We start from the raw sequence: 115,343 nt of genomic DNA, 5'->3' as shown, positions 1-115,343 counted from the left end.
GGGAAGCCAACGCACCTGCGGCGTGAAGGATGGCGGGTAATACCCTAAATCATTTGCGTTGCAGGAAGGCGGCAAGCCAGCAAGTTCCCGGGAGCATAGATAACTATGTGACCGGGGCGCGCTGGGGAAGCCAACGCACCTGCGGCGTAAAGGATGACGGGTATACATATCTTTTACAACTTCGCCGCATCCAGCCTGACCTCCTTATGCTATCATTCGCGCCTTTGGAGCGCCCGCCAGAACGGGCGCGCATCTATACCGCTGTCCACTTTCGGCGGAATAACAACATGTTGTGGTGACAGATGAATAGTGGCTATCTGCGTTTTCCTGAATTTGATCCAGTAATTTTTTCCATTGGGCCGGTTTCTCTTCACTGGTACGGGTTGATGTACCTTGTTGGCTTTGTCTTTGCCATGTGGCTCGCAACCCGTCGTGCTGGCCGTCCTGGCAGTGGCTGGACGAAAAATGAAGTTGAAAATCTGCTCTACGCAGGCTTTCTTGGGGTGTTCCTGGGCGGGCGTATTGGCTACGTTCTGTTCTACAACTTCCCGATCTTCCTCAACGATCCGCTGTATTTGTTCCGCGTCTGGGACGGCGGCATGTCTTTCCACGGCGGCTTGATCGGCGTTATCGTCGTGATGATCGTCTTTGCCAAACGCACCAAACGTAACTTTTTCCAGGTTGCAGATTTTATTGCCCCGCTGATTCCTTTTGGTCTGGGTGCCGGACGTCTGGGTAACTTTATCAACGGCGAACTGTGGGGGCGTGTCGATCCGAGCTTCCCGCTGGCAATGCTCTTCCCGGGATCGCGCGCAGAAGATGCCGCATTACTGCCGTCTCATCCGCAGTGGCAATCCATTTTTGACACTTACGGCGTTCTGCCTCGTCATCCTTCCCAGTTGTATGAGCTGGTGCTGGAAGGCATCGTGTTATTCATTATCCTGAATCTCTATATCCGCAAACCTCGCCCGATGGGGGCTGTGTCAGGCCTGTTCCTGATTGGCTATGGCGCGTTCCGTATCATCGTTGAGTTCTTCCGCCAGCCGGATGCACAATTTACGGGGACGTGGGTGCAATACATCAGCATGGGGCAGATCCTCTCCATCCCGATGATTGTTGCGGGTATTATCATGATGGTTTGGGCGTATCGTCGTCGTGCGCCGCAACACGTTTCCTGAGGAACCATGAAACAGTATTTAGAACTGATGCAAAAGGTGCTCAATGAGGGCACCCCGAAAAACGACCGTACAGGGACGGGCACGCTCTCTATTTTTGGCCATCAGATGCGCTTTAATCTGCAGGACGGTTTTCCGCTGGTGACCACCAAGCGTTGCCATTTGCGCTCCATTATTCATGAGCTGCTGTGGTTCCTGCAGGGCGATACCAACATCGCTTACCTGAAAGAGAACAAGGTCTCTATCTGGGATGAATGGGCTGATGAGCAGGGCAACCTCGGGCCGGTTTATGGCAAACAGTGGCGCGCCTGGCCAACGCCGGATGGCCGTCATATTGACCAGATCTCGACCGTACTGAACCAGTTGAAAAACGATCCGGATTCGCGCCGTATCATCGTGTCAGCCTGGAACGTGGGCGAACTGGATAAAATGGCTCTGGCGCCGTGCCACGCTTTTTTCCAGTTCTATGTCGCGGACGGCAAGCTCTCCTGCCAGCTCTACCAGCGCTCTTGCGATATCTTCCTTGGTCTGCCTTTTAATATCGCCAGCTACGCATTACTGGTGCATATGATGGCGCAACAGTGTGACCTGGAACCTGGGGATTTTGTCTGGACCGGTGGCGATACTCACCTGTACAGCAACCACCTGGAGCAAACACGCCTGCAACTGAGCCGCGAGCCGCGTGCGCTGCCCACGCTCAAAATCAAGCGTAAGCCCGCATCGCTGTTTGATTACCGCTTCGATGATTTTGAAATCGAGGGATACGATCCGCACCCGGCGATTAAAGCCCCGGTCGCTATCTGACCGAACGCAGCATCGCATAACCGGCGCCACAGAGCGCCGGTTTTTTTATCCTCATTACGTATTCTTCGGCATATCTTCCAGACCGTTTGTAACCCGCTGCAAACCCGCCAGTTTGTTTCGTGACTCCTCGTAAAACGGGCGCTGGCCGCTCGCCATTATGACGATGCTGCGCCAGACTGCCGCCATGAAAAACGAACATGGATTTACTCTGATTGAGACGATGGTTGCGGTGGCGCTGATCGTTATTCTGAGCGGCATCGGGATTACTGGCTGGCGTACCTGGCAGGCCCAGCAGCGCTTATGGCAAACCGCGTTACAGGTGCGGCATTTCCTGGAGATGCTGCGCGATGATGCCAACTGGCATAACCAAGAGCGGCTTATTCTGGCATCCCGTTCTGAGGATGCCTGGTGCCTGCAGACCCAGGAGCTGCAAACAGGCTGCTCGATCGATTCCCCGTATCTTATGCACCCAGTATGGCCTGAGGTTAACCTCGTGGAAATTACACCTTCATTAGGTTTCTATGGCCTGCGTAATACGGCATGGGGAGGGCATATTCGGGTCGCAAGTGATGCGGGTGAGTGGCGGATCGTGGTGTCGGGCTGGGGGAGGATACGGATGTGTCAACGTGCGGCGGACGAATCATGTTAGACCGGCAACAGGGGTTTTCCTTGCTGGAGACCTTACTGGCGATGGCGATAGGGAGCGTTATTCTGCTGGCGGCGGCGCGCTTTCTTCCCGCGTTACAGTTTGCTGTGCTGCAACAGACTCGTCATCAGATGCTTGAAGATGAACTCTGGCAGCGCCTGTATACCGTTGCCTGGCACATTCAGCGTGCCGGATATTGCAACGGTGAATGTGTGGGGCAAGCGTTGACGATCGGGCGTAATGGAAGTTGCGTGGTGGTGCAATGGGATGCTAACAGCAACGGACGATGGGAAACATCGCCGGCCAGCGATGCCGACCAGACGGGGTTTCGTCTGCAAAACGGCGTGCTGGAAACCTTGCGCGGCGCAACATCCTGCGAGGGAAAGGGCTGGGATAAAATGACGGATCCCAATACGGTAGATATCACCCTGTTTACGGTAACCCGGCAGCAAACCGCTGGCTTTGCGCCTGTCTTTACCATTAGTCTTGCAGGCCAAATAAAAGAGCAGAATACGCAACATATTTCGGCTGCCTTTAGCGTGAGTGGTTTTAACTTGTGAACCGTGAGCGCGGGATGTCTTCACTGGCACTGGTGCTGCTTATGCTCATACTCGGTAGCCTGATGCTTAATGGGCTAAACCAGCAATTGAAGATCCATATACGCAGGGTGAGCTCGGAGAGCGAGCACCTTCGCCAGTATGCGCAGGTGCAGTCGGCGATGATGTGGGCGCAAAGGCACCCCTGGCACAGGGAGCCCGCGTTGCAATGTCTGCAACACCCCACAGAACCCTGGCAGGCATGCCTGCGTGTGCTCACTGACCAGGCCGTGTTATTAACCGTGGGAAGTGGTAAACAGCGTTTATGGCGAGGCGGGCATATTGAGCGTAACAATGTGGTGTTTTCCGCACACGGCTGGAGTGATTTTTGCCCACGTAAGGAAACGGCGCTATGTCAGATTCCATAAGACAGCGCGGATTTAGCCTGCCCGAAGTGCTGCTGGCTATGGTTTTGCTGGTGATGGTGGTTACCGCGCTGGGAGGCTATCATCGGGCGCTTGCCTCCGGTTTTCACGCATGGAGCCAGTACCGGCTTTTGTGGCGCCACGCCTGGCAGCAGGCGCAAATGTATCCGCCGCCGCTACCCGCAGGGTGGCAGGTACAGAAGGAGCAGACAAGCGACCAGGGATGTGTCAGCATCAGGGTTATTATCATTTCGCCAGTGGGCAGAAAAGGGCAAATGTCGCGAACATTTTGCCCAAACAGCCAGTAGTCAGGAGCACGTATGCTAAGGGTTTATCACTCCAACCATTTGGATGTGCTTGAAGCATTGATGGAGTTTATCGTTGAACGCGATCACCTCAGCGATCCTTTTGAACCCGAAGTGGTGCTGGTTCAGAGCACGGGTATGGCGCAATGGCTACAAATGACGCTGGCGCAGAAGTTTGGCATTGCCGCCAATATCGACTTTCCGCTCCCCGCCAGTTTTATCTGGGATATGTTTGTGCGTGTCCTGCCGGACATTCCAAAAGAGAGTGCATTTAATAAACAGAGTATGAGCTGGAAACTGATGTCGCTGCTACCAGAGATGCTGGAGCTGGACGAGTTTGCCATGCTGCGCCACTACCTGAGCGATGACGACGACAAGCGCAAGCTATTTCAGCTTTCCTCCCGTATTGCGGATCTTTTCGACCAATACCTTGTCTATCGCCCGGAGTGGCTCACCCTGTGGGAAGCCGGGAAAAAAGTGGATGGCCTTGATGAGGCGCAAATCTGGCAGGCGCCGCTATGGCGTCGTCTGGTGGAACATACAGCCGGGCTTGGACAGCCGCACTGGCACCGTGCCAATCTTTATCAGCGCTTTATCAATGTGCTTGAATCGGCTGAGCAGTGCCCGCCTGGGTTACCGTCGCGTGTATTTATATGTGGCATTTCAGCGCTGCCACCAGTCTACCTACAGGCGTTACAGGCGCTGGGTAAGCATATCGATGTACACCTGCTCTTTACCAACCCTTGCCGCTACTACTGGGGGGATATTAAAGATCCGGCATTTTTAGCCAAACTGCTGACCCGCCAGCGCCGACATCATCGCGACGAGCGAACGCTTCCTCTTTTTCGTGATGCGAGCGCTGTACAAGGCTTGTTTAACAGCGATGGTGAGCAAAATTTACCGAATCCACTGCTTGCCTCATGGGGCAAACTGGGGCGCGATTATGTGCACCTGCTTGCCGGGTTGGAGAATTACCAGGACCTGGATGCGTTTGTCGATGTTACGCCGGGGCACATTCTGCAGAACCTGCAATACGACATGTTGGAACTGCAAAATAGCGCCGTCGCAGGAGTAAATGCCGAAGAGTACGAGCGCAGCGATAAAAAGCGCCTGCTTGAGCCCGACGACCGTAGTGTGACGGTTCATATCTGTCATAGCCCACAGCGGGAAGTGGAAGTATTACATGACAATTTGCTGGCGATGCTGGAGGCCGATCCATCGCTGACTCCAAGAGACATTGTGGTCATGGTGGCTGATATCGACAGCTACAGTCCGTATATCCAGTCTGTTTTTGGTAGCGCTGTGGGTGAGCGTTACATTCCTTACGCCATTTCTGACCGCCGTGCACGTCAGGCGCATCCGGCGCTACAGGCATTTATTAGTTTGCTGTCGTTACCCGATAGCCGCTTTGTTTCGGAAGACGTACTGGCGCTGCTGGATGTCCCCGTGCTGGCGGCGCGTTTCAATATTGATGAAGAGGGATTGCGTTACCTGCGCCAGTGGGTCAATGAGTCGGGCATTCGCTGGGGTATGGATGACGATAATGTCCGCGAACTGGAACTCCCGGCGACCGGACAACATACCTGGCAATTTGGTTTAACCCGCATGCTGCTGGGATACGCGATGGAAAGTCGTCAGGGGGAATGGCAATCCATTCTGCCTTATGATGAATCCAGCGGGCTGATTGCTGAGCTGGTCGGTCATCTCGCTTCCTTGCTCATGCAGCTTAATACCTGGCGGCAGGGACTGGCGCAGGCGCGTCCGCTTGAAGAGTGGCTGCCGGTCTGTCGGGAGATGCTCAATGACTTTTTCCTGCCCGATCAGGACACAGAAGCCGCGCTGGCGCTTATCGAACAGCAGTGGCAGGCGATAATTACACAGGGTGTTGATGCAGCATACGGCGAAGATATCCCACTTTCCGTCTTGCGCGACGAACTGGCGCAGCGTCTCGATCAGGAGCGCATCAGCCAGCGCTTTCTGGCCGGGCCGGTGAATATCTGTACGCTGATGCCAATGCGTTCTATCCCTTTTAAAGTGGTATGCCTGTTGGGTATGAATGACGGCGTCTACCCGCGAACCCTTGCACCGCTGGGGTTCGACCTGATGAGCCATCAATCCCAACGCGGCGACCGTAGCCGTCGTGATGATGACCGCTACCTGTTCCTTGAGGCGTTGATTTCCGCGCAGGAAAAACTCTACATCAGCTATATCGGTCGCTCGATTCAGGATAACAGCGAACGTTTTCCGTCTGTGCTGGTTCAGGAGTTACTTGATTATATTGGGCAAAGCCACTGCCTGCCGGGTGATGAAGCGCTAAATTGCGATGAGAGTGAAAAGCGCGTTAAAGAACATATTTGCTATCTGCATCCTCGTATGCCGTTTGATGCTGCCAATTTCCGCCCTGGCGAATGGCAAAGTTTTGCCAGCGACTGGTTGCCCGCGGCAAGCCAACAGGGCACGGCGCACCCTGAATTTATTCAGCAACTTTCCCCGCTTGCGCTGGAATCGCTCACGCTTGAGCAACTGTTGCGTTTCTGGGCACACCCGGTACGCGCCTTCTTCCAGATGCGACTGCGCGTCAATTTCCGTCCGGAAGAGAGCGATATCCCCGATGCCGAACCTTTTATTCTGGAGGGGTTAAGCCGCTACCAGCTCAACCAGGAACTGCTCAATGCGCTGGTGGACCAACAGGACGTTGAAAAGCTTTTTCGTCACTATCGTGCGGCAGGAGCATTGCCCTATGGCGCGTTTGGCGAGATTATCTGGGAAGCCCAGCAGCTTGAAATGCAGGAGCTGGCAGACCGGGTGATCGCGCAGCGCCAGCCCGGTCAAAGCATGGAGGTTGATTTGGAGTGCGCGGGTGTGCATTTGAGCGGATGGCTGGCGCATGTGCAGCCTGATGGCTTGCTACGCTGGCGACCCTCAAAACTCAGCGTCACCCAGGGTTTGCAACTTTGGCTGGAACACCTTGTCTACTGTGCCAGTGGCGGCGTTGGGGAAAGTCGGTTATTTGTCCGCAGCGGTGGCGAATGGCGTTTCCCTGCGATGAAGCCGGACGACGCATTGCAACATTTGGCGCTCATGATTGAAGGCTATCGCGAAGGGATGGCAAAACCTCTGTTGCTGCTACCAGAAAGTGGCGGCGCATGGATAAAAGCCTGTTACGACGCGGCAAATGATGCCATGTTATCGGATGAGACAACGTTGCAAAAAGCGCAAAGTAAATTCCTGCAAGCCTATGAAGGCGGTATGTTTTCAACCGGAGAAGGTGAAGATATCTGGTATCAGAGGCTGTGGAGAACGCTTACACCTGAGCATTACCTGCAGATAACGACACTTTCGCAGCGTTATTTGTTACCGCTGTATCGATTTAATCAGTCCAAATGACAGTATAAAAATTGCGCAAATAAGAACCATCCTTTATTATGCGCGACGGGTCACGGACTGATATACCAAGAGTTCGGCATGCTGCCGACGCACGTTTTGCCCCGAAAGTTTCAGCAAGGCTGGAAAGCGAGGGGATTGTTAATGATGAGGTTCGTGAATGCCCCGCAGCACCTGGTTAAAAGCTTTCGTTGTGTTCTTTGCCCTCTGGGCGTCGTACAGTCAGGCAGATAATGGTTGGCAGCCGATACAGGAAACTATTCGTAAGAGCGATAAAGATACCCGCCAGTATCAGGCGATTCGTCTCGACAACGGCATGGTGGTTCTGCTGGTTTCCGATTCCCAGGCGGTAAAATCCCTTTCTGCACTTGTCGTCCCGGTAGGTTCCCTTGAAGATCCCGCCGCGCATCCTGGCCTTGCCCATTATCTTGAGCATATGTCTCTGATGGGCTCGAAAAAATACCCGCAGCCGGATAGCCTCTCCGAATTTCTGAAAATGCACGGTGGTAGCCATAACGCCAGCACCGCTCCTTATCGCACCGCGTTTTATCTGGAAGTGGAAAATAACGCGCTGGAAGGGGCCGTTGACCGACTTGCTGATGCGATTGCCGCACCGTTGCTTGAGAAAAAATATGCCGATCGCGAGCGTAACGCTGTCAATGCAGAGTTGACCATGGCGCGTACCCGTGACGGGATGCGTATGGCGCAGGTGAGCGCGGAGACCATCAACCCGGCGCACCCTGGCGCACGCTTCTCTGGTGGTAACCTCGAAACGCTGAGTGATAAGCCCGGTAGTCCGGTGCACGAAGCGCTGCTCGCATTTCACGAAAAATACTATTCTGCCAATCTGATGAAAGCGGTGATTTATAGTAATCGTCCTTTGCCGGAGCTGGCGAAAATTGCCGTTGATACCTTTGGCCGGGTGCCGAATAAAAACATTGAACGTCCAACTATCGATGTGCCGGTAGTTACCGATGCGCAAAAGGGCATCATTATTCACTACGTTCCGGCGGTGCCGCGCAAGGTGCTGCGCGTTGAATTTCGCATTGATAACAACACCGCGCAATTTCGTAGCAAAACGGATGAGCTGATCACCTATCTTATCGGTAACCGTAGCCCGGGAACGCTCTCTGACTGGCTGCAAAAACAGGGGCTGGCAGAAGGTATCCGGGCAGATTCTGACCCGGTCGTGAACGGAAATAGCGGTGTGCTGGCTATCTCTGCGACCCTGACGGATAAAGGCCAGGCCAACCGTGATAAGGTGGTGGCGGCTATTTTTAGCTATCTCACCATGCTGCGCGAGAAGGGCGTGGATAAGCGCTATTTTGACGAACTGGCGCACATTCTGGATCTCGATTTTCGCTACCCGTCGATTACGCGTGATATGGGATACGTGGAATGGCTGGCGGACACCATGATCCGCGTGCCGGTGGCGCATACACTGGATTCGGTAAATATTGCCGACCAGTACGACGCCAAAGCCGTGCAGGCACGTCTGGATGAAATGACGCCGCAAAATGCCCGTATCTGGTATATCAGCCCTACTGAGCCACATGACAAAACAGCATATTTTGTCGACGCGCCGTATCAGGTGAATAAAATCGCCCCGCAACTGTTTGCACAGTGGCAGCAGCAGTCGGCCGAAATTACGCTGAAAACTCCCGAACTTAATCCGTATATTCCGGATGACTTTACGCTGATCAAACCGGCGAAAGAGTACACTGATCCGGAGCTGATCGTTGACGAGCCAAACCTGCGGGTGGTCTACATGCCGAGCCGCTATTTCGCGAACGAACCGAAAGCGGATGTGAGCGTGGTACTGCGTAATCCAAAAGCGATGGATAGCGCGAAAAACCAGGTAATGTTCGCGCTGAACGACTATCTGGCGGGGATCGCGCTGGACCAGTTAAGTAATCAGGCGGCGGCAGGCGGCATCAGTTTCTCAACCAATGCCAATAATGGCCTGATGCTCAACGCCAACGGGTATACCCAGCGTTTGCCGCAGTTGTTCCAGGCGTTGCTGGCGGGATATTTCAGCTATACGCCGACTGCAGAGCAACTTGAACAGGCGAAATCCTGGTATGCGCAAATGATGGACTCCGCGGATAAAGGCAAAGCATTTGATCAGGCTATCATGCCAGTCCAGATGCTCTCTCAGGTGCCTTACTTTCAGCGAGAAGACCGTCGTGCGCTGCTACCGTCAATCACACTGGATGACATTCTTGCTTATCGTGATGCACTGAAAACCAATGCGCGTCCTGAATTTCTGGTGGTGGGGAACCTTACCGACCAGCAGGCTAAAGACCTGGCTCATAGCGTTCAGGAACAATTGAGCGCGAAAGGCAGCGAATGGTGCCGCAACAAAGAGGTACTGATCGACAAACCGCAATCGGTGATATTCGAAAAAGCAGGCAACAGCACCGATTCCGCGTTGGCCGCCGTGTTTGTTCCGTCAGGGTTCGATGAGTACACCAGCTCGGCTTATAGCGCAATGCTCGGGCAGATCATCCAGCCGTGGTTTTATAACCAATTGCGTACCGAAGAGCAGCTTGGTTATGCGGTGTTTGCCTTCCCAATGAGCATTGGCCGTCAGTGGGGGATGGGGTTCTTATTACAGAGCAACAGCAAGCAGCCTGCCTGGTTGTGGGAGCGTTATAAGGCCTTCTTCCCCACCGCGGAAGAGAAGCTGCGTGCCATGAAGCCGGAAGAATTTGCGCAAATCCAACAAGGGGTTATCGCGCAAATCCAGCAGGCGCCGCAGACGCTGGGCGAAGAAGCCTCAAAACTCAGTAAAGATTTTGATCGGGGCAATATGCGCTTCGATTCACGTGATAAAGTAGTGGCTCAGATAAAACTGCTGACGCCGCAGAAACTTGCCGATTTCTTCCATCAGGCGGTGGTTGAGCCGCAGGGCATGGCGGTATTGTCACAGATTTCCGGAAGCCAAAGTGGGAAAGCGGAGTACGCTCAGCCCGAAGGGTGGAAAGTCTGGGACAGCGTCAGCGCGTTGCAGCAATCTTTACCCCTGATGAGCGAGAAAAATGAGTGAAACCGCTGAGACCCTTGATCCACTCCGCTTGCCGCTAACCGGCGAGCGCCTGATTGAAGCCTCTGCGGGCACCGGTAAGACCTTCACCATCGCCGCACTTTACCTGCGGCTGCTACTTGGTTTAGGCGGCAATGCCGCCTTTCCACGCCCTTTAAACGTCGAAGAGCTGTTGGTGGTGACCTTTACCGAGGCCGCCACCGAAGAACTTCGCGGTCGCATTCGCAGCAATATCCATGAACTTCGCATCGCCTGTTTGCGCGAAACAACGGACAACCCGTTATATGCCAGCCTGTTGCGCGAGATCACCGATAAGCAACAGGCCGCGCAGTGGCTAATGCTCGCTGAACGGCAGATGGATGAAGCGGCCGTCTTTACTATCCACGGCTTTTGCCAGCGCATGCTTAGCCTCAATGCCTTTGAATCCGGCATGCTGTTTGAACAGCAACTGATCGAAGACGAGTCACTGCTGCGCTACCAGGCCTGCGCAGACTTCTGGCGTCGCCACTGTTACCCCTTGCCGCGTGATCTGGCACAGGTGGTTCACGAGTCGTGGAAAGGCCCGCATGATTTGCTCAAAGCCATCGACCGCTATTTGCAGGGTGAAGCGCCGCAAATCAAAGCCGCACCGCCAGCGGATGAAACGCTGGAGAGTCGCCATCAGAAAATCATTGAGCAGATCGATAGCGTTAAGCAGCAGTGGGTTGCCTCCGTGGACGAACTGGGGCCGCTAATTGAAGGCTCCGGGATCATGCGGCAAAAATTCAATCGTACCAACCAGGCTCGCTGGATCGAGAAGATCAGCGCCTGGGCCAATGAGACGACCTGTAGTTATCAGTTACCGGAAGCGCTGGAAAAGTTTGCGCAATCGTTCCTGCGTGAGCGGACCAAAGAGGGCGGTGTGGTACCGGAACATACGGTTTTCGAGGCGATTGAAACCTTACTGAATGCACCGTTGACGCTCAACGATTTGATGCTAACCAGCGCGATGCGCGAAATCCGTGAAGCGGTGGCCAGAGAAAAGCGTCGCCGTGGCGAACTCGGTTTTGACGACATGTTGAGTCGGCTGGACAGCGCCTTGCAAAGCGCGAGTGGCGAGGCGCTGGCAACGGCGATCCGCACCCGTTTCCTGGTCGCCATGATTGATGAGTTTCAGGATACCGACCCTCAACAGTATCGTATTTTCCGTCGTATCTGGCACCACCAGCCGGAAAGCGGGCTACTTCTGATAGGCGATCCGAAACAGGCTATTTACGCGTTTCGCGGGGCCGATATTTTTACCTACATGAAAGCGCGCGATGAAGTAAACGCCCGCTATACCCTTGATACCAACTGGCGTTCCGCGCCGGGAATGGTGGAGAGTGTTAATCAGCTTTTCAGCCAGACCGACAACGCCTTTATGTTTCGGCAAATACCTTTCCAGCCAGTGAAATCGGCGGCGAAGAACCAGTCGCTGCGGTTTACGATAAAAGGAGAAAAACAGCCAGCAATGGCGATGTGGCTGATGGAAAGCGAGGGTGTCGGCGTCGGGGATTATCAAACCTTTATGGCTGAACTCTGCGCGACGCAAATCCGCGACTGGCTGATAGCCGGGCAGAAGGGGGAGGCGTTGCTGCATGAGGGAAAAACGACTCGTCCTGTAAAAGCTTCTGATATTACCGTGCTGATTCGTAGCCGCCATGAGGCGTCACTGATTCGCGATGCGTTGGGTCTTCTTAATATCCCCTCGGTTTATCTTTCTAACCGTGACAGCGTGTTTGATACCCCGGAGGCCCAGGAGCTGCTCTGGCTATTACAGGCGGTGCTGGCGCCGGAACGTGAAAACACGTTACGTAGCGCACTGGCGACCTCCATGCTCGGTTTGAGTGCGTTGGATATCGAAACGCTTAACCAGGACGAAGCCGCCTGGGATGCGATAGTAGAAGAGTTTGCTGGCTGGCGGGACATGTGGCTTAAGCGCGGCGTTATGCCAATGCTGCGTGCATTGATGAGTGCGCGCCACGTGGCGGAAAACCTGCTGGCGACGCCGGGTGGCGAACGCCGTCTGACGGACATTTTGCACCTGAGTGAATTACTGCAGGAAGCAGGCACACAGGTAGAGAGCGAACATGCGCTGGTGCGTTGGCTGGCACAGCATATCGCCGAACCGGATGCGAATTCGTCGAGTGAACAGTTGCGTCTGGAAAGCGACAAACATCTGGTGAAAATCGTCACCATCCATAAATCGAAAGGGCTGGAATACCCGCTGGTCTGGCTGCCTTTTATTGCCAATTTCCGCGTTCAGGATCAGGCGTTTTACCACGACCGCACGTCGTTTGCGCCAGTGCTGGACCTCAGCAAAGCCGAGGAGAGCATTGAACTGGCGGAGACGGAACGCCTGGCGGAAGATCTGCGTCTGCTGTATGTGGCGCTGACGCGCTCGGTCTGGCATTGCAGTCTGGGGATTGCCCCTATTTCTCGTCGTCGCGGTGAGAAAACGGGTGACAGCGATTTCCATCTCAACGCATTGGGGCGGCTTATTCAGCAGGGACAACCTCGCGATGCGCAGGGGCTTCGTGCCTGCGTCGAGTCGCTGTGTAACGATAATATCGCCCTTTGTGTGCCCGATGTGCCGGACAGTGTTCGCTGGCAGGCGCCGCAAGACGTGGTGCAGGCGTTAACGGCCCGCCAGATGACGCGAACCGTACGTGATGACTGGCGCGTGACCAGTTATTCCGGGCTGCAACAGCGTGCGCATGGCATTGCGCAGGATTTATTGCCGCGTCTGGACCTTGATGCCGCCGGGGAGCGAGATCTGCTGGCTGAGCCAATGCTGACGCCGCATCAGTTCCCACGCGGCGCCTCGCCGGGGACGTTCTTACACAGCCTGTTTGAAGATCTGGATTTCACCCAGCCGATTGCCCCAGCCTGGGTGGCAGAGAAACTCCAGCGCGGCGGTTTTGAAGAGCACTGGCAGCCGGTCATCAGCGAATGGATTGACACGATCCTTCACGTTCCCCTGGCCGATACGGGGGCGTCGTTGCATCAGTTAACGGCAAAGGAAAAGCAGGTAGAGATGGAGTTTTATATCCCGATTGCCCAAAACCTGCGAGCCGGGGCGCTCGATGCGCTGATACGCCAGTACGATCCGTTGTCGGCCGGCTGTCCACCGCTGGATTTTCGCGAGGTGCGCGGCATGCTAAAAGGGTTTATTGACCTGGTATTCCGCCACGAAGGGCGTTACTACCTGTTGGATTATAAATCTAACTGGCTGGGAGAATCCGCCGAGGCCTATACCCGCGAGGCAATGGCTGCCGCCATGCAATCTCACCGTTACGATTTGCAGTATCAGCTTTATACACTTGCCCTCCATCGTTACCTGCGCCACCGCATCGCCGGGTACGATTATGAGCGCCACTTTGGTGGCGTTATTTACCTGTTCCTGCGTGGCGTCGAGGCCGATAATTCGCAGCAGGGGATCTTTACCACCCGGCCTGACGCGGCACTGATAAGCCAGATGGATGCCCTGTTTGCCGGGGAAACGCTGGAGGTGGCGCAATGAGACTGCGTACGTTACTGCAACAGGCCGTAGAGCTAAAAATCTTGCGTCCGCTGGATGTGCAATTCGCCCTGACCGTGGCCAGCGATGATGAACCGGCGGTAATGCTGGCAGCGGCAATACTGAGCTTTGATGCCGGAGAAGGGCATGTCTGCCTGCCCCTTTCCCGTTTAGCGCCCGAAAACCTGCCCGCCAGAGCGCATCCGCTGTTGGCTTCTCTTTATGAAGAAGCCGGTTATCCGGCGGACTGGCGAAAAACGTTACTGGCCTCGCCTGCGGTGAGTGAGGGGGAGGTGGCAACGCCGATGATCCTCGTGGGTGAACGACTGTATCTGAACCGTATGTGGTGTAACGAATGCAGTATTGCCGCCTTTTTTGCCAAAGTTAATCAACCGTTGGAGGTAGATGAAAACCGTCTGCGGCAGGCGCTGGATGACCTGTTTCAGCCTTCGGATGACATTAACTGGCAGAAGGTGGCAGCGGCGGTTGCGCTTACCCGCCGCGTATCGGTGATCTCGGGCGGCCCTGGAACCGGGAAAACCACGACGGTGGCGAAGCTGCTTGCCGCGCTGGTGCAAATGGCTGATGGCGCACGCTGTCGCATTTGTCTTGCCGCGCCAACCGGAAAAGCAGCCGCTCGGCTGACGGAATCTTTGGGAGCGGCGCTTCGCCAGTTGCCGTTGACTGACAAACAAAAGGCGACGCTGCCTGATGAAGCCAGTACCCTGCATCGTCTTCTGGGTGCGCTGCCCGGTAGCCAACGGCTGCGTTATCACGCTGGCAATCCACTGCATCTGGATGTGCTGGTGGTGGATGAAGCTTCGATGATTGACCTGCCGATGATGTCGCGGCTGATTGATGCACTGCCGCAACATGCCCGGGTGATATTCCTCGGAGACCGAGACCAGTTGGCGTCCGTAGAGGCCGGTGCGGTACTCGGAGACATTTGCGCCTGGGTCAATAAAGGGTTTACGCCAGAGCGTGCCGCGCAGCTCTCGCGGATAACAGGAACAACCGTACCCGCAGGAGAAGGCACTTCGGCCAGTGCGCTACGTGACAGCCTGTGCCTGCTGCAAAAAAGTTACCGCTTCGGCAGCGATTCGGGTATCGGGCAACTGGCGGCGGCGGTTAACCGTGGTGATAAAACGGCGGCAAGCGCGGTGCTGAGCCAGGGCTTTAGCGATATCGAAAACAAGCACCTGCAAAGTGCAGAAGACTATCAGAGCATGATTGATGATGCGCTGGCAGGCTATGGTCATTTTCTTGGGCTGGTACGCGATGGCGCGCAGCCGCAAGAGGTCCTCGCCGCTTTTGGCGAATATCAACTGCTGTGCGCATTGCGTGAAGGGCCATTTGGCGTGAGTGGGCTGAACGATCGTATTGAGCAGGCGCTGGTCCGGCAGCGACGGATTACCCGCCCGGCGCATGCGCGCTGGTATCACGGAAGGCCGGTTATGATCACGCGTAATGACGCCTCGCTGGGGTTGTTTAACGGCGATATTGGGATTGCGCTCGATCAGGGGCAGGGCATTCGTGTCTGGTTCCCGTTACCTGACGGTAGTCTGAAATCGGTGCAACCCAGTCGTTTACCGGAACATGATACCGCCTGGGCGATGACGGTGCATAAATCGCAGGGCTCGGAGTTTGATCATGCGGCACTGATTTTGCCAGGCCAGATTGTGCCAGTGGTAACGAGAGAGTTGGTTTATACCGCGATTACCCGTGCGAAAAAACGCCTGTCGCTGTATGCCGATGAACGCATACTGGCGCAGGCCATTGCCACGCGTACCGAACGGCGAAGCGGGCTGAATGCCATTTTTGAAACGCTGTAGAACATAGCCCTCACCCGCCGGTGAGGGCTATGGGGCAACTTAGCCCAAATCTGCCATCAGCACTTTTGAACGCCGCTGATAGTTGTACATCTCTTTTTTACTTTCCGGCAGGGAATCGATATCCACCGGGGTAAAGCCGCGTTCCTGGAACCAGTGGATGCTGCGGGTGGTGAGGACAAAGAGTTTGCTCAGACCCATCTGTCTTGCCTGGGCCGCAATGCGCTCAAGCAACACCTCGCCGCGCGATGAACTGCGATAGTCCGGATGTACCGCTACGCAGGCCATTTCGCCGATTTTTTCTTCCTGGAACGGATAGAGCGCCGCACAGGCGATGGTCAGATTATCGCGCTGAATGATGGTGAATTTATCGATCTCCATCTCCAGTTGTTCGCGCGAACGACGCACCAGGATACCTTGCTGCTCCAGTGGACGAATCAGCTCAAGAATGCCGCCGATATCGTTAATGGTGGCACGACGGATCTGTTCCGCGCTCTCCATCACAATCTGCGTACCGATACCGTCGCGAGAGAATAGCTCCTGCAATAAGGCGCCATCTTCCTGATAACTGATCAGGTGGCTGCGGCGAACGCCACTGCGGCAGGCTTTCATCGCGCCACGCAGGAAACGTACTGTTCCGGAGTGGTAATCGCCTTGCTCTTCCAGCGATTCGACCCGCGACTGGGCTTCGTTCGGGAACATCTCGGAGACAATCTGCCCATCTTCGTTGTAGACGCCCTGCGATGAACAAAAGCCAATCATCTTTTCTGCTTTCAGTTTGATGGCCAGTTGTGTCGCAATCTCTTCCGAGGTGAGGTTAAAGCTTTCGCCAGTGACAGACACCGCAACGGGGCCGAGCAGCACAATCGCGCCGCTGTCTAACTGACGGTGGATGGCTTCTTCATCGATACGACGGATACGTCCGCTATGGCAATAGTCAACGCCATCGTCCACGCCCAGCGGCTGGGCGATGATGAAGTTGCCGCTCACCACGTTAATGTGCGCGCCCTGCAATGGCGTATTGTTCAGACTCATGGAGAGGCGAGCGGTAATATCCAGTTGCAGCAGACCGGCGGCCTGTTTCACCAGTTCAAGCGTTTTGGCATCGGTCACACGGGTATGTTTGTGATACACCGGTTCGTGATTATGCGCCGCAAGATTGGCATCAATCTGCGGACGTGCGCCATACACCACCACCAGGCGAATACCGAGGCTGTGGAGTAATCCTATGTCGCTGACAATGCTGGAAAAGTTTTCATGTTCAATGGCTTCGCCACCCAACATGATGACAAACGTTTTTCCCCGATGGGTATTAATATAGGGAACAGAATGGCGAAATCCCTGTACCAGTTCGGTTCTGCGTTCCTTTACCACGGCCAACCCTCACTGCATGATTATTCGTAAATTCTGTATTTTTATTCTTTTATGGCGCTGGGTGCAAGCCATAAATTCGCCTTAGACAAAGAATAATTCCTGCGTGCCATTGCATGGATTGTGTATGTTTACCCTTTTATAGATGACAGTTTATGCGTCATTCGTTAAAGTTTTCGGTCAAATCTGACGTTTACTTAGTATTTCATCTTTTTTGCTCGGGAGAAGCATGTCGGGAAGTCAATCAAGGCTGAGCCGCCGCCGATTGTTACAAGGGGCGGGCGCTATGTGGTTATTGAGCGTGAGTCAGGTCGGTCTTGCCGCCGTCAGTCAGGTGGTGGCGGTGCGCGTCTGGCCTGCGTCAACCTATACTCGCGTGACCGTTGAGTCTAACCGTGTGCTGAAATATCGCCAGTTTGCGCTCAGCAATCCGGATCGGCTGGTTGTTGATATTGAAGACGTTAACCTGAACTCCGTTTTGAAAGGGATGGGGAGTCAAATTCGCGGCGATGATCCTTTTATCAAATCTGCGCGCGTTGGGCAGTTCGATCCAAAAACGGTGCGTATGGTGTTTGAGCTTAAGCAGGATATTAAACCGCAGCTCTTCGCCCTTGCGCCGGTGGCAGGGTTTAAAGAACGCCTGGTAATGGATCTTTATCCGGCGAATGCGAAAGATGTTCAGGATCCGCTGCTCGCGCTTCTGGAAGAGTACAACCAGGGCGACCTGGAAAAACAGGTGCCGCCTGCGCAAAGCGGGCCACAACCGGGCAAAGCGGGGCGGGATCGGCCGATCGTTATTATGCTGGATCCTGGCCATGGCGGTGAGGATCCAGGCGCCATCGGGAAATACCGGACCCGCGAAAAAGATGTGGTGCTGCAAATTGCCCGTCGCCTGCGCGCGCTGATTGAGCAGGAAGGTAATATGAAAGCCTACATGACACGCAATGAGGATGTGTTTATCCCCTTGAAAGTGCGTGTCGCCAAAGCGCAAAAGCAGCGCGCCGATCTGTTTGTTTCCATTCATGCGGACGCCTTTAGCAGCCGCCAGCCGAGCGGTTCGTCGGTCTTTGCCCTCTCAACCAAAGGGGCGACCAGTACGGCGGCGAAATACCTTGCGGAAACGCAGAATGCCTCCGACTTAATCGGTGGGGTTAGCAAGAGCGGGGATCGTTATCTCGACCATACGATGTTCGATATGGTGCAGTCATTAACCATTAATGACAGCCTGAAATTTGGCAAAGCGGTGCTCAACAAGCTGGGTAATGTTAACAACCTGCATAAAAACAGTGTCGAGCAGGCCGGGTTCGCGGTACTGAAAGCACCGGATATTCCATCGATTCTGGTCGAAACGGCGTTTATCAGTAACGTGGAAGAAGAGCGTAAGCTTAAGACGGCGAAATTCCAGCAAGAGGTGGCGGAGTCGATTCTTGCAGGGATTAAGGCGTACTTTGCCGATGGCGCAACGCTGGCAAGAAGAGGCTAGTGTTTTAGTCAGTATTTTATTCGAGGCGGCAACGGAATAAATCCCCAGGAGCGAACAAAGGTACGTGACTGGGGTGAATGAGGGCAGCCAACAATGGCACAGCCTGAAGGGTGAAGAATAAAAACAAAAAAACACCCTTGAGGGTGCTTAATATGTTGGTTGCGGGGGCCGGATTTGAACCGACGACCTTCGGGTTATGAGCCCGACGAGCTACCAGGCTGCTCCACCCCGCGTCCGTCTTTACTCTTCATCGAGTAAATGTGCATCAGATTGTAATTGGTTGCGGGGGCCGGATTTGAACCGACGACCTTCGGGTTATGAGCCCGACGAGCTACCAGGCTGCTCCACCCCGCGTCCGCGTTTACTCTTCCATCGAGTAAATTTACTTCTGATTTTAATTGGTTGCGGGGGCCGGATTTGAACCGACGACCTTCGGGTTATGAGCCCGACGAGCTACCAGGCTGCTCCACCCCGCGTCCGTGGATGCGCACTATACTCCGCTAACATTTTGATGCAACCCTTTTTTAACGGAATAGCTTATTAGCGCGACATTTGTATAAAAACAGTACGATAAGAGTATTTTTTGTACTGCATTTGCGGCAGGTTGCGCAATCGCATTTCATTCGCAGGGGCGGTTTGTTATCTTCATCACGCTCCGGATTAACCAGAAGATGAGAGAAATGAAAGGACGTTGGGCAAAATATCTACTCGCAGGCGCAATGGCAGCACTTCTCGCCGCCTGTACTTCAAAGCCGACCGATCGTGGTCAACAATATAAGGACGGGAAATTCTCCCAGCCTTTCTCTCTGGTAAACCAGCCTGATGCGACTGGCGCGCCGATTAACGCGGGCGACTTTGCCGAGCAGGTAAATCAAATCCGCAGCGCTTCTCCGCGCCTCTATTCAGGACAGAGCAACGTTTATAACGCGGTACAGCAGTGGCTGCGGGCCGGAGGCGATACCCGCACGATGCGCCAGTACGGTATTGATGCCTGGCAGATGGAAGGGGCGGATAACTACGGTAACGTCCAGTTCACCGGTTATTACACGCCGGTTGTGCAGGCGCGCCATACCCGCCAGGGCGAGTTCCAGTATCCAATTTATCGCATGCCGCCCAAACGCGGGCGTCTGCCTTCCCGCGCCGAGATTTACGCGGGCGCATTGAGCGACAGCTACGTGCTGGCCTATAGCAATTCGCTGATGGATAACTTCATCATGGACGTTCAGGGGAGCGGCTATATTGATTTTGGCGACGGTAGCCCGCTGAACTTCTTTAGCTATGCTGGCAAAAATGGTCATCCCTATCGCAGTATCGGTAAAGTGCTGATCGACCGGGGCGAGTATAAAAAAGAAGACATGTCGATGCAGGCAATCCGCCACTGGGGTGAAACCCACAGTGAAGCGGAAGTGCGTGCCTTACTGGAAGAAAACCCGTCATTTGTCTTCTTTAAACCGCAATCCTACGCACCGGTGAAAGGGGCGAGTGCGGTACCGCTGATTGGTCGCGCATCTGTAGCATCTGATCGCAGTATTATCCCGGCGGGCACCACACTGTTGGCAGAAGTGCCGCTGCTTGATGCGAATGGCAAATTTACCGGTCAGTATGAGTTACGGCTGATGGTGGCGCTGGATGTTGGCGGCGCCATTAAAGGCCAGCACTTCGATATCTATCAGGGGATTGGCCCGGAGGCCGGTCACCGTGCCGGGTGGTACAACCATTATGGTCGCGTGTGGGTGCTGAAAACCGCGCCGGGGACGGGTAACGTCTTTAGCGGTTGAATGTGATACGCTAAAATTGGTTATTAAAAAATAATGGATTTATGGAGTGGCGCCACCGGAGAGTGCCCCGGATGGCGGCGCAAGCGCCTGACCCGATCTACGGGCTTGTAGCCCCGGTAAGCGAAGCGCCACCGGGGAGTTCCCTAACTTCATCGCTCCAGGGTTGTCAGCAACATCACGGGTGAGGGATAAACCTCACCCTTTTTACATCTGAGGTCTTATGTCTGTGGTAATCAGCGATGCCTGGCGTCAGCGTTTTGGCGGCACGGCGCGTTTATACGGTGAAAAAGCGCTACAACTGTTTGCCGATTCGCATATCTGTGTCGTTGGCATCGGCGGAGTCGGTTCATGGGTTGCCGAAGCGCTGGCGCGAACAGGAATTGGCGCTATTACATTGATCGATATGGATGATGTCTGCGTGACCAATACCAACCGGCAGATTCACGCTCTGCGTGACAACGTTGGTCTGGCAAAAGCGGAAGTGATGGCGCAGCGTATTTCGCTGATTAACCCGGAGTGTCGCGTTACCGTGATTGACGATTTCGTGACGGCCGATAACGTCGCCCAGCATATGGGGGCTGGTTACAGCTATGTGATTGACGCCATCGACAGTGTGCGCCCGAAAGCGGCGCTGATCGCCTGGTGCCGTCGCAATAAAATCCCGTTGGTGACCACAGGCGGCGCAGGCGGACAGATCGATCCGACGCAAATCCAGGTGGCCGATCTGGCAAAAACCATTCAGGATCCGCTGGCGGCAAAACTGCGTGAGCGCCTCAAAAGCGATTTTGGCGTGGTCAAAAACAGCAAAGGCAAACTGGGCGTGGATTGTGTTTTTTCCACCGAAGCGCTGGTTTACCCGCAGGCAGATGGCTCTGTGTGCGCGATGAAAAGCACGGCAGAAGGGCCAAAACGGATGGATTGTGCGTCAGGTTTTGGCGCCGCGACCATGGTGACCGCCACCTTTGGTTTTGTGGCGGTGTCCCATGCACTGAAAAAAATGATGGCAAAAGCGGAGCGTCAGGCAAGCGCCTGACGTGCGGCATCCTGCACGGCGGCCGCCAGGGCCGCCAGCCCCTGATTACGTGAAGCACTTAGCTCTGCGCGCAATCCCAGTTCGTCAAAGAGTGCCAGCGGATCGCCTGCCAGCAAGACCTGTGGCAATTTGCCTTCGATGGCCGTCAGCAGCACGGCCAACATACCGCGAACGATTCGACCCTCGCTGTCGCCAAAAAAGTGCAGCGCGCCGTTTTCTGCGGCTGTACACCCCAGCCAGACACGGTTTTCACAGCCTGCGATTTCTCGCGCCTGCGCTTTCAGTTCGTCGGAAAGCGAGGGTAACTGTTTGCCCAGCAAAATTAGCTGACGGTATTTATCTTCCCACTGTTTAAGAGGAAGAAAGGTCTGACGTAGCGTCTCTTCGGTAATGGAATGGCCAAAGGGATGCCCGGCAAATGCGGCATTAATCATCAATCCACCAGTAAATCTAAGGCGCGGTCCACGGCGTCAACCAGCGCGTCCACATCATGTTGGGTATTATAGGGTGCGAAAGAGGCGCGTAGCGTCCCTTTTACCCCAAGCGCCGCCAGCAGCGGTTGTGCGCAATGTTGCCCTGCCCGCAGGGCAATGCCATAACCCGCCAACAGAGTGACCATATCGCTGTGGTGTACGCCTTCAAAATTAAAGGCCAGCAGGCTGGAATCCTGGCAGCGGAAAGAGCGAAAGCCCGCCCGTTTTGCGAGCGCGTCTTCGGCAAGCGTCGCCAGGCCACGGCTGTAGCTTTCCGCCTGGGCGATATCAACACCGTTAAGCCACTCCAGCGCCGCGCCGAGGCCTATCACCCCGGCCACATTTGGCGTACCGGCCTCAAGTTTGTACGGCACAGGCTGCGTCTGAAAACCGTCAAATGTCACCTCGGTGATCATTTTGCCGCCGCCTAACCACGGTGACATGGCATCCAGCAGATACGATTTACCGTACAGCACGCCGATGCCCGTTGGGCCATACAGCTTATGGCCGGAAAAGGCATAAAAATCGATGTCCAGACGCTGAACGTCAGCCGGGAAATGCACGACCCCCTGTGCGCCATCCACCATCACGACCATGCCAGCCTCATGCGCAATAGCGATAGCCTGCTCCAGGTTCGGACACCCGCCGGTGACGTTCGACATCTGCCCCAGAGCGAGAATGCGGCTGCGTGGAGTAATGAGCTGTGGTAATTGACTGATATCCGGCAGGTTATCCACTCCCAGCGGCAGCTTAATCACGCGTGCGCCGGTCTGTTCTGCCACCATCAGCCACGGAACCAGGTTGGCATGATGCTCGGCTTCGCTGACGATGATTTCATCCCCGGCATTCAGGCGAGGGCGCGCGTAGCTTTGCGCCACCATATTGATGGCTTCGGTGGTGCCGCGCGTCCAGACGATGTTCTTCCCCGACGGAGCATTAAGCAGCGTCGCCACCTGATCGCGGGCAGACTCGTAACGCGCTGTCAGTTTTTGCGCTTCGGCAAACTGGCTGCGGTGAACGTTACCGGCGCTCAGGCTATAAAATTGCTGCGTTGCATCGATGACCGCCTGCGGTTTTAACGCTGTGGCGGCGCTGTCCAGATAAATACCGGCATCGGCGAGCGCGGGAAACTGGGCGCGAAACTGCGCCGGGTTGAAAGCGTTCATGGTATTCCTCGTATCAATCTGTTGATCGTCGCGCAAATTCATCCCCGGAGCAAGGAGGTTGATAACCATCGGAATTGTCTGTTTGTCCAGGCAACCTTCTGTAAGCAGGTTATGCTAATTACTGTTAGATGGATGTTTAAGCCTGTCAGTTATTGAGGTTTATTTAGCATTAATTGCTATGAGGAGAAAGAAGATGAAAAAGACTGCTGCAATTATTTCTGCCTGTTTGTTTACTTTTGCACTGAGCGCCTGTTCCGGTCCTAACTACGCCTTACATACCAATGACGGGCGTACGATTGTCTCCGACGGGAAACCGAAAACTGACGATCAAACCGGTATGATTTCGTATAAAGATGCCAACGGCAACGAACAGCAAATCAACCGTAGCGATGTGAAAGAGATGGTTGCGCTGGAGAAGAAATAACGCCGTTTTTCGGGCAAAAAAAAGCACCGCAATCTTGCGGTGCTACATTAATCACTATGGACAGACAGGGTAAATGTACAGGAAGTGAAAAAGGGTAGTCTCGCTACCGTGGCCTGAATTTCAGACCAATTGCAAACACAACAACACAACATCACAACCGTAAGCCAAAAGCCCTTCAGAACACGCATTCCAAAAAAAGCTTCTCGTTCCGGCTCAGGAAGTGCCGCCACTATAGGTATTTGCTGGTAGAAGCTCAACGGACAAATTATAATGGCTCAGATAAAAAAAACTAATAGGTTACGCATTGTTTCCTGTTTGTTAAAACGCCTTAACATCTAAGCCTGATAACCATGTCCAAACGATTACCACCCCTTAATGCATTACGTGTTTTTGATGCTGCGGCGCGCCATTTAAGTTTCACGCGCGCGGCAGATGAGTTATTTGTGACGCAGGCCGCAGTAAGCCACCAAATCAAGTCTCTCGAGGATTTTCTGGGGCTCAAATTGTTTCGTCGGCGTAATCGTTCTCTGCTATTAACCGAGGAAGGACAGAGTTATTTTCAGGATATTAAAGAGATATTTTCCCAACTGACCGAAGCGACGCGTAAACTCCAGGCCCGCAGTGCTAAAGGGGCGTTGACGGTCAGTTTGCTGCCCAGTTTTGCCATTCAATGGATGGTACCCCGCCTCTCTAGCTTTAACTCAGCTTATCCGGGAATCGACGTTCGAATCCAGGCTGTAGATCGCCAGGAAGACAAACTGGCGGATGACGTCGACGTGGCCATTTTTTATGGTCGCGGCAACTGGCCGGGATTGCGTGTTGAAAAATTGTACGCGGAATATCTGTTGCCGGTCTGTTCACCGTTATTATTAACCGGTGATAAACCCTTGAAAACGCCAGCGGATTTGGCGCAGCACACCCTGTTGCACGATGCGTCTCGCCGGGACTGGCAAACTTATACGCGGCAATTGGGTCTTAATCTTAACGTTCAGCAGGGACCTATTTTTAGCCATAGCGCGATGGTGCTACAGGCGGCAATCCATGGACAGGGGATCGCACTGGCCAACAATGTGATGGCACAGTCCGAAATTGAAGCAGGCCGTCTGGTCTGCCCTTTTAATGATGTTCTGGTCAGTAAGAACGCGTTTTATCTGGTTTGTCATGACAGCCAGGCAGAACTGGGTAAAATAGCCGCCTTTCGACAGTGGATCCTGGCAAAAGCGGCAAGCGAGCAGGAAAAATTTCGTTTCCGCTACGAACAATAATTGTACGCGCGGTAAGCGCATGACTTTAGGGTACGCACATGACCAGCCGTTTCATGTTGATTTTCGCCGCAGTGAGCGGTTTTGTTTATGTTGCGCTGGGAGCATTCGGCGCACATGTTTTAAGTAAATCGATGGGCGTTGTTGAGATGGGCTGGATCCAAACCGGCCTCAACTATCAGGCATTCCATACGCTGGCGGTTCTGGGGCTGGCGGTGGCGATGCAGCGTCGAATCAGCATCTGGTTTTACTGGAGTAGTGTATTTCTGGCCCTGGGCACGGTGTTATTTAGCGGCAGTCTGTATTGCCTGGCGCTTTCGCATCTGCGCCTGTGGGCGTTTGTCACCCCTGTTGGCGGCGTCTGCTTCCTGGCAGGATGGGTGTTAATGTTTATTGGTGCAATCCGTCTGAAACGTAAGGGCGTTGTTCATGAATAAAGTTGTTTTACTGTGTCGCCCTGGTTTCGAGAAAGAGTGTGCCGCAGAAATTACCGACAAAGCCGGGCGCCGCGAGGTGTTTGGTTTTGCCCGCGTCAAAGAGAACGCGGGCTATGTCATTTTCGAATGTTATCAGCCTGATGACGCAGACAAGCTGGCACGTGAGCTGCCGTTCAGCTCGCTGATCTTCGCCCGTCAGATGTTTGTGGTCGGCGAGTTATTACAGAATTTGCCGCCAGAAGATCGCATCACTCCGATCGTGGGGATGTTGCAGGGTGTCGTGGAGAAAGGCGGTGACTTACGCGTTGAAGTGGCTGACACCAACGAAAGCAAAGAGCTGATGAAGTTCTGCCGCAAATTCACCGTGCCGCTGCGTGCGGCGCTGCGTGAGGCGGGTATTCTGGTGAACTACGAGACGCCGAAGCGCCCGGTGGTGCATGTGTTCTTTATTGCGCCGGGCTGTTGCTATACCGGGTATTCTTACACCACCAATAATTCGCCGTTTTATATGGGCATCCCACGTCTCAAGTTCCCTTCTGATGCGCCGAGCCGCTCAACGCTGAAACTGGAAGAAGCTTTCCATGTGTTTATCCCGGCCGATGAGTGGGACGAGCGCCTGGCGAACGGTATGCACGCGGTGGATCTGGGGGCTTGCCCTGGCGGCTGGACCTATCAACTGGTCAAACGCAATATGTGGGTTGTCTCCGTGGATAATGGTCCGATGGCGCAAAGCCTGATGGATACCGGCCAGGTGACCTGGCTGCCGGAAGATGGCTTCCGCTACCGTCCAAACCGCAACAACATTTCGTGGATGGTCTGCGATATGGTGGAAAAACCAGCTAAAGTGGCCGCGCTGATGGCGCAATGGCTGGTTAACGGCTGGTGCCGTGAAACCATTTTTAACCTCAAGTTGCCAATGAAAAAGCGCTACGAAGAGGTGCAGCAGAACCTGGCGTATATTGAGGAACAGCTTCAGGCGTACGGCATCAATGCCGAGATCCAGGCGCGCCAGCTTTACCATGACCGCGAAGAGGTGACGGTTCACGTCCGTCGCTGGTGGGCCGCGGTGGGTGGGCGTCGCGACGAGCGCTAAGCGTTTCCCATATAACTGACCTGCCTGGCAGGTCAGTTTACTTTCCCGCTTTTACAGACTAAAGGCCGGTTGGTGGTTACCGGGAAAGACGCAACTGCTGTAAGTTGCCATCAATATGAATATCCGTTTGCAGGCGTGAGATATCGCGGCAGACAAAGGCTGTCTCTTTATGCTCTTCAAGCTTCTTGCGCCACTTCTCCGGCACCTCATCCAGACGGGCATACAGACCCTCCAGATCCTGAAAGTCGGTCAGCAACTGGGCCGCGCTTTTCGGGCCAATCCCCGCGACCCCCGGTATTTTTGAACTGCTGATACCCGCAAGGCCCCAGTAGTCGGGGAGCTGTTGGGGTGAAACGCCGAACTCGCTGGCGATAAAGGGGGCATCCAGCCAGCGCTTCTGAAAATAGTCACGAATGCGGATGCCCGGCTCCAGAAGCTGGCAGTAGCCTTTATCCGTGGAGACAATGGTGGCCTGATGTCCTGCATTTGCTACTTTGCAGGCGAGCGTAGCGGCCAGATCGTCGGCTTCGTTACCCGGCGACACCCAACTTTGTACGCCGCGCTGAGCAAAAGCGGCACGCAGGTCCGGCATCTCATCATGCAGGGTTTCCGGCATTGGCGGCCTTCCGGCTTTGTAATCGGGCAGCTTCTGGTGCCGCCAGCTTTGGTTGCGGGCCTCATCGTCAAACACGGCGACCGCATGGGTAGGCTGGCTGTGGAGTATCAGTTGATCCAGCGCGTGCTGGCATGTGGTGACGCAGGGCGAACCCTGAACCGCGTGAATACGTCGAATAAGGTTGAGTGCGTCAACAATAAGCAGATGGATAGCCACCGTTCCCTCCAGGCCATGATACAGGCGTTCAGGGTAACATTGACGGGGCCGGGAGACTATCCGCAGCAGGGGATTCGGGAAGACGCCTCGCAAAACGAGGCGCCGGATGATTAATCGCAGGCGACGATTTTCATCGCCAGACCACCACGCGAGGTTTCGCGATATTTGGCGTTCATATCCTTGCCCGTTTCGTACATTGTCTCGATAACTTTATCCAGGCAAACACGCGGCTCGCTGGTTCGGCGCAACGCCATCCGCGCGGCGTTGACCGCTTTTACCGAGGCGATGGCGTTACGCTCGATACAGGGCACCTGCACTTGTCCGGCCACCGGATCGCAGGTCAGGCCAAGGTTATGTTCCATGCCGATTTCTGCGGCGATACATACCTGGGCCGGGCTTCCACCGAGCAGTTCAGCCAGCCCGGCGGCGGCCATGGAGCAGGCGACGCCAACTTCGCCCTGGCAACCCACTTCCGCGCCGGAAATTGAGGCGTTCATTTTATAGAGCGAGCCAATGGCACTGGCGGTCAGCAGATAGCGCGCCAGCGAATTGGCGTTGACCTCACGGATAAACTTGTCGTAGTAGGCCAGTACTGCCGGGACAATGCCGCAGGCACCGTTGGTTGGGGCCGTCACCACACGCCCGCCCGCCGCGTTTTCTTCATTAACAGCCAGCGCGAACATGTTAATCCAGTCGACCACCGCCATCGGGTCGCTGGTGGTTTTATCGCTGCTTACCAGCAGACGGCGCAATGCCGCCGCCCGGCGCGGAACACGCAGTTTGCCTGGCAGTACACCTTCGGTGGTGATGCCGCGTTCAATTCCACCGCGCATGACGTCCCAGACGGCGGAAAGATGCGCCTCCAGCTCTGCCTTGCTGTGCAGCGCCAGCTCGTTTTGCATCATCAGGCCGGAAAGGGAGAGTCCGCTTTCGCGGCAGTGTTGTTGGAGGTCCGCAGCCGATTTGTACGGGTAAGGTACGGCGACAGGGGCGTCATTGCTCTGACCAAAATGAGCTTCATCAACAATAAAGCCGCCGCCGATAGAGTAATAAGTCTGGCTATACAGAACGTTTTCACCGTTCAGGGCGGTGATGCGCATCCCGTTTTCATGCAGCGATAAGTTATCTGCGTGGAAATTCATGCACTTATCAACCGGGAACTCCACTTCATGGGCGCCGTTTGCCAGTAGCAGCCGTCCGTGGGTATTAACGTCCTGAATAAAGTCAGGAATGGCGTCGATATCCACCGTGTCCGGCAGATTTCCCGCCAGTCCCATAATGATGGCGATATCCGTATGGTGACCTTTCCCGGTCAGTGAGAGGGAACCGTAAACATCCACCACAACGCGGGTGACGTTTTGCAGCATGTCGCGTGCGATCAGGTCGTCCGTGAACTGCTTACCGGCTTTCATTGGCCCAACGGTGTGGGAGCTGGAAGGGCCAATACCGATTTTAAAAATATCGAATACGCTGATCATGATGCAGTATCCATGGCTAAAAAGATCAGGGAAAAGCGCCGCCGTGCTGACGGCGCTAAGGGATTAGCTGAACAGAGAAAAGAAGATGGCGGAGATAGCGATAAGACCCATTACAACAACAAAGATGTTGCTGATATGGCCGCTGTATTTACGCATAGCCGGTACTTTATGAATGGCGTACATCGGCATCAGGAACAGAATCATCGCGATAATCGGGCCGCCCAGGGTTTCGATCATGCCGAGAATGCTCGGATTCAGCGTCGCAACGGCCCAGGTGGTTACCAGCATAAACAGCGCGGTAATTTTGTTCAGTCTGTTGATTTCGATGGATTTACCTTTACCGCGCAGGGATTTAATCACCATCCCGTTAAAGCCTTCACGCGCACCCAGATAGTGGCCGAGGAAGGATTTGGTAATGGCGATAATCGCGATAATCGGTGCCATCCAGGCGATGATCGGTGCGTTAAAGTGGTTTGCCAGGTACGACAGAATGGAGATGTTCTGTGCTTTTGCCGCCGCCAGGTCTGCCGGGGAGAGGCTCAGTACACAACTGAACACGAAGAACATCACGGTCAGTACCATCATGATGTGCGCGTAAGAGAGAATGCGCGAACATTTACGTTCGGCTTCCACGCCATACTCTTCGCGTTTTGCGACTGCGAAAGAGGAGATAATCGGCGAATGGTTAAATGAGAAGACCATCACCGGAATCGCCAGCCACAGCGTCATCCACAGACCGTTGCCTGACGCACTTGCGCTGCTCAAAGAGAGAGTATCCAGCGCGCTGGTGCTCCACTGTGGAATCAGGTACAGCGCCAGCATCATCAGTGCCACCACGAACGGGAACACCAGAATACTCATCGCTTTGACGATCATTTGCTCACCGAAACGTACGATGGTCATCATGCCGACGATCAGAATCAGCGACAGGATTGCGCGCGGCGGCGGGGTTAAGGCCAACTGGTGGGTCATAAAGCTTTCCACCGTATTGGTAATCGCCACGCTGTAGACCAACAGGATTGGGTAGATAGCAAAGAAATAGAGCAGGGTAATCAGCTTACCGGCGCCTTTGCCGAAATGTTCTTCTACAACTTCGGTGATGTCTTCCCCTGGGTTTTTACCTGAGAGGACGAAACGGGTCAGGCCGCGGTGGGCGAAGAAGGTCATTGGGAAGGCGAGAATCGCCATAATAATCAGCGGGATCATCCCACCTACGCCCGCGTTAATCGGCAGGAACAGAACCCCTGCGCCAATGGCGGTGCCATACAGTCCGAGCATCCACATGGTGTCCGTTTTACGCCATGCGCTTCGGGTCTCGATTGAAGCAACGGTGCCGGTTTGAGTCGTTTCCATCTAATATCTCCAGGGAAAGTAAATGCCGCTTTTTGGTCAAATCCAATGCCAAAGAACACGGCGGTAATACGAAATTCTGCGCTTTTACGGTTTTTTTATAATTTCATCTCGTAACTATTGGCGGGCGGCACGATACATTTATGTTATGGATGGATCAGTGATCCCGATCGCAAATGCAATAATCCACTTTTTATACGGTTATTGTTGGGGTAAAGCTCTGCGAACAGATCGCCACATGAAATTTATGGGCGCGAAGGCTATCATTGGCGGGATTCACAAGCAAAGTATGTGGGTTAAAACGCGATAAAAGACCTGCCTGATTTGCGTGTTTTAGCGTTTTATCAGCATTAATATAGGTTTTGTGAATATTTATATGTTGCGTCAGAGCGACGCAAACGATTGGCTGGCCAGGAAAAAGAGAGGGCGACATAGGCCGCCCTTATGGTTCAGGTGCAGATTTCGTAGCAAGGAATGTAAGCCGAGCCCGGCAACTTCATACGGTGCTGAGCGACGAAGCCTTGCAGTAAATCATCCATACGACGCATCATGTCGCGGTCGCCATGAATTTTGTACGGGCCGTATTTTTCAATGGCCTGGATACCCATTTCCTTCACGTTACCGGTGACGATGCCCGAGAAGGCTCTGCGTAGATCGGCTGCCAGAACTTCCACGGGTTGGTCAGGATACAGTTTCAGGTTCGCCATGTTTTCGTGCGTCGGTTCGAACGGTACCTGCAGGTCCGGCGCTATGCGAATTGACCAGTTGAAGCTGTAAGCATCGCCGGTTTCGCGACGATTCTCTTTCACCTGCGGCATGGCTTTTTTCATCAGGCGGGCCACTTCGGCAGCGTCGTTAATGACGATACGATAGTGGCGACGTGCGCTTTCCCCCAGCGTATTGACGATAAACTCATCCAGCACGCGGAAATAGTCTGCGCTTTCTTTCGGCCCGGTAAGGATCAGTGGCAACACCTGATCTTTGTTGGCCGGGTTCATCAAAATACCCAGCAGATAAAGCAGCTCTTCTGCTGTACCCACCCCACCCGGGAAGATAATGATGCCGTGGGCGATGCGGACAAAGGCTTCCAGACGTTTTTCAATGTCCGGCATGATGATCAGTTCGTTGACCAGCGGGTTAGGCGGCTCAGCGGCAATGATTGAGGGTTCGGTCATCCCGATAAAACGCCCGTCTTTATAGCGTTGCTGCGCGTGTCCCACCGCCGCGCCTTTCATCGGCGCTTCCATCGCACCTGGACCGCAACCGGTGCAGATGTTCAGTTCGCGCAAGCCCAACTGGGTGCCGACGCGGCGCGCATACAGGTATTCCGTTTCGTTGATGGAGTGACCACCCCAGCATACGACCATGTTCGGCGCTTCGCCAACGTGCAGCGCGCGGGCATTGCGCAAAATGGAGAAGACCAGATTGGTGATATGAATTGAATCTTCAAGATTCAGATGCTGGAGTCGCCCGGCGCTGTGAATTTGTCCATTCACAAACAAAATATCGCGCAGGACGGCGAAGAGGTTTGCCTGCAACGCGCGAATAATACGCCCGTCGACAAACGCATCTTCTGGCGGGTTAATAAGCTCCAGTTTTACGCCGCGTTCACGGCGCAAGACGTTGATATCGAAACTTTCATAACGAGAGAGCAGCTCTTTGCTGTTATCAGTCAGACTTCCGGAGTTAAGTACTGCGAGTGAACAGTTACGAAACAGTTGATACAGGTCGCTACTGGCCGTGCGTTTCAGCATGTCGACTTCCAGTTGCGACAACATATCCATCGAGCCAAGCGGGCTAATATGTGTAATCAAGTGAACTCCTTACGGGATGAAAATTGTATCTTCCCTGATGATTACAATAGCCTCGGGTTATGACGTTTAACAACCTGCCGCGATGAATCTCCCTCGCAGATAGCAAAAAATTGTGTGTTTACTGGCGAACCAGACGCCCGGTTGCGGGAATAAACCGGGTATTTGTCCGCCACGGGTTGATATCCAGCCCACCACGTCGGGTGTAACGGGCGTAAACGCTTAAGCTTTCTGGCTGACAAAAACGCTGAATGTCGGTAAAGATGCGCTCGACGCACTGCTCATGGAATTCATTATGATGACGGAAGGAGACCAGATAACGCAGCAGCTTTTCCCGGTCAATTTTCGGACCACGATACTGGATTTGCACGGAGCCCCAGTCGGGTTGGTGGGTGATCAGACAGTTCGATTTGAGCAGATGGCTAACCAGCGTCTCTTCCACCACTTTGCCGCTCGCCGCGTCAGTCAGCAGTGCCGCGTCGAAGTCGTAATTATCAATCACGATTTCCTGGTCATCGATGCAGGTGCCGTGGAAGTGGGCAATAGGCTGGCCTTCAATTTCATCGAGTCGGTATAGCGCGACGGAAACCTCGCCTTGCGCGCAGGCGCTAAGATCGCGCTCAAGCGTGTCACGTACCTCGTCCCAGCTCGCGAAGCGGGTCTGATTAAAACTGTTAAGGTAAAGCTTAAAGCTTTTTGACTCCACCAGATTGATGCTGGCGTAGTTTAACTCCACATGGCCGACCGCCACCTGCGGCAGACCGTTGGCGTTAAGCCAGGAGAGTTCATAGAGCGTCCAGATATCTGCGCCCTGGAAGGGGAGATTCTCTGCTGTTAATCCCAGCGGATCGCGGTTCAGGCTGCGGGGAACACCTTGCAGCAGGCTGGCGTCGTAGCGATCGCGGTAGTCGGTGGTTTTGCCAAGTGTCAGGCCAGACAGCGCCTGATGGTTATCATAGGAAGACATGTTCATCGCCATATTTACGGGTACACTAATAGGCAAAGTGTATCCTGGCTTAGATAAAGAGAGAAAGCGGTGGAAAAAGAGATAGCCCTTGCCCTGAAAGCGTTTACTACGCGCTATTGCGATGCATGGCAGCAGTCGTACGGTACCTGGCCGCAAAGTGAAGAGCTGTATGGCGTGCCTTCACCGTGCATTATCTCCTCGACCGATACCCTCGTCACGTGGCAGCCGCAGCCGTTTTTACCGGAGCAAAATGTAAACGCGATTGAACGCGCGATGGATATTATGGTACAACCTGCGCTTCGCGTGTTTTACACCACACAATTTGCCGGGGATATGCAAGCGACCTTCCGTGGGGAAACGCTTACACTTCTGCAAACCTGGAGCGCTGACGATTTCCAGCGAGTTCAGGAGAACCTGATTGGCCACCTGGTCACCCAGAAAAGACTTAAGCTTTCGCCTACACTTTTTATTGCTACTCTGGACAGCGACATTGATGTGATTTCGCTGTGTAACTTGAGCGGTGAAGTCATCAAAGAGACATTGGGCACCCGCCAGCGTACGGTGCTTTCCTCAGATCTTGCGGACTTCCTCAATCAACTTGAGCCTGTTCTGTAATCTTTATTGCTATTCCACTTGTGAGAGATCTCTTACAAAGCTTGTGAGAGATCGCCTTCTTGCTTTGCTATTGCTTACGCATATTTATTACTTTTTTATAATCAAATCAATTATTTGAAAATAATAACCTTAGTTAAATTATAGTTAGCAGGGGAAATATTTGCCTTAGGCGCACTTGTAAGACGAAGAGGAATGGGTAATTCTATCTGCGTCGACAAGGAGTCGCACACTGAAACGAACATCAGGATGATGTTGTTTCGAGACGGGATACACCAGGATGGTGCTTCACGGACAGGCTTCTGGATGAAGTAAAAGGGAAAATGCAGGAACGCATTAAAGGACACCTCCAGGAGGGAGAACGAGAGCCGGTCAGGATGTTCGGTGGATCAGGAAGATCAAGGACACGCTTTACGGATGAGGCTAATCCACATCGGGGTGGTGTGGGCAGGATGCGCTAGTTTAAGGATGAACAAGGGTCAGGAGACCCGCAGGAAAAGTTGTCAAGGATGAGCAGGGAGCACGAAAAGTAGCTGGATTGCTGCGAAACGAACCGGGAGCACTGTTTTTACAGTGCTCCCTTTTTTTATTTCTCGCTACAGATGCTATCCTGCGCGCCAGTTCGTTTGTTATCGAGGTTTTCATGACGCTTCCTTCCCGCGTGCGCCAGCAATTACAGCTTATCGAGGCGCTGTTACGTGAGCATAACCAATGGCAGTCCGTTGCGCCGGATGCCAGCGTGTTCAACAGTACTCAACCTTTCTGTATGGATACCCTCGAACCGTACGAGTGGCTGCAATGGGTGTTGATTCCCCGCATGCACGCCTTGCTGGACGGTGAGCATCCGCTGCCTGAATCCTTCGCCATTGCGCCTTACTATGAAATTGCGCTCGAGGCGACGCATCCCGCGCGTGATGTCATTCTTGTGCAATTGCAAGAGCTCGACGCGCTCTTCTCAAATGATGATGCCTGATGCTTGAGATTATCTATCAGGACGAATGGCTGGTTGCGGTGAATAAACCCTCAGGCTGGCTGGTACACCGAAGCTGGCTTGATCGGGATGAAAAAGTGGTGGTGATGCAAACCGTCCGCGACCAGATAGGCCAGCATGTTTTTACTGCGCATCGTCTCGACAGACCAACCTCTGGTGTATTGCTGATGGGGCTGTCGAGCGAGGCGGGGCGTCTTCTGGCGCAGCAATTCGAGCAGCACCAAATTCAGAAGCGCTACCATGCGATCGTGCGCGGCTGGCTGATGGACGATGCGGTGCTGGATTATCCGCTGGTTGAAGAGCTGGATAAAATCGCGGACAAATTTGCCCGGGAAGATAGAGGCCCGCAGCCAGCGGTGACGCATTATCGCGGCATGGCGACGACCGAAATGCCGGTGGCGACCAGTAAATTTCCGACCACACGTTACGGCCTGGTGGAACTGCTCCCACAAACCGGGCGTAAGCATCAGCTCCGTCGCCATCTCGCCCATTTACGCCATCCGATTATCGGCGACAGCAAACACGGTGATTTGCGTCAGAACCGCAGTGCGGCAGAACATTTTGGCTGTAACCGACTGATGCTCCATGCCAGTCAGTTAACGCTCACTCACCCCTTTACCGGCGAACCGCTGACGCTGCATGCCGGGTTGGATGATGTCTGGATGCGGGCGTTGTCGCAGTTTGGCTGGCAGGGGCTTCTCCCTGACAATGAAAGGGTTGAGTTTGTCTCGCCGTGCGGTCAGGATGGCGGGATTCACATTTAACGCAAGGAGTGAGCACCATGGCGGAAGTCGGAATTTTCGTTGGCACCATGTACGGCAATGCATTGCTGGTGGCCGAAGAGGCACAAACGATTCTGGGCGAACAGGGGCACAGCGCTACGGTATTTGAAGATCCGGAACCTGCGGACTGGGATGCTTATAAAGATAAGTATGCGCTGGTGGTGACATCAACGACCGGGCAGGGCGATTTGCCGGACAGTATTGTGCCGTTGTTTCAGTACATTCGTGACAAAATCGGCTATCAGCCAGCGCTGCGTTATTGTGTGATTGCCCTGGGCGACAGCACCTATACAAATTTCTGCGGCGGCGGAAAACAGTTTGACGCGTTATTGCAGGAACAAAGTGCGCAGCGCGTGGGAGACGTTTTGCTGATCGATGCCAGCGAAGATCCCGAGCCTGAGTCGGTTTCTAACCCGTGGGTGGAACACTGGGCGACATTGTTAAAATGAGGTGTTGCCCTCCCCCTACAGGAGGGCAACCCACTTATCTGGCGGTAAGCGGTAAAATAGCGACGCGGCACATTATGCGGCAACTGAATCGAGTAAGCATTGGGCGTTTGCCAGTAAAAACCCTCTTCTCCTGAGGGGGTAAAAGTGCATTTACACTGCGTCAAGCGATGCGTTTCACATTATTCAAAACAGGCTGACTTTTAACCAAATGTTAGCGCCTCAACTTTTCATTTCCGTGAGTTAGTCCCCATCCCCCTGGGCTTTTGCAAGAAACCTTCATGCCGTGACCACACAATGTTGTGTTGTTGCACGGTGAGTGTTCAGGTACCCCTTTTTATACTTTTCCCGCAAGTTAAAAAAACGCAGTACGCAGGGAATAGCGACCCGGCAGTAAAACTGCAAAAAACACAAATACATCATTCGGTTCACCCCTACAGGTTGTCCTGTTCCGGATGAATGTACATGAACATTTATGCTTCGGGAGTACAACAATGAGTACATTAAGCCAAGCAGCGAGCAGCGCTGAAAAGCGTACCAATGCTCGCTACTGGATAGTGGTGATGTTGTTTATCGTCACATCCTTCAACTACGGTGACCGCGCCACGCTGTCAATCGCCGGGTCAGAAATGGCCAAAGATATCGGCCTTGATCCAATCGGTATGGGTTATGTTTTCTCCGCGTTTTCCTGGGCCTATGTTATAGGGCAGATTCCGGGGGGCTGGCTGCTTGACCGCTTCGGTTCCAAACGTGTTTATTTCTGGTCCATTTTCATTTGGTCCCTGTTTACCCTGCTGCAAGGGTTTGTCGATGTATTCAGTGGCTTCGGCATCATCGTCGCGCTGTTCACCCTGCGCTTCCTGGTAGGGCTGGCCGAATCGCCATCCTTCCCAGGTAACAGTCGCATCGTCGCGGCCTGGTTCCCGGCACAGGAAAGGGGTACGGCAGTCGCCATTTTCAACTCCGCACAGTACTTCGCAACGGTAATTTTCGCCCCGATTATGGGTTGGTTAACCCATGAAGTGGGTTGGTCGCATGTGTTCTTCTTTATGGGTGGTCTGGGCATCGTTATCAGCTTCATTTGGCTGAAAGTGATTTACGAACCGAACCAGCATCCGAAGGTGAACAAGAAAGAGCTCGAATACATCGCAGAAGGCGGCGCACTGATCAACATGGATCAGAAAAGCGGGAAAGCGAAAGTCCCGTTCAGCGAAAAATGGGGTCAGATCAAGCAACTGCTTGGCTCCCGTATGATGATTGGTGTTTACCTGGGGCAGTATTGCATCAACGCCCTGACATACTTCTTTATCACCTGGTTCCCGGTTTACCTGGTTCAGGCTCGCGGTATGTCTATTTTGAAAGCGGGCTTTATCGCGTCCATCCCGGCAATTTGCGGCTTTGCGGGTGGGGTGCTCGGCGGGATTATCTCTGACTGGTTAATGCGTCGTACGGGTTCTCTGAATATTGCACGTAAAACCCCCATCGTACTTGGCATGTTGCTCTCCATGGTGATGGTGTTCTGTAACTACACCGACGTTGAATGGATGATTATCGGTTTCATGTCCATGGCGTTCTTCGGTAAAGGCATCGGTGCGTTGGGCTGGGCTGTTATGGCTGACACGGCGCCGAAGGAAATCAGCGGTCTGAGCGGTGGTCTGTTCAATATGTTCGGTAACATCTCCGGTATCGTTACCCCGATTGCTATCGGTTACATCGTTGGGACTACAGGCTCATTTAACGGCGCGCTGATCTACGTTGGTATCCATGCTCTGGTGGCAGTACTGAGCTACCTGGTATTGGTGGGAGATATCAAACGTATCGAATTGAAACCTGTCACAGGACGATAATTATGAGTACGCAAGCAAGCCCCGTCATTACAGATATGAAAGTCATTCCGGTTGCCGGTCATGACAGCATGTTATTGAACATTGGCGGTGCGCATAACGCTTATTTCACACGTAACATCGTAGTACTGACAGACAACGCCGGTAACACCGGCGTTGGCGAAGCACCGGGCGGGGAAGTGATTTACCAGACGCTGGTGGATGCTATTCCGATGGTGCTGGGGCAGGAGGTGGCGCGGCTGAACAAAGTGGTTCAGCGCGTTCATAAGGGTAATCAGGCGAGCGATTTCGATAATTTTGGCAAAGGCGCATGGACGTTTGAACTGCGCGTTAATGCCGTAGCCGCACTCGAAGCCGCACTGCTCGACCTGTTAGGTAAAGCGCTGAACGTGCCGGTCTGCGAGCTGCTGGGGCCGGGCAAACAGCGTGATGCCGTAACTGTCCTGGGGTATCTGTTCTATATCGGCGACCGCACCAAAACCGACCTGCCATACCTTGATAAAACCGACGGCAATCACGACTGGTACCGTCTGCGTCATCAGGAAGCGATGAACAGCGACGCGGTTGTGCGTCTGGCCGAGGCGTCTCAGGACCGTTACGGTTTTAAAGACTTCAAACTGAAAGGCGGCGTGCTGCCGGGCGAGCAGGAAATTGACGCGGCCCGCGCTCTGAAAAAACGCTTCCCGGATGCGCGTATCACCGTGGACCCGAACGGTGCCTGGCTGCTTGATGAAGCCATTGAACTGTGCAAAGGCCTCCAGGATGTATTGACCTACGCGGAAGATCCGTGTGGCGCAGAGCAGGGCTTCTCCGGGCGTGAAGTGATGGCGGAATTCCGTCGCGCCACCGGTCTGCCCGTTGCCACCAACATGATCGCCACTAACTGGCGTGAAATGGGCCACTCTGTAATGCTGAATGCGGTAGACATCCCTCTTGCGGACCCGCACTTCTGGACGCTCTCCGGGGCGGTACGAGTGGCGCAACTGTGTGATGACTGGGGTCTGACCTGGGGTTGCCACTCCAATAACCACTTCGATATTTCACTGGCGATGTTCACCCACGTTGGCGCGGCGGCGCCGGGTAATCCGACGGCCATCGACACCCACTGGATCTGGCAGGAAGGCGAGGCGCGCCTGACGAAACAGCCGCTGGAAATCAAAGGTGGGCAGATTGCGGTACCGGATGCGCCAGGGCTCGGCGTGGAGATTGACTGGGCGCAGATTGAAAAAGCCCATGCCATCTACAAAAGCCTGCCAGGCGGTGCGCGTAACGATGCTGGTCCGATGCAATACCTGATCCCCGGCTGGAAATTTGACAGAAAACGCCCGGTATTTGGACGTCAGTGACAGAGTAAAAGGATAAAATATGAGCGCTCAAAGTTCGACTCCTGTTGTTACGTCAGTGAAGGTCATCCCGGTCGCCGGGCATGACAGCATGCTGATGAACCTGAGCGGTGCGCATGCGCCGTTCTTCACCCGTAACATCGTTATTATCACCGACAACGCCGGCAACACCGGCGTCGGCGAAGTCCCCGGCGGCGAAAAAATCCGCCAGACTCTGGAAGACGCGACGCCGCTGATTGTCGGCAAAACCCTCGGCGCCTACAAAAATGTCCTCAATGAGGTGCGCTGCGCCTTTGCTGACCGCGACGCCGCGGGCCGCGGCCTGCAGACTTTTGACCTGCGCACCACCATCCACGTGGTCACCGCCATTGAAGCCGCGATGCTCGACCTGCTGGGCAAACACCTGGGCGTCAACGTCGCCTCCCTGCTCGGTGACGGCCAGCAGCGCAGCGAAGTGGAAATGCTCGGCTACCTGTTCTTCGTCGGCAACCGTAAGGCGACGCCGCTGCCCTACCAGAGCCAGCCGGATGACAAATGCGACTGGTACCGTCTGCGTCATGACGAGGCGATGACCCCGGATGCCGTGGTGCGTCTGGCGGAAGCCGCGTATGAAAAATACGGCTTCAATGACTTCAAACTGAAGGGCGGCGTGCTGGCCGGTGAAGAAGAAGCGGAATCCATTGTCGCCCTGGCGAAGCGCTTCCCGCAGGCCCGCGTCACCCTCGACCCGAACGGCGCCTGGTCCCTGAACGAAGCCATAAAAATCGGTAAGTACCTGAAAGGCTCGCTGGCCTATGCGGAAGACCCGTGCGGCGCGGAGCAGGGCTTCTCCGGGCGTGAAGTGATGGCGGAGTTCCGCCGTGCCACCGGCCTGCCGACCGCCACCAACATGATTGCCACCGACTGGCGTCAGATGGGGCACACGCTGTCGCTGCAGTCGGTGGATATCCCGCTGGCGGACCCGCACTTCTGGACCATGCAGGGCTCCGTGCGTGTGGCGCAGATGTGCCACGAGTTTGGCCTGACCTGGGGCTCCCACTCCAACAACCACTTCGACATCTCGCTGGCGATGTTCACCCATGTGGCGGCCGCGGCGCCGGGTAAAATCACCGCCATCGACACCCACTGGATCTGGCAGGAAGGCAACCAGCGTCTGACCCGGGAGCCGTTTGAGATTAAAGGCGGGATGGTGCAGGTGCCGACAACGCCGGGTCTGGGCGTGGAGCTGGATATGGATCAGGTGATGAAGGCGCACGAGCTGTATCAGAAACACGGTCTGGGCGCGCGCGACGATGCAATGGGGATGCAGTACCTTATCCCCGGCTGGACGTTCGACAACAAACGTCCTTGCATGGTGCGTTAATGGAATTGCCAGCCCATGCCCGGGCTGGCATTTTCCAGAAGCTTCCGGGTATATGCTTGCGGCAGTGAATATGCGTAAGGATGGCTTATGAAAATAGTTATCGCACCTGACTCTTATAAAGAAAGTTTGAGTGCTCTGGATGTGGCGACCGCGATTGAAAGCGGGTTTCGCGAAATTTTCCCGACGGCTGAATATGTAAAACTGCCGGTTGCGGATGGCGGAGAAGGGACGGTTGAAGCCATGGTTGCCGCGACCTGCGGGCGCATCGTTTCGGTTACAGTTAAAGGCCCGCTTGGCGAACACGTCGACGGATTTTATGGCCTGTCAGGCGACGAAAAATGTGCGTTTATCGAGATGGCGGCGGCAAGTGGCCTTGAACTGGTGCCACCCGCGCAACGCGATCCGCTTGTCACCACCTCATGGGGAACCGGCGAGCTGATTCGCCATGCGCTGGATGCAGGCGTAAAGCATATCATCATCGGGATTGGCGGCAGCGCCACCAACGACGGTGGAGCGGGGATGGTGCAGGCGCTGGGGGCGAAATTGCTGGATAACGAAGACCAGCAGATTGGGCCGGGCGGTGCGGCACTGGAAACGCTCGCCAGGATCGATATTCGTGAGCTGGACAAACGTCTTGCGCAGTGCCGCATTGAAGTGGCCTGCGATGTGACGAACCCGCTGACGGGTAAAGAGGGAGCTTCGGCAATCTTCGGCCCGCAAAAAGGCGCGACACCGAAAATGATCGCCCGACTGGATCAGGCGCTGGGGCACTATGCGAAGATCATTGCCCGCGATCTGGATCAGGATGTGCTGAACCTTGCCGGTGGTGGCGCGGCAGGGGGAATGGGTGCTGCGCTGTACGCATTCTGCGGCGCGGAACTGCGTCAGGGTATTGAAATCGTGACCGATGCGTTAGCGCTGGATAAACATGTTGCTGATGCCGACCTGGTGATCACTGGCGAAGGTCGTATTGATAGCCAGACGGTGCACGGCAAAGTGCCGGTTGGCGTTGCGAAAGTGGCGAAACGCTATAACGTGCCGGTTATTGGCATTGCGGGTAGTTTGACGGCGGATGTGGGTGTTGTGCACGATCACGGTATCGATGCGGTTTTCAGCGTGATTTATAAAATTTGTACGCTGGAAGATGCGCTGGCCAACGCCGGTGAAAACGTACGTATGACCGCGCGTAACGTGGCGGCTGTACTGAAAATTGGGCAGGGCAGATAAAACGCTTTGTCCTGGTTATTACCCTCTCTTGTGGGAGAGGGTATCAGGATTATCCCATCATTTTACGGGCATCGCGGGTGACGTTGTCCATCTCATCAAGCAGTTCCAGAAACTCCGGTTCCAGTTCCTCAGCAGGCACACCGCTGCGTAACTGATGCTCAATAAGCTGACAGAGGTTTTTCAGCCGCGGTACGCCGCTGTAACCACAGCTTCCGTGTAGTTTGTGAATCAGATCCAGCAACCCTTCTGGCGCCTCGCCAACCAGTTGTTCTTCCACTTTGTTGCGAATCTCAGGCAGGAAAGCCACCAGCATTTGCAGCATCTCGCGCGCCAGATCCGGTTTTCCCGCCGCCTGACGCAGCGCCAGTTGCCAGTCCAGCGTCACGTCCGCCGGCACGTCGGGTTCGACAGGCTCCGGCGCTGCAACAACATTACTGACCAGCGCGCCAGGCTTGTAGCGCAGCAGCAAATTGTAAAGCTTGTCTTCTTCAATCGGTTTTGCCAGATAGTCGTTCATGCCTGCGCTCAGCAGCTTCTCTTTCTGCCCCGCCATAGCATGGGCGGTCACCGCAATCACCGGCGTTTGCTGTTGATGCGGAAGCTGGTGAATCAACTCACAGGCGCGGATACCGTCCATGCCTGGCATCTGAATATCCATCAAAATGAGATCGAACTGCATCTGCCTGGCCCTTTCCACCGCCTGAGGTCCGCTGTCGCACAATTCAACCTGTTGCACCTGATCTTCAAGCAGCGCGCCGATCAATTTCAGGTTGGCAGGGTTGTCATCCACCGCCATCACCGTCATCGGTAGCTTGCTCATATCTACCGAGTCCATCTGACGGGTTGAACAGCAATACTCTGTCAGGGCGGGCAGCAGTCGCGTTGAGGTTAACGGTTTGAGCAGACAAGCCGCCGCGCCATCTTGTTTCAGCGCTTCGGCGTTAATCTGGGCGTGGCAGGGCAGCGCCAGCAGCAGATGATCGGTCATCGCCGCGGCGGCAGCGAGTTTCTCATGCCGCATGGTCAGCGGTTCATGGAAGGTGACCGGAACAGACAACAGCAGAATGTCATAGTGATCCGGCGGCAGCGCTGAGAACGACGGACTGTAAATCACCTCGAGCGGTGTGGTGCTCAGTACATCCAACGTGCTTTGTGCCGCGGCGGCGTTCGGTTCGATATAGGCAAGGCGTTTACCCGCCAGACAACCGGTAACAGGGCCTTCGGAAATCGCGTTCGGGTTCAGGTCCAGGTTGATGTGGAACCAGAAGGTGGAGCCGCGATTAGGCTGGCTGTGGAAAGAGATGTCGCCACCCATTTCGTTAACCAATCGTTGGGTGATAACCAACCCCAGGCCGGTACCGCCGTGTCGACGTGAAATACTGGCATCGGCCTGGCGGAATGCCTGGAACAGGCGCGACTGATCCCGCTCCGGAATACCAATCCCGGTATCGCGGATTTGCACCTCAATTTGCACTTTATTGTTACTTATCGAGCGCCGTTCAACGTGGATATCGATATTACCGTTTTCGGTGAATTTGATGGCATTGCCCACCAGATTGGTGATCACCTGTTGCAGGCGCAGCGGGTCGCCAATGACGTTATCCGGTACATCATTTTTGATATTTAGCGTCAGCTCCAGCCCCTTATCATGGGCGGAGTGCGCCAGCAACGTCACCACATCATCCAGCGCGCTGCGTAACGGGAACGGGATACTCTCCAGAATCAGTTTCCCGGCTTCAAGTTTCGAAAAATCGAGCACATCATTGATGATAGCCAGCAGGTTGTTGGCCGAGCGTTCGATGGTCAGCATATGATCGCGCTGGGTGGGATTCAGCTCCGATTTCAGCGTCAGGCGGGTGAAACCGATCACCCCGTTGAGTGGCGTACGCAGCTCGTGCGACATATTGGCCAGAAACTCAGATTTAATACGCGCCGCTTCCTGGGCGCGCTTTTTCGCCAGGTCCAGTTCAACGTTCTGGATCTCCATCTGCTCCAGGGTTTCGCGCAGATCCGAGGTGGACTGATCGATATTGTGCTGCATCTCTTCGTGATAGGCCGCCAGCGACATTGCCATCGAATTAATGCCGTTCTTAAGCATGTCCAGCTCGCCGAGCATAAACCCCTCCACCCGGCTGTCCAGTTGGCCCCGGCGGATACGGTCCACCGTGTTAACCATATTGCGAATCGGCCCGGTGACATCGCGCATGAGTCGCCAGCCGAAAATGAGCGCAATACCGATACAGAACAAAATCATCAGGCTTGAGATGAAAATTTCTTTGTACTGTTGCAGACGAACGGATTTGAGATCCAGCTCCAGCGCCACATACCCCAGCATATTACCGGCGGGCTTGGCGTCGGATATGGCGGACTCATCCGGCGAGTAACCCTCCGAGATGATTGGCGTGCGCAGGATCATCAGGTCTCCCTTACGCGTTACGCTTAATCGCCGGGGGAGCGCCGACCCGTCAGCAAGGCGTAACTCACCCGGATCGAGCTGAAAATTTGAGGTGACGAACAGATGATTTTGCTCATCATAAATGGAAATACCGCGCACGATTTCGGAATGGCGACGGTGCAATACGCTAATCAGTTGCCCAATAGCCTCACGGTCCTGCAACGTCATGCTGTATTCGCTGGAGACGGCGAGCGGTTCAATAATACTGGCACCTGCGTCTTCCAGTTGACGCTGTAAGTCGTTATAGCGGTGAACGACGAAGAAGATACTCAACAGCACACCGATCAATACGGTCGGGGCGAGGATCAGGATCATCATGCGCGCACGCAGGCTGTAGTTGGTCATGGGGTTCCGTTATGGGAGAATGTGGTCATTATCTGTAATTGAGAAAATTCTCGGCAATGGCGCAATTCTACTCTGCAAAACGGCGCGTGACGACGCGTCAGATCATAACTGTCACAGTAAACGACCTCGATCCCTTTGGGCAGGGGGTTGCGCGACATAATGGTAAGGCGTTGTTTATCCCCGGATTGTTGCCGCAAGAAACGGCGGAAATTACCCTGATTGAAGACAAGCGACAGTTTGCGCGCGGTGAAGTAAAACGCCGTCTGAACGACAGTCCTGACCGTGTTGCGCCGGTATGTCCTCATTTCGGGGTCTGCGGCGGCTGCCAGCAGCAGCATGCGAGCGTGGCCCTGCAACAGCGCAGCAAAAGCGCCGCCCTTGCCCGTTTAATGAAGCACGATGTCGAAGAGGTTATCTGCGCGTCGCCCTGGGCCTATCGGCGTCGGGCGCGCCTGAGTCTAAGCTGGCAGCCTAAAACTCAGCGTCTGGAGATGGGGTTTCGTAAGGCAAATGCCAGCGACATCATTAACGTCTCACGCTGCCCGGTCCTGGTGCCCCGTCTTGAGGCATTACTTGCGCCCTTGCACACTTGTCTGGCGAGCTTAAAAGCGGTGCGCCATTTGGGGCATGTTGAACTGGTGTTGGCGGATAATGGTCCGCTGATGGTTTTGCGCCATACCGCGCCGCTGAGTGCTGCTGACCGGGAAAAACTGGAACGCTTTTCGCATTCCGAGGGACTGGCGCTTTTTCTGGCACCCGAAAGCGAGATACTTGAACAGGTTACAGGAGAATCTCCCTGGTATAACTCTGACGGGCTACGCTTAACGTTCAGCCCGCGGGATTTTATTCAGGTCAATGACGGCGTAAATCAGCAAATGGTTGCCCGTGCGCTGTCATGGCTGGATGTGCAGCCGGACGATCGCGTACTGGATCTTTTCTGTGGAATGGGCAACTTTACCTTGCCGCTGGCAAAAAGGGCGGCAAGCGTGGTGGGCGTTGAAGGGGTTGGCGAACTGGTCGCGAAAGGGCGTGAAAATGCCCGACAAAATGGTTTGCAGAACGTGACCTTTTTTCACGAAAATCTGGAAGAAGATGTCACAAAGCAGCCGTGGGCGCGTCAGGGTTTTGATAAAATACTTCTTGATCCCGCGCGTGCGGGTGCCGCTGGTGTTATGCAATACATTGTAAAATTAGCGCCCGGCAAAGTAGTGTATGTTTCCTGTAATCCGGCGACGCTCGCACGTGACAGCGAAGCGTTAGTCAATGCGGGTTACCAGATTAAGCGGCTGGCGATGCTGGATATGTTCCCGCACACTGGGCATCTGGAATCCATGGTGTTATTCGAGCACAAGTGATTAATTTCGGCTTGTCGAGTTCGACAGGCTCGGTCCCTTAAAGGAGAGGACAATGGTTGCGGTAAGAAGTGCGCATTTAAACAAAGCGGGTGAATTCGATCCTAAGAAGTGGATCGCCAGTCTGGGTATTTCCAGCCAGCCGTCGTGTGAACGCTTAGCCGAAACCTGGGAATATTGTCTGCAACAAACACAGGGACATCCTCACGCCGATCTGCTGTTATGGCGCGGTGTTGAGATGGTGGAAATCCTCTCCATGCTCAGTATGGATCTCGATACGCTGCGAGCGGCGCTGCTGTTCCCGCTGGCAGATGCCGATGTCGTCAGTGAAGATACCCTGCGTGAAAGCGTGGGCAAATCGATTGTCGAGCTTATCCATGGCGTCCGGGATATGGCGGCTATTCGGCAGTTGAAAGCCACCCATACCGATTCCGTCTCCTCTGAGCAGGTGGATAACGTGCGGCGTATGCTGCTGGCGATGGTGGACGATTTCCGCTGTGTCGTCATCAAGATTGCCGAACGTATTGCCCATCTGCGTGAAGTGAAAGAAGCGCCGGAAGACGAACGCGTGCTGGCGGCGAAAGAGTGTACAAACATCTACGCGCCGCTGGCCAACCGCTTAGGGATCGGCCAGCTCAAATGGGAACTGGAAGATTACTGCTTCCGCTATCTGCATCCGGCGGAATATAAACGCATCGCCAAATTGCTGCATGAGCGCCGTATCGACCGCGAACACTACATCGAAGAGTTTGTTGGGCACCTGCGTTCAGAAATGAAAGAAGAGGGCGTAAAAGCCGAGGTTTACGGCCGTCCTAAGCATATCTACAGCATCTGGCGCAAAATGCAGAAGAAGCATCTCGCCTTCGATGAACTGTTTGATGTCCGGGCGGTACGCATCGTTGCCGAGCGTCTGCAGGATTGCTATGCCGCGCTCGGTATCGTCCACACCCATTATCGCCACCTGCCGGATGAGTTCGATGATTATGTCGCGAATCCGAAACCGAACGGCTACCAGTCTATCCATACGGTAGTTTTAGGGCCGGGAGGGAAAACCGTAGAAATCCAGATTCGTACCCGGCAGATGCATGAAGACGCCGAGCTGGGCGTGGCCGCGCACTGGAAGTACAAAGAGGGCGCAACGACAGGCACCAACAGCGGCGGGCGTGGTTATGAAGACCGCATCGCGTGGTTGCGTAAACTGATTGCCTGGCAAGAAGAGATGGCCGATTCGGGCGAAATGCTCGACGAGGTACGCAGCCAGGTGTTCGATGATCGGGTCTATGTATTTACGCCGAAAGGCGATGTGGTGGACTTGCCTGCCGGCTCCACGCCGCTCGACTTCGCTTACCATATCCATAGCGATGTGGGGCACCGTTGCATTGGGGCGAAAATCAGCGGACGTATCGTACCGTTCACCTACCAGTTGCAGATGGGCGATCAGATAGAAATCATCACCCAGAAGCAGCCGAACCCGAGTCGTGACTGGCTGAACCCGAACCTGGGGTACGTTACTACCAGCCGTGGCCGTTCCAAAATCCATGCCTGGTTCCGTAAGCAGGATCGGGATAAAAACGTCCTGGCAGGTCGTCAGATCCTTGATGACGAGCTGGCACATCTCGGTATCAGCCTGAAAGAGGCGGAAAAACAGCTACTGCCGCGTTACAACTTTAACGATCTGGAAGAACTGCTGGCGGCGATTGGCGGCGGCGATATTCGCCTCAACCAGATGGTCAACTTCCTGCAGTCGCAGTTCAACAAGCCGAGCGCGGAAGAGCAGGATGCCGCGGCACTGAAACAGTTGCAGCAGAAGACCTACGCGCCGCAAAACCGTAGCAAAGATAATGGCCGGGTAGTGGTGGAAGGGGTGGGCAACCTGATGCATCACATTGCACGCTGCTGCCAGCCGATCCCCGGTGATGACATTGTTGGTTTTATCACCCAGGGCCGTGGGATTTCTATTCACCGGGCGGACTGTGACCAACTCGAAGAGCTGCGCACCCACGCGCCTGAGCGCATCGTCGATGCAGTGTGGGGGGAAAGCTACTCGGCAGGTTACTCGCTGGTGGTGCGTGTGACCGCCAACGATCGCAGCGGATTGCTGCGCGATATCACGACCATTCTCGCTAACGAGAAAGTTAACGTTCTGGGCGTCGCCAGCCGCAGCGATACCAAAGAGCAACTGGCCACTATCGATATGAATATCGAAATCTACAACCTGCAGGTGCTGGGCCGTGTGCTTGGCAAGCTGAACCAGGTGCCGGACGTTATCGACGCGCGTCGATTGCACGGCGGTTAAATCCACTCTTCTTTAGGCCGGGTAAGGCGACGCCGCCACCCGGCATTTTTTTCATCAGGACAGAACTATGACTCAAATCACCCGCCTGCTGGGCATCATGCAACGTCTGCGCGACCCGGAAAATGGCTGTCCGTGGGATAAAGAACAGACCTTTGCCACCATCGCACCCTATACCCTGGAAGAGACGTACGAAGTGCTGGATGCAATTTCCCGCGAGGATTTCGACGATTTACGCGGCGAATTAGGCGATTTACTGTTCCAGGTGGTGTTTTATGCACAAATGGCCCAGGAGCAAAATCTGTTCAACTTCGACGATGTGTGTGCGGCCATCAGTAACAAGCTGGAGCGCCGTCATCCGCATATTTTTGGTGACGCGCAGGCGGAAAACAGCAGTGAAGTGCTGGCCCGCTGGGAGCAGATTAAAAGCGCTGAGCGCGCCGAAAAGTCACAGCATTCCGCGTTGGATGACATTCCCCATAGCCTTCCGGCATTGATGCGTGCCCACAAAATCCAGAAGCGCTGCGCAACCGTGGGCTTTGACTGGACCTCCCTGGGGCCGGTGCTGGACAAAGTCTACGAAGAAATCGACGAAGTGATGGATGAGGCAAAACAGGCTGTCGTGGATGAGGCGAAACTGGAAGAAGAGATGGGCGACTTGTTGTTCGCAACGGTCAATCTTTCGCGTCATCTGGGGGTGAAAGCGGAAGTCGCCTTGCAAAAAGCGAACCTGAAATTTGAACGTCGTTTCCGCGAAGTTGAGCGGATCGTTGCCGCTCGCGGCCTGGAAATGAGCGGAATCGACCTGGAAGCGATGGAAGAGGTATGGCAGCAGGTAAAACGCCAGGAAACTGATATCTAAAGATATTATGCTTTCAAGTGCGATTTGTATGATTTTTTAAATAACAAGCGCTTGATTTACGTCAAAATCATTTTGCTGAAAGTGGCTATTTTCTCACTCCTTATTACAGGTGAGGTTAGGGATAAGGGGTGAGAATGAAAGTTTGTGAGGCACGCCCTGTTCAGGTATACTACTTTCCCGTCCTGGTTATTCCATCGTTTCACCCTAACTTCTCAGGTTCAGCATGACAACGAACTATATTTTTGTGACCGGCGGGGTCGTATCCTCTCTGGGTAAAGGCATTGCCGCAGCCTCCCTCGCAGCCATTCTTGAAGCCCGTGGCCTCAATGTGACCATGATGAAACTGGATCCGTATATCAACGTCGATCCGGGTACCATGAGCCCAATCCAACACGGGGAAGTGTTCGTTACCGAAGACGGCGCTGAAACCGATCTGGACCTGGGTCACTATGAGCGTTTCATCCGCACCAAGATGACCCGTCGTAACAACTTCACGACTGGCCGTATCTATTCCGAAGTGCTGCGCAAAGAGCGCCGTGGCGACTACCTGGGCGCGACTGTTCAGGTTATTCCGCACATTACCAATGCTATCAAAGAGCGCATCATCGAAGGCGGTGAAGGCCATGATGTGGTGCTGGTGGAAATCGGCGGTACCGTAGGTGATATAGAATCGCTGCCGTTCCTCGAAGCGATTCGCCAGATGGCCGTTGAAGTGGGGCGCGAACGCACACTGTATATGCACCTGACGCTGGTGCCTTACATGGCCGCTTCGGGCGAAGTCAAAACCAAGCCGACTCAGCACTCAGTAAAAGAGCTGCTTTCTATCGGTATTCAGCCTGACATTCTGATTTGTCGTTCCGATCGTGCCGTGCCGGCAAACGAGCGTGCAAAGATTGCTTTGTTCTGTAATGTTCCAGAAAAGGCGGTTATCTCCCTTAAAGACGTCGATTCCATTTATAAAATTCCGGGCCTGTTGAAATCGCAGGGGCTGGACGATTATATTTGTAAACGATTCAGCTTGAACTGCCCGGAAGCAAATCTGGCCGAATGGGAACAGGTTATTTACCAGCAGGCGAACCCGGTAGACGAAGTCACCATCGGTATGGTCGGTAAGTACATTGAACTGCCGGATGCCTATAAGTCAGTTATCGAAGCGCTGAAACACGGTGGCCTGAAAAATCGTGTTACCGTCAACATCAAACTGATCGATTCACAAGATGTTGAAACACGTGGTGTCGAAATTCTGAAAGGTCTGGATGCTATCCTGATCCCTGGCGGTTTCGGTTATCGCGGTGTGGAAGGTAAGATCGCCACTGCACGCTACGCGCGTGAAAACAATATTCCTTATCTGGGCATCTGCCTGGGGATGCAGGTTGCGCTGATCGAATTTGCTCGCAACGTTGCAGGTATGGAGAACGCCAACTCGACGGAATTTGTGCCAGACTGTAAGTACCCGGTTGTGGCGCTCATTACCGAATGGCGTGATGAAGAAGGCAAGATTGAAGTACGTTCGGAAAAGAGCGATCTCGGTGGCACCATGCGCCTCGGCGCACAGCAGTGCCAGCTTGGCGACGACAGCCTGGTCCGTCAACTGTATGGCGAGCCGACCATTGTCGAACGCCATCGCCATCGCTATGAAGTGAACAATCTGCTGTTGAAACAAATTGAAGCTGCGGGTCTGCGTGTTGCAGGCCGTTCCGGCGATGATCAGTTGGTCGAGATCATCGAGGTGCCAAATCATCCGTGGTTTGTCGCTTGTCAGTTCCACCCGGAATTTACTTCTACGCCGCGTGATGGGCACCCACTGTTTGCAGGCTTCGTGAAAGCCGCCAGTGAGTACCAGAAGCGTCAGGCGAAGTAAGAGTTAGAACGGCAGTGCACCCAAATGGGTGCACTGTTTGTCTGGAGTTTTAGTTTAACTTGTACTGAGGAAATCCTAATGTCCAAAATCGTTAAAGTCATCGGTCGTGAAATCATCGACTCCCGTGGTAACCCGACTGTTGAAGCCGAAGTACACCTGGAAGGTGGTTTCGTTGGTCTGGCAGCTGCTCCGTCAGGTGCTTCTACCGGTTCCCGCGAAGCGCTGGAACTGCGTGATGGCGACAAATCCCGCTTCATGGGTAAAGGCGTACTGAAAGCGGTTGGCGCGGTTAACGGCCCGATCGCTCAGGCAATCCTGGGCAAAGATGCCAAAGATCAGGCTGGCATTGACAAGATCATGATCGACCTGGACGGTACTGAAAACAAATCTAACTTCGGTGCTAACGCAATCCTGGCTGTTTCTCTGGCGACTGCTAAAGCTGCTGCTGCCTCTAAAGGCCTGCCGCTGTACGCACACATCGCTGAACTGAACGGCACCCCGGGCAAATACTCCATGCCGGTTCCGATGATGAACATCATCAACGGTGGTGAGCACGCTGACAACAACGTAGACATTCAGGAATTCATGATTCAGCCGGTTGGCGCGAAATCCCTGAAAGAAGCGGTACGTATGGGTTCAGAAGTGTTCCATAACCTGGCTAAAGTTCTGAAATCCAAAGGTATGAACACGGCTGTTGGTGACGAAGGCGGCTATGCGCCGAACCTGGGTTCCAACGCTGAAGCGCTGGCTGTTATCGCAGAAGCTGTTAAAGCTGCGGGTTACGAGCTGGGCAAAGACATCACTCTGGCGATGGACTGCGCGGCTTCTGAATTCTACAAAGACGGTAAATACGTTCTGGCTGGCGAAGGCAACAAAGCATTCACCTCCGAAGAATTCACTCACTTCCTGGAAGACCTGACCAAACAGTACCCGATCGTGTCCATCGAAGATGGTCTGGACGAGTCTGACTGGGCTGGCTTTGCTTACCAGACCAAAGTTCTGGGCGACAAAATCCAGCTGGTTGGTGACGACCTGTTCGTAACTAACACCAAGATCCTGAAAGAAGGCATCGAAAAAGGCATCGTTAACTCCATCCTGATCAAATTCAACCAGATCGGTTCTCTGACCGAAACTCTGGCTGCGATCAAAATGGCGAAAGACGCTGGCTACACTGCTGTCATCTCTCACCGTTCTGGCGAAACTGAAGACGCTACCATCGCTGACCTGGCTGTTGGTACCGCTGCTGGCCAGATCAAAACTGGCTCTATGAGCCGTTCTGACCGCGTTGCTAAATACAACCAGTTGATTCGTATCGAAGAAGCTCTGGGTGAACAAGCGCCGTACAACGGTCGTAAAGAGATCAAAGGTCAGGCATAAGCCTGTCTTTCTCTGAAATGAAAATGCCAGCCTTCGGGCTGGCATTTTTTTTTACCTGCAATAGCCGTTATTTAAAATCGACGGCCATTTGCTGCGGAATGGAAAGTCCGCGGGTGGTCTGTACGCACTGAGCGATATAATCGGTAAAGCGTGGTGGCTTCGGCATGCCCAGCCCTATGAGCTTGTCATTGCTAAAGCGGACATTCAGCATGGCGAACGCACCGTACAAACGCATGGCTTTAAGCATTAAGCGCTCGTTGCAGGGGCCGAAGATGTTTTTCAATTCACGGCGCATCTTCACCAGCGTCTCGTAGCTAACCTGCGTGTAGACATCTTTAACCGGCACCGTTTCCAGCGCGGACGCCATCGCGGCATCAATATCAGAAAACTTCACGCTGTTCTCTTCGCCTGCGGAGATATGAATGACCTCACCCGCCGGGATGTCGCTTTTCAGCATCATGATCAACGCGTCGGCGCAATAGTCCACCGGCACCACATCAATACGGTCTTCCAGTGAGCACATGAATTTTTGCAGCATCAGCGCCATGCTGAATACCCAGAAGATACTGCTTGAGGGCTGGCAGCCGTAATGCGTATGCCCCACCACGATAGACGGACGTGCGATAACCAGCGGCAGATCCGGATAGGTTTTGCGCATCAGATGTTCGATGGTGGATTTGGAGTGGGTGTACTCCACCAGATGCTCGGCGTTTTCTTTGAATTCCTGGCTCTCATAGACCAGCGAATCGGCTTCTGGCGCACACGACATAGCGGTGCCGACATGCAGGAAACGCTGTAGCCCCTGTACTTTCGCCATACGTCCGGCAAAGGCCAGAGTGCCTTCAACATTCACTTTCCAGATGAGCGGGTTGTTGCCAAAAGAGGCCACGGCTGCGCAGTTCAGCACGTGGGTGACACTGTCCAGACGCGGGTCGTCCAGAAATTGCTCCGGTGTACCCAGATCACCGATGATGATATGTTCGCAGGTCAGACGGGAGAGGATAGATTCGCTGATGTTGAATTTGCGCATGTTCTCTTTTACGCGCTCAACGCCAGCCTGGCTATCCGTTGCCCTGACTAAAAGTAAATAGTTGATTTGACTATCATCATTAAGTATTTTCTCAAACACTGCACCACCGAGGAATCCGGTGACGCCGGTGATCAGTAGAGTTTTCATGATCGCATGCTCATTGTTGTTAATTCGCGGATTGTATTCAGCGAAAATTAAACAATGCTTAAATAAGAGAGGCGGAAATAAATGGATTTCTTAAGGTGATTTTAAGCTTTAAATGCGGTACAAGGTTAATTGGACAGGCAAACGCAGAAATAAATTCATTAAAAATAAAAATATTTATAATTAATTGAAAATAAAGTATTTTTATTCTTTGCTTTAGCGTTTTATTGTAATGGTTTTCTTATATAAATGAGCGTTTCTGAAATAATTGATTACAAATAAAATGATGCTAAGCCTGCTATCCATTGCCCATTTTTATACTTTATTTCGATGACAATCACGCAACATTTACCCCTGCCTCAACTCGCCCTCAAGGGTGAAATCTGTAATAATTAATGTTTTCCCCGATCAGAGTTGATTATGCAGTACCCGATTAATGAGATGTTCCAGACCTTGCAAGGCGAGGGCTATTTTACCGGCGTTCCCGCCATTTTTATTCGTTTACAGGGATGCCCGGTTGGTTGCGCATGGTGCGACACCAAACACACCTGGGATAAGCTTGAAGATCGGGAAGTCTCTCTCTACAGCATTCTGGCCAAGACCAAAGAGAGCGATAAATGGGGCGCGGCGAGCAGTGAAGATCTGCTGGCTATTATTGAGCGTCAGGGCTGGACTGCGCGACATGTGGTAATCACTGGCGGCGAACCTTGTATCCACGATCTGATTCCATTGACCCACCTTCTGGAAAAACAGGGGTTCAGTTGTCAGATTGAGACCAGCGGTACTCATGAAGTGCGCACGTCTCATGCAACCTGGGTCACCGTGTCACCAAAGGTGAATATGCGCGGAGGCTATGACATCCTCCAGCAGGCGCTGGAGCGCGCCGATGAGATCAAACACCCGGTTGGACGTACCCGAGACATTGAGGCGCTTGATGAGCTACTGACGCAACTGACCGATGACAAGCACCGGGTCATTGCACTGCAGCCTATCAGCCAAAAAGAAGACGCCACCCGCTTGTGTATTGAAACCTGTATCGCCCGCAACTGGCGACTGTCGATGCAAACGCATAAGTATCTGAATATTGCCTGATTCGGTTTCTGCCGGTGTTATTGCACCGGCAAGACAGGTATTACCTGAGCCGCCCGGCCTTATGGCCGGGCGTTTTCGTTTACCTGCCCGGCGGACAGGATATAGGTTTGTGAAACAACGCTGTTCGGTAAAATCAGCTTTTGCCTGCGGTGTGTTTTTATTTTGATTAATACTCAATGGGTTAATGATTCAGCTTGCGTCGATAAAATCGGTAGAATTTGAGCTGTGATAAATGATTCTATAATTCAATGGGTTATATTTAGAGTGTTCCCCGCGCGAGCGGGGATAAACCGCCACCGATCCTATTCTGGTGGTTCCTACCATGGTGTTCCCCGCGCGAGCGGGGATAAACCGCTCCGGAGCACCAAAAAAAGAACGAGAATTTAGTGTTCCCCGCGCGAGCGGGGATAAACCGCTACAATCTCACCAGTTTGTTGAATCGGCAACGTGTTCCCCGCGCGAGCGGGGATAAACCGCAATTCATCAAACCAGCCGATTTTCCGCGCGCGTGTTCCCCGCGCGAGCGGGGATAAACCGTCAAATGTACTATCTGGAATGCGGCCCGCCTGGTGTTCCCCGCGCGAGCGGGGATAAACCGGACGCCAAATCGCTGGCCGGGCATATCAAAGAGTGTTCCCCGCGCGAGCGGGGATAAACCGGAAATGACGCAATACGGCCACGTAAACGGCGAATGTTCCCCGCGTGAGCGGGGCTAAACCGAATAGGTTGCATTGCATGAGTCTTTTGCCAGGGTGTTCCCCACGCCAGTGGGGATAAATAACCATAACGGAAAGGAAACAGGCTTACGCAGGCGCTGACGACACAGAAGCGAAATTACTCGCCGCGGTAGATACACCCTGCGGTACAGGTCTCTTTGATCATCACGGCGCTCAGCAGCGGAACGACGGGTTTCAACTGATCCCAAATCCATTTTGCCAGTACTTCGCTGGTCGGGTTCTCAAGGCCAGGAATATCATTAAGATAGTAGTGATCCAGACGATCATAGGTCGGTTTGAACGCCGCCTTAAGCTCAGCAAAATCCATGATCCAGCCCGTATGCGGATCCACCTCGCCGGTGATCTCCAGACGCACCATAAATGAGTGACCATGAAGACGACCGCATTTATGCCCGGCTGGAACATGTGGCAAACGGTGAGCGGCTTCAAACATGAAATCTTTAAATAACGTGGTGGACATTCTGAACTCTCTGACTGGCTAGAAAAACCGCGGCATGGTAGCCGAAATGACCTTTTTTATCATTAACTAAAATCGGCAAAAGCGATTAACCGTTACGCTTTGCCTGATGACCTGTATTTTTCATTTATAAATCAATAGATTAATTAATCTGTTTTACTGTTATAAACTATGAATAAAACAGGTTAGTCCTTTTGGTTATTTATTATTTCCAACCTTTCTTTAATTGTTATTATCCCCGCCGTTAACCTTACTTTCTCTTCTGCTTTTATGGCGCTGACAGGGCGTATAAGCAGCTTTTGCTTACTGGAACATAACGACGCATGACGACTCAGGTCCCACCTTCCGCTTTGCTTCCGCTGAACCCGGAGCAACTGGCACGCCTTCAGGCGGTCACAACCGATTTAACTCCCACCCAGCTTGCCTGGGTTTCCGGCTATTTTTGGGGCGTGCTGAACCAGCAACCCGGTGCGGCAGTTGCAACGGCAACACCTGCGGCGGCCGAGACCCCGACCATTACGCTACTTTCCGCCTCGCAAACCGGTAATGCCCGTCGCGTTGCGGAAGCACTGCGTGACGATCTGCTGGCGGCGAAACTCAACGTCAAACTGGTGAGCGCGGGCGACTATAAATTCAAACAAATCGCTAACGAAAAACTGCTGATTGTTGTTGCTTCCACACAAGGGGAAGGTGAGCCACCGGAAGAGGCCGTTGCGTTACATAAGTTCCTGTTCTCGAAAAAAGCACCGAAGCTTGATGGCACTGCTTTCGCCGTGCTGGGGCTTGGCGACACGTCTTATGAATTTTTCTGCCAGGCAGGTAAAGATTTTGACAGCAAACTGGCTGAACTGGGTGCCGAGCGCCTGCTGGATCGCGTCGACGCAGACGTTGAGTTCCAGGCTGCCGCCGCTGAATGGCGCGCGCGTGTAGTTGAAGTACTGAAAGCACGAGTCCCGAAAGAGACACCGGCCCAGGCCGCTGTGACGGCAACGGGGGCGGTGAATGAGGTTTTCTCCAGCCCTTATACGAAAGAAGAACCGCTGACCGCGACGCTCTCAGTGAATCAAAAAATCACGGGCCGTGACTCAGAAAAAGACGTGCGTCATATCGAAATCGATCTGGGCGATTCCGGCCTGCGCTATCAGCCGGGCGACGCGCTGGGCGTGTGGTATCAGAACGATCCGGCACTGGTGAAAGAGCTGGTTGAGCTGCTGTGGCTTAAAGGAGATGAACCGGTCAGCGTCGACGGCAAAACCCTGCCGCTGTCCGAAGCATTACAGTGGCATTTCGAGCTGACGGTCAACACCGGCAACATCGTGGAAAACTATGCCACTCTGACCCGCAGCGAATCACTGTTGCCGCTGGTGGGCGATAAGGCCAAATTACAGCACTATGCGGCGACCACGCCGATTGTGGATATGGTGCGTTTCTCCCCGGCACAACTGGACGCCACTGCGCTGATTGGCCTGCTGCGCCCGCTGACGCCGCGCCTCTACTCCATCGCCTCTTCGCAGGCGGAAGTGGAAACCGAAGTGCACGTCACTGTCGGTGTGGTGCGCTATGACATTGAAGGCCGCGCGCGCGCGGGTGGGGCGTCGAGCTTCCTCGCCGATCGCGTGGAAGAAGAGGGCGAAGTACGTGTGTTCATCGAACATAACGATAACTTCCGTCTGCCTGCCAACCCGGAAACGCCGGTCATCATGATTGGGCCGGGTACTGGTATCGCACCGTTCCGCGCCTTTATGCAACAGCGAGCGGCAGACGGGGCAGAAGGTAAAAACTGGCTGTTCTTCGGCAACCCGCACTTTACGGAAGATTTCCTCTACCAGGTTGAGTGGCAGCGTTACGTCAAAGAAGGCGTGCTGAACCGTATCGATCTGGCCTGGTCGCGTGACCAAAAAGAAAAAGTATACGTACAAGACAAACTGCGTCAGCAAGGCGCGGAACTGTGGCGCTGGATTAATGACGGTGCGCACATTTATGTCTGCGGCGACGCGAATCGCATGGCGAAGGACGTTGAGCAGGCTTTACTGGACGTGATTGCCGAATTTGGCGCGATGGACGCCGAAGCGGCGGACGAATATTTAAGTGAGCTGCGCGTAGAGCGCCGTTACCAGCGAGATGTCTACTAATGAGTGAAAAACATCCAGGCCCACTGGTGGTCGAAGGTAAACTGACAGACGCCGAGCGCATGAAGCTGGAAAGCAACTATCTGCGCGGGACCATTGCGGAAGATCTTAACGACGGGCTGACCGGCGGCTTTAAAGGTGACAACTTTCTGCTGATCCGTTTCCACGGCATGTACCAGCAGGATGATCGTGATATTCGCGCTGAGCGTGCTGCACAGAAGCTGGAGCCGCGTCATGCGATGCTGCTGCGCTGCCGCCTGCCGGGAGGCGTGATCACCACCAAACAGTGGCAGGCGATTGATAAGTTCGCCGCTGAGAACACCATTTACGGCAGTATCCGCCTGACCAACCGTCAGACGTTCCAGTTCCACGGCATTCTGAAAAAGAACGTGAAACCGGTACACCAGATGCTGCACTCCGTTGGTCTGGACGCCCTGGCGACCGCTAACGACATGAACCGTAACGTGTTGTGTACCTCCAACCCGTACGAGTCAGAATTGCACGCCGAAGCCTATGAGTGGGCGAAGAAGATCTCTGAACATCTGTTGCCGCGTACCCGCGCTTACGCAGAGATCTGGCTCGATCAGGAAAAAGTGGCGACCACCGATGAAGAGCCTATCCTCGGTCAGACCTATCTGCCGCGTAAGTTTAAAACTACGGTCGTGATCCCGCCGCAGAACGATATCGATCTGCACGCCAACGACATGAACTTTGTCGCGGTCGCGGAAAACGGCAAGCTGGTGGGCTTTAACCTGCTGGTGGGCGGTGGTCTGTCCATCGAGCACGGTAATAAGAAAACCTATGCCCGCACGGCGAGCGAGTTTGGGTATCTGCCGGTTGAGCATACGCTGGCGGTTGCCGAAGCCGTTGTCACCACTCAGCGCGACTGGGGTAACCGTACCGATCGTAAAAACGCGAAGACCAAATATACGCTGGAACGTGTGGGTGTTGAGACCTTCAAAGCGGAAGTTGAGCGTCGCGCTGGTATCAAATTCGAACCGATTCGTCCGTATGAATTTACCGGGCGCGGCGATCGCATTGGCTGGGTGAAAGGGATCGATAATAAGTGGCATCTGACGCTGTTTATTGAAAACGGTCGTATTCTCGATTATCCGGGACGTCCGCTGAAAACGGGTCTGCTGGAGATCGCGAAGATCCATACAGGCGAGTTCCGTATTACGGCAAACCAGAACCTGATCATTGCCGGTGTGCCGGATAGCCAGAAGGCGAAAATCGAAAAAATCGCACGCCAGAGCGGCCTGATGGATGCCGTAACGCCGCAGCGTGAAAATTCGATGGCCTGCGTGTCATTCCCGACCTGTCCGCTGGCGATGGCCGAAGCAGAGCGCTTCCTGCCGTCGTTTATCGATAAAGTGGAAGAGGTGATGGCGAAGCATGGTTTGAGTGATGAGCACATCGTGACGCGTGTGACGGGTTGCCCGAACGGTTGTGGCCGCGCGATGCTGGCGGAAGTGGGCCTGGTGGGAAAAGCGCCTGGTCGCTATAACCTGCATTTGGGCGGTAACCGCATCGGTACGCGCATCCCGCGCATGTTCAAAGAGAACATTACCGAGCCAGAAATCATTGCCTCGCTCGATGAGCTGGTAGGGCGCTGGGCGAAAGAGCGCGAAGCGGGTGAAGGGTTCGGTGATTTCACCATCCGTGCGGGCATTATCCGCCCGGTGCTCGACCCGGCGCGCGATCTCTGGGATTAAGCTTCCTTGCCTTCCCCCTCTCCTTAGGGAGGGGTGAAGGAAGTAAACATACGAGAGGTAATTATGTCCGTACTCGATCTATCTGCCCTGAATGCTCTGTCGAAGGACGACCGCACGCTGGCGCTGGCGGAGGCTAACGCCCAACTGGAAGCGCAAACCGCAGAGGAACGCGTGGCCTGGGCGCTGGAAAATCTGCCGGGTGAGTATGTGCTGTCGTCCAGTTTTGGTATCCAGGCGGCGGTGAGCCTGCATCTGGTGAATCAGGTGCGCCCGAACATTCCGGTTATCCTGACGGACACAGGTTATCTGTTCCCGGAAACCTATCAGTTTATTGATGAGCTGACCGAGAAGCTCGGCCTGAATCTGCAGATTTACCGTGCACCGCAAAGCCCTGCCTGGCAGGAAGCGCGCTACGGCAAGCTGTGGGAGCAGGGCGTTGAGGGTATTGAAAAATACAACGACATCAACAAAGTTGAGCCGATGAACCGGGCGCTGAAAGAACTGAACGCCCGGACATGGTTTGCAGGCCTGCGTCGTGAGCAGTCCAGTAGCCGTGCCAACCTGCCGGTGCTGGATATTCAGCGCGGTGTTTTCAAAGTGCTGCCGATCATCGACTGGGATAACCGGACGGTGTATCAGTACCTGCAAAAACACGGCCTGAAATATCATCCGCTATGGGATGAAGGCTATCTGTCTGTGGGCGATACGCACACCACCCGTAAATGGGAACCGGGCATGGCAGAAGAGGACACCCGCTTCTTCGGCCTGAAACGCGAGTGCGGACTGCACGAAGGCTGATTTTTGGCTTTTCAATAAATAGATAAGACAAGCGCCCGGCTAACTACCGGGCGTTTTTTTATGGGTTATACGTTGGTGAAATGAGAGTTTGTACGTGGCGTGGTTTTCTTTAATAAGTAAAATCAAAGAATTACCGATCTTAAAAAATACGGAAATGTTGGTAGAATTTTGGGAGTGGTAATTACTGTTTAAATTTAATGAGTTACGTTTAGAGTGTTCCCCGCGTGAGCGGGGATAAACCGCGATCTCTATTGTTATATCTCTTCCAAAGGCTGTGTTCCCCGCGTGAGCGGGGATAAACCGCGGAAGGTTCTGTTGGAGTGGTTGGTGCAGGAGTGTTCCCCGCGTGAGCGGGGATAAACCGGACTTCTCAAGCAATCAAATCGTACCGAAAAAGTGTTCCCCGCGTGAGCGGGGATAAACCGGATGGCGGCAAGGCTGAGAAAGCGGTCCGCGCGTGTTCCCCGCGTGAGCGGGGATAAACCGACTGTACCTGAGTTTACGAAGGCGATGGAGCAGTGTTCCCCGCGTGAGCGGGGATAAACCGTTGCTTGCTGTAATAGGTTTTATCGCAACAAAGTGTTCCCCGCGTGAGCGGGGATAAACCGGTACTGGAGGTGCATTTGCATGGTCTATCGCAGTGTTCCCCGCGTGAGCGGGGATAAACCGTTACCGGCACGATCCTGCTGATAAACCATCGGGTGTTCCCCGCGTGAGCGGGGATAAACCGTGTTTGGCGCAAAAGCAGTAAAAGTTCCTGAAGTGTTCCCCGCGTGAGCGGGGATAAACCTTGGCCCTGCAGGTTGACATGTCGTACACGGCAGTGTTCCCCGCGTGAGCGGGGATAAACCGCTACCCCCAGCCTTAAAAAATGCTGGCCCTTGTCGTGTTCCCCGCGTGAGCGGGGATAAACCGCTGGTAGCAGTGACTGAGCAGCGCGACGCATTGTGTTCCCCGCGCGAGCGGGGATAACTCTTTATGCCCGATAAAAATAGCTCGTTATCATTAATATTTTCTTTATGGGCAGATATTATCCGACGGTTTCATTGCATCTCTATAAACTAAGAAAGTTATAATAGATACTGAACTTATAAGAGATATTGCCTGTTAAATCATTTTCATGGTAACAAATACAAAATTTATATATGTAACCTTCTGGTGATTTAAATCACAAAATATACTTTATAAAAAGCGCAGTATGTATCGATAACAGTTGGATAAGGGACATCGCTTGACAATATTTAATTATTGGGGGAAGACCAGTCGAGGAAATAAAAATGGTGGAGATGAATACCACTTGTTGTGCTGGCACTCATTGGATGTTGCTGCTGTTGGTTACTGGATGGTGCAATGCAATGTCTATGGCGCTGCTGATTATCTTCAAAAAGTAGGACTCCATGATAAGAACAAGGCCGCGCAGTTTTTTGCCTGGTTATTATGCTGGCATGATATCGGAAAATTCGCCCACTCTTTTCAGCAGATTTACATCCATAATGACTTGAATTTACATGACGAATATATAGAGCGTTATGAAAAAATCCCTCATGCAACATTAGGCTACTGGCTCTGGGATAATTACCTTAGTGAGTTTCCTGAGCTTTTTCCCAACTCTTCTCTTGCAGCCCGTAAACTGAAGCGCGCTATTGCGCTTTGGATGCCGCTTACGACAGGGCATCATGGGCGACCACCTTCGTCAGTAACGGAACTGAAAAATTTCCGCCAGCAGGATAAAGAAGCAGCCCGTGATTTTCTTGCCAGGATTAAATCATTATTCCCACTGGTTGAGATTCCCGAATTTTGGGATGACGATGAGGGTATTGCTCTCTTTAAACATTTGTCATGGCTTATTTCCGCAGTCATCGTCCTGGCAGATTGGGTTGGTTCTTCAACCCAACATTTCCCCCGAATCGCTAAGCCACTATGTATCAATGAATATTGGCAACAGCATGCGCTGGTTAAAGCGAAACTCGCGATTTCTGCTTTCCCTCCTTCTTCTACCGTTGCCCCTTTTTCCGGAATAACGACGCTATTTCCCTTTATTCAACAGCCAACCCCTTTACAGCAAAAAGCGCTGGAGCTGGATATTAATAAAGAAGGCCCGCAATTATTTATTCTTGAAGATGTCACGGGCGCCGGAAAAACAGAGGCCGCGTTGATTTTAACGCATCGCCTGATGGCGGCGGGAAAGGCGCAGGGATTCTATTTTGGTCTGCCGACGATGGCGACGGCGAATGCTATGTTCGACCGGATGTCGGAGAGCTGGCTGGCGCTGTATCAACCGGATTCACGGCCAAGTCTGGTGCTGGCGCACAGCGCGCGTGGGTTAATGGACCGCTTCACTCAATCTCTCTGGACGGGAGAATTAGCGGGTTCCGAAGAGCCCGATGATAAGCAACCTTTCAGTCAGGGTTGCGCAGCCTGGTTTGCCGACAGTAATAAAAAAGCGCTATTGGCTGAAGTCGGCGTCGGTACGCTTGACCAGGCGATGATGGCGGTAATGCCGTTTAAGCACAATAACCTGCGGATACTAGGGCTGAATAATAAGATCCTGCTCGCTGATGAGATACACGCCTGCGATGCCTACATGTCGCGGGTTCTGGAGAGCCTGATAGAAAAACAGGCCAGTGATGGCAACTGCACTATTTTGCTTTCCGCCACCCTATCACAACAACAGAGAGACAGGCTGGTTGCCGCTTTTGCTAAGGGCGCAAAGAGCCGGGTTGAAGCGCCATTATTGGGCTATGACGACTATCCCTGGCTAACGCAGGTGACGAGTTCGGCGGTGGTTTCTCAACATGTGGAGACCCGTAAAGAAGTTGAGCGCAGCGTTAAAGTTGGCTGGATGCACAGCGAACACGAGTGCATTGAACGCATTGAGCAGGCCTTAAGCCTGGGAAAATGCATTGCCTGGATACGCAACTCTGTTGATGACGCGATTGGTATATATCGCCAGCTTCTCGCCAGAGAGGTTATTCCTGCTGAAAGCCTTCTGCTATTTCACAGCCGCTTTGCTTTTCACGATCGTCAACGGATTGAAAACCAGGCGCTGACTCAGTTTGGTAAAAAAGGGAGTGCGCAGCGGGCCGGAAAAGTGCTGATCGCTACCCAGGTTATTGAGCAAAGTTTAGATATTGACCTGGATGAAATGATCTCCGATTTAGCCCCGGTAGATTTATTGATTCAGCGCGCCGGACGTTTACAGCGCCATATTCGCGATTGCAATGGCTTGCTGAAAGCTTCCGGGCAAGACGAACGCGCTGCGCCGGAACTGCTGATTTTCGCACCAGAATGGGATGACACACCGCGAGAGGACTGGCTCTCAGCCACGATGCGCAATAGCGCTTACGTCTACCCTGACCATGGTCGCTTGTGGTTGACCCAGCGCGTACTGCGCGAACAGGGGGCAATTCGAATGCCGCAGTCTGCCCGGTTGCTGATTGAGTCTGTTTACGGCGAAGAGGTTGATATGCCCGCGGGGTTCGCGAAGACGGAACAGTTGCAGGAAGGAAAGTATTACTGCGATCGGGCATTTGCTAAACAAAACATTATCAACTTTGCGCCGGGTTACAGTCCTGAAAGCAGCGATTTTTTGCCGGAAAAACTCTCCACACGACTTGCCGAAGAATCCATCACGCTGTGGCTTACGAAAATTATCGATGGGGTCGTTATGCCTTATGCGCCGGGAAACCATGCCTGGGAAATGAGCGCGCTGCGGGTCCGTGAGGGCTGGTGGAAAAAACACAAAGACGAGTTTGCAAGGCTTGAGGGAGAAATGCTACGGCAGTGGTGCATTGAACAGCACCAGAATCAGGAGTTCGCCGTGGTGATTGTGGTTTCGGAGGTTGAGCAGTGTGGATATTCAGCGGATGAAGGGTTGATTGGTAAGGTGCACTAGAGTGCCCGGGGCCGTATGGCCCTGGGGCTTATCCCCGCTGACGCGGGGAACTGAACAGAAGTAATAGTATTGTTACCTATAACCACTGGTTCATCCCTCTGTTTGGCAGATGGAACGGGGGGAGTTTAGCAGTTCAATTTTTATAATCTTGGAATATTTTTATTATTACCTATTACCACCATTGTTTTTATTATTGGTGGGAGTAACATTCTTTGGGTCAGGTGGATGGAGCATCAGAATACCCATTCCACTTAGCAGAAAAGGTACCCTGAAGCCCAATCACGTTTCGCAGCTTGATCATACTTCCAGGGCTTGATTGTTATCAATAGTACGGAGTCTGTCATGGAAGAAAAACCCAACCGGTATAAACGGCTGTTCTGTCGGTTGATGATTCGACTAGGCAATAAACTGTCAGTGAGTTTTCAACTGTCAGTCCGTTAACACTGAAAGGAACACTTTTGCGCCAGGGATTGGCGCATCAGGTAAGGAAAAAGTATGTTTCCGATAAATTTACTGACAACCCCCTGGCTCCCCGTGCGTTTAAAAGACGGCTCTACGGGCAAGCTGGCGCCGGTTAATCTGGCGGATGAAAACGTGGTGGATATAGCCGCTGCGCGGGCGGATTTACAGGGTGCGGCCTGGCAGTTTCTGCTGGGTCTGTTGCAATGCAGTATTGCACCGAAAAACTATTCTCGCTGGGAGGATATCTGGATTGATGGGCTGAGCGAGGATGCGCTTCAGCGAGCGCTGGAACCTCTGGAGGCAGCCTTTCAGTTTGGTGCTGAGACCCCTTCTTTTATGCAGGATTTCGAAGCGTTAAGCGGAGAAAAAGTCTCAATAGCTTCGCTGCTGCCAGAAATCCCCGGCGCGCAAACCACAAAGTTTAATAAAGACCATTTTGTTAAGCGCGGCGTCACGGAGCACTTTTGCCCGCACTGCGCGGCGCTGGCGCTATTTTCGTTGCAGCTAAATGCGCCATCGGGTGGTAAAGGTTACCGTACCGGCCTGCGCGGCGGCGGGCCGATGACCACGCTGATTGAATTACAGGAATATAAGGGAGAGCGGCAAACGCCCCTGTGGCGCAAGCTGTGGCTAAACATTATGCCGCAGGATAGCGCCGGAATGCCTGTGCCTGAAAGGTATGATGAAACGGTTTTCCCCTGGCTGGCCCCAACCCGCACCAGCGAACTGGCAAGCGCAGTCACTACGCCAGAACAGGTGAATCCACTTCAGGCCTATTGGGGAATGCCGCGACGCGTTCGCATCGATTTTGACGCGACCCATTCAGGCCGCTGCGATCTCTGTGAAACCGAAAGTGATGAATTACTTAGCGGGATGACCGTGAAGAATTATGGCGTCAATTACGCGGGATGGACTCATCCGCTGACGCCTTATCGTCTGCCTCTGAAAGAGGGCAGTGAGCGTTATTCCGTCAAGCCGCAGCCCGGCGGGCTTATCTGGCGCGACTGGCTGGGTTTAAATCAGAAAGGCGCTTCGGAAAATAACACCGAATATCCAGCGTTAGTCGTTACAACATTCAGTGCGCGCAGCCTTAATGACGTAAAAGCCGGGCTGTGGGGCTTTGGCTATGATTTCGACAATATGAAAGCCCGCTGCTGGTATGAGCACCATTTTCCGCTGCTATTAACCGAAAATATTATTCCCGATCTACGCAAGGCGGCGCTAACGGCATCGCGCAACCTTAGCCTGCTGCGCAGCGCGTTGAAAGAGGCCTGGTTTTCCGATGCTAAAGGCGATCGCGGAGATTTCAGCTTTATTGATATCGACTTCTGGCATCTCACCCAGGGACGCTTTCTTGAGCTTATTCGCGATCTTGAAAACGGCCAGAACGCAGACGAAAGGCTGAACCGGTGGCAAACGAATATCTGGCTGTTTACCCGCAGCTACTTTGATGACTGCGTTTTTACCAACCCTTACGAGAGTACCGATCTCAAACGCATCATGATGGCGCGTAAAAAATATTTCACCCAATCGGCGGAGAAACAGAACGCGAAAGCCGCCAAAGCTAAAAAGCAGGAGGCTACTGAATGAGTATTGTGAAGGACGACCATAAGGCGACGCTGCGCCGATGGCATGCTGAATTACAAGAAAAACGCGGCCTGCGCGCCAGCCTGCGGCGCAGCAAAACGGTGAATGAAGCCTGCCTGTCAGAAGGATTTCGTTCCCTGCTGATGCAGACTCACACGTTATGGAAACGTGAAAACGAGGAGTGGCGTTTTACTGCCCTCGCTATTACGGCAGCGCTGGCAGCACAGGTTAAATATATTGATGAACGCCAGACGTTAGCTGTCCAGCTAGGCCAGATGAACGGCAATAACCCAGTCATGTCGGAGCTGCGTTTTTCCAGGCTGTCTGCGGTAAAAACGCCTGACGAACTGCTGCGTCAGTTACTGCGTGCCGTTCGGCTGCTTAATGGCGTGGTGAACCTTCCCTCACTGGCGGACGACGTCTTCCACTGGTGCCGGGAAAACAACGAGCTACTTAACCATATCCGCCGCCAGCAGCGGCCGACTGAATTTATCCGTATCCGCTGGGCGCTGGAGTACTACCAGGCCGGTGAAGCCAACAACGACAATCAATAAGAGATTATCAGATGACCACATTTATTCAGCTGCATTTACTCACCGCTTATCCGGCCGCTAACCTGAACCGCGACGACACCGGCTCGCCGAAGACTGTTGTGCTCGGCGGCGCGACGCGTCTGCGCGTTTCTTCGCAAAGCCTGAAGCGCGCATGGCGAACTTCCGAACTTTTTGAGCAGGCGTTGGCGGGAAATATTGGTATCCGTAGCGGACGTATTGCCCGCGAGGCGGCGAAGATCCTCATTGAAAAGGGTATTGATGAGAAAAAGTCCATCGAGTGGGCGGCAAAGATTGCCGATTACTTAGGTAAGGCAAAAGCAGATAAAAAAGCAAAAGATCTGCTGACTAACACCGAAACCGAGCAACTGGTGCATATCAGCCCGGCAGAATTTGAAGCGGTAAAAGCGCTGGCGCAGCGTCTGGCGGAAGAAAAGCGTGCTCCCCAGGAAGAAGAACTCAATTTATTGCGCCACGATCGCATGGCCGTCGATATCGCCATGTTTGGCCGCATGCTGGCCAATAAACCGGAGTTCAACGTTGAGGCAGCCTGCCAGGTTGCGCATGCCTTCGGCGTCGGTGAAACAATCATTGAAGATGACTTCTTTACCGCCGTGGATGACCTGCGCCAGGCGTCTGCGGAAGATGCCGGTGCTGGACACCTCGGCGAAACCGGATTTGGCTCTGCGCTTTTTTATACCTATATCTGCATCGACAAAGATCTGCTGGTCAAAAACCTGAATGGTAATGAAGAGCTGGCGAACAAAACGCTGCGCGCGTTTACCGAAGCTGCGCTGAAAGTCTCGCCAACCGGCAAGCAAAACAGCTTCGCCAGCCGCGCCTATGCGTCCTGGACGCTGGCGGAAAAAGGGACCGAGCAACCGCGTTCGCTGGCGGCAGCGTTTTACAATCCGATCAACGGCACTAATCAGCTTGATGTTGCCGTAAAACGTATCACCGAACTGCGTGAAAATATGAATAAGGTTTATGAACAGCAAACGCAATTCGTTGATTTTGATGTTGTGAGCGGGAAGGGAAGCATGAAGAACGTGCTGGACTTTATCTGCGCGTAAGGGGCGGCTATGAGCCAATATCTGGTTTTTCAGCTTCACGGGCCGATGGCCTCCTGGGGCGTAGATGCGCCCGGCGAAGTGCGCCATAGCCACGAGCTGCCCTCGCGTTCGGCTCTGCTGGGTTTACTGGCGGCGGCGCTGGGTATCCGGCGCGATGAAGAAGCGCGCTTAAACGCCTTCAATCAGCATTACTCTTTTCTGCTGTGCGCCAGCAAAAACCCCCGTTGGGCGCGAGACTATCACACGGTCCAGATGCCGAGAGAGGTGCGTAAAGCCCGTTATTTCAGCCGTCGTGAAGAATTGAGCGATCCAGAACTGCTCAGCGCGATTATCTCCCGGCGAGATTATTACACTGACGCCTGGTGGATGGTGGCGCTCGCGTCAACGCCCGATGCGCCTTATACGCTGGAGCAATTACGGGATGCGCTACAGCAGCCGATATTTCCGCTGTATCTGGGGCGAAAAAGTCATCCGCTGGCTTTGCCGCTTGCGCCGTTGTTGCTGGAGGGGGCCGCGCCGGATGTATTGAACGAGGCGTATCAACAGTATCGGGATAATTTCAGCAGGCTAAAGCTTCCGCTGGCGAAACTCCAGTCTGAATGCTGGTGGGAAGGCGAGCATGACGGTTTGCAAGCCAATAAAGTTTTACGTCGTCGCGACAGGCCGATGAGCCGCCAGCAGTGGACGTTTGGCGAGCGTACCGTTAACCAAGGACCGCTGTTCATCAAGGAGGAACCGTGTACCTCGCAAAAATAACGCTGCATACCAGTCAGCTTTCACCATCACAGCTATTACAACTGGTGGATCGCGGTGAATATGTGATGCACCAGTGGCTTTGGGAGTTATTTCCCGGTGGGCAGGAGCGGCAGTTTCTTTATCGCCGGGAGGAGCTTCAGGGGGCGTTTCGTTTCTTTGTTCTTTCCCTTGAGCCTCCTGCTGAAAGTGAGATCTTTGATATTCAATACCGACCGTTTGCACCGACCCTGAGCACAGGACAGACCTTGCGTTTTAGCCTGCGCGCTAACCCAACGATTTGTAAGTCCGGTAAACGTCACGATCTATTGATGGAAGCGAAGCGCCAGGTAAGGGGACAGGTTAATGGCCCGGATATCTGGCAGCACCAGCAGCAGGTGGCGCAGGACTGGCTGGTGCGTCAGGGGGAGCAGAACGGGTTCTCACTACGCGAGGTGAATGTGGATGCCTATCGCCAGCAGCAGGTTGTACGAGCGAAGTCCCGTCAGGTGATCCAGTTTAGCAGCGTGGATTATTCCGGCGTGCTGGTGGTTAACGATCCCAGGTTATTTCTGCAACGCTTGGTTCAGGGATACGGTAAAAGCCGGGCTTTCGGCTGTGGTTTGATGTTGATTAAACCTGGAGACGGCGAGTGACATTTGTGCCGCTAAGTCCGATACCCCTTAAAGATCGCACGTCGATGATTTTTCTCCAGTACGGGCAGGTTGACGTGCTGGATGGTGCATTTGTGTTGATCGATAAGACGGGGATCCGCACCCATATTCCGGTGGGATCGGTGGCCTGTATCATGCTGGAGCCGGGTACTCGGGTTTCCCATGCAGCGGTGCGCCTGGCTTCGACGGTCGGTACGCTACTGGTATGGGTTGGGGAAGCGGGAGTGCGGGTTTACGCTTCCGGACAGCCCGGCGGGGCGCGGGCGGATAAGCTGCTTTATCAGGCGAAGCTGGCGCTGGATGATGATTTGCGCCTGAAAGTGGTGCGAAAAATGTATGAATTGCGTTTTCGCGAACCACCGCCGGCACGTCGTTCTGTCGAGCAGTTGCGCGGTATTGAAGGGGCCCGCGTCCGTCAGACTTATTCGCTACTCGCTAAACAGTATGGTGTGAAGTGGCATGGACGTAATTATGATCCTAAAGACTGGGAAAAAGGCGATGTGTTAAACCAGTGCATCAGCGCCGCAACTTCATGTCTTTATGGCATTTCTGAAGCCGCGGTGCTGGCGGCTGGTTACGCGCCAGCGATTGGTTTTATCCATAGCGGCAAACCTCTTTCATTTGTCTATGACGTCGCGGACATCATCAAGTTTGAGTCAGTCGTTCCTAAGGCATTTGAAATCGCCGCTCTAGCGCCCTCTGAACCCGATCGTGAAGTCAGACTGGCCTGTCGTGATATTTTTCGTAGTACGAAGCTTACCGGAAAACTCATTCCTTTAATTGAAGAAGTGCTCGCGGCGGGTGGAATAGAGCCACCCCAGCCAGCGTCAGATATGTTGCCGCCAGCAATACCGGAGCCACAATTGCTCGGCGATGGCGGGCATCGGGGGCATGGTTGATGAGTATGGTCGTTGTTGTCACGGAAAATGTTCCACCGCGCCTGCGAGGACGGCTTGCCATCTGGCTACTGGAGATCCGGGCCGGTGTATATGTTGGCGATATCTCAAAACGTGTACGGGAGATGATCTGGCAGCAGATTACACAATTGGGGGGCGTCGGAAACGTGGTAATGGCCTGGGCCACGAATACAGAGTCCGGTTTTGAGTTTCAAACCTGGGGTGAAAATAGACGTATTCCGGTAGATTTGGATGGACTGAGATTGGTTTCTTTTCTTCCTGTTTAAAATCAATAACTTATATGTTCTTTAATAAAGAGGGATTGTTATTATTATGTTGGTAGATTGTTTCGCCATAAAAAAGATAATAGAAAACAATTATATGCCTTTAGAGTGTTCCCCGCGCCAGCGGGGATAAACCGATTCCCAACATGGGCGGCGTTCCTCTTGTATGGTGTTCCCCGCGCCAGCGGGGATAAACCGGGCCAGGGCGGTATTAAAGCAGGCACCTTTGTGTGTTCCCCGCGCCAGCGGGGATAAACCGGAGGACACCATGCCGTTACATAAATTTGTTATGTGTTCCCCGCGCCAGCGGGGATAAACCGATCGAGTTTCCCACTCTTATAAATGATAAAGAGTGTTCCCCGCGCCAGCGGGGATAAACCGGCACGTAAGGATAGCTGGGTGTTGTATTTACAGTGTTCCCCGCGCCAGCGGGGATAAACCGTTGTTGGGAAAGTCGTTTATCGACTGATTCAGGTGTTCCCCGCGCCAGCGGGGATAAACCGGCATTACCAAAACGTTGCCAGAAGTGCAGATCGTGTTCCCCGCGCCAGCGGGGATAAACCGATGGTAGCTGGGCGCATGTCGATGAATTATATGTGTTCCCCGCGCCAGCGGGGATAAACCGTGGACCAAGGCGGTTGAAGAATACCGCCAGGCGTGTTCCCCGCGCCAGCGGGGATAAACCGGTGCGCACTGGACAACGACCAGAAATCAGCACGTGTTCCCCGCGCCAGCGGGGATAAACCGATCAACTGCGTTACAACTAAACTTATGGTCTTGTGTTCCCCGCGCCAGCGGGGATAAACCGGCCGCTTGTCGCTGGAGTTCTTCAAGTTCGCTGTGTTCCCCGCGTCAGCGGGGATAAACCGTTCACTCCCTCGCCTCTAAAGTGATGCCAGCGGGGTTCCTCCGCCACATATCCCAGGTCCGTGTCCGATTCCGGACATATTCCCACGCACGGATTCTGCTATCGTATTGGCGCCATTTGGGATGGCGTTAATTTAATCACTCAGGGATATGACAATGAAAAAGATCGCGCTGGCTGCGCTGTTGATGGGTATGAGCGCCGCGTCTTATGCTGAAACCGAAATTTGCAAACAATACTTCACGGAAATGGACAGCTTTATTAAAGAAGCGTCAAAACATGAAGAGGCAAAAGCCCAGGTGGAGACGCTGAAAACCCAGTTAACGGAAGGCAGAAAACAGCTTGAAAGCTACCCGGTTGAGCAACAGGATGCAGGCTGTAAGCAAGGCCTGGAAGCAATGAAACAACTGAACGCAGCGATGGGTATCAAAAAATAACAAAAAGGGAGCCGATGCTCCCTTTTTTAGTTTTTACGAACGGCAGATTTACTTTGTCCCCGCCTTTGCCAGTTCTTTGACCAACGGCAGCATAATACGCACTACATCGCGGCTGCGTCGGTCAATACGCCCCGGCAGGGCCTGATCGATATGCTGGACGTTATCGAGCTTGATGTTATGCCAGCTCACGCCATCCGGGAAGGATTTCGATTTCGCGCGCTGCTGATAGCCATCCTTTTTCCCCAAATTCCAGTTGGTGGCCTCAACGGATAACACCGGAATACCAGCATTATCAAAGATTTCTGCATCATTGCAGCAGCTTGTTCCCTGAGGATAGTCAGGATTAAGGCCCGGATTGGAGGTCGCGCTAATCCCCAGAGAGCGTGCGATAGCCAGCGCCCTGTCACGGGTGAGCTTGCGCACCGATGCGGGGGTTTTCTTGCCGCTGTTGAAATAGAGATTATCGCCGACAATAAGGTTATCGAGATTAATCACCAGCAGCGTTTGCTTCTTCTCATGCTCACTCATGCGTTTAAGGATGTTTTCGGCTCCCAGGTTGCCTTGCTCTTCACCGCTGGTCGCCACAAAGCGAATAGTGTATTCCGTTGGCACCGATTTCAGTTGTTCCGCCAGCTCCAGCATTACCCCCACTCCTGAGGCGTTATCATCGAGCCCCTGCAGCGTCAGACCGCCCAGATTATTGTCGGTATCCGCATCGCTGCGCGGCGCGTAGGTGTCCAGATGCGCCACAATAATGATCTGCTGTGGGTGCTTGCCTTCATGCGCGGCAATAACGGTGCTGCCGGTGACGTTCTGCCAGTTGTGCTGATTACTACGAGAAGTCCAACTGTAGCGGCTGTTGAACTTGCGGATGTCACTCTGATAACCCATCTGCGCAAACTGCTGGCGTATATAATCCGCTGCGAGCATTTCAGCCGGCGAGCCGGTCATGCGGCCGGGAAAATAGGTGGCGATATGGCGCGCCTGATTGCTTGCAAATTCGCCGGGATGAGGTGCTCGTGCCTGAGCAGAAAAAATAAAGCATACGCCGAGCGCCAGGGCAGCGGTACGGTGGCGCAATGCGGAGAGCATAGAGAGTCCTTTTACGACAAAAATTTTATCGCGCTTAGTATGAAACTGTGACCCGGTTTACACAATTTCATTTGTTCTTAACTCTGCAAAAATATGGTGGTTAAGCACTTTTTGGCATTTGCTTTTTTATCTCGTTATTCCTTTGCGGAACTACTCATTCCAATTCGTAATTTCATTCACTCTACTCTCCCCCCTATAGTCCCACTATTACTGGTTGCGAGTGAGTTGTTGCCCTGTGGATTACCTTCCTTTATTTGCTGACGTCAAAGACCGCCCCGTGTTGGTTGTCGGTGGTGGCGACGTTGCCGCTCGTAAGATTGCTTTTTTACGTCGCGCGGGGGCACGCGTGCTGGTGGTGACAAAACATCTCGAACCCTCACTACAACAGTTAGTGGATGAGCAAGAGATCCACCTGCTGGCGGATACGTTCGATGAAGCGCAACTCGACAACGTCTTTCTGGTGATTGCGGCAACGGATGACGGGGACGTCAACCGTCGTGTCTTTGACGCCGCAAATGCCCGCCATCGTCTTGTCAACGTGGTAGATGACCAGCCGCTGTGCTCATTTATCTTCCCGTCGATTGTTGACCGCTCGCCGCTGCTGGTGGCGATCTCTTCCGGCGGCAACGCACCGGTACTGGCGCGATTGCTGCGTGAAAAAATTGAAGCGTTGTTGCCCGCGAACTTAGGCCGTATGGCTGAGGTGGCCGGGCGCTGGCGCACGCGCATTAAAGCATTTCGTAAAACCACCGACGAACGTCGTCGTTTCTGGGAGAGTGCCTTTCGTGGTCGCTTTGCCAGCCTGATGGCGGCGGGCAAAGAGCAGGCCGCGGAACAGGTGCTGGCTGATGAACTCGCGAAACCGGGCAGTAGCACCGGCGAAATCATTCTGGTTGGCGCGGGGCCCGGTGATGCCGGGCTGCTAACGTTGCGTGGTTTGCAGGTTATCCAGCAGGCTGACGTGGTGTTTTACGATCATCTGGTGACCGATGGCGTGCTGGAGCTCGTACGCCGCGATGCGGAACTGATCAGCGTGGGTAAACGCGCTGGCTCGCACCTGGTTGCGCAGCATGACACCAATCGCATGCTGGTTGAGGCCGCGCAGGCGGGCAAAACCGTGGTGCGGTTGAAAGGCGGAGACCCGTTTATCTTTGGTCGCGGTGGCGAAGAGTTACATGCGGCTGCGGCAGCAGGTATCCCCTTCCAGGTGGTGCCCGGCGTGACGGCGGCATCCGGCGCGACGGCTTACGCAGGCATTCCGCTGACACACCGCGACTACGCGCAAAGTGCCACCTTTGTTACCGGACATTACAAAGCCGACAGCGCACCGTTTGACTGGTCGCAACTGGCGCAAAGTCGCCAGACGCTGGCTATCTATATGGGTACGATGAAAGCGGCAGAAATTGGCGAACAACTCATCGCTCACGGGCGAGAGGCACAGACACCGGTCGCGGTGATTTCGCGCGGCACACGGGCTGACCAGCAGGTCAGAACCGGCACATTACAACAAATTGAGGAACTGGCGAAAGATGCGCCAATGCCCGCCCTGCTGGTCGTGGGCGAGGTGGTACAACTGCATCATGAACTCGCCTGGTTTCAACACACGACAGGCCCGGAAGCGTTTGACGCCTCCGTGGTGAATCTGGCTTAAGGAACGGTTATGGATCAAAAACGACTCACTCACCTGCGACAACTGGAAGCCGAAAGCATCCATATCATTCGCGAGGTGGCCGCCGAATTCTCCAATCCGGTGATGATGTATTCCATCGGTAAAGACTCCAGCGTGATGCTGCATCTGGCGCGTAAAGCCTTCTATCCTGGCACGCTGCCGTTCCCGCTGTTGCATGTGGACACCGGCTGGAAATTCCGTGAGATGTATGAGTTCCGTGACCGCACAGCGAAAGCGTATGGCTGTGAGCTGCTGGTGCACAAAAACCCGGAAGGGGTGGCGATGGGCATTAACCCATTCGTCCACGGCAGCGCCAAGCACACCGATATCATGAAAACCGAAGGGCTTAAGCAGGCGCTGAACAAATACGGTTTTGATGCGGCCTTCGGCGGCGCGCGCCGTGACGAAGAGAAGTCCCGCGCCAAAGAGCGAATCTACTCTTTCCGCGATCGCTTCCACCGCTGGGATCCGAAAAATCAGCGTCCTGAACTGTGGCACAACTACAACGGCCAGATTAATAAAGGCGAGAGCATCCGCGTTTTCCCGCTCTCAAACTGGACCGAGCTGGATATCTGGCAGTATATCTACCTGGAAAATATTGAAATTGTTCCGCTGTATCTGGCCGCAGAGCGCCCGGTGCTGGAGCGCGACGGCATGCTGATGATGATCGACGACGATCGTATCGACCTGCAACCTGGCGAAGTGATCGAACAGCGGATGGTGCGTTTCCGTACGCTTGGCTGCTGGCCGCTGACCGGCGCTGTGGAGTCCGAAGCGCAGACGCTGCCGGAAATTATCGAAGAGATGCTGGTTTCCACCACCAGTGAACGTCAGGGCCGCGTGATTGACCGCGACCAGGCAGGCTCCATGGAGCTGAAAAAACGTCAGGGATACTTCTAAGGAGCCGCCATGAATACCACTATTGCCCAACAAATTGCCAACGAAGGCGGCGTCGAAGCGTACCTGCACGCACAGCAGCACAAAAGCCTGCTGCGTTTTCTGACCTGCGGCAGCGTCGATGACGGGAAAAGCACCCTGATTGGCCGCCTGCTGCATGACACGCGCCAGATTTATGAAGATCAGCTCTCTACGCTGCACAATGACAGCAAACGTCACGGTACCCAGGGGGAAAAACTCGACCTGGCCCTGTTGGTCGACGGCCTGCAGGCGGAACGTGAGCAGGGTATCACCATCGACGTGGCATACCGTTACTTCTCAACCGAGAAGCGCAAATTTATCATTGCCGACACCCCGGGGCACGAACAGTACACCCGTAATATGGCCACCGGTGCGTCAACCTGTGATCTCGCGATCCTGCTGATTGACGCCCGTAAAGGCGTGCTGGATCAGACCCGTCGCCACAGCTTTATCTCCACCCTGCTGGGCATTAAACACCTGGTGGTGGCGGTCAATAAAATGGATCTGGTCGGCTTTAGCGAAGAGACCTTTGAGAACATTCGTCAGGAGTACCTGACCTTTGCTGAACAGCTACCGGGCAATCTGGACATTCGCTTTGTACCACTGTCGGCGCTGGAAGGGGATAACGTCGCCAGCCAGAGCGCGAACATGCCGTGGTACAGCGGCCCGACGCTGCTGGAAGTCCTCGAAACCGTCGAAATTCAGCGCGTTGTGGACACCCAGCCGATGCGTTTCCCGGTGCAGTACGTTAACCGCCCGAACCTCGATTTCCGTGGCTTCTCTGGTACGCTGGCCTCGGGCAGCGTGAAGGTTGGCCAGCGCATCAAAGCACTGCCGTCTGGGGTGGAATCCACCGTTGCGCGCATCGTGACCTTTGATGGCGACCTACAGGAAGCCCATGCGGGTGAAGCGATTACCCTGGTGCTTAAGGACGAGATCGACATCAGCCGTGGCGATCTGATCCTGGATGCCCAGGAGAGCGTGCCTGCGGTGCAGAGCGCGTCCCTCGACGTCGTATGGATGGCTGAGCAGCCGCTGGCACCAAGACAGAGCTTTGACATCAAAGTGGCCGGTAAAAAGACCCGCGCCCGCGTCGATGCCATTCAATATCAGGTAGATATTAACAATCTCACCCAGCGTCAGGTGGATACGCTGCCGTTAAACGGTATCGGTCTGGTCGATTTGACCTTTGATGAGCCGCTGACCCTGGATGCGTATCAACAAAACCCGGTGACCGGCGGTGTTATCTTTATCGACCGCCTGAGCAACGTGACCGTAGGCGCCGGCATGGTGCGTGAAGTGCATCAGCAGGAGACGACTGTACCGTCGCAGTTCAGCGCCTTTGAGCTGGAGCTGAATCAGCTTATCCGTAAACATTTCCCACACTGGGGCGCGCGTGATTTGCTGGGAGGTAAGTAATGGCCGCTCATGATGAGAACGTCGTCTGGCATCCTCACCCGGTGACCGTTGCGCAGCGTGAGCAACTCCACGGCCACCGTGGGGTTGTGCTGTGGTTTACCGGGCTGTCTGGTTCCGGTAAATCGACGGTAGCGGGGGCGCTGGAAGAGGCATTACATCAGCAGGGTGTCAGTACTTACCTGCTCGATGGCGACAATGTGCGTCACGGCCTGTGTAGCGATCTGGGCTTTAGCGATGAAGACCGCAAAGAGAACATTCGCCGGGTCGGGGAAGTCGCCAGCCTGATGGCTGATGCCGGGCTGGTGGTGCTGACCGCGTTTATCTCCCCGCACCGTGCTGAGCGGCAGATGGTGCGTGAGCGCGTGGGGGAGGGGCGTTTTATAGAAGTTTTCGTGGATACGCCGCTGGCGATTTGCGAAGCACGCGACCCGAAGGGACTTTATAAAAAAGCGCGCGCGGGAGAGTTACGCAACTTCACCGGCATCGACGCCGTTTACGAAGCGCCTGAAACACCCGAAGTTCACCTGCAAGGTGAACAATTGGTAACAAATTTGGTGAGCCAATTATTAGACCTCATGAGACGGGACGATATGATCAGATCCTGAGACAGTGCCGGGGATACGCAGAACGTGGGGCGTATCCTGTTTCGTCGGCCAGTCAGTTAATGGGATCAGATATGCGTAATAGTCAGAACATCACCATCTCAAGGTCGGATACCATCACGACCAGCGAAGAGACCACCTGGTCCCTGCCTGGGGCCGCAGTGGGCTTTGTCGCGTGGCTGTTGGCGCTGGCTATCCCTTTTCTGATTTACGGTCCTAACACGCTGTTCTTCCTCCTCTACACCTGGCCTTTCTTCCTTGCGCTGATGCCCGTTTCGGTTGTGGTGGGTATAGCCCTGCATTCCATCGTCAATGGCAAACTGCTCTACAGCATTGTCCTCACTGCGCTCACGGTTGTGGCCATGTTTGGCGCGTTGTTTATGTGGCTGATGGGCTAAAGCCATCCATACTTCAAACCGTAACTCACATTAAGACGATGTGTCCTGGGGACAACCCTACGGAAAGGTGCGTAAATATGTTACATTCTGTCGCGGTGACTCGTTATCACCCGGCCCCGGTGTGGAGTCTGAGAAAAAGTTATGGGATGATGATGCCGTTTTTCAGGGGGCAGGATGGGTAAACTAACGCTGCTATTGCTGGCTTTGCTGGTCTGGCTACAGTATTCACTGTGGTTTGGCAAAAATGGTCTTCACGACTATAGCCGTGTCAGCGAAGATGTGGGCGCACAGCAGGCGACAAACGCCAAATTAAAAGCGCGAAACGATCAACTCTTTGCTGAAATTGACGATCTCAATGGCGGCCAGGAAGCGATTGAGGAACGCGCTCGCAACGAATTAACGATGACCAAACCGGGCGAAACCTTTTATCGTCTGGTGCCGGACGCGTCCAAACGCAACCAGGGGTCAGTACAGAACACACAAAATAATCGATAAACAATCCCGGGTTTACGACATGTCTGTAATTATTCCGGACGTTTGTGCGGTGGTGCCGGCTGCCGGATTTGGCCGCCGCATGCAAACGGAATGTCCCAAGCAATATCTTTCCATTGGCGATAAAACGATCCTCGAACATGCAGTGGCGGCCTTGCTGGTCAACCCAAACGTGGGGCGTGTCATTATCGCCGTCAGCCCCGGTGATGAGCATTTTGCCCGCTTGCCGCTGGCGCAACATCCCGCCATTACCGTTGTGGCTGGTGGCGCTGAACGTGCGGACTCCGTACTGGCGGGGCTGAAAGCCGCGCAAGGGGCTCAGTGGGTACTGGTGCATGACGCCGCACGTCCTTGCCTGCACCAGGATGATTTAAATCGCCTGCTACAACTGCGTGAAACCAGCCGGGTCGGCGGTATTCTTGCTGCGCCGGTTCGCGACACCATGAAGCGTGCTGAACCTGGTAAAACGGCTATTGCCCACACCGTTGAGCGTAACGATTTATGGCATGCGCTCACGCCGCAATTTTTCCCTCTGGAACTCCTCCACGACTGCCTGACGCGTGCGCTCAACGAAGGCGCAACCATCACCGATGAGGCCTCGGCACTCGAATATTGTGGATTCCACCCGGAACTGGTCGCCGGACGCGCGGATAATATTAAGGTGACGCGTCCTGAGGATCTGAAACTTGCAGAATTTTATCTCACCCATTCTTAACACCAGGAGAAGGCATAATGCGCATTGGACACGGTTTTGACGTACACGCATTTGGCGGCGATGGCCCCATTATTATCGGTGGCGTGCGCATTCCCTGGGAGAAAGGCCTGCTGGCGCACTCCGATGGCGATGTCGCGTTACATGCGCTGACCGATGCCCTGTTAGGCGCGGCGGCGTTGGGGGATATTGGTAAGCTGTTCCCGGATACCGACCCGTCGTTCAAAGGGGCAGACAGCCGTGCGCTGCTGCGCGAGGCATGGCGTCGCATCCAGGCCAAAGGCTACGTGATTGGCAATGTGGACGTCACTATCATCGCGCAGGCACCGAAAATGTTGCCGCATATCCCGCAGATGCGCGTGTTTATCGCCGAAGATTTGGGCTGCCACATGGACGACGTGAACGTGAAAGCAACCACGACCGAGAAACTCGGTTTTACCGGACGTGGCGAAGGTATTGCCTGTGAGGCGGTGGCGCTCCTGCTTAAGGCGGCGAAATGACCGGCTTCGACCAGCTCACCTATTTGCACGGTAAACCTGCGGCTAGCGGTTTACTGAAAGCCAATCCGGAAGATTTCGTGGTTATCGAGGACTTAGGCTTCGAACCCGACGGTGAAGGTGAACATATTCTGGTGCGAATTCTGAAAAACGGCTGCAATACGCGCTTTGTTGCCGACGCGCTGGCGAAGTTCCTTAAAATACACGCCCGTGAAGTCAGCTTTGCCGGACAGAAAGATAAACACGCGGTGACCGAGCAATGGCTGTGCGCGCGCGTGCCGGGTAAAGAGATGCCGGACCTGAGCGCGTTTCAGCCGGAAGGCTGTAAAGTGCTGGAATATGCCCGCCATAAGCGCAAATTGCGTTTAGGCGCGCTTAAAGGCAACAGTTTCACTCTTGTGCTACGCGAAATCAGCAACCGTAACGACGTGGAATCCCGCCTGCAGGCAATCCGCGAGGGCGGCGTACCGAACTATTTTGGTGCGCAACGTTTTGGCATCGGCGGCAGCAATCTACAGGGTGCGCTACGTTGGGCACAAAACGATGCCCCGGTACGCGATCGTAATAAGCGCAGTTTTTGGTTGTCGGCGGCACGCAGTGCATTGTTTAATCAGATTGTTAGCGAGCGCCTGAAAAAAACAGACTTTAATCAAGTTGTTGACGGCGATGCGCTACAATTATCGGGGCGCGGAAGTTGGTTTGTGGCGACCGCAGCAGAGCGTGCAGAGCTGCAGACGCGCGTTGATGATAAAGCGCTGATGATTACCGCCTCAATGCCGGGAAGCGGCGAATGGGGAACGCAGGGCGAAGCGCTGTCATTTGAGCAGGCCGCCGTTGCCGATGCGCCGGAATTGCAGGCGTTGCTGGTGCGTGAAAAGGTTGAGGCGTCGCGCCGCGCAATGCTGCTCTTTCCGCAACAATTAAGCTGGAACTGGTGGGATGACGTGACCGTCGAGTTGCGCTTCTGGCTGCCGGCAGGTAGCTTCGCCACCAGTGTGGTAAGGGAAATTATCAATACATTGGGTGATTATGCGAATATTGCTGAGTAACGATGACGGGATTCATGCGCCAGGTATTCAGACGCTGGCAAAGGCCCTGCGGGAGTTTGCCGACGTACAGGTCGTGGCTCCCGATCGTAACCGTAGCGGCGCATCCAACTCGTTAACGCTTGAATCCTCCCTCCGAACTTTCACCTTCGAAAACGGCGACATTGCGGTGCAGATGGGCACCCCGACCGACTGTGTCTATCTGGGCGTCAACGCGCTGATGCGCCCGCGCCCGGACGTTGTCGTCTCTGGCATTAACGCCGGGCCGAACCTCGGGGACGATGTTATCTATTCTGGTACTGTCGCGGCAGCGATGGAAGGACGCCATCTGGGCTTTCCGGCCCTGGCGGTGTCGTTAAATGGCCAGACGCATTACGAGACAGCTGCGGCTGTCACCTGCTCCATTCTGCGCGCGCTGTCGCGCGAGCCGTTACGTACCGGGCGTATTCTGAATATTAATGTCCCGGACTTGCCGCTCAGTGAAATCAAGGGTATTCGTGTTACCCGCTGCGGTAGTCGTCATCCTGCGGATAAAGTCATTCCGCAGCAGGATCCACGAGGCAACACGCTTTACTGGATTGGCCCTCCGGGCGAGAAATACGACGCCGGGCCGGATACCGATTTTGCCGCCATCGATGAGGGTTTTGTTTCTGTCACCCCACTACACGTGGATTTAACCGCGCATAGCGCGCATGATGTGGTTTCGGGCTGGCTGGATCGCGCCGGAGTGACTGAACGATGGTGAACAGACGCGTACAAACACTGCTTGATCAATTACGCGCGCAGGGCATTACCGATGAGCATGTGCTGGAAGCCATCTCGCTGGTACCGCGCGAGAAATTTATCGATGAGGCGTTTGAACATAAGGCCTGGGATAACGTGGCGCTGCCTATCGGCCAGGGCCAGACTATCTCTCAGCCTTATATGGTGGCGCGGATGACGGCTTTACTCGAGCTGACGCCGCAATCCAGGGTGCTGGAAATTGGCACGGGGTCTGGTTATCAGACTGCGATACTGGCGCATCTGGTGCATCACGTTTGTACGGTTGAACGCATTAAAAGTCTGCAATGGCACGCACGACGTCGCCTTAAACAACTTGATTTACATAATGTTTCAACTCGACATGGCGATGGCTGGCAGGGTTGGCAGGCACGGGGTCCATTTGATGCCATTATCGTCACCGCCGCACCGCCAGAAATTCCGGCGGCGTTGATGTCGCAACTGGATGAAGGCGGTATTCTCGTTTTACCTGTGGGCGACGAGCAGCAACTTCTTAAACGTGTTCGTCGACGGGGAGGCGAATTTGTAATCGATACCGTGGAAGCCGTGCGCTTTGTGCCGCTGGTTAAAGGCGAACTGGCCTGATAAACAGATTTTTCCTGATGTTTTCATGCCGCATCAGCGTATGGTGGGCAAATTTGCCGAAACCGTTCACGGTTAATTTTAAGTCATTGGTAGCTAACACATTCCTGGGGGATAAATGAGCACGGGAAGCCCTAAATTCACCGTAAGCCGTGTTGCGGCACTATCACTGGTTTCTATCTGGCTGGCAGGCTGTACAAGCTCCAGCAACGCACCCGCTCCGGTCAGTTCGGTAGGTGGCAATACCAGCTCCAGCAGCAATTCCGGAATGTTAATCACTCCGCCACCAAAAATCGGTACCGCGTCACAGCCGCAAATTCAGCCCGTACAGCGCCCGGTACAGACCGCGCCTGTTCAGTCTGTTCCGGAACAACCTGTTCAGACTGTTAATGGCAAAATCATCTATAACCGTCAGTATGGGAACATTCCGAAAGGGAGCTATACCGGCGGCAGTACCTATACCGTAAAACGCGGTGATACTTTATTTTATATTGCGTGGATAACCGGGAACGATTTCCGAGACCTTGCCCAGCGCAACCATGTTGCTGCACCCTACGGTTTGACAGTGGGTCAAACCCTGCAAGTGGGTAATGCATCAGGTACGCCAATAACGGGCGGAAATGCGATAACTCAGGCAGATGCGAGCGCACAAGGAATTGTCTCAAAACCTGCACAAAATTCCACCGTAGCTGTTGCTTCAAAACCAACAATTACGTATTCTGAGGATTCAGGTGAACAAAGTGCTAACAAAATGTTGCCGAACAACAAGCCTGCGACCCCTGTCACAGCGCCTGTTACGGCTCCAACTGTCAGCACGACCGAACCGACCATCAGCAGCACGTCAACCAGTACGCCGATTGCTTCCTGGCGCTGGCCGACAGATGGCAAAGTTATCGACAACTTCTCTGCTACCGAGGGTGGCAACAAAGGTGTCGATATCGCAGGTAGCAAAGGACAGGCAATCGTCGCGACCGCAGATGGACGCGTCGTCTATGCCGGTAACGCGCTTCGCGGTTACGGTAATCTTATTATCATCAAACATAACGATGATTACCTGAGTGCCTACGCCCATAACGATACGATGCTGGTCCGGGAACAACAAGAAGTTAAGGCGGGGCAAAAAATCGCTACCATGGGTAGCTCCGGAACCAGTTCTACACGCTTGCATTTTGAAATTCGTTACAAGGGGAAATCCGTAAACCCGCTGCGCTATTTGCCGCAGCGATAAATCGGCAAAGTGGTTGAACCGTTCCTCATTGTTGTCGTTGCAGCGCGCGCAGATGCCGCTGCAATAGTCAGTAATGAAGTGCTTTTCAGGTGCTTTGTCCAGGGATCACGGGTAGGAGCCACCTTATGAGTCAGAATACGCTGAAAGTTCATGATTTAAATGAAGATGCGGAATTTGATGAGAACGGAGTAGAGGCTTTTGATGAGAAAGCCTTAGTTGAAGAGGAACCCAGTGATAACGACCTGGCCGAAGAGGAATTGTTATCGCAGGGCGCTACCCAGCGTGTGCTGGATGCGACTCAGCTTTATCTTGGGGAAATTGGTTATTCCCCTCTGCTAACGGCCGAAGAAGAAGTTTATTTTGCACGTCGCGCTTTGCGTGGTGACGTTGCTTCTCGCCGCCGCATGATCGAAAGTAACCTGCGTCTGGTAGTGAAAATTGCCCGTCGTTATAGCAATCGTGGCCTGGCGTTGCTGGACCTGATTGAAGAAGGGAACCTGGGCCTGATCCGTGCGGTTGAAAAATTCGACCCGGAACGTGGTTTCCGTTTCTCCACCTATGCGACCTGGTGGATTCGTCAGACTATTGAACGGGCGATTATGAATCAAACCCGTACTATCCGTCTGCCAATCCATATTGTTAAAGAGCTGAACGTCTATCTGCGTACCGCGCGTGAGTTGTCCCATAAACTGGACCACGAACCGAGTGCGGAAGAGATTGCCGAACAACTCGACAAGCCGGTCGATGATGTGAGTCGCATGCTGCGCCTCAACGAGCGTATCACCTCGGTGGATACACCGCTGGGTGGTGATTCCGAGAAAGCGCTGCTGGATATCCTGGCCGATGAAAAAGAAAACGGCCCGGAAGACACAACGCAAGATGACGATATGAAACAGAGCATCGTCAAATGGCTGTTCGAACTGAACGCCAAACAGCGTGAAGTGCTGGCACGTCGTTTCGGTCTGCTGGGATATGAAGCAGCAACGCTGGAAGATGTGGGTCGTGAAATCGGTCTGACACGCGAGCGCGTACGTCAGATTCAGGTTGAAGGTCTGCGCCGTCTGCGTGAAATCCTGCAGGCGCAAGGGCTGAATATCGAAGCGCTTTTCCGCGAATAAGTATTGAACATCAAAAGGCCGGTCCAATGACCGGCCTTTTTCTTGCGTGCTTTCCGGCTTAACGCTTATCTGCCGCCAGCAGCGGTGGGATCGTTGGCACCTGCGGCGCGTCATCAATATCTTTTTGCGTCATACGAAACGCCTCCGGATAGTGTTCGCGACTGGTGCGACGTAGTGGTTCGGTATCGCGCCAGGTATACAGACAATGCTGGCACTGATAAACGGTCCAGATACCTTTCACCGGTGAGGTTGCCATCACCTCAATGTGTTCATCGGCACAACGTGGACAAATCATTCTCTTCTCCTTATTTACGTGCGGCCAGCATGGCGGTCAGTTTTTCAACCCACTCTTTGGTTTCAGGGAGATCCTGTACAGGTTGGCTGTAGTGACCGCGCGTATCCGGTGCGACCGGCGTCGTCGCGTCGATAATCAGTTTGTCGGTAATGCCTGCCGGGCTTGAGCCTGGGTCCAGCTCCAGTACCGACATATTCGGTAACTGCACAAGATCGCCTGCCGGGTTCACTTTTGACGACAGCGCCCACATCACCTGCGGCAGGTTGAACGGGTCAACGTCTTCATCGACCATAATGACCATTTTTACGTAGCCCAGGCCGTGCGGCGTGGTCATGGCGCGCAGGCCCACCGCGCGGGCAAAACCGCCGTAGCGTTTTTTGGTGGAGATGATGGCCAGCAGGCCGTGGGTGTACATGGCATTCACTGCCTGCACTTCCGGGAACTCAGCTTTTAACTGTTGATACAGGGGGACGCAGGTCGCCGGGCCAATCAGGTAGTCGATTTCAGTCCACGGCATACCCAGGTAAAGCGATTCAAAAATCGGTTTTGTGCGATAAGAGACTTTATCGATACGCACGACCGTCATATTGCGTCCACCGGAATAGTGACCGGTAAATTCGCCGAAGGGGCCTTCGATTTCGCGTTTACGCCCCTCGATAACCCCTTCGAGGATCACTTCCGAGCCCCACGGTACATCAAAACCGGTGAGCGGCGCGGTGGCGATGGGGTAAGGACTTTCGCGCAGCGCCCCGGCCATTTCGTATTCTGACTGATCGTATTTCAGCGGCGTGGCACCCATCAGGGTGATGATCGGATCGTTCCCGAGCGTGATCGCAACCGGCAAGTCTTCGCCACGCTCCTCCGCTTTATGCAGATGTAGCGCAATGTCGTGCATCGGCACCGGCTGCAGGCCCAGTTTGCGTTTGCCTTTCACTTCCATACGGTAGATGCCGACGTTTTGCTTACCAAAATGGTCAGGATCGACCGGATCGCGGGAGACAACGCACGCTTTATCAAGATAGAAACCGCCATCGCCATCGTTCAGACGAAACAGCGGCAGGATGTCAAACAGGTTAATCTCTTCACCATTGACAGTATTTTCCGCCCACAGCGGATTTGCACGGCGCTCCGGTGCGACAGGGAAGGTATCCCAGCGGCGGATAAACTCGTCAATCTGCTTTTTAACTGGCGTGTTCGATGGCAAACCCATAGAGATCGCATGATTCTGCCAGGAACCAATGGTGTTCATTGCCACGCGCGCATCGGTAAAGCCGCGAATATTATCGAACCACAGTGCAGGCGCGCCGTCGCCGATACGCCCGGTGGCATTGGCCGCCGCCGCAATATCTGGCTCGGCGTTAACCTCTTCACTGATTTTCAGCAGTTGTCCCTGATCATCAAGGGCCTGCAAGAAGCTTCGTAAATCATCAAAAGCCATATTCTTTCTCCTGTGAAAAATGCTGTGCCGCCTGCAGGCCCTCCCAACGGCGTGCTTTGCGGTGCTCCAGACCAAACTGGTCGAGCACGCGGGCCACGATATGCTGGGTAATGTCATCAACAGTCTGCGGATGGTTGTAATACGCGGGCATGGGAGGGACCATCGCCACCCCCATGCGGGAAAGCGCTAACATATTTTCTAAATGAATGGTGCTCAGCGGCATTTCACGCGGGACGAGCACCAGTTTGCGGCCCTCTTTGAGCACCACATCGGCGGCGCGACCAACCAGCCCTTCGGCGTAGCCCGCACGGATACCTGCCAGCGTTTTCATGCTGCAGGGAATAATTATCATGCCGTCGGTGCGAAACGAGCCTGAGGAGATGGTGGCTGCCTGATCGGCCGGGTTATGAGTGACATCAGCCAGTGCCGCCACTTCGCGGGCAGTCCAGGGCGTTTCCAGTTCAATAGTAGTTTTCGCCCACTTCGACATCACCAGATGAGTTTCAACCTCTGGCATCTCCTGTAGCGCCTGCAATAACGCCACGCCCAATGGTGCGCCGGTTGCCCCCGTCATCCCGATTATCAGTTTCATTCACCACCTCAATCATTGTTCGTATGCGAACGTTTTGAAATAACCTACTCCTGAGGATCGTCACAGACAAGATTGTTCGTATACGTGCGCATTTTTTGCTAAAAAAAGTCGCGTTAAAATTCGGCAAGTTAATGGCTATCATAGGGAGGAGAAACCCATAACGGAGCATTCATGGAGTTAAGAAAAGAGGCCTTTCACCTGCTACGTCAGCTATTCCAGCAACACACGGCGCGCTGGCAACAGGTACTGCCGGAACTGACCAAACCACAATATGCGGTGATGCGTTCTATTGCCGAAAATCCCGGTATTGAACAGGTTGCCCTGACGGAGGTGGCGGTCAGCACGAAAGCGACCCTCGCGGAAATGCTCAGCCGTATGGAGACGCGTGGTCTGGTCCGCCGTGAGCACGATCCGGACGACAAACGACGCCGTTTTTTATTTTTGACCGAGGAAGGTGAAGCGGTGCTGAAGGCGAGCATCCCGGCGGGTAATGGCGTGGACGCAGAGTTTCTTGGCAAGTTAAGCGAGGAAGAACGTGAGCAATTCACGCAGCTCGTTCGTCGGATGATGCGCTGAATCAGTAGGGAAGGGCAGGAAACAAACCGGACGGAGTGTTTCCTGCAAAATACGACGTATTAGTTCAGCGTGTATTCCAGCGAGATTTCCGCATTTAATACTTTCGATACCGGACAACCGGCTTTGGCTTTCTGAATGGCTTCATCAAATTTAGCAGGATCGGCCCCCGGTACTTTTACTGCACTTTTCAGGGCGACTTTGGTAATCGCGAACCCGCCGTCAACCTGGTCCAGCGTGACGGTTGCCGTTGTGTCGATGCTGTCTGCCGTGTAGCCTACTTCGCCCAGAATGAGCGAAAGCGCCATTGAGAAACAGGCCGCATGTGCCGCGCCGATCAGCTCTTCCGGGTTAGTCCCCTGAACGCCTTCGAAACGGGTGTTGAAGCCATAAGGAAGTTCTTTAAGGGCACCGCTTTCTGTTGAAACAGTCCCTTTCCCACGTTTCAGATCACCTTCCCAGTGAGCCTGCCCTTTCTTGTGAATTGCCATAGCATGGTTCCTTTTCATTATTGAGAGAAATCAGTCGAGACAAATAAAAAGTATAGAAGCCGATATCGGGCTTGCCTGGCATTCGGGGAAATTATTCGATAAAGCATGGCCCGCAAGGTCGTTGCGGGCCGGGGGAGTTAGATGAGGCTTTTGAGACGGTAAATCCACTCGAGCGCCTGACGCGGCGTGAGGGAATCGGGGTCAAGATTTTCCAGCGCTTCCATTGCCGGGCTGGTCTCTTCCGGTACGGCTAACAGCGACATCTGCGTGCCATCAATCTGCGTGGCGCCGGCACTCGGCGACAGGCTTTCCAGCTCGCGCAATTTTCCACGCGCGCGCTTGATCACCTCTTTTGGAACACCTGCCAGTGCGGCTACCGCCAGACCATAGCTTTTGCTCGCCGCACCATCCTGCACGCTGTGCATAAAGGCAATGGTGTCGCCATGTTCCAGCGCGTCAAGATGGACATTGGTCACACCTTCCATTTTTTCTGGCAACTGGGTCAGTTCGAAATAGTGAGTGGCGAACAACGTCAACGCTTTGATTTTATTGGCCAGATTCTCTGCACAGGCCCAGGCCAGCGACAGACCGTCGTAGGTAGAGGTGCCGCGACCAATTTCATCCATCAGCACCAGGCTGTTTTCCGTGGCGTTATGCAGGATATTGGCCGTTTCGGTCATCTCCACCATAAAGGTCGACCGCCCGCTTGCCAGATCATCTGCCGCGCCCACACGCGTAAAGATGCGATCAATAGGGCCTATTTCCACCTTCTGCGCCGGAACGTAGCTGCCGATATACGCCAGCAACGCGATCAGCGCCGTCTGGCGCATGTAGGTACTTTTACCGCCCATATTCGGCCCGGTAATGATGAGCATCCTGCGCTGGGGCGAAAGGTTCAAGGGGTTGGCGATAAACGGTTCATTGAGCACACGCTCCACGACCGGGTGACGGCCTTCAACAATACGGATACCGGGTTTATCGCTGAATGTCGGACAGCAGTAGTTCAGCGTGTCCGCACGCTCTGCCAGATTGACCAGCACGTCCAGCTCTGCCAGCGCCGTGGCGCTCTGCTGTAAATCGCCAAGGTGCGGCAGCAATTTGTCGAACAGTTCATCATAAAGCTGTTTTTCCAGCGCCAGCGCTTTGCCTTTTGAGGTCAAAACCTTGTCTTCATACTCTTTCAGTTCAGGAATAATGTAGCGCTCGGCATTTTTCAGCGTCTGACGGCGAACATAGTGAATGGGGGCAAGATGGCTCTGCCCGCGGCTAATCTGAATGTAATAGCCGTGTACGGCGTTATAGCCGACTTTAAGGGTATCGAGACCGAGCTTTTCGCGCTCGCGAATTTCCAGTCTGTCGAGGTAGTCCGTTGCGCCGTCTGCCAGCGCTCGCCACTCATCGAGCTCGGCGTTGTACCCCGGCGCGATAACGCCGCCATCGCGCACCAGCACCGGCGGGGCATCAATGATGGCGCGTTCCAGCAGTTCACGTAGTTCCGTAAACTCACCCATTTTTTCCCGCAGGTTTTGCACCGGCTCGCTCTTCACCTGCGCCAGTTGGGCGCGCAGCTCCGGCAGTTGCTGGAACGCATGGCGCATGCGCGCGAGGTCGCGGGGTCTGGCAGTTCGCAGTGCCAGACGGGCAAGAATACGTTCCAGATCGCCAACCTGACGCAGTACTGGCTGCAATTCGCCGGTGTTTTCCTGCAATGCGCCAATGGTCTGCTGACGTTCCAGAAGGGTTTTGGTATCGCGTACCGGCATATGCAGCCAGCGTTTGAGCATACGGCTGCCCATCGGCGTGACCGTGCAGTCGAGCACGGATGCCAGGGTGTTTTCGATACCGCCCGCCAGGTTCTGGGTAATTTCCAGATTGCGGCGCGTGGCGGCATCCATAATGATGCTGTCCTTCTGGCGCTCCATGGTGATGGAACGAATGTGGGGCAGGGCGGTGCGCTGGGTATCTTTGACATACTGCAACAGACAACCCGCAGCGCAGAGGCCGCGTGGGGCATTTTCCACACCAAAGCCAACCAGATCGCGGGTACCAAATTGCAGATTGAGCTGCTGGCGTGCGGTGTCGATTTCAAATTCCCATAGCGGGCGACGGCGCAGACCACGGCGGCCTTCAATCAGCGATGTTTCGGCGAAGTCTTCGGCATAGAGCAACTCAGCGGGGTTAGTGCGCTGCAGTTCTGCCGCCATGGTTTCACGGTCAGCGGGTTCACTGACGCGAAAACGCCCGGAGCTAATATCCAGCGTGGCATAGCCAAACCCTTTGCTGTCCTGCCAGATGGCCGCCAGCAAGTTGTCCTGACGCTCCTGCAATAACGCTTCGTCGCTGATGGTGCCTGGGGTGACGATACGCACCACTTTGCGCTCAACCGGCCCTTTGCTTGTGGCCGGATCGCCGATTTGCTCGCAAATGGCGACCGATTCACCCAGGCTGACCAGTTTTGCCAGATAGTTCTCTACCGCGTGATGCGGCACCCCGGCCATCGGGATGGGTTCACCTGCGGAAGCGCCGCGTTTCGTCAACGAGATGTCCATCAACTGAGATGCACGTTTCGCATCGTCATAAAACAGCTCGTAAAAGTCGCCCATGCGATAGAAGAGCAGGATATCCGGATGTTGTGCTTTCAGTTTCAGATACTGCTGCATCATTGGGGTGTGGGCGTCGAAATTCTCTAGTGTACTCATCAGTTTATGATGTCCATTTTCTTAAATTTTAATGAGTTAGTGATGTTTGTTGTTCTCATTGAGTTTCACGTCTCATTGATTTTCATGAATGCCGGGGCATTTCATAAATGCGCAGATTGCATGATAACGGAGTCTGTGAGGGAGGAAAACCAGAGGGAAGGCCGCTGTTGTTTAAAACGAGAGAAATGGTGAGGTCTGGTGACAAAGATAAGGCTGATATTAGCGAAATTCGTGGTTTACGTTTCTCCTGTGGTGCGACTGGTGTTAAGTCTTATTTCTACCGCTACACGAGTCCTGTGACAGGAAAACTTGCTCGGGTCAAAATTGGCAACTTTCCGCAGACTTCTCTCGCCGCTGCACGTCTTAAACTCAACGAATTAAAGCTCCTCCGTCAGGAAGGTCGGTGCCCTGCATCGGAACTCAAGCAGGAAAAACAACTTCGTGCAATCGAGGCTGAACAGGCCAAAGTACCTGAATTAACTGTGCAGGGATTAGTTGAGCTCTACCTGACTGAGAGCATTGAGGACCGCAAAACTAAGGATGGCAAAATCATTCCGGGGGCCCGGAAGAAGAAAGGCCAGGATGAAGTGCGCAGAACACTGTATGCCGATGCGGTAGATAAACTGGGTGATCGTAATGCAGCGGAAATCACACGCAACGACGTGATTACGCTAATCAATGGCATTGTCGCTGTAAGCGTGGGGAATATACAGACTAGCTATCATTTATAACTATGCTACGTAGCTAGTTTTCTAGCTAGAAATAATCAGCCGAACGTGAAAAATAGTCTTCAGCTATGCCGACTACCATGCTCTGGAGAAGCAGCAGAAGGGAGCCTGGGAATAGGTTATCGGGGGAACCAGTATTGGCAGCGCGACCTGGCAGCTCAGAATGGAGCGAGAACAGTAAATAGGGGTCAGTCCACTGCCCCCTCTATGGAACTGCGCCGGAAGAAAATCAGCGCCTTAATTCCTCCGCGAAAGGGGGCAGGATACTAGCCGGTGGAGTATGCAGACCGGAACCGTGCGGTTGCAAATCAGCGACTGAGTGGGAGCAAGGCCCGGTGGAAATGGACAACAGATTATAACCGTCGGTCGATAGCGGAAACGGCGATGTACAGAGTAAAGCACTATTCGGGGAGTCGCTGACACTGCGTGATTATGATGGTCAGGTCGCAGAGGTTCTGGCCATGGTACGTGCGCTGAACAAAATGACGAAGGCAGGTATGCCAGAAAGCGTACGTATCGCCTGAAAACCTGACCGCTACGGAGATGCTTACCCAAAATCTGATTTATTCAACAAAGCCCTTATAGGAATAATCCTAACTACTCATTTTGTTTGAGCCGGAATAATGAAATAAGGCTCTCTTTCATATGATAAGTACAAGTGAAAGAGCAATAAAAACAAGATGGAATAAATCATTATGTCTTACACTATTTTCATCAAACGTTTATGGCAGAGCGAAAATTCAACAATAAGTGAATTCTCGATATCCGGCACTGAAATCTCCGGTTATTTTCTGGAACGCCCCGGGCCGGATACGACGGAAGCAAATTTACGAAAAAGAATTCCTGACGGTTCCTATAGCTTGAAATGGCATGCCAGCGGCAGAATGCGGAAATTCAGTCCATTACCTAATTTGTTCAATGCGAGTGTACCCTCAAGTCGCGCTATACTGATCCATCCAGGCAACGTTCCCGCCGACACGGATGGTTGTTTATTGCCCGGGAAGTCAAAAGGAGATGACCGAATAGGGCAAAGTCTGGGGTTATATGAAGAGATTAAGCAATTGATGGTTGATAAAGGGATAGAAAATTTTAATGTATTAATCACCTCATGCTACGTGGATTGCAAAAAATGAAAAAATACGCCAGCTTGATGTTCCTTCTTTTTATTTCTGTGTTCTCTCTTCGCGTAATGGCGACGGTGGAAATAAAGAACGGTGTACTCCAGGCTTACTGGCAACCGAACTGGAATGCTGATGCAACGGTCAATACGCCAGAGTTAGAGTTTCGCTATTTTGCCTTGGGTAATAAAAGGAAAGATAACAAAATAATTGATATTACTGCTAAAGGCAGTGAAGCGCAGAAGATCGCATTTATCAAAAAGAACTTTAAGAATATCCCGGATAACTTCTTTACCTTTAAAGAGTGGTACGTTAACCAACCCGGTACGATTAAAGTACCTGCGGTGGTTAACTATATGGAGTGCAACACAGATAACTATAAAGCCGATCTGCAGTCATTTCAGCCGGATAATGCTGCGCAAAACGCTGACGATATGATGGCCCAGAATTTTGGCGGCTGTGGATCAGAAACGCCTTATCTCGTGTTGTATCAGTTGAAAGAGGGTGAAAAAACGTTATCCCTTAAAAGCGAGGCCAGTGAAACAGCTTCAGATTTGGCCTCAGTCAATAGTAATGAAACGCTGGCTAAAATCAGAACCGTCGATAAAGCGTGGATCTATGTTGCAGTTTACGACGAAGCGGAAAAAGGGCATCTGAGCAACAAACGTGGGTTTGTTAAACTGAGCTCTCTGACACCGCTGAACTGATAACGTGTATTAGCTCAAACTTTTTCTGAACATGGACATCATCTTCAGTGGGGATGTTTCATGAACTAAATGAGTGGTGGACTAAATTTAACATAAGATAGATTATCCACATCATCTATGTAGTAGCAAAGTTGTAATGTCCGTTCTGGGCTAAGTAGATGTCTGGACTGACCCCGCCCCGGTAGACGATTCTGCCCTATAGTTTGAGTATAGCACCTGTCCTCGAACCCGATTACGAAGCATGTTGGTGATACAACGGATCCCATGCTTCATTATTTTTCAGCATTGCGTTAAGGATGGTCAGTAGTTTTCTGATGCAGGCGGTCAGTGCAACCTTTTTTGGTTTTCCTGCGGCAACGAGGCGTGTATAGAATTCTTTAATTACTGGGTTGTGCCTCGTCCCGACCAGTGCGGACATATAGAGAGCTGTTCGGACGGAGGCTCGCCCTCCAAATACCGTTCGGCGACCGCGCATTGTGCCGGAATCTCTGTTTACTGGAGCAACCCCAATAAGCGCACTAATTTCACGTTGTGACAACGTTCCAAGCTCCGGAACCTCAGCCAGCAGCACGGCAACAGTCGCTGCACCAACACCTTTAACGGCGCTCAATAATGCAGATAATTCACTGAAATTTTTCGAAATATAGGCTGACATTTCAGCTTCTATACGAGCCATTTCACTTTTTAATACCGAAATAATAAATCTGATACTTTCATGATTCTGAGGATGCGATGGATGCAATCTGTTTCGCTCAGCTGTAAGCATTATCGTTAATTGTCGGCGTATGACCACCATTGCTGCCAGCAACTGCCTGTGAGCATCAGGTAAGGGACGAATATATTTTTCCCGCTCAGGATGCTGGTTAATAACTTTTGCCATTTGTAGCAGGACTCTGGCATCTATTTGGTCGGTCTTAGCCAGATAGCCCATTGCGCGGGCAAAATCTCGCGCCTGTCGGGGATTGATAACAACCACATCAAAACCTTCAGACTGAAGATAGCCAGCCACACCAGACTCAAGTCCCCCGGTGGCTTCCATCAGGATCAGTTGAGTTTCATTTCGCTTTAACTCTTTGAGTATCTGATTAAAACCGCCATTTTCATTTGGCACAGTGAATGACTGGGCAATATTGCTGATTGCAATATCCAGAGTGCTTTTCGAAACATCAATGCCTGCACAACGTTGATTTGACACGCTCATCTATACCCCTCCTTGCAAATACGATTTGAAGTTCAGACAACTGTTCGGGCTTCAGATGAACGACTCAGCTTGTGCGTCAGTCGCTATGCTGCGGGCTTGAATAACCCCAGGAGGAATCGGACTACACGGGCTTTGCCAAATCTAAGCCAGAACATAGTAATCCACTTTCAAGATACAAGGAGGAGCGTATGGGCACACCACGATTTACACCTGAATTTAAGGAAGAAGCCGTCCGTCAGATAACACCGCAGACAGCCGTTTCACCGCCGCTTGTGCTTCTTGCGCACTGGTAAAATTGGTAAATCCCATCAATAGCCCGTTTTGCGGCGGGGTGCCTGCATCCCATTCACTGAGCGCCTTGACACCCAGCCCAGCCGCCAGCGCCGCCGTTGCCAGTGCTTTATCGGATTGATGTTCATTCAGGTAAGCCAGAACCTGTATTCCCCCGGCCTGTGGCTGGATGTGCAGAGAGGAGCCGAAAACACGTTCAAGTGCCTCTACAAGATAACCGCGCCTGATGGCGTACAACTGACGCATTTTGCGCAAATGGCGGGCAAAATGCCCCTGTTGCATAAACGCTGCCACCATCGCTTGCGGCAGAATCGATCCCGGCCCTGGCCAGTGATTAACGGCCTCGTCAAAGGTCAGTTGCAAAGAGGGGGGCACCACCACGTAGGCCAGACGTAAGCCGGGAAAAAGAACCTTACTAAAGGTGCCGGTATAAAGCACACGTTGCTCATGGTCGAGGCTTTTCAGGGCCGGGAGTGGGTGGCCCTGGTAGCGGAACTCACTGTCGTAGTCATCCTCTATGATCCAGGCATCTTTTTGATTCGCCCACGCCAGCAATGCCAGGCGTCGGGGTAAGGACAGCGCGACGCCTGTGGGGCTTTGGTGAGAAGGGGTAACGACGGCAAAACGGGCGTTCGGTGCCAGTTGCTCCCCGGTGGCAACCTGTAGCCCCTCTTTATCTACCGGAACGGGTGTCAGCGTCATGCCCATTTGCTGCAAAAAGTATCTGCCGGGAAAGTAGCCGGGGTTTTCATACCAGCCTCCGTCGCCGGCTCGTAACACGGTGCGACACAACAGTTCAAGCGCCCCCTGATAGCCGATGGTAATAAAGACCTGCTCCGGCGTGCAGGCGATACCGCGAGAGATACCCAGGTAGGTGGCGATGGCTTCCCGAAGGGGCGCATATCCGGCCGGATCGGGCTGAGTCATCATCGTTGACTCAATCAGGCGCAGTGTTTGTGCTGACAGGCGAGACCATATTTTTCGTGGGAACGCGTCCAGCGCCGGAACACCTGGCTGAAAGGGTAAAATATTTCCCGTCAGGCGCGTCGGACACGCCTGTGCCTCAGAGGTTTTGCGTCCCCGTGGCGGACTTCCGGCATTCGGCAGCCTCGCCAGTTGGGGGGAAACCTGGGTACCTGCCGCTCCCTTCGTTACAAGATAGCCTTCGCTCACCAGCATCTGATACGCCATTTCCACCGTTCCCCGCGCCACGTGAAGCTCGCTGGCGAGATTACGTATTGATGGCACGCGTTCCCCAGGACGTAACCGACCGGCAGTGATGGCGTCGCGATATCGCTGATAAAGCTGCAAATAGAGCGGCGTGTCTGGCTGCCAGGTGGCTTCAGGCATCAGTGCTTTCACGGTCTTTGTCCTGGTCATTTAGATAATTCTTGTCACTGTAGCATAGGTCATCGCGGCGATATATTGCAGCCATCAGACAGGAGAAACGTATGGCGACATTTGAAGTACATAAGGTTGAAAGTGAACGGGCGCTCCATGCCGCGTACCTGGTCATGCGGGAGTTGCGACCACACCTGACCGATGCAGAGAACTTTATTACTCGCGTTCATCGCCAGGCTGAGAAGGGGTATTGCCTGCTGGGCGTCTGGCAGGAGCAAGAGCTACTGGCTCTGGCGGGTTACCGGATCTCTGAAAATCTGCTGTATGGGCGTTTTCTGTATGTTGATGACCTTGTGACGGCGCCCCGTGCACGCAGCCTCGGTCTGGGCGCGATATTAATCGATGCTCTGCGTGAAGAGGCGCGCGCTCAGACTTGTACTCATCTGGTGCTCGATACCGGTTTAGGTAATGCGCTGGGCCAACGTTTCTACTATCGACAAGGCTTGCTGGCGGTAGGTATGCACTTTCGCCAGTCCTTAATATGACGTTTTTTAATAACCGGAGATAACCTGATGAGCACCCCACAACGTTTACCCTATTACACCCTTTCCGCGGAAGCGTATAACGGCTTTGCTGCGACCAAAAAGGCGCTCAGTAAGAGCAGCCTCGGGAAAGCGCTGATTGAGTTAGTCTGGCTGCGCATCTCGCAGATTAACGGCTGCGCATTTTGCCTTGAGATGCACGCCAAAGCCCTGCGTGCCGACGGTGAAAGCGCTGCGCGACTGGACAGCCTGGCAGGCTGGCGGGTCAGCGAATTATTTAGTGAACGTGAACGTGCCGCCCTCGCGTGGACGGAGTCGCTGACGCATGTCGATAAAACGCATGCTCCTGACGAAGACTATACCCCTCTGGCGGCCCATTTCAGCGAAGTTGAAATTTCCGATCTGACCTTTGCGATTGCACTGATGAGCGCATTTAACCGTCTGGCGATCGGCATGCGTCAGTAATCCGTATGTCCGGCTCAGGGACGTGCCGGAATGCGTACTCTGCATCTCAAATGCAGCCCATCCCCGACTCCTTGAGTCCACTATTTTCGCCTGGCCAATCTCCCGGATACCTGTTGTTCTCCTTTGAAAATCATATCTGCGATATGAAGCGGTTCCAGCCGCAAGCATGATCGCGTTGAGATGCTTGTTGCATGGCCATGTTGAGTGGCCTATGATTGCAATTGCAATGATTGCATTTGCAATCCAATCACGCGATAAGGATAAACATGATACAGATAACCCGCGACCTCGCTTTTTATACGGCGGACACGCCAAACGGGCAAAAAGTCAGCATATTTCTGAAAGAAGCCGGCCTGGCGTATGAGCAGTTCGATCTTGATCTTGGCAAGGGGGATCAGCATCAACCCGATTTCCTTAAGATCAACCCGATTGGCAAGATCCCCGTGATTGTTGATCGGCAAACCGGCCTGCGCATTTTTGAGTCGGGTGCCATCCTTTCCTGGCTCTCATCGAAAACGGGGTGTTTGCTGCCCGCGACAGAAGCGGAAAACATTGCCGTGCAACAGTGGCTATTTTTCCAGGTCGGCAGTATCGGCCCAATGCTGGGGCAGTTGTGGTGGTTTTTGCATGGCGCCAAAACGGTCAATGACGAGGCAATAGCGCGATACCAGGCGCAATCACTGCGTCTGTACCAGGTTGTGGATACACGGCTCAGTGAGTCTGCTTTCCTCGCCGGTGAAAACTATAGCATTGCTGATATTGCCGCATTCACCTGGCTGCGAACCTGGGACGAGCTGAGACTGAACATTACGCCTTACCCGCACGTCAAGCGGTGGCTTCATGTGATCGCCGCGCGACCGGCGGTACAAGCGGGACTTCATGCGAGTAAGCCGGCTTCCAGAGCAACGAGGCAACGCTCAACCTCCAGTGAGGAGTAAGTCTATGGCGTGGACCTGTTTGTTTCTTGCTGCAGCCCTTGAGATCGTGATGGGCATTTCCCTCAAATTAAACGCGGGATGGACCCGGCTCGGGGCAAGTATCATTGCCGTTATGGCTGGGCTGGGCAGTATTTACTTGCTTGCATTGGCGTTGCGTTCCCTACCTGTTGGAATGGCTTATGCCATGTGGACCGGCACAGGAACGATTGGGCTGGTGCTTGCGGGTATGCTGATTTTTCAGGATGAGATGAGCTGGCCCCGGATGTGTTTTATGGGACTGACTTTTATTGGCATTATCGGATTACGTTTTTGCGAAACAACGGGGTAAGCGCATCATTGGCCCGGCTGGCGGTAGCGCCTCTACGTTAATGACACAGTGGCTTAACAGGCCGCTGTGCTAAAACAGAGAATATCGACAGGAACCCTGACCTCTTAATTTTATCGGTAATAACGCAGATCTTATCTTCCCCTGGCTTTTTCACCGGTCAGCGTTAACACCGTGCTTGTGATAATGGCGACGACTTTACCGTCCTCGCGCGCTATTTCGCACCGGTAGTGGCTGATTGTTTTACCGCGATGTTCCACCCTGGCGGTAGCCAACAAACGTGAACGCCATACGGGGCGCAGGAACGTGGTTTTAATGTCGATGCTGGTAAAACTTTCATCCTTTTTCATTAAGGTAGAATGCGCCGTTCCAATCGCCGCATCCGCCAGTTCACATAATAGCCCGCCGTGGACGGTACCTTGCTGATTTCCGTGAAGTGCCGGATTGGCATCAAGCGCAAGGGTTGCTGTCGCTTCACCGACATCCACAATACTGAAACCAAGCAGTCGTGAGATGGCAGTGGGATAATTCATATGCGTTGTCATTGTCTCGTCCAGTGTTCCTTGCAACTGGCGCTGCAAAAACTCCAGAACGGGGATATAAACAGTCTTTTCTTTCATCATAACCCTCTGTACGGATAAATACCGCCGCTATGGAAATAACGCAGGGCATTTGTCATTTCCCGGAAATAACCAGAAACGCCCGATGGGTATTATGTAGATGGAAATTTTCGGGAATAAATTAATATTCTCTCAACACTATGTCCGTTATCTGCAAACCGATTTGCCTCCGTATCCCTGGAGGCTTATAAAAACTATTGCAACAGCCCAGACTTTCTACCGGGGATGATTTCTACTTTCGCACCGCGACTATCATTTCCAGCTCAACAGGCGCGCCCCGAGGGAGTTCAGCGACACCTACCGAGGTTCGGGTATGAGTGCCCCTTGCCCCAAGCCTTGCGACGAGTTGATCGGAAGCTCCGTTCATCACCTGGCTTTGCTGGGTAAAACCAGGCGCAGAAGCAATATACCCAACCACTTTAAGCACCTGGATAATATTTTCCTCGCCGCCTGCGGCCTCACTCACTGCCGCAATACAGAGGTCTGCACAAAAAGCAGCAGCCTGTTGGGCGGCAGGGAGATCAATGTCCATTCCCACTTTTCCTGAATAAAGTAGAGTTTCACCTTTACGCGGAAGCTGCCCGCTCACATAAGCCAGCCCGTCATGGATAATAACGGGTACATAATTCCCACCCGGCTTATTCGTTATATGTTCAGTCATCATCTCACCTGTATTTACCATTGCTGCATTCAAAAAAAACGTATTCACGCATGGGTCAGAATACACGCTGACAACCCTGTTTGAGCGGGAATTATTTTCATATTCCAGGCTTGATGATTTGCCCTGGGAAATCCTCACGCAGGTATCACAAGGGGACCACAATGGCTGTCGGTAATAAATGTGGCCAGCAATTCGGCGGGTTGACTCTTACTGACGTTTTCGGCAAAAAGGTGTAACGCGCCTGGCGGTTCGAACCATGTCTGCCCAGCTTTATACGTTTCTGCCGCACTCCCTTCCATTTGCGAGCGCAAAGTGCCTTTCAGGACAAAAGCAGACACTGACCCCGGATGCCGATGGCTCGGTGTATACGCGTCGGGCGGAAAATCAATTACCGCGACGGTAAGAGATTTACCGGGAATGCCGGGCAAAGGCTCACAGGAAACGGGCCTGATGCTTGTTTCGGGACGAGCGACTTCCATGGGGCCGGGCATACCGGACATCTGCATGTTCTGAGAATGTCGATCAGAATAATGGATGTCTGGCGTTGACGCGCCCGGATGATATACCGAATGGACAAAATGCCCTCCGGGGAGCAATGCCGCGCCTGTAGCGGCGATGACGGCGAGCAGCCTGAAAGACAAGGGTCTCTTCCCCAGGGAGAAAGATGAGTTATGTTGTGTAACCATGGGAACCTCTTTTCTGACGAAATGGCGCAACAACGGGCAGTAAAGGGCGTTAGAGACGGAAATCAGCAGACCATCCCAGTGTCTGGATAGCCTTCGCAGAAGTTACAGCAAGCCCGGCGTCTGCAATATTGTATATACCGTGCTCGCCTGTGTTTATGGCGAGCACGGCGGCACAGGCTGCGGCATCAACATGGACCGTCGGTGACGTGCCGGGCATGTCCGCACCGGTCCCAGGACCATAGAGACGCCCGTAACGCAGAACAATCCCTGTGACAGACCCTGGATGACCCAACACCACAGATTCCAGCGCCACAACACCGGAAACGCTGGTAAGGCGAGGTTCGGGGGCCAGCAGATCGAGCGGCATTGTTTCATCGCAGGGTTCATTTCCGGGCGCGTAAGTCCAGGCGATACTTTGTGCGATCACGCGCTTCACGCCTGCCGCAACAGCCGCCTGCATCAGACTGGCCGTGCCTTCACGCCGTATGCGTGCGTTTCGGGCAGCAAAATCTGCGGCTTTTGTCGAATCGATAACGCGGGGCAGGTCGGTAAGCTGGTGGATAACGGTATCGGGTTTTGCAAGGCTGACAGCACGCGCCAGTTTTTCGCTGTCAAAAACGTCAACAACAACCGGATGGACCCCTGCGGATTCAAGGCTGCGCGCTTTTTCTTCTGAACGTGTTGTACCGAAAACGGTATAACCTGCTCTCAGTAACAGTGGTACAAGACGCTGACCAATGGCGCCCGTCGCGCCCGCCAGAAAAATCGTTTCGGACATAAAATCACCTCTTCAAAATTGCAATCCATACCTTATCGCGCCAGGGCAGGTTAAACGCTTATTTCAGGATAAGGCTGGCGTTCCTGTATTACTGGGCAGGCTCTATAACGCGTCTGTTTATCCTCAACACGGATTTCAGATGTCATCATTTTCCCCCGGTGTTAAGGCTGAAATATATCCCTGGAATGACCCATGCCACAGGGCCAAGAATTAACAAAAACACCAGGACATTAATCATTGATGAAAGGCGTTAACACCAACCCTGCGACCTGAGATGTTCCTCTGATTGCCGCTTTAGCGCGAATTGTCCACCGGGAGAGCAGATAATCGGGTCTGTTCGCCTCGTGCGGGAACCAGGCAGAAGGACTATTTTGTGAGTCTGGGCATTGTCTAAAGGGGGAATTAAAGGACGATTGTTCCGGCAGCGGCTGGCGCCGCATACGCGTTGTGGGGGTAAACGCCTTCATGCCAAAGGCATACGGGCGTTATTCTGTGACACTGTTAACGCAGCGCCTTTTGTGCACGGGCCGCAGCAGCGGCCTGGTCCAGCGCGGCAGAAAAGGTGCTCTGCTCGTCGGTACTGAACTGGCTCAGAAAAAGTTCCGCCACTGCACTTTCATAGACTTTCCACATCTTCTTGCGTAGCGCACGCCCTTCCATAGTGATGGTGGCATATGCCGCACGACCGTCATCGGGCGAACGGGTGCGCTCGACCAGCCCTTCCTGTTCCAGGCGGTCTACCAGACGCGTGAGATTGTAGCGCTCTATCGCCAGCGCATCGGCCAGTTCATGCATCCGACGGGTGCCACCTTGCCCACTTTCCAGCCCCCAAAGTACGTCGTACCAGGCATAGACGGGCAGTTTCGCGGCTGCCAGACGGCTCTCCACTTCACGAATCATCAGGCGATGAGCGCGTACAAACGAAAACCAGAGATCCGTTTGATTCTTCTCCATGGCGGGCTCCTTTCATTTTTTTAGTTGCAATTGCAATTATACCTGACTTAGCATTGCGAACGCCAGGATTGCATTTGCAATTCATAATCCGGGCTTAATGGTTGTACCACATTCGCTTGATATGTCTGCCTGTGAGCGTGCTTCAACACGTTATTTTTTAAGGAGATCCACCATGAATTCACACCCTGAACTGGTCGATATTGACCCGCTGGAAACGCGAGAGTGGCTGGAGGCGCTGGAGGCAATCATGACGGTTGAAGGCCGTTCACGTGCGCACTACTTGATTGACCGACTTACCGATTTCGATGCGACCCGGCACGGTGATTTCTATGGCCGCGTCACCACTCCCTATGTCAATACGATTGATAAAGACAGGCAACCCGCCTATCCCGGCAATCTCGACATTGAGCAGCGCTTAAATGCGTACATACGCTGGAATGCGATGGTCATGGTGCTGCGTGCCGGCAAGCACTCCAATGTTGGCGGGCACATCGCTACTTACCAGTCCGCGGCGGTGCTTTACGACGTGGGATTCAACCACTTTTTCCGTGGTCGCACCGGGACCTTCGGCGGCGATATGATTTATATCCAGGGCCATTCCGCTCCCGGTATTTACGGGCGCGCCTACCTGGAAGGGCGCATCAGCGAATCACAACTGGACAACTTCCGTCGTGAAGCCGGGCGTGATGGCCTCTCTTCCTACCCACACCCCCGTTTGATGCCCGATTTCTGGCAATTCCCGACGGTATCTATGGGGCTTGGCCCGTTGACTGCGGTCTATCAGGCCCGGTTTATGCGCTATCTCGAGTACCGTGGAATGCTGGAACATCAGAGGCGCAAAGTGTGGGCCTTCCTTGGCGATGGCGAAATGGATCAGCCTGAATCGCTGGCTGCCATCTCGGTCGCAGGGCGAGAACGGCTCGACAACGTCATCTTTGTCGTCAACTGCAATCTCCAGCGTCTTGACGGCCCGGTTCGGGGCAATAGCAAGATCGTTCAGGAGCTTGAAGGGACCTTCAGGGCCGCAGGCTGGAATGTCATCAAGGTGCTGTGGGGCAGCGGCTGGGATGATCTGCTCAGGCGCGACACCAGCGGGCTGCTGCGTCAGCGCATGATGGAGTGTATCGATGGGGAATACCAGACCTTCAAGTCGCAAAACGGCGCCTATGTGCGCGAGCACTTCTTCGGTAAATATCCTGAGTTGCTGGCGCTGGTGGCGCACCTGTCAGACGATGAGATTTGGGCGCTGACACGTGGCGGCCATGATCCAGAAAAGGTCTATGCCGCCTACGCAGAAGCGGTCAGCACAGAAGGTCGCCCTACAGTCGTGCTGGCCAAGACGGTCAAGGGTTTCGGGATGGGTGAGGCTGGCGAAGGCCAGAATATCAACCATCAGTTGAAGAAAATGAGTGCGGATGCGGTGCGTGCCTTTCGCGATCGTTTTTCACTGCCGGTACGCGATGACCAGCTTGAAGAGATGCCTTACCTCAAGCCCGCCCCCGACAGCGAAGAAGCCCGTTACTTCGCGCAACGCAGAGCGATGCTCGGCGGTTATATTCCGTCGCGTTCCCGACAGGTCGAGCCACTTGCGGTGCCGCCGCTCAGTACGTTCGATTCGCAGTTAAAAGGCAGCGGTGAGCGTGAAATCTCGACCACGATCTCCTTCGTGCGTATTCTGACCACGCTGCTCAAAGACCCACATCTGGGCAAACTCGTCATCCCCATCGTGCCGGACGAATCGCGCACCTTTGGTATGGAAGGTCTGTTTCGCCAGATAGGCATCCACTCATTCCTGGGGCAACTTTATACCCCGCAGGATGCCGGACAACTGAGCTACTACAAAGAGGCGAAGGACGGTCAAATCCTGCAGGAAGGTATCAATGAATCCGGCGCAATGGCCTCATGGATTGCGGCAGGGACGGCCTATAGCAACCATGGCCTGCCGACGATCCCTTTCTATATTTTCTATTCCATGTTCGGCTTGCAGCGCGTCGGTGATTTGGCCTGGGCCGCTGGTGATGCGCGCACGCGAGGCTTTCTGCTTGGGGCCACGTCAGGGCGCACCACGCTTATGGGGGAAGGTTTGCAGCACGATGATGGCCACAGCCATGTACTGTCGTCAGTGATCCCCAATTGTATCTCGTATGACCCCACCTTTGCCTATGAACTGGCGGTTATCATTCAGGATGGTCTGCGGCGCATGTATGCCGACCAGGAAGACATCTACTATTACATTACGCTACTCAACGAGAACTATCCCAACCCTGCCATGCCGCAAGGCAGTGAGGATGGCATTCTCAAGGGACTCTACTTGTTGCACGACGGCCAGAAACAGCAATCCGTGGCGGGGCAGAGCAGCGCGCCGCATCTGCAACTGCTGGGCAGCGGCGCGATCCTGCGTGAAGTGATTGCCGCCAGTGAGCTTCTGGCACAGGATTTCGGCGTTTTAAGTGATGTATGGAGTGCGACAAGCCTTACTGAACTGCGCCGGGACGGGCTCGCGACAGAGCGCTGGAATATGCTCCATTCCGAACAGGAACCGCGCATTCCGTATGTTCAACGATGCTTGCAAGACCGGGCTGGCCCTGTCGTTGTGGCGACGGATTACATGAAGATTTTTGGCGACCAGATCCGTCCTTTTATTAACGACCGAAGATTCATCAGCCTCGGTACGGATGGCTTCGGACGTTCAGATACGCGCCAGTCCCTGCGTACATTCTTCGAAGTCGATCGCCATTTTATTGTTCTCGCCGCGATCAAAGTGCTGGCCGATGAAGGCCGTCTGCCTCGCCAGAAAATCCAGGACGCTATCCTTCGTTACAACATTGATCCGGAAAAAATTGACCCAACAGCTATTCAGGTGCCTGGGCGATGAAGAGATACCGTTTATTGAGAACTATCGATTCTCCCTCAGATCTCAGACGTCTGCATCGTCGCGAATTACCGCAACTAACCCAGGAGTTGCGTGCCTTCCTGCTCGATAGCGTTTCCCGCACGGGAGGGCATCTCTCTTCAAACCTGGGCGTGGTTGAACTGACTGTCGCTTTGCATTACGTGTTCGACACGCCTGACGACAGGATTGTCTGGGATGTCGGCCATCAGGCCTACCCACATAAGATTCTGACGGGGCGGAGAGAACGGATGCGAACATTACGACAGAGCGGCGGAATTTCAGGCTTTCCCGTGCGATCAGAATCACCGTATGACGCGTTTGGCACCGCGCATTCGAGCACGTCCATCTCCGCCGCTCTGGGAATGGCCGTCGCAGCGAAACTGCAGAAAGTAAAACGCCATGCGATTGCCGTTATCGGTGATGGTGCGATGAGTGCGGGCATGGCATTTGAAGCCATGAACAACGTTGGCGTCGCGCAAAGCATGCCGTTCATCGTCGTTTTAAATGATAACGGAATGTCGATTTCGCCACCCGTCGGCGCCTTAAATACCTCTCTTTCCCGCCTCACCTCAGACCGTGATGTTGCACGGCGATCGACCGAGGCCGAACACGCAACGACGCCGAATCTCCGTAATACCTTATTCGGGGAGTTTGGGTTTCACTATGTCGGGCCAATAGACGGCCATGACCTGGACGCGCTGATTACCGTTTTAGAAGCGATAAAGCAGCAACCTGGCCCCCATTTTCTGCATGTCGTGACCAAAAAAGGGCAGGGGTATTTCTTCGCTGAACACGATCCCGTGCTTTATCACCAGATTAAAGGGCCATTCAGTCTTGAAGAGGGTATAACGCCGTCGGCAGCGGCAGCGAAGAAAACCTGGTCGCAGGTTTTCGGAGAATGGTTGTGTGATGTCGCTTCGCTGGATTCGCGGGTGGTGGGTATTACGCCGGCGATGGGGGAGGGATCAGGAATGGTGAGGTTCGCAGAAGCGTTTCCTGAACGGTACTTTGATGTGGGTATCGGAGAACAGCATGCCGTGACCTTCGCCGCAGGGCTTGCGGCGGACGGCCTGAAACCTGTTGTCGCTATCTATTCAACCTTTCTCCAGCGGGCCTATGACCAGCTTATCCACGATGTTGCGTTGCAGAATCTGCCTGTCGTCTTTGCTATCGACCGGGCAGGCGTGGTGGGTGCCGATGGCGCCACCCACCTGGGTAGCTATGACATTGCGTTCCTTCGCTGTATCCCCAATATGATCGTGATGGCAGCATCGAATGAAAACGAATGCCGTCAAATGCTTTACACCGCACTGCAACAAGCGTCGCCCACCGCGGTGCGCTATCCACGGGGGGCTGGCACTGGCGTCGAAACGGTTAAACCGATGAGCGCAATTCCCATTAGCAAAGGGGAAATCCTCCGTCATGTGTCGCAAACGTCGAAGATGCACATCGCTATTCTTGCGTTTGGTTCCATGGTTGCACCGGCACTGGGGGCGGCCAGTTTACTCGACGCGACGCTGGCAAACATGCGTTTCATCAAGCCACTTGATAGCGATCTGATTTACCGCTTAGCCACAACGCATGATGCCATCGTGACGGTTGAGGAGGGGTGCGTAATGGGCGGCGCGGGCTCTGCGTGCGCAGAGGCGTTGTCGTCGCTGTGTGTGAGCTTACCCATCTTACATTTGGGCTTACCTGACCATTTTATTGACCATGGCGACCCGCTAACGCTACTGGCTGATTGCGGGCTCGATGCATCGGGTATCGCTACAGCGATTCGAACGCGTTTTCAGCTTCCCTTACCTGAAACACAATGAAGCCCTTAGCCATGCCAGCGCCCGCAATCAGGGGAGGGTTAAACGCTAAGCGGTGCAATAGCGCTTGACAGTATTTCAGTAATCGGTAATCTCATTTATGGGAATAAATTCTCTAAAATGAGATGCATCATGAACAATGAAGATTACAGAGCACGATTAGCCGCACGCCTGGCGGCGCTGCGCTTACAACATAACTGGTCGCTTGAGGAGCTTTCCGCTGCGTCAGGCATCAGCAGGGCATCCTTGTCACGCATTGAACGCAGTGAAGTCAGCCCAACAGCAGAGGTCCTCAACCAACTCTGTATTGTATACGGAATGACGATGTCCCGGCTTATTAGCGAGGTTGAACAGGCTGCGGATAATCTGTTCAGGGTTGACCAACAAACCTTGTGGCAGGATGAGCTTAATGGGTTTGAGCGACGCATGTTAATACCCCCGTCTAATCAATTCAGATGCGAGATGGTTGAAGGAAAATTGCGTCCGGGTGCTTTTATTGAATATTCAAACCCTCCCGTTCAGGGGCTTGAACAATACATATGGTTATCTTCCGGTGAATTAACCATTGCGATGAACAGTGAACAATGGACCTTGAAAGAAGGTGACACTTTACGTTTTCATTTATCAGGCTCTTCATCATTTCGCGCTCATGAAAGCCTCGGTGCCCATTACATTTTGGTGGTATGTAAATCATGATTGAATATGAAATTCTCAGTGCTACACAGGCGCATCAGTGCTTACCGGAATTAGGTGACGTATTAGAGGCTTGTGTAAAGGATGGAGCAAGCGTAGGTTTTACCGATCCCAACGATCGTCGGGCAATAGATAGCTTCTGGAAAGATAAAATTTATAGTCTTGCCAGTCACGACTGCGAGTTATTTATCGCCCGCGATAACGGGTTTTTAGCGGCAACCGTTATCATTAACTATTGCAGAACGCCCAATGGGCGTCATCGTGCTGAAATATCCAAACTGCTTGTTCACCCGCAGGCGCGTCGTCAGGGGATTGCCAGAGAGTTAATGAATCGGGCAGAGGCTATGGCCTGGGAAAAAGAGATCTCATTGCTCGTTCTTGATACACGCAGTGGCGATGTCGCCAGCGATTTATATCTTTCCCTGGGCTGGCAGATAGCCGGGACGATACCCTGTTACGCAAGGTCTATCGATAATACCCTTCATACCACAACGTTTATGTACAAAATTAATAATCCAGATAGATGATTACCGCTAAAAATAAAAGCCGTGGGCAATGGCACTGTCTGTATCAGCAGGCGGGCATCATTGCTCGCTCGCGGAATGCCTTACGCCATTGCGTTGGCGTCGTTTTAAAGCGCCGTCTGAAATGATGGCGCAGCGTTTCAGGCGAGCCGAACCCGGCCTGCTCTGCAACATGATCGATGCTTAGCCTTTCGCTTTCCAGGAGACTACAGGCTTTTTCAAGACGAACGCTGAGCATCCACTCCCCTGGTGAGGTGCCGGTGGCGTCATAAAATCGACGTATAAAGGTTCGACGGCTCATGCCCACTTTACGAGCCAGTTGCTCAATCACCATGGGCGTATTGAGGTGATTGCGCAAATCGTCCAGCAATGGCGCGAGGCTTTTGGTCTGACGTTGCGGAACGGGTTGTTGGATGAGCTGCGCCTGGCTGCCTTCCCGCAGGGGCGGGGTAATCATTCGGCGCGCACAGCGATTGGCGACTTCAATACCGTAATCGCGCCGGATAAGGTGCAGGCATAAATCGACACCCGCAGCGCCGCCCGCCGAGGTGACGATACTGCCTTCATCAACATAGATCATGCTATGTTCCACCTGCACCTCAGGAAACCTCTGCGCAAGAATTTCTGTGCTGTTCCAGTGGGCAGTCGCGCGTTTGCCGTTCAGTAATTCCGTCTCTGCGAGTATAAAACTCCCGGCACAAATCGCGACAAGCCGTGTGCCTTTCTGGTAGGCCTTTTGTAATGCCGCGATAAGCTTTTCCGGGGCCGATTCATAGACGTTGCGCCAGCCGGGAATGACAATGGTTCCGGCATCTTCCAGCAGTTCCAGTCCGCCATCAACCACCATTCGAACACCCCCCTGTGCGCCAAAAGCACCGTCTTCTAACGACGCCACACGCAGATCATAAAGGGGGCGACCCAGCACCTCATCAACGCGTCCAAATGCTTCGGCGGCAATACCAAATTCAAATGTGCAGAGGCATTCATATGCCAGCAGCACCATGCGATGGTTTTTAAGCGTAAAAGAAGGGCGGTGAAGGGGGGCGGCGATCTGCATAGAAACCTTGTTGCTGAAAATGGCACGATCTTGACGATAACTGACACGGGCATGGATTTCTACTGCCACGTAAATCTTTCATGCTGGCGTCCTGTTAACGTTTCACAGGAACTGAGTATGAAGAACATCTTAGCGCTGATGGCGGTGTGTCTGGCCGCATTAATGTCGGGACTGGAAATATCCAGTGTTCCGGTTATTTTGCCCGTGCTGGAAAAGCAGATGCAGGCCAATTTTCGCGAGCTGCAATGGATCATGAATGCCTATACTCTCTCATGCACGGCGGTATTAATGGCGACCGGCACATTAGCGGATAGATATGGGCGTAAACGTATTTTTATTATCAGCATCATTGGCTTTGGCCTGACCTCGGTAATATGCGGCATGGCTGAAAGCGCATTCTGGCTTATCATTGGGCGTTTCTTGCAGGGATTAAGCGGCGGCGCGATGCTAACCAGTCTTATCGCCATACTGTCGTTCCAGTTTCCACAAGGAAAAGCACGTAGCCGGGCGTTTGCCGCCTGGGGGATCACCTTTGGATTTGGGCTTGGATTCGGCCCCATTATTGGCGGGATATTAGTGGCGTGGTTTAGCTGGCAATGGGTATTTTTGGTGCATGGGGTTATTGCTTTGCTCACCCTGGTTCTGGCGTTAAACAACGTCGTGGAATCACGTGATAACACGACAAAAAAACTCGACGTTGCTGGTTTAATGACCCTGACGATGAGCGTTGTTGGTGTTACCTGGCTTATTACTCAGGGCGGGAGTATCGGCTGGAGTAGCCTGGAAGTGCGATTAATTTTTCTTGCGACCTTAATCAGTTCCGCACTCTTTGTAATTATTGAGACACGGCATTCACACCCCATGTTTGATTTCTCTGTGTTTCGCATAAGGCCTTTTTCCGGTGCGCTTATGGGGGCGATTGGCATGAATTTCAGCTTCTGGCCGCTGATGATTTATCTGCCGGTTTATTATCAAAGTGGGCTTGGGTACAGCAGTATGGCGACCGGCATGGCGCTTCTGGCCTACACGCTGCCGACATTATTAATGCCGCCATTGGGGGAAAAATTAGCGCTGCGATTCAACGCTTCGCGCGTCATTCCGCTGGGGCTATTTTGTATAGGCCTGGGGTTTGCGCTGATGGCGCTGGCCGTCACATATCAGCGCAGTTTGCTGCCTGGAGCTCTGCTTTCAGGGATCGCTTTGGGATTGACCAATACGCCAGTCACTAACGCTACCACGGGTGCCGTCGAGCCTGACCGCGTTGGAATGGCATCCGGGATTGATATCAGCGCGCGCTTCATCACGCTTTCCATCAATATTGCCGTCATGGGAAGCCTTCTGGTCTCGGGGATAGCCGAAAGTTTGCAAAACCATATGAACACCGTGAGCGACAAGTCTGTACTGGCAGAACGCATAGCCGGTGGGGCTGAGGTTTCGCTGAGCCGCGATATCATTACTGCGGTGCTTACCGAAGGCTTTTCCGGCGTGCTGATATACGGGGCCGTGGGGGTAGGTTGCCTGTCTCTGGCGAGCTATTTATTGTTTAACCTGAAAACGAAGGCGGCGTGCGGACGAGTAACCTCATGCCCTGATTAAGCACGTGTAGCCCGGGTAAGGTGCCTGCACCGCCATCCGGGAAAACCATGATGGCAATACCGTAACAGGCAACACCGTAACAGGCAACACCGACACTGTCAGCTTATTCCACCTTTACCGACTACCGTCTATCCGCGCGGGTGGAGGGTTGGCAGTAATTTTAATGTAATATTTCACGGCTACAGACCGCGAAACACCGCGTGGATCGCCAGTAAAGGATAGTTTCACAAAGGGTGACGGGGGGATTTCAACCCGCCATGTTGTCTCACCAATAAAGCTGAATTCAACGGCATTCGGCGCTATATGCAGGTCTGCAAACGATCCTGTCAGGTACGCGCCACCCAGCGTCAGCATCTCTTTCACCCCATTATCCAGATCAATCAGCGCAATATTAAGCATTTCCTCGAAGGGCGTATCATCAGTAAGGAATAACAACAGCCGTTTGTCATCCACCTGAACAGCAGCCTCCAGTATCTGAACCGGAACAGTAATACCTGTCCCGTTTTCAGCAATCAGCACCTCGTATTTCCCCATCGCTGTCGTTGTGGGTTCTTCTCTGATTTGAAGCGTAACGTTATCGAGCTGCCTGAACATCATTAATCCTGGTATCCGCTTATTTCTCGTGCTGCTATTGTGCTGCCAGCATAGACGCCTGTCGTATCACTATACAAATCCGAAGCCGCATTGACATTACTGTGCGTCTGGAGATTCTCAACGCATTGCAACGACACAACAGGTCAGAAATAAAAACGACAGCCTCTCACCAGCACCATTAACCATGCTAAGTATTAATGTGTTGAGCAATGAAGCACGATGGCAATATATCGCGAACGTTTCTGTGCATGAACGAAACCATGAATAAACGATGACCGCCTACATCCTCTGTTCTCCTGGCCGGTCGTTCAATTACGTTATTTCACTCGATGGCTAACAGAATGCTTAATTGTGAGCAATGTCGCAAAAATAATGCGGCAAGGTATTCAAAGCGCCAGGAGTCATCTGGCGTTCTCGCTTTTAGAGGTGAAAAGCGCTGAAATAAAATGTCGGTTTTACCTGGTACGTTCATCTGCCGCAAGTATTATCAGAAAATTACCAGTCAACATCGGGGTTGTGCGGCTTGTATAAGTCCTTTGTTCTAATGATCACACTAGTAAAAAAACATAATTACTTAATCCAAAAACGTAATGGATTTTGCGGGCTTACCTGTGTCAGAAAGTATTCCTCATTTATAAAACAAACCGGAGATGTGATTAAAATGAGTGAAAACTTAATACACAATCGACATGATGAGTATCATAAGTTAACTCGTGTGGAACGCATTGGTTATGGGATGGGCGACTTTGCCCAAAACCTGGTTTTTGGTACGATAGGTGGTTTCCTTGCTCTTCACATGCTCACTGTGAATACGATCAGTACAGCAACCGCAGGGTTTATATTTCTTTTTGTCCGTATCATCAATGTCATTTGGGACCCGATGGTAGGAACCTATGTTGACAAAAGAAGTTCAAAAGCTGGTAAATATCGCCCCTGGCTTTTAAGAGCAGGCATTCCTCTCGTTATTCTTTCTGCTTTACTCTTTGCCCCAATTCCTGGGGTGAGAGGTTCAGTTCCCTTTGCTTTTATTATTTACCTTGCCCTGGATTTAGTCTATTCCGTTGTAAATATCCCTTATGGTTCTCTTAATGCTTCATTAACAAGGGATCCTGAGTCAATTGATAAGCTTACAAGTACACGAATGATGCTGGCCAACAGTGCCAATCTGCTTGTCTACACGCTGTTCCCTATGTTTGTGCAAATGGCTGCGCCAAAAGATAGAAGCCTCAAGGATACGGGTTTTTTTGGTCTACATCTCAATCTGGGGAATTATACCGATCCTTCTGCTAACTACGCCTGGTTTGGTGTTTACTCTATTTATATGGTTATTGGGGCTGTTGCTCTTTTCCTTTGCTATAAATTAACCAAAGAACGCGTCGTCGCTACCGAAGAACAAACAGCTAACGTAAAAACGACAGACCTCTTCCTTGAACTCAAAAATAACCGACCGCTGGTTATTCTCGGATTATTTTTCATGCTGGCCTTTACCTTCATGTTTGTCATGAACACGGCTAATGGCTTTTTCAATCAGTTTGTTGTCGGCCACTCAGAATGGATGGGGGCTGTGGGTCTGGTAGCCTCAATCCCTGGTATCTTATTCCCGGTTTTTTGGCCAAAACTTAAGAAGATTTTCGGTAAAAAAGGTTTTTTCCATCTTTTCCTGGGCATGTTTATTGTCGGTGAATTTCTCACTTACATTTGGTCACTCGGCGGAATGCATGATGCCCTCTGGCTTGCGTACATCGCCACCTTTATTAAACAGTGGGGCTTAACATCGGCTACTGGCTTTATGTGGGCGCTTGTTCCGGAAGTGATTGCCTATGGCGAATTGAAATCAGGCAAGCGAAATGCCGCAATCATTAACGCGATTATGGGCATTTTCTTCAAGATAGGTTTTACGATTGGCGGCGCGCTTCCTCTGTGGTTACTGGCCGGTTATGGCTTTAACGAAACCAGTGTATATCAGCATGCCAATGCTATCGCCGGAATAAATATGACGGCTATCTGGATCCCGGTGGTGTTAGCCATTATGTCGATGGTTGCCATTCACTTCTATCCAATTTCAGATGACACTGTCAATGATATCAACCGTCAACTTGATGAGATTCGTGTATAGTTCAAAAATTAAAAATGATAATAAATACAAAATGGATAATTTAAAAAGGTAAACGATATGTCAGTTATTCAAAACCCTATATTACCTGGATTTAACCCAGACCCAAGTATTATCCGTGTAGACGACACGTACTATATTGCGAACTCCACATTTGAATGGTTCCCTGGCGTTCGTTTACATGAGTCAAAAGACCTGGAACACTGGAATCTTCTGCCGTCGCCATTGTCTACCACCGCGCTGTTAGATATGAAAGGCAATCCTTCCTCTGGTGGGATTTGGGCACCGGATCTCTCTTATGCTGACGGCAAATTCTGGTTAGTGTATACGGATGTCAAAGTCACAGAGGGTGCCTTTAAAGACATGACAAACTACCTGTCCACCGCAACCGACATTCGCGGGCCCTGGACAGATCCCATTAAGCTTAATGGCGTCGGTTTTGACGCGTCACTTTTCCATGACGACGATGGCCGTAAATATTTAGTTCAACAAACCTGGGACCATCGGGAATACCATCACCCCTTTGACGGCATCACGCTGACTGAGTTTGATACCCGCACCCTAAAATTGAAACCAGAAACCGCGCGTACCCTTTATCGGGGCACTGCCGTTGCACTTGTTGAGGGGCCGCATCTCTACAAAATAAACGGATATTATTATCTCTTTGCCGCTCAGGGAGGCACCGTTTTCACCCACCAGGAGGTGGTTGCGCGTTCGAAAACCCTGGATGCCAATAGTTTTGAAACAGAGCCCGGCGACGTTTTCTTAACGAACGTCGATACCCCGGACAGCTACATCCAAAAACAGGGGCATGGCGCGTTGGTTTCGACGCCCAAAGGTGAATGGTATTACGCTTCGCTCTGCGCTCGTCCATGGAATCGTGCCGGTGAGTCCGCCTATGATCCTCGCGGTTGGTCAACCCTGGGCCGGGAAACGTCTCTCCAGAAAGTATTTTGGGATGAAGAGGGCTGGCCGCGTATCGAAGGCGGCCACGGGGGGAAAACCTTTGTTGAAGGCCCCGTCGATGCCATTTACACCGAAAGCGCAAAAGACCATAGCCAGTATGACGAGTTTAAAACCGCAACGCTCGATCCCAACTGGAATACACTCCGTGTCCCGTTCAGCGAAAAAATGGGTACCACGGGGGATGGGAAATTAACCTTAGTCGGGCAAGGTTCGTTAGCAAATACCCATGACCTCTCGCTTATTGCCCGACGCTGGCAGGCTTTTTATTTTGATGCTCAAGTTAAAGTGAAATTTAACCCGTTTAATTATCAACAAATGGCAGGGTTAACGAATTACTATAACGATCGTCACTGGAGCTTTGTTTTCATCACCTGGAATGAAATTAATGGATCAGTGATCGAAATAGCTGAGAATAATCGCGGGAAATATACCTCGTATCTGAAAGATGAGGCCATCAAGATCCCGGAAGGCGTTGAGTATGTCTGGTTCCGCACCAAAGTTCGTAAGCAAACTTATACCTATGAATACAGTTTTGATGGGGTGAAATTCACTGAAATCCCGGTCAAACTGGATGCCGCCATTCTTTCTGATGATTATGTTCTACAAAGTTATGGTGGGTTCTTTACCGGGGCGTTCGTTGGTCTGGCGGTAGTGGATTACTCTGGCTATGGCGCCAGCGCAGAGTTTTACCATTTCGCTTACCAGGAACTGGGTGATTCGTTAGTTGCAAATGACACTTATAGCTGGAAGGGGAGCGAATCACGCTTTTGTTAACGGCTAAACGCAGGTTCAGTTAAATCCCGAGAGCATTACTGCAAGGCAAAAAACGTTAGCGATGACCCTAAAAGGATTACTGGTCAGTAGGGGGCCGGTAATCCTTTTTTTAGCAGGTAAACAGGTCGCTTATCGCTAATACAACAGGGTATGGATGATGCTGCGCACCGCGATCCCGACAATCACACCGGGGATGACATAGCGGAAAAGCCTGACAAACCGGCTGGCGATCCCAAGGTAAATCCCGATACCTGGCAAGTCGAAGGTCTGGATCAGAAAGCCCGCCGAGGCGTTCATCTGTTCTGGCGTCACCAGCCCTTTTCGCAGAAGCTCTGACATCACCCCGAAGTAGGCTGTTCCACCCGCCAGACACTTGGTCAGCGTTGGCAGCACATACACCTCGGGAAGGCTGAAATAGGCCATCAGCGGCGAGAGTAGCCGGGTCAGAATGTCTATCGCTCCCGCTTCTTTTAGTATGCCGACGATGGTCAGCGAGAGCAGCAACATGGGGAGCGAGCCCAGCGCCAGGCGTATCGCATCTGCCCCCGCGCCATTAATGATACCGATCAGACTGGACGATGATTTATCGTTAAACGCTTCGGCAGGTGCCGCGTTCTGAACGGTGCTGGAAAGTTTTTTCCCGAACAGATGATAAGTGACCGCAGCGGCGACCAGCCCACCAAAAATCGAAATGATGATGGCGTTTCCCCAGTGCAGCCCGTAAGGGATCAACGGGTAGAAGACATTGCCCTGGCCCATCGCAAATAACATTGCCAGCGCGGCGGCAAGCTGGCGCTCTGAGGTGCCTCTTTTTTCCATAATGGCCAGGGCGGCAATGGGGGCGGCAAAGCTGACGAAATTGAGTTGTATCAGGGCGAAGATGGCGATCCCGGAAATACCAAAGGGCTTGAGCACTGGCGCGGTCAGCCGAACAACGGCATCGACGACGCCTTTTGCTTCCAGGTA

Annotated in this window: 97 protein-coding genes, 3 tRNA genes, 2 pseudogenes and 3 CRISPR repeat arrays (1 of these 105 cut by a window edge); of the genes and pseudogenes, 72 read left to right on the top strand and 30 right to left on the bottom strand. The window is 53.4% G+C overall.

All coding sequences use genetic code 11. The features are described from left to right. The first annotated feature begins 302 nt into the window (after positions 1-302). The 10 genes from lgt to recD all read left to right on the top strand — a co-directional run bounded on the left by lgt (position 303) and on the right by recD (position 15,691). Entirely contained in the window at positions 303-1,178 is an 876-nt protein-coding gene (lgt, locus tag IP582_RS20520; RefSeq protein WP_039077108.1) for a prolipoprotein diacylglyceryl transferase, read from the top strand. A 6-nt stretch (positions 1,179-1,184) separates the two neighbouring features. Next, positions 1,185-1,979, top strand: coding sequence for a thymidylate synthase (gene thyA, locus IP582_RS20515; RefSeq protein ID WP_039077107.1), 795 nt, complete (start codon positions 1,185-1,187; stop codon positions 1,977-1,979). A gap of 184 nt (positions 1,980-2,163) precedes the next feature. Beyond that, complete coding sequence (locus IP582_RS20510; RefSeq protein ID WP_193796322.1) at positions 2,164-2,628, top strand: prepilin peptidase-dependent protein; 465 nt, start codon at positions 2,164-2,166, stop codon at positions 2,626-2,628. Beyond that, positions 2,622-3,185, top strand: coding sequence for a prepilin peptidase-dependent protein (locus IP582_RS20505; protein WP_193794292.1), 564 nt, complete (start codon positions 2,622-2,624; stop codon positions 3,183-3,185). The genes IP582_RS20510 and IP582_RS20505 overlap by 7 nt, the downstream gene beginning before the upstream one ends. Next, entirely contained in the window at positions 3,182-3,589 is a 408-nt protein-coding gene (locus tag IP582_RS20500) for a DUF2509 family protein (protein ID WP_193794291.1), read from the top strand. The genes IP582_RS20505 and IP582_RS20500 overlap by 4 nt, the downstream gene beginning before the upstream one ends. Beyond that, on the top strand, positions 3,574-3,894 hold the full coding sequence (locus IP582_RS20495; RefSeq protein WP_193794290.1) for a prepilin-type N-terminal cleavage/methylation domain-containing protein: 321 nt from the start codon (positions 3,574-3,576) through the stop codon (positions 3,892-3,894). Before IP582_RS20500 ends, IP582_RS20495 begins: the two co-directional genes overlap by 16 nt. A gap of 12 nt (positions 3,895-3,906) precedes the next feature. After that, the gene (recC, locus tag IP582_RS20490) at positions 3,907-7,278 is read left to right on the top strand and encodes an exodeoxyribonuclease V subunit gamma (RefSeq protein WP_193794289.1); all 3,372 of its coding nucleotides are present in this window, start codon (positions 3,907-3,909) and stop codon (positions 7,276-7,278) included. A 157-nt stretch (positions 7,279-7,435) separates the two neighbouring features. After that, a complete protein-coding gene (ptrA, locus tag IP582_RS20485) occupies positions 7,436-10,324 on the top strand; it encodes a pitrilysin (RefSeq protein WP_193794288.1) in 2,889 nt (962 codons plus the stop codon). Next, a complete protein-coding gene (gene recB / locus IP582_RS20480) occupies positions 10,317-13,862 on the top strand; it encodes an exodeoxyribonuclease V subunit beta (protein ID WP_193794287.1) in 3,546 nt (1,181 codons plus the stop codon). The genes ptrA and recB overlap by 8 nt, the downstream gene beginning before the upstream one ends. Then, positions 13,859-15,691 (top strand): exodeoxyribonuclease V subunit alpha, encoded by a 1,833-nt coding sequence (gene recD / locus IP582_RS20475; RefSeq protein ID WP_193794286.1) that lies wholly within the window; start codon positions 13,859-13,861, stop codon positions 15,689-15,691. Before recB ends, recD begins: the two co-directional genes overlap by 4 nt. Before the next feature lie 39 nt (positions 15,692-15,730). Here the strand turns inward: recD and argA are convergent, their stop codons facing one another. Then, on the bottom strand, positions 15,731-17,062 hold the full coding sequence (gene argA / locus IP582_RS20470; protein ID WP_039077099.1) for an amino-acid N-acetyltransferase: 1,332 nt from the start codon (positions 17,060-17,062) through the stop codon (positions 15,731-15,733). Between the two features lie 226 nt (positions 17,063-17,288). On the opposite strand from argA, the gene amiC reads away from it, so the two are divergent. Next, positions 17,289-18,542, top strand: coding sequence for an N-acetylmuramoyl-L-alanine amidase AmiC (amiC, locus tag IP582_RS20465; protein ID WP_072039691.1), 1,254 nt, complete (start codon positions 17,289-17,291; stop codon positions 18,540-18,542). Positions 18,543-18,698: 156 nt separating this feature from the next. Here the strand turns inward: amiC and IP582_RS20460 are convergent. The 3 genes from IP582_RS20460 to IP582_RS20450 all read right to left on the bottom strand — a co-directional run bounded on the left by IP582_RS20460 (position 18,699) and on the right by IP582_RS20450 (position 19,018). Next, positions 18,699-18,775 (bottom strand) — tRNA-Met (locus tag IP582_RS20460). A 44-nt stretch (positions 18,776-18,819) separates the two neighbouring features. Beyond that, positions 18,820-18,896: transfer RNA gene (locus IP582_RS20455), tRNA-Met, on the bottom strand. Between the two features lie 45 nt (positions 18,897-18,941). Further along, positions 18,942-19,018: transfer RNA gene (locus tag IP582_RS20450), tRNA-Met, on the bottom strand. 204 nt (positions 19,019-19,222) lie between these two features. Here IP582_RS20450 and mltA point away from each other — a divergent pair. Both mltA and tcdA read left to right on the top strand, forming a co-directional pair. Beyond that, positions 19,223-20,320 carry a murein transglycosylase A gene (gene mltA, locus IP582_RS20445; protein ID WP_193794285.1) on the top strand — a complete coding sequence of 366 codons (1,098 nt, stop codon included), beginning with the start codon at positions 19,223-19,225 and terminating at the stop codon, positions 20,318-20,320. Between the two features lie 220 nt (positions 20,321-20,540). Beyond that, positions 20,541-21,353: a tRNA cyclic N6-threonylcarbamoyladenosine(37) synthase TcdA gene (gene tcdA / locus IP582_RS20440; RefSeq protein ID WP_039077095.1), complete on the top strand. Its 813-nt coding sequence runs from the start codon at positions 20,541-20,543 to the stop codon at positions 21,351-21,353. Here tcdA and csdE read toward each other — a convergent pair. Both csdE and csdA read right to left on the bottom strand, forming a co-directional pair. Beyond that, positions 21,338-21,787, bottom strand: a complete 450-nt coding sequence (gene csdE / locus IP582_RS20435; protein ID WP_039077094.1) for a cysteine desulfurase sulfur acceptor subunit CsdE — start codon at positions 21,785-21,787, stop codon at positions 21,338-21,340. The genes tcdA and csdE overlap by 16 nt on opposite strands. Beyond that, positions 21,787-22,992, bottom strand: coding sequence for a cysteine desulfurase CsdA (csdA, locus tag IP582_RS20430; protein WP_193796321.1), 1,206 nt, complete (start codon positions 22,990-22,992; stop codon positions 21,787-21,789). Before csdA ends, csdE begins: the two co-directional genes overlap by 1 nt. 193 nt (positions 22,993-23,185) lie before the next feature. Here csdA and IP582_RS20425 point away from each other — a divergent pair, with 193 nt between their 5' ends. From IP582_RS20425 to rlmM, 4 genes are all read left to right on the top strand, one after another. Next, positions 23,186-23,416 carry a YgdI/YgdR family lipoprotein gene (locus IP582_RS20425; RefSeq protein ID WP_039077092.1) on the top strand — a complete coding sequence of 77 codons (231 nt, stop codon included), beginning with the start codon at positions 23,186-23,188 and terminating at the stop codon, positions 23,414-23,416. Positions 23,417-23,766: 350 nt separating this feature from the next. After that, positions 23,767-24,681 carry a glycine cleavage system transcriptional regulator GcvA gene (gene gcvA, locus IP582_RS20420; RefSeq protein ID WP_039077091.1) on the top strand — a complete coding sequence of 305 codons (915 nt, stop codon included), beginning with the start codon at positions 23,767-23,769 and terminating at the stop codon, positions 24,679-24,681. A gap of 38 nt (positions 24,682-24,719) precedes the next feature. Then, the gene (locus tag IP582_RS20415; RefSeq protein WP_039077090.1) at positions 24,720-25,115 is read left to right on the top strand and encodes a DUF423 domain-containing protein; all 396 of its coding nucleotides are present in this window, start codon (positions 24,720-24,722) and stop codon (positions 25,113-25,115) included. After that, the gene (rlmM, locus tag IP582_RS20410; protein ID WP_193794284.1) at positions 25,108-26,208 is read left to right on the top strand and encodes a 23S rRNA (cytidine(2498)-2'-O)-methyltransferase RlmM; all 1,101 of its coding nucleotides are present in this window, start codon (positions 25,108-25,110) and stop codon (positions 26,206-26,208) included. The genes IP582_RS20415 and rlmM overlap by 8 nt, the downstream gene beginning before the upstream one ends. A 76-nt stretch (positions 26,209-26,284) precedes the next feature. On the opposite strand, the gene xni is transcribed toward rlmM, so the two are convergent. The 5 genes from xni to queF all read right to left on the bottom strand — a co-directional run bounded on the left by xni (position 26,285) and on the right by queF (position 32,646). Further along, a complete protein-coding gene (gene xni, locus IP582_RS20405; RefSeq protein WP_193794283.1) occupies positions 26,285-27,040 on the bottom strand; it encodes a flap endonuclease Xni in 756 nt (251 codons plus the stop codon). A gap of 110 nt (positions 27,041-27,150) precedes the next feature. Next, a complete protein-coding gene (locus IP582_RS20400) occupies positions 27,151-28,518 on the bottom strand; it encodes an L-serine ammonia-lyase (protein WP_039077087.1) in 1,368 nt (455 codons plus the stop codon). Between the two features lie 63 nt (positions 28,519-28,581). Continuing rightward, positions 28,582-29,871: an HAAAP family serine/threonine permease gene (locus IP582_RS20395; protein ID WP_193794282.1), complete on the bottom strand. Its 1,290-nt coding sequence runs from the start codon at positions 29,869-29,871 to the stop codon at positions 28,582-28,584. Between the two features lie 446 nt (positions 29,872-30,317). Continuing rightward, a complete protein-coding gene (gene ppnN / locus IP582_RS20390) occupies positions 30,318-31,682 on the bottom strand; it encodes a nucleotide 5'-monophosphate nucleosidase PpnN (protein ID WP_039077085.1) in 1,365 nt (454 codons plus the stop codon). Positions 31,683-31,800: 118 nt separating this feature from the next. After that, a complete protein-coding gene (gene queF, locus IP582_RS20385) occupies positions 31,801-32,646 on the bottom strand; it encodes an NADPH-dependent 7-cyano-7-deazaguanine reductase QueF (RefSeq protein ID WP_193794281.1) in 846 nt (281 codons plus the stop codon). A gap of 69 nt (positions 32,647-32,715) precedes the next feature. Between queF and syd the strand changes: the two genes are divergently transcribed. The 8 genes from syd to IP582_RS20345 all read left to right on the top strand — a co-directional run bounded on the left by syd (position 32,716) and on the right by IP582_RS20345 (position 41,254). After that, positions 32,716-33,261, top strand: coding sequence for a SecY-interacting protein (gene syd, locus IP582_RS20380; RefSeq protein ID WP_193794280.1), 546 nt, complete (start codon positions 32,716-32,718; stop codon positions 33,259-33,261). A 640-nt stretch (positions 33,262-33,901) separates the two neighbouring features. Next, positions 33,902-34,231, top strand: a complete 330-nt coding sequence (locus tag IP582_RS20375; protein ID WP_039077097.1) for a YqcC family protein — start codon at positions 33,902-33,904, stop codon at positions 34,229-34,231. Further along, entirely contained in the window at positions 34,231-35,013 is a 783-nt protein-coding gene (gene truC, locus IP582_RS20370) for a tRNA pseudouridine(65) synthase TruC (protein WP_193794279.1), read from the top strand. The genes IP582_RS20375 and truC overlap by 1 nt, the downstream gene beginning before the upstream one ends. Positions 35,014-35,030: 17 nt before the next feature. Next, positions 35,031-35,480 carry a flavodoxin gene (locus tag IP582_RS20365; protein ID WP_039077081.1) on the top strand — a complete coding sequence of 150 codons (450 nt, stop codon included), beginning with the start codon at positions 35,031-35,033 and terminating at the stop codon, positions 35,478-35,480. A gap of 491 nt (positions 35,481-35,971) precedes the next feature. After that, positions 35,972-37,324 carry an MFS transporter gene (locus IP582_RS20360; protein ID WP_039077080.1) on the top strand — a complete coding sequence of 451 codons (1,353 nt, stop codon included), beginning with the start codon at positions 35,972-35,974 and terminating at the stop codon, positions 37,322-37,324. A gap of 2 nt (positions 37,325-37,326) precedes the next feature. After that, positions 37,327-38,667, top strand: coding sequence for an enolase C-terminal domain-like protein (locus IP582_RS20355; protein WP_039077079.1), 1,341 nt, complete (start codon positions 37,327-37,329; stop codon positions 38,665-38,667). A gap of 19 nt (positions 38,668-38,686) precedes the next feature. After that, on the top strand, positions 38,687-40,027 hold the full coding sequence (gudD, locus tag IP582_RS20350) for a glucarate dehydratase (protein ID WP_193794278.1): 1,341 nt from the start codon (positions 38,687-38,689) through the stop codon (positions 40,025-40,027). Between the two features lie 87 nt (positions 40,028-40,114). Beyond that, positions 40,115-41,254, top strand: a complete 1,140-nt coding sequence (locus tag IP582_RS20345) for a glycerate kinase (RefSeq protein WP_071193826.1) — start codon at positions 40,115-40,117, stop codon at positions 41,252-41,254. A 49-nt stretch (positions 41,255-41,303) separates the two neighbouring features. Here IP582_RS20345 and barA read toward each other — a convergent pair whose 3' ends face one another. Continuing rightward, positions 41,304-44,054 (bottom strand): two-component sensor histidine kinase BarA, encoded by a 2,751-nt coding sequence (gene barA / locus IP582_RS20340; protein WP_193794277.1) that lies wholly within the window; start codon positions 44,052-44,054, stop codon positions 41,304-41,306. Between the two features lie 56 nt (positions 44,055-44,110). Here barA and rlmD point away from each other — a divergent pair, with 56 nt between their 5' ends. The 5 genes from rlmD to eno all read left to right on the top strand — a co-directional run bounded on the left by rlmD (position 44,111) and on the right by eno (position 51,799). Then, positions 44,111-45,409 carry a 23S rRNA (uracil(1939)-C(5))-methyltransferase RlmD gene (rlmD, locus tag IP582_RS20335; RefSeq protein ID WP_193794276.1) on the top strand — a complete coding sequence of 433 codons (1,299 nt, stop codon included), beginning with the start codon at positions 44,111-44,113 and terminating at the stop codon, positions 45,407-45,409. A 52-nt stretch (positions 45,410-45,461) separates the two neighbouring features. Further along, positions 45,462-47,702: a GTP diphosphokinase gene (relA, locus tag IP582_RS20330; protein WP_193794275.1), complete on the top strand. Its 2,241-nt coding sequence runs from the start codon at positions 45,462-45,464 to the stop codon at positions 47,700-47,702. 67 nt (positions 47,703-47,769) lie between these two features. After that, positions 47,770-48,561: a nucleoside triphosphate pyrophosphohydrolase gene (mazG, locus tag IP582_RS20325; protein ID WP_193794273.1), complete on the top strand. Its 792-nt coding sequence runs from the start codon at positions 47,770-47,772 to the stop codon at positions 48,559-48,561. Between the two features lie 223 nt (positions 48,562-48,784). After that, positions 48,785-50,422, top strand: coding sequence for a glutamine hydrolyzing CTP synthase (gene pyrG / locus IP582_RS20320; RefSeq protein WP_039077701.1), 1,638 nt, complete (start codon positions 48,785-48,787; stop codon positions 50,420-50,422). A gap of 78 nt (positions 50,423-50,500) precedes the next feature. Further along, positions 50,501-51,799 (top strand): phosphopyruvate hydratase, encoded by a 1,299-nt coding sequence (gene eno, locus IP582_RS20315; RefSeq protein ID WP_039077700.1) that lies wholly within the window; start codon positions 50,501-50,503, stop codon positions 51,797-51,799. 67 nt (positions 51,800-51,866) lie between these two features. On the opposite strand, the gene IP582_RS20310 is transcribed toward eno, so the two are convergent. Then, positions 51,867-52,976 (bottom strand): SDR family oxidoreductase, encoded by a 1,110-nt coding sequence (locus IP582_RS20310; RefSeq protein WP_193794272.1) that lies wholly within the window; start codon positions 52,974-52,976, stop codon positions 51,867-51,869. A 417-nt stretch (positions 52,977-53,393) separates the two neighbouring features. Between IP582_RS20310 and queE the strand changes: the two genes are divergently transcribed. Continuing rightward, complete coding sequence (gene queE / locus IP582_RS20305) at positions 53,394-54,065, top strand: 7-carboxy-7-deazaguanine synthase QueE (RefSeq protein WP_193794270.1); 672 nt, start codon at positions 53,394-53,396, stop codon at positions 54,063-54,065. A 264-nt stretch (positions 54,066-54,329) separates the two neighbouring features. Continuing rightward, positions 54,330-54,846: a CRISPR direct-repeat array (repeat unit 29 nt; unit sequence GTGTTCCCCGCGCGAGCGGGGATAAACCG). 53 nt (positions 54,847-54,899) lie between these two features. On the opposite strand, the gene queD is transcribed toward queE, so the two are convergent. Beyond that, positions 54,900-55,262 carry a 6-carboxytetrahydropterin synthase QueD gene (gene queD / locus IP582_RS20300; RefSeq protein WP_039077697.1) on the bottom strand — a complete coding sequence of 121 codons (363 nt, stop codon included), beginning with the start codon at positions 55,260-55,262 and terminating at the stop codon, positions 54,900-54,902. A gap of 320 nt (positions 55,263-55,582) precedes the next feature. Between queD and cysJ the strand changes: the two genes are divergently transcribed. From cysJ to IP582_RS20240, 12 genes are all read left to right on the top strand, one after another. Beyond that, entirely contained in the window at positions 55,583-57,391 is a 1,809-nt protein-coding gene (gene cysJ, locus IP582_RS20295) for an NADPH-dependent assimilatory sulfite reductase flavoprotein subunit (protein WP_193794268.1), read from the top strand. Next, positions 57,391-59,103, top strand: coding sequence for an assimilatory sulfite reductase (NADPH) hemoprotein subunit (gene cysI / locus IP582_RS20290; RefSeq protein ID WP_193794267.1), 1,713 nt, complete (start codon positions 57,391-57,393; stop codon positions 59,101-59,103). The genes cysJ and cysI overlap by 1 nt, the downstream gene beginning before the upstream one ends. A 63-nt stretch (positions 59,104-59,166) precedes the next feature. Then, on the top strand, positions 59,167-59,901 hold the full coding sequence (cysH, locus tag IP582_RS20285; protein ID WP_039077694.1) for a phosphoadenosine phosphosulfate reductase: 735 nt from the start codon (positions 59,167-59,169) through the stop codon (positions 59,899-59,901). A 213-nt stretch (positions 59,902-60,114) separates the two neighbouring features. Next, a CRISPR array of direct repeats spans positions 60,115-60,877; the repeat unit is 28 nt; unit sequence GTGTTCCCCGCGTGAGCGGGGATAAACC. 255 nt (positions 60,878-61,132) lie between these two features. Beyond that, complete coding sequence (gene cas3 / locus IP582_RS20280) at positions 61,133-63,796, top strand: CRISPR-associated helicase Cas3' (protein ID WP_193794266.1); 2,664 nt, start codon at positions 61,133-61,135, stop codon at positions 63,794-63,796. 495 nt (positions 63,797-64,291) lie between these two features. After that, on the top strand, positions 64,292-65,848 hold the full coding sequence (casA, locus tag IP582_RS20275; RefSeq protein ID WP_193794265.1) for a type I-E CRISPR-associated protein Cse1/CasA: 1,557 nt from the start codon (positions 64,292-64,294) through the stop codon (positions 65,846-65,848). Then, positions 65,845-66,399 carry a type I-E CRISPR-associated protein Cse2/CasB gene (gene casB, locus IP582_RS20270; protein ID WP_193794264.1) on the top strand — a complete coding sequence of 185 codons (555 nt, stop codon included), beginning with the start codon at positions 65,845-65,847 and terminating at the stop codon, positions 66,397-66,399. The genes casA and casB overlap by 4 nt, the downstream gene beginning before the upstream one ends. An 11-nt stretch (positions 66,400-66,410) precedes the next feature. Continuing rightward, positions 66,411-67,469 carry a type I-E CRISPR-associated protein Cas7/Cse4/CasC gene (gene cas7e / locus IP582_RS20265; protein ID WP_193794263.1) on the top strand — a complete coding sequence of 353 codons (1,059 nt, stop codon included), beginning with the start codon at positions 66,411-66,413 and terminating at the stop codon, positions 67,467-67,469. A 9-nt stretch (positions 67,470-67,478) separates the two neighbouring features. After that, entirely contained in the window at positions 67,479-68,225 is a 747-nt protein-coding gene (cas5e, locus tag IP582_RS20260) for a type I-E CRISPR-associated protein Cas5/CasD (protein WP_193794262.1), read from the top strand. Further along, on the top strand, positions 68,207-68,857 hold the full coding sequence (gene cas6e / locus IP582_RS20255) for a type I-E CRISPR-associated protein Cas6/Cse3/CasE (RefSeq protein WP_193794261.1): 651 nt from the start codon (positions 68,207-68,209) through the stop codon (positions 68,855-68,857). The genes cas5e and cas6e overlap by 19 nt, the downstream gene beginning before the upstream one ends. Next, complete coding sequence (gene cas1e / locus IP582_RS20250) at positions 68,854-69,774, top strand: type I-E CRISPR-associated endonuclease Cas1e (RefSeq protein ID WP_193794260.1); 921 nt, start codon at positions 68,854-68,856, stop codon at positions 69,772-69,774. Before cas6e ends, cas1e begins: the two co-directional genes overlap by 4 nt. Next, positions 69,774-70,058, top strand: a complete 285-nt coding sequence (cas2e, locus tag IP582_RS20245) for a type I-E CRISPR-associated endoribonuclease Cas2e (RefSeq protein ID WP_193794259.1) — start codon at positions 69,774-69,776, stop codon at positions 70,056-70,058. Before cas1e ends, cas2e begins: the two co-directional genes overlap by 1 nt. Positions 70,059-70,163: 105 nt before the next feature. Further along, a CRISPR array of direct repeats spans positions 70,164-70,924; the repeat unit is 29 nt; unit sequence GTGTTCCCCGCGCCAGCGGGGATAAACCG. Positions 70,925-71,078: 154 nt separating this feature from the next. After that, the gene (locus IP582_RS20240) at positions 71,079-71,357 is read left to right on the top strand and encodes a DUF5339 domain-containing protein (RefSeq protein WP_193794258.1); all 279 of its coding nucleotides are present in this window, start codon (positions 71,079-71,081) and stop codon (positions 71,355-71,357) included. Between the two features lie 48 nt (positions 71,358-71,405). Here the strand turns inward: IP582_RS20240 and IP582_RS20235 are convergent, their stop codons facing one another. Then, positions 71,406-72,449: an aminopeptidase gene (locus IP582_RS20235; RefSeq protein ID WP_193794257.1), complete on the bottom strand. Its 1,044-nt coding sequence runs from the start codon at positions 72,447-72,449 to the stop codon at positions 71,406-71,408. 235 nt (positions 72,450-72,684) lie between these two features. On the opposite strand from IP582_RS20235, the gene cysG reads away from it, so the two are divergent. The 13 genes from cysG (at position 72,685) to rpoS (ending at position 83,910) form a co-directional block, all read left to right on the top strand. Next, a complete protein-coding gene (gene cysG, locus IP582_RS20230; protein WP_193794256.1) occupies positions 72,685-74,100 on the top strand; it encodes a siroheme synthase CysG in 1,416 nt (471 codons plus the stop codon). Between the two features lie 9 nt (positions 74,101-74,109). Continuing rightward, positions 74,110-75,018 (top strand): sulfate adenylyltransferase subunit CysD, encoded by a 909-nt coding sequence (gene cysD, locus IP582_RS20225; RefSeq protein WP_039077690.1) that lies wholly within the window; start codon positions 74,110-74,112, stop codon positions 75,016-75,018. A gap of 9 nt (positions 75,019-75,027) precedes the next feature. Next, a complete protein-coding gene (gene cysN / locus IP582_RS20220) occupies positions 75,028-76,455 on the top strand; it encodes a sulfate adenylyltransferase subunit CysN (RefSeq protein ID WP_193794255.1) in 1,428 nt (475 codons plus the stop codon). Further along, positions 76,455-77,060, top strand: a complete 606-nt coding sequence (gene cysC / locus IP582_RS20215) for an adenylyl-sulfate kinase (protein WP_039077688.1) — start codon at positions 76,455-76,457, stop codon at positions 77,058-77,060. Before cysN ends, cysC begins: the two co-directional genes overlap by 1 nt. 71 nt (positions 77,061-77,131) lie before the next feature. After that, the gene (locus tag IP582_RS20210; RefSeq protein WP_039077687.1) at positions 77,132-77,455 is read left to right on the top strand and encodes a DUF3561 family protein; all 324 of its coding nucleotides are present in this window, start codon (positions 77,132-77,134) and stop codon (positions 77,453-77,455) included. A gap of 174 nt (positions 77,456-77,629) precedes the next feature. Next, complete coding sequence (gene ftsB / locus IP582_RS20205) at positions 77,630-77,950, top strand: cell division protein FtsB (protein ID WP_039077686.1); 321 nt, start codon at positions 77,630-77,632, stop codon at positions 77,948-77,950. A gap of 19 nt (positions 77,951-77,969) precedes the next feature. After that, on the top strand, positions 77,970-78,662 hold the full coding sequence (ispD, locus tag IP582_RS20200; RefSeq protein ID WP_193794254.1) for a 2-C-methyl-D-erythritol 4-phosphate cytidylyltransferase: 693 nt from the start codon (positions 77,970-77,972) through the stop codon (positions 78,660-78,662). Positions 78,663-78,679: 17 nt separating this feature from the next. After that, complete coding sequence (gene ispF / locus IP582_RS20195; RefSeq protein WP_039077684.1) at positions 78,680-79,159, top strand: 2-C-methyl-D-erythritol 2,4-cyclodiphosphate synthase; 480 nt, start codon at positions 78,680-78,682, stop codon at positions 79,157-79,159. Then, on the top strand, positions 79,156-80,205 hold the full coding sequence (gene truD, locus IP582_RS20190) for a tRNA pseudouridine(13) synthase TruD (protein ID WP_193794253.1): 1,050 nt from the start codon (positions 79,156-79,158) through the stop codon (positions 80,203-80,205). Before ispF ends, truD begins: the two co-directional genes overlap by 4 nt. Continuing rightward, on the top strand, positions 80,186-80,947 hold the full coding sequence (surE, locus tag IP582_RS20185; RefSeq protein WP_039077682.1) for a 5'/3'-nucleotidase SurE: 762 nt from the start codon (positions 80,186-80,188) through the stop codon (positions 80,945-80,947). Before truD ends, surE begins: the two co-directional genes overlap by 20 nt. Then, entirely contained in the window at positions 80,941-81,567 is a 627-nt protein-coding gene (locus IP582_RS20180) for a protein-L-isoaspartate(D-aspartate) O-methyltransferase (RefSeq protein WP_039077681.1), read from the top strand. Before surE ends, IP582_RS20180 begins: the two co-directional genes overlap by 7 nt. A 175-nt stretch (positions 81,568-81,742) precedes the next feature. Then, positions 81,743-82,792: a murein hydrolase activator NlpD gene (gene nlpD, locus IP582_RS20175; protein ID WP_228008002.1), complete on the top strand. Its 1,050-nt coding sequence runs from the start codon at positions 81,743-81,745 to the stop codon at positions 82,790-82,792. Between the two features lie 125 nt (positions 82,793-82,917). Next, complete coding sequence (rpoS, locus tag IP582_RS20170) at positions 82,918-83,910, top strand: RNA polymerase sigma factor RpoS (protein ID WP_039077679.1); 993 nt, start codon at positions 82,918-82,920, stop codon at positions 83,908-83,910. Positions 83,911-83,968: 58 nt separating this feature from the next. Here rpoS and IP582_RS20165 read toward each other — a convergent pair whose 3' ends face one another. The 3 genes from IP582_RS20165 to IP582_RS20155 are packed head-to-tail and all read right to left on the bottom strand — an operon-like array spanning position 83,969 to position 86,235. Beyond that, positions 83,969-84,205, bottom strand: a complete 237-nt coding sequence (locus IP582_RS20165) for a non-oxidative hydroxyarylic acid decarboxylases subunit D (RefSeq protein ID WP_039077678.1) — start codon at positions 84,203-84,205, stop codon at positions 83,969-83,971. 10 nt (positions 84,206-84,215) lie between these two features. Continuing rightward, positions 84,216-85,643, bottom strand: coding sequence for a non-oxidative hydroxyarylic acid decarboxylases subunit C (locus IP582_RS20160; RefSeq protein WP_193794252.1), 1,428 nt, complete (start codon positions 85,641-85,643; stop codon positions 84,216-84,218). Next, entirely contained in the window at positions 85,633-86,235 is a 603-nt protein-coding gene (locus IP582_RS20155) for a non-oxidative hydroxyarylic acid decarboxylases subunit B (RefSeq protein WP_193794251.1), read from the bottom strand. Before IP582_RS20155 ends, IP582_RS20160 begins: the two co-directional genes overlap by 11 nt. Positions 86,236-86,406: 171 nt before the next feature. Here IP582_RS20155 and IP582_RS20150 point away from each other — a divergent pair, with 171 nt between their 5' ends. Next, positions 86,407-86,811 (top strand): MarR family winged helix-turn-helix transcriptional regulator, encoded by a 405-nt coding sequence (locus tag IP582_RS20150; protein ID WP_193794250.1) that lies wholly within the window; start codon positions 86,407-86,409, stop codon positions 86,809-86,811. A 59-nt stretch (positions 86,812-86,870) separates the two neighbouring features. Here IP582_RS20150 and IP582_RS20145 read toward each other — a convergent pair whose 3' ends face one another. Both IP582_RS20145 and mutS read right to left on the bottom strand, forming a co-directional pair. After that, complete coding sequence (locus tag IP582_RS20145; RefSeq protein WP_039077674.1) at positions 86,871-87,299, bottom strand: OsmC family protein; 429 nt, start codon at positions 87,297-87,299, stop codon at positions 86,871-86,873. A 137-nt stretch (positions 87,300-87,436) separates the two neighbouring features. Continuing rightward, a complete protein-coding gene (gene mutS, locus IP582_RS20140; RefSeq protein ID WP_193794249.1) occupies positions 87,437-89,998 on the bottom strand; it encodes a DNA mismatch repair protein MutS in 2,562 nt (853 codons plus the stop codon). 107 nt (positions 89,999-90,105) lie between these two features. Here mutS and IP582_RS20135 point away from each other — a divergent pair, with 107 nt between their 5' ends. The 4 genes and pseudogenes from IP582_RS20135 to IP582_RS20120 all read left to right on the top strand — a co-directional run bounded on the left by IP582_RS20135 (position 90,106) and on the right by IP582_RS20120 (position 92,551). After that, positions 90,106-90,729, top strand: coding sequence for an integrase arm-type DNA-binding domain-containing protein (locus tag IP582_RS20135; RefSeq protein ID WP_228007920.1), 624 nt, complete (start codon positions 90,106-90,108; stop codon positions 90,727-90,729). A 207-nt stretch (positions 90,730-90,936) separates the two neighbouring features. Then, positions 90,937-91,250, top strand: a pseudogene (locus tag IP582_RS20130) (transposase); the annotation flags it as partial. A gap of 171 nt (positions 91,251-91,421) precedes the next feature. Next, positions 91,422-91,859 carry a DUF5675 family protein gene (locus tag IP582_RS20125; RefSeq protein WP_161586832.1) on the top strand — a complete coding sequence of 146 codons (438 nt, stop codon included), beginning with the start codon at positions 91,422-91,424 and terminating at the stop codon, positions 91,857-91,859. Then, positions 91,856-92,551, top strand: a complete 696-nt coding sequence (locus IP582_RS20120) for a hypothetical protein (protein ID WP_193794248.1) — start codon at positions 91,856-91,858, stop codon at positions 92,549-92,551. The genes IP582_RS20125 and IP582_RS20120 overlap by 4 nt, the downstream gene beginning before the upstream one ends. Positions 92,552-92,783: 232 nt before the next feature. On the opposite strand, the gene IP582_RS20115 is transcribed toward IP582_RS20120, so the two are convergent. Then, entirely contained in the window at positions 92,784-93,752 is a 969-nt protein-coding gene (locus tag IP582_RS20115) for an IS110 family transposase (RefSeq protein WP_193794247.1), read from the bottom strand. Between the two features lie 441 nt (positions 93,753-94,193). Then, positions 94,194-95,393 (bottom strand): annotated as a pseudogene (locus IP582_RS20110) (PLP-dependent aminotransferase family protein); the annotation flags it as partial. A 101-nt stretch (positions 95,394-95,494) separates the two neighbouring features. Here IP582_RS20110 and IP582_RS20105 point away from each other — a divergent pair. From IP582_RS20105 to IP582_RS20090, 4 genes are all read left to right on the top strand, one after another. Further along, the gene (locus tag IP582_RS20105) at positions 95,495-95,929 is read left to right on the top strand and encodes a GNAT family N-acetyltransferase (RefSeq protein WP_193794246.1); all 435 of its coding nucleotides are present in this window, start codon (positions 95,495-95,497) and stop codon (positions 95,927-95,929) included. Positions 95,930-95,956: 27 nt separating this feature from the next. Continuing rightward, on the top strand, positions 95,957-96,391 hold the full coding sequence (locus IP582_RS20100; RefSeq protein ID WP_193794245.1) for a carboxymuconolactone decarboxylase family protein: 435 nt from the start codon (positions 95,957-95,959) through the stop codon (positions 96,389-96,391). A gap of 266 nt (positions 96,392-96,657) precedes the next feature. Continuing rightward, positions 96,658-97,329, top strand: coding sequence for a glutathione S-transferase family protein (locus IP582_RS20095; RefSeq protein ID WP_193794244.1), 672 nt, complete (start codon positions 96,658-96,660; stop codon positions 97,327-97,329). Positions 97,330-97,333: 4 nt separating this feature from the next. Further along, the gene (locus IP582_RS20090; RefSeq protein ID WP_193794243.1) at positions 97,334-97,657 is read left to right on the top strand and encodes a multidrug efflux SMR transporter; all 324 of its coding nucleotides are present in this window, start codon (positions 97,334-97,336) and stop codon (positions 97,655-97,657) included. A gap of 131 nt (positions 97,658-97,788) precedes the next feature. On the opposite strand, the gene IP582_RS20085 is transcribed toward IP582_RS20090, so the two are convergent. The 5 genes from IP582_RS20085 to IP582_RS20065 all read right to left on the bottom strand — a co-directional run bounded on the left by IP582_RS20085 (position 97,789) and on the right by IP582_RS20065 (position 101,353). Next, on the bottom strand, positions 97,789-98,277 hold the full coding sequence (locus IP582_RS20085) for a PaaI family thioesterase (protein ID WP_228007918.1): 489 nt from the start codon (positions 98,275-98,277) through the stop codon (positions 97,789-97,791). Positions 98,278-98,506: 229 nt separating this feature from the next. Continuing rightward, positions 98,507-99,073 carry a RidA family protein gene (locus IP582_RS20080; RefSeq protein ID WP_228007917.1) on the bottom strand — a complete coding sequence of 189 codons (567 nt, stop codon included), beginning with the start codon at positions 99,071-99,073 and terminating at the stop codon, positions 98,507-98,509. Next, positions 99,070-99,621, bottom strand: coding sequence for a cupin domain-containing protein (locus IP582_RS20075; protein WP_193794242.1), 552 nt, complete (start codon positions 99,619-99,621; stop codon positions 99,070-99,072). Before IP582_RS20075 ends, IP582_RS20080 begins: the two co-directional genes overlap by 4 nt. A gap of 49 nt (positions 99,622-99,670) precedes the next feature. Next, positions 99,671-100,399 carry an NAD(P)-dependent oxidoreductase gene (locus IP582_RS20070; RefSeq protein ID WP_193794241.1) on the bottom strand — a complete coding sequence of 243 codons (729 nt, stop codon included), beginning with the start codon at positions 100,397-100,399 and terminating at the stop codon, positions 99,671-99,673. A 501-nt stretch (positions 100,400-100,900) separates the two neighbouring features. Continuing rightward, positions 100,901-101,353 (bottom strand): MarR family winged helix-turn-helix transcriptional regulator, encoded by a 453-nt coding sequence (locus IP582_RS20065; RefSeq protein ID WP_193794240.1) that lies wholly within the window; start codon positions 101,351-101,353, stop codon positions 100,901-100,903. A 172-nt stretch (positions 101,354-101,525) separates the two neighbouring features. On the opposite strand from IP582_RS20065, the gene aceE reads away from it, so the two are divergent. From aceE to IP582_RS20045, 4 genes are all read left to right on the top strand, one after another. Continuing rightward, entirely contained in the window at positions 101,526-104,228 is a 2,703-nt protein-coding gene (gene aceE, locus IP582_RS20060; protein WP_193794239.1) for a pyruvate dehydrogenase (acetyl-transferring), homodimeric type, read from the top strand. After that, a complete protein-coding gene (dxs, locus tag IP582_RS20055) occupies positions 104,225-106,063 on the top strand; it encodes a 1-deoxy-D-xylulose-5-phosphate synthase (RefSeq protein WP_193794238.1) in 1,839 nt (612 codons plus the stop codon). The genes aceE and dxs overlap by 4 nt, the downstream gene beginning before the upstream one ends. Before the next feature lie 129 nt (positions 106,064-106,192). After that, entirely contained in the window at positions 106,193-106,756 is a 564-nt protein-coding gene (locus tag IP582_RS20050) for a helix-turn-helix domain-containing protein (protein WP_193794237.1), read from the top strand. Further along, the gene (locus IP582_RS20045; protein ID WP_193794236.1) at positions 106,753-107,280 is read left to right on the top strand and encodes a GNAT family N-acetyltransferase; all 528 of its coding nucleotides are present in this window, start codon (positions 106,753-106,755) and stop codon (positions 107,278-107,280) included. Before IP582_RS20050 ends, IP582_RS20045 begins: the two co-directional genes overlap by 4 nt. Before the next feature lie 43 nt (positions 107,281-107,323). Here IP582_RS20045 and IP582_RS20040 read toward each other — a convergent pair whose 3' ends face one another. Continuing rightward, positions 107,324-108,334 (bottom strand): helix-turn-helix domain-containing protein, encoded by a 1,011-nt coding sequence (locus IP582_RS20040; RefSeq protein WP_193796317.1) that lies wholly within the window; start codon positions 108,332-108,334, stop codon positions 107,324-107,326. Between the two features lie 117 nt (positions 108,335-108,451). Between IP582_RS20040 and IP582_RS20035 the strand changes: the two genes are divergently transcribed. Beyond that, positions 108,452-109,930 (top strand): MFS transporter, encoded by a 1,479-nt coding sequence (locus tag IP582_RS20035; protein ID WP_193794235.1) that lies wholly within the window; start codon positions 108,452-108,454, stop codon positions 109,928-109,930. A gap of 114 nt (positions 109,931-110,044) precedes the next feature. On the opposite strand, the gene IP582_RS20030 is transcribed toward IP582_RS20035, so the two are convergent. Further along, a complete protein-coding gene (locus IP582_RS20030) occupies positions 110,045-110,527 on the bottom strand; it encodes a hypothetical protein (RefSeq protein WP_228007916.1) in 483 nt (160 codons plus the stop codon). A 673-nt stretch (positions 110,528-111,200) separates the two neighbouring features. Between IP582_RS20030 and IP582_RS20025 the strand changes: the two genes are divergently transcribed. After that, positions 111,201-112,640 carry an MFS transporter gene (locus IP582_RS20025; RefSeq protein WP_193796315.1) on the top strand — a complete coding sequence of 480 codons (1,440 nt, stop codon included), beginning with the start codon at positions 111,201-111,203 and terminating at the stop codon, positions 112,638-112,640. A gap of 57 nt (positions 112,641-112,697) precedes the next feature. Continuing rightward, a complete protein-coding gene (locus IP582_RS20020; protein WP_193794234.1) occupies positions 112,698-114,377 on the top strand; it encodes a glycoside hydrolase family 43 protein in 1,680 nt (559 codons plus the stop codon). Positions 114,378-114,512: 135 nt separating this feature from the next. Here the strand turns inward: IP582_RS20020 and IP582_RS20015 are convergent, their stop codons facing one another. After that, positions 114,513-115,343, bottom strand: the 3' portion of a protein-coding gene (locus IP582_RS20015) for a nucleoside recognition domain-containing protein (RefSeq protein ID WP_039077663.1). Its footprint extends 102 nt past the window's final position; only the last 831 of its 933 coding nucleotides appear in the window; its start codon lies beyond the right edge, outside the window; the stop codon is at positions 114,513-114,515.

This window comes from Citrobacter sp. BDA59-3 (assembly GCF_015167655.1).
GTDB lineage: Bacteria > Pseudomonadota > Gammaproteobacteria > Enterobacterales > Enterobacteriaceae > Phytobacter > Phytobacter diazotrophicus.
This window is presented reverse-complemented; position numbering and strand designations above follow the sequence as displayed.

What these genes read in the sequence shown, in the direction of transcription:
- lgt (WP_039077108.1), top strand. Translation starts at nt 303, where the DNA reads ATGAATAGTGGCTATCTGCGTTTTCCTGAATTTGATCCAGTAATTTTT.
- thyA (WP_039077107.1), top strand. Translation starts at nt 1,185, where the DNA reads ATGAAACAGTATTTAGAACTGATGCAAAAGGTGCTCAATGAGGGCACC.
- IP582_RS20510 (WP_193796322.1), top strand. Translation starts at nt 2,164, where the DNA reads ATGAAAAACGAACATGGATTTACTCTGATTGAGACGATGGTTGCGGTG.
- IP582_RS20505 (WP_193794292.1), top strand. Translation starts at nt 2,622, where the DNA reads ATGTTAGACCGGCAACAGGGGTTTTCCTTGCTGGAGACCTTACTGGCG.
- IP582_RS20495 (WP_193794290.1), top strand. Translation starts at nt 3,574, where the DNA reads ATGTCAGATTCCATAAGACAGCGCGGATTTAGCCTGCCCGAAGTGCTG.
- recC (WP_193794289.1), top strand. Translation starts at nt 3,907, where the DNA reads ATGCTAAGGGTTTATCACTCCAACCATTTGGATGTGCTTGAAGCATTG.
- ptrA (WP_193794288.1), top strand. Translation starts at nt 7,436, where the DNA reads ATGCCCCGCAGCACCTGGTTAAAAGCTTTCGTTGTGTTCTTTGCCCTC.
- recB (WP_193794287.1), top strand. Translation starts at nt 10,317, where the DNA reads ATGAGTGAAACCGCTGAGACCCTTGATCCACTCCGCTTGCCGCTAACC.
- recD (WP_193794286.1), top strand. Translation starts at nt 13,859, where the DNA reads ATGAGACTGCGTACGTTACTGCAACAGGCCGTAGAGCTAAAAATCTTG.
- amiC (WP_072039691.1), top strand. Translation starts at nt 17,289, where the DNA reads ATGTCGGGAAGTCAATCAAGGCTGAGCCGCCGCCGATTGTTACAAGGG.
- mltA (WP_193794285.1), top strand. Translation starts at nt 19,223, where the DNA reads ATGAAAGGACGTTGGGCAAAATATCTACTCGCAGGCGCAATGGCAGCA.
- tcdA (WP_039077095.1), top strand. Translation starts at nt 20,541, where the DNA reads ATGTCTGTGGTAATCAGCGATGCCTGGCGTCAGCGTTTTGGCGGCACG.
- csdE (WP_039077094.1), bottom strand. Translation starts at nt 21,787, where the DNA reads ATGATTAATGCCGCATTTGCCGGGCATCCCTTTGGCCATTCCATTACC.
- csdA (WP_193796321.1), bottom strand. Translation starts at nt 22,992, where the DNA reads ATGAACGCTTTCAACCCGGCGCAGTTTCGCGCCCAGTTTCCCGCGCTC.
- IP582_RS20425 (WP_039077092.1), top strand. Translation starts at nt 23,186, where the DNA reads ATGAAAAAGACTGCTGCAATTATTTCTGCCTGTTTGTTTACTTTTGCA.
- gcvA (WP_039077091.1), top strand. Translation starts at nt 23,767, where the DNA reads ATGTCCAAACGATTACCACCCCTTAATGCATTACGTGTTTTTGATGCT.
- IP582_RS20415 (WP_039077090.1), top strand. Translation starts at nt 24,720, where the DNA reads ATGACCAGCCGTTTCATGTTGATTTTCGCCGCAGTGAGCGGTTTTGTT.
- rlmM (WP_193794284.1), top strand. Translation starts at nt 25,108, where the DNA reads ATGAATAAAGTTGTTTTACTGTGTCGCCCTGGTTTCGAGAAAGAGTGT.
- IP582_RS20400 (WP_039077087.1), bottom strand. Translation starts at nt 28,518, where the DNA reads ATGATCAGCGTATTCGATATTTTTAAAATCGGTATTGGCCCTTCCAGC.
- IP582_RS20395 (WP_193794282.1), bottom strand. Translation starts at nt 29,871, where the DNA reads ATGGAAACGACTCAAACCGGCACCGTTGCTTCAATCGAGACCCGAAGC.
- queF (WP_193794281.1), bottom strand. Translation starts at nt 32,646, where the DNA reads ATGTCTTCCTATGATAACCATCAGGCGCTGTCTGGCCTGACACTTGGC.
- IP582_RS20375 (WP_039077097.1), top strand. Translation starts at nt 33,902, where the DNA reads ATGACGCTTCCTTCCCGCGTGCGCCAGCAATTACAGCTTATCGAGGCG.
- truC (WP_193794279.1), top strand. Translation starts at nt 34,231, where the DNA reads ATGCTTGAGATTATCTATCAGGACGAATGGCTGGTTGCGGTGAATAAA.
- IP582_RS20365 (WP_039077081.1), top strand. Translation starts at nt 35,031, where the DNA reads ATGGCGGAAGTCGGAATTTTCGTTGGCACCATGTACGGCAATGCATTG.
- IP582_RS20360 (WP_039077080.1), top strand. Translation starts at nt 35,972, where the DNA reads ATGAGTACATTAAGCCAAGCAGCGAGCAGCGCTGAAAAGCGTACCAAT.
- IP582_RS20355 (WP_039077079.1), top strand. Translation starts at nt 37,327, where the DNA reads ATGAGTACGCAAGCAAGCCCCGTCATTACAGATATGAAAGTCATTCCG.
- gudD (WP_193794278.1), top strand. Translation starts at nt 38,687, where the DNA reads ATGAGCGCTCAAAGTTCGACTCCTGTTGTTACGTCAGTGAAGGTCATC.
- IP582_RS20345 (WP_071193826.1), top strand. Translation starts at nt 40,115, where the DNA reads ATGAAAATAGTTATCGCACCTGACTCTTATAAAGAAAGTTTGAGTGCT.
- barA (WP_193794277.1), bottom strand. Translation starts at nt 44,054, where the DNA reads ATGACCAACTACAGCCTGCGTGCGCGCATGATGATCCTGATCCTCGCC.
- rlmD (WP_193794276.1), top strand. Translation starts at nt 44,111, where the DNA reads ATGGCGCAATTCTACTCTGCAAAACGGCGCGTGACGACGCGTCAGATC.
- relA (WP_193794275.1), top strand. Translation starts at nt 45,462, where the DNA reads ATGGTTGCGGTAAGAAGTGCGCATTTAAACAAAGCGGGTGAATTCGAT.
- mazG (WP_193794273.1), top strand. Translation starts at nt 47,770, where the DNA reads ATGACTCAAATCACCCGCCTGCTGGGCATCATGCAACGTCTGCGCGAC.
- pyrG (WP_039077701.1), top strand. Translation starts at nt 48,785, where the DNA reads ATGACAACGAACTATATTTTTGTGACCGGCGGGGTCGTATCCTCTCTG.
- eno (WP_039077700.1), top strand. Translation starts at nt 50,501, where the DNA reads ATGTCCAAAATCGTTAAAGTCATCGGTCGTGAAATCATCGACTCCCGT.
- IP582_RS20310 (WP_193794272.1), bottom strand. Translation starts at nt 52,976, where the DNA reads ATGAAAACTCTACTGATCACCGGCGTCACCGGATTCCTCGGTGGTGCA.
- queE (WP_193794270.1), top strand. Translation starts at nt 53,394, where the DNA reads ATGCAGTACCCGATTAATGAGATGTTCCAGACCTTGCAAGGCGAGGGC.
- queD (WP_039077697.1), bottom strand. Translation starts at nt 55,262, where the DNA reads ATGTCCACCACGTTATTTAAAGATTTCATGTTTGAAGCCGCTCACCGT.
- cysJ (WP_193794268.1), top strand. Translation starts at nt 55,583, where the DNA reads ATGACGACTCAGGTCCCACCTTCCGCTTTGCTTCCGCTGAACCCGGAG.
- cysI (WP_193794267.1), top strand. Translation starts at nt 57,391, where the DNA reads ATGAGTGAAAAACATCCAGGCCCACTGGTGGTCGAAGGTAAACTGACA.
- cysH (WP_039077694.1), top strand. Translation starts at nt 59,167, where the DNA reads ATGTCCGTACTCGATCTATCTGCCCTGAATGCTCTGTCGAAGGACGAC.
- casA (WP_193794265.1), top strand. Translation starts at nt 64,292, where the DNA reads ATGTTTCCGATAAATTTACTGACAACCCCCTGGCTCCCCGTGCGTTTA.
- casB (WP_193794264.1), top strand. Translation starts at nt 65,845, where the DNA reads ATGAGTATTGTGAAGGACGACCATAAGGCGACGCTGCGCCGATGGCAT.
- cas7e (WP_193794263.1), top strand. Translation starts at nt 66,411, where the DNA reads ATGACCACATTTATTCAGCTGCATTTACTCACCGCTTATCCGGCCGCT.
- cas5e (WP_193794262.1), top strand. Translation starts at nt 67,479, where the DNA reads ATGAGCCAATATCTGGTTTTTCAGCTTCACGGGCCGATGGCCTCCTGG.
- cas2e (WP_193794259.1), top strand. Translation starts at nt 69,774, where the DNA reads ATGAGTATGGTCGTTGTTGTCACGGAAAATGTTCCACCGCGCCTGCGA.
- IP582_RS20240 (WP_193794258.1), top strand. Translation starts at nt 71,079, where the DNA reads ATGAAAAAGATCGCGCTGGCTGCGCTGTTGATGGGTATGAGCGCCGCG.
- IP582_RS20235 (WP_193794257.1), bottom strand. Translation starts at nt 72,449, where the DNA reads ATGCTCTCCGCATTGCGCCACCGTACCGCTGCCCTGGCGCTCGGCGTA.
- cysD (WP_039077690.1), top strand. Translation starts at nt 74,110, where the DNA reads ATGGATCAAAAACGACTCACTCACCTGCGACAACTGGAAGCCGAAAGC.
- cysN (WP_193794255.1), top strand. Translation starts at nt 75,028, where the DNA reads ATGAATACCACTATTGCCCAACAAATTGCCAACGAAGGCGGCGTCGAA.
- cysC (WP_039077688.1), top strand. Translation starts at nt 76,455, where the DNA reads ATGGCCGCTCATGATGAGAACGTCGTCTGGCATCCTCACCCGGTGACC.
- IP582_RS20210 (WP_039077687.1), top strand. Translation starts at nt 77,132, where the DNA reads ATGCGTAATAGTCAGAACATCACCATCTCAAGGTCGGATACCATCACG.
- ftsB (WP_039077686.1), top strand. Translation starts at nt 77,630, where the DNA reads ATGGGTAAACTAACGCTGCTATTGCTGGCTTTGCTGGTCTGGCTACAG.
- ispD (WP_193794254.1), top strand. Translation starts at nt 77,970, where the DNA reads ATGTCTGTAATTATTCCGGACGTTTGTGCGGTGGTGCCGGCTGCCGGA.
- ispF (WP_039077684.1), top strand. Translation starts at nt 78,680, where the DNA reads ATGCGCATTGGACACGGTTTTGACGTACACGCATTTGGCGGCGATGGC.
- truD (WP_193794253.1), top strand. Translation starts at nt 79,156, where the DNA reads ATGACCGGCTTCGACCAGCTCACCTATTTGCACGGTAAACCTGCGGCT.
- surE (WP_039077682.1), top strand. Translation starts at nt 80,186, where the DNA reads ATGCGAATATTGCTGAGTAACGATGACGGGATTCATGCGCCAGGTATT.
- IP582_RS20180 (WP_039077681.1), top strand. Translation starts at nt 80,941, where the DNA reads ATGGTGAACAGACGCGTACAAACACTGCTTGATCAATTACGCGCGCAG.
- rpoS (WP_039077679.1), top strand. Translation starts at nt 82,918, where the DNA reads ATGAGTCAGAATACGCTGAAAGTTCATGATTTAAATGAAGATGCGGAA.
- IP582_RS20165 (WP_039077678.1), bottom strand. Translation starts at nt 84,205, where the DNA reads ATGATTTGTCCACGTTGTGCCGATGAACACATTGAGGTGATGGCAACC.
- IP582_RS20160 (WP_193794252.1), bottom strand. Translation starts at nt 85,643, where the DNA reads ATGGCTTTTGATGATTTACGAAGCTTCTTGCAGGCCCTTGATGATCAG.
- IP582_RS20155 (WP_193794251.1), bottom strand. Translation starts at nt 86,235, where the DNA reads ATGAAACTGATAATCGGGATGACGGGGGCAACCGGCGCACCATTGGGC.
- IP582_RS20150 (WP_193794250.1), top strand. Translation starts at nt 86,407, where the DNA reads ATGGAGTTAAGAAAAGAGGCCTTTCACCTGCTACGTCAGCTATTCCAG.
- IP582_RS20145 (WP_039077674.1), bottom strand. Translation starts at nt 87,299, where the DNA reads ATGGCAATTCACAAGAAAGGGCAGGCTCACTGGGAAGGTGATCTGAAA.
- mutS (WP_193794249.1), bottom strand. Translation starts at nt 89,998, where the DNA reads ATGAGTACACTAGAGAATTTCGACGCCCACACCCCAATGATGCAGCAG.
- IP582_RS20135 (WP_228007920.1), top strand. Translation starts at nt 90,106, where the DNA reads ATGCGCAGATTGCATGATAACGGAGTCTGTGAGGGAGGAAAACCAGAG.
- IP582_RS20125 (WP_161586832.1), top strand. Translation starts at nt 91,422, where the DNA reads ATGTCTTACACTATTTTCATCAAACGTTTATGGCAGAGCGAAAATTCA.
- IP582_RS20120 (WP_193794248.1), top strand. Translation starts at nt 91,856, where the DNA reads ATGAAAAAATACGCCAGCTTGATGTTCCTTCTTTTTATTTCTGTGTTC.
- IP582_RS20115 (WP_193794247.1), bottom strand. Translation starts at nt 93,752, where the DNA reads ATGAGCGTGTCAAATCAACGTTGTGCAGGCATTGATGTTTCGAAAAGC.
- IP582_RS20105 (WP_193794246.1), top strand. Translation starts at nt 95,495, where the DNA reads ATGGCGACATTTGAAGTACATAAGGTTGAAAGTGAACGGGCGCTCCAT.
- IP582_RS20100 (WP_193794245.1), top strand. Translation starts at nt 95,957, where the DNA reads ATGAGCACCCCACAACGTTTACCCTATTACACCCTTTCCGCGGAAGCG.
- IP582_RS20095 (WP_193794244.1), top strand. Translation starts at nt 96,658, where the DNA reads ATGATACAGATAACCCGCGACCTCGCTTTTTATACGGCGGACACGCCA.
- IP582_RS20090 (WP_193794243.1), top strand. Translation starts at nt 97,334, where the DNA reads ATGGCGTGGACCTGTTTGTTTCTTGCTGCAGCCCTTGAGATCGTGATG.
- IP582_RS20085 (WP_228007918.1), bottom strand. Translation starts at nt 98,277, where the DNA reads ATGATGAAAGAAAAGACTGTTTATATCCCCGTTCTGGAGTTTTTGCAG.
- IP582_RS20075 (WP_193794242.1), bottom strand. Translation starts at nt 99,621, where the DNA reads ATGGTTACACAACATAACTCATCTTTCTCCCTGGGGAAGAGACCCTTG.
- IP582_RS20070 (WP_193794241.1), bottom strand. Translation starts at nt 100,399, where the DNA reads ATGTCCGAAACGATTTTTCTGGCGGGCGCGACGGGCGCCATTGGTCAG.
- IP582_RS20065 (WP_193794240.1), bottom strand. Translation starts at nt 101,353, where the DNA reads ATGGAGAAGAATCAAACGGATCTCTGGTTTTCGTTTGTACGCGCTCAT.
- aceE (WP_193794239.1), top strand. Translation starts at nt 101,526, where the DNA reads ATGAATTCACACCCTGAACTGGTCGATATTGACCCGCTGGAAACGCGA.
- dxs (WP_193794238.1), top strand. Translation starts at nt 104,225, where the DNA reads ATGAAGAGATACCGTTTATTGAGAACTATCGATTCTCCCTCAGATCTC.
- IP582_RS20050 (WP_193794237.1), top strand. Translation starts at nt 106,193, where the DNA reads ATGAACAATGAAGATTACAGAGCACGATTAGCCGCACGCCTGGCGGCG.
- IP582_RS20045 (WP_193794236.1), top strand. Translation starts at nt 106,753, where the DNA reads ATGATTGAATATGAAATTCTCAGTGCTACACAGGCGCATCAGTGCTTA.
- IP582_RS20040 (WP_193796317.1), bottom strand. Translation starts at nt 108,334, where the DNA reads ATGCAGATCGCCGCCCCCCTTCACCGCCCTTCTTTTACGCTTAAAAAC.
- IP582_RS20035 (WP_193794235.1), top strand. Translation starts at nt 108,452, where the DNA reads ATGAAGAACATCTTAGCGCTGATGGCGGTGTGTCTGGCCGCATTAATG.
- IP582_RS20030 (WP_228007916.1), bottom strand. Translation starts at nt 110,527, where the DNA reads ATGATGTTCAGGCAGCTCGATAACGTTACGCTTCAAATCAGAGAAGAA.
- IP582_RS20020 (WP_193794234.1), top strand. Translation starts at nt 112,698, where the DNA reads ATGTCAGTTATTCAAAACCCTATATTACCTGGATTTAACCCAGACCCA.